The following is a 110,919-nucleotide window of genomic DNA, read 5'->3' as shown; positions in this document are numbered from 1 at the left end:
CGCGGCCGCGGCGCGCGATCCCGGCAAGCTCAGGCTCGCCGTCTACCGAAAGTCGCCGCTCGGCCTGCCGATTTCGGCCGAGACGCTGAGGGCGCTGGACACGGCGATCGCGCTGGCGCGCGAGGGCGGCCATACGGTCGAAGAGATCGACCTGCCCTATATCGGGCGCGATTTCATGGCCGATTTCTGCAAGACGGTGACCTCGGCGGTGGCCGGCACGATACGCGCCGAGGCGCTGCGCGTCGGCCGCGGCGTTCTCGGCGACGTCGAGCGGGCCACGCGCGTGCTTGCCCGCTTCGGCGATATCATCCCGGCCGGCGAACTCTATGAGATCCTGCAGCGGCTCAACGCCACGTCGCGCCGGCTGATCGCCGAGACGGCGCCGTACGACGCCGTGCTGATGCCGATCATCGCGCACCCGCCGCTGGCCTGCGGCGCCATGGATCCGAAGGGCGCCGACGAGTTGATCGAGAACCTGCTGGACAAACTGCATTTGACCAGGCTGCTCAGGATCAAATCGTTCCTCGGGCAGCTGATGGACAAAAGCCTTTGGTTCACCCACTGGCCGGCGATCCAGAATGTCACCGGCCAGCCGTCGATCGCGCTGCCGGTCCATGTCACCGAGGCCGGCCTGCCGCTCGGCATCCAGGCGGCGGGGCGCCCGGGCGACGAGGAGACGCTTTTGTCCTTCGCCGCGCAGATGGAGAAGATCTCGGGCTGGCAGAAGCGGCGGGCGCCGCTGAAGGTGCCTCAGCCAATTTCATAAATTGTGACAGCAAAGCCGTTTGCGACCCGAACCAATTCCCGCTAAGACGCGCGCCATCCTTGCCACTTTGGGAACAAGACCGATGACGGACATCGCCGCCACCGCCGAAATGCAGGCCGCGCTGCTTTCGCGGGCGCTGCCCTATATGCAGCGCTACGAGAACAAGACCGTCGTGGTGAAATATGGCGGCCACGCTATGGGCGACAGCGAGCTCGGCAAGGCCTTCGCTCGCGACATCGCGCTCTTGAAACAGTCCGGCGTCAATCCGATCGTGGTGCATGGCGGCGGACCGCAGATCGGCGCCATGCTCAACAAGATGGGCATCGAATCCAAATTCGAAGGCGGCCTTCGCGTCACCGACCAGAAGACGGTCGAGATCGTCGAGATGGTGCTTGCCGGCTCGATCAACAAGGAGATCGTGGCGCTGATCAACGCCGAGGGCGAATGGGCGATCGGGCTGTGCGGCAAGGACGGCAACATGGTGTTCGCCGAAAAGGCGCGCAAGACCATGATCGACCCGGACTCCAACATCGAGCGGGTGCTCGATCTCGGCTTCGTCGGCGAGCCGGTCGAGGTCGACCGCACGCTGCTCGACCTGCTCGCGCGCTCCGAAATGATCCCGGTGCTGGCGCCGGTGGCGCCCGGCCGCGACGGCCACACCTACAACATCAATGCCGATACTTTCGCCGGCGCGATCGCCGGCGCCTGCAAGGCCTCGCGCCTCTTGTTCCTAACCGACGTGCCCGGTGTGCTCGACAGGAACAAGACGCTGATCGACGAGCTGACGGTTTCCGAGGCCAAAGCGCTGATCAGGGACGGCACGGTGTCGGGCGGCATGATCCCCAAGGTCGAGACCTGCATCGAGGCGATCGAGCGCGGCGTCGAAGGCGTCGTCATCCTCAACGGCAAGACGCCGCATTCGGTGCTGCTTGAGCTGTTCACCGAGCACGGCGCCGGCACGCTGATTGTGCCGTGAAGCGGCCTGCCGATCAGCCTGGCTGTTCTGTCAGGCGGGTTGAGGCAGGCGGGCGATGACCTTTATTTCGAAATCAAAGCCGGCCAGCCAATTGACGCCGACCGCAGTCCAGTTGGTGTAAGGCGGTTCGCCAAACACTTTCAACCGAACGGCATCGAACGCTGCCCATTGCGCGGCCGGATCGGTGTGGAAGGTGGTGACGTCGACAATGTCGTCGAACGTGCCGCCGGCGGCTTTCAGCACAGCTGCGAGGTTATCGAAGGCCAGCTGGACCTGCTTCTCGAAGACCGGCTCGGGCGAGCCGTCCTCACGGCTGCCGACCTGGCCCGAGACGAACAGAAGGTCGCCCGAGCGGATCGCCGCTGAATAGCGGTTGATTTCATAAAGGGCCTGCCTGCCGGCAGGGAAGATTGCGTCACGTTTGCTCATTGTCATTCCATTCAGATGTGGCAGACCCAATCTGCTGGCGATCCGGGCCTGCGTTCCATTGTCCGGGACAATTCACATACGCCCCGTATGCCTGAGATGGGTGCATACGTGACGTATGTCAATACGCATACGTTACGTATGTCTGTAAATGGCAAGGACCCCTCAGGCGCCGGGGGAGATTGCAACGGTCGCTTCGGCCGGCTTGCGCGGCGGCCGCATGAGCACCATCGATTCTTCCTCGGCCTGCGGTGCGCCCCAGAATTCGGCCAGCGTCGGCCCGTCCGTCACGCGGCGGTCGCGGGCGAGAAAACCCCAGACCTCGCGAAACCAGACGCGGCGGCCCATCTTCGTGTACCAGCGCATCGAATGGCGCTGCTCGGGATCGCGGTGAAAGAGGATGCGCGCCAGCGCCTTAGGCCGCGACTGCACGGCAAGCTCGATCAGCTTGACGCTGAAGAACAGCATCCAGGGTTTTAGCCGCGTCATCCTCAGCACCTGGTGCTTGTAGTCCCACAGCCGGACATCTGTCTGGATCACCCTGCGATCCTTGGCGATGCGGAAGAACGGCGTCCAGCGGTGCGGCGTGACATAGAGCGCCTGGATCTGGTCGGGATCGTAGGCGATGAGCTGGCGGAAGCCGCGCCAGAGGTCGCGGAAGCCCTCGTCCTCGAAGCCGGCCACCCAGGTCGCCATCGACAATATGCCATGCTGACGGAGCAGGCGGATCGCTTCGCGGTCTGAAGCCGTGCTGCCGCCCTTGCGGATCAATGACAGCGTCTCCTCGTCGGTGTTCTCCATGCCGAGCAGCCAGCGGATGACGCCGGCCTTGCGGTAGAGATGCAGGATATCGGCATCGCGGACGATGTCGTCGGCGCGGGTCGAGCCGACGATCAGCACCGGCACGTCTTCAGCGATCATGGCGTCGAGAAAGGCGCGCCAGGCCTTCTTCGACGAGGTCGGGTTCTCGTCGGCGAGATTGATCAGCTCGACGCCATGCTGACGGTGCAGCCAGGCGATCTCACGCGCGAAGTTCTTGGGGTCGCGATGGCGCCAGCGGGTCCAGAAGCCGCGCTGGCCGCAATAGTTGCACAGATGCGGACAGCCCCGGGAGAACTGCATGACCACGGCGCGCTTGCCGCCCCAGTAACTGTAGCGGCGGTGGTCGATCAACTCCCAGCCGACGCGGTAATCATCGAGCGTGGCGATGGTGCCTGCCGAACGGGTGGCGAAGGGTCGGCCGAGATCGTCGCGATAGGCGATGCCGGCCACATCGGCGAGCGGCCGCCGCCGGTCCAGCGCCTCGATCAGCGACACGATGGTCGCCTCGCCCTCGCCGCGCACGATGACGTCGAAGGCTTCCGTTCCCGCCAGTATGTCGCGCCAGTGATAGGTCGGGAAGACGCCGCCATAGATCACCAGCGTCGCCGGCGCGCGGCCCTTGACCATGCGCGCGATTTGCAGCGCGGTCGGATGCGCCGAGGTGGAGCCGGAAGGCCGATCAGGATGCAGTCGGGACCGTCGCCCAGGGCATCCTCGACGAGCGCGGGAAGCGGCATCGGCCCGAACTCGGCATCGACGAGGCGGACCTCATGGCCGGCATCGAGCAGCGGGCCGCCGAGCGCCAGCAGACCGAGCGGCGGCAGATGGTCGTCCGGCACGCGGCTGCCGATGGCGGTGTGCGGCGGGTTGATCAGCACGATCTTCATGGCGGACCTTCTTGTTCGATGGTCCACCTGACCTAGCCGGCGATCTGGATGCCGACTTGGCCCTGTTCAGCAGTTTCGGTGCAGCTTTTCCGCAAAAAATGGCGCGTGGCTACTTCCTGAGATGCCCGAGCGGCACGTGGCCGGGCCCCTTGATGTTCTGCAGCACGAGTTGGGTGTGGACGTCGCGGACGCCGTCGAGCCGCATCAGCCGGTGCATGACGAAGGAGTTGAGCTCGTCGACCGAAGGCACCATGACATGCAGCAGGAAATCGTGGTCGCCGGTCATCGTCCAGCACGACGAAACCTCGTCCATGCGCTGCACGGCGGCGATGAAGCTCTCGGGCGAGCCGTCGCTGTGGCTGACCAGCCGCACCTGGATGAACACCTCGACCGTCAGGCCGACGGCGCGGCGGCTGATGACGGCGGCAAAACCCTTGATGATGCCGGCGTCCTGAAGCGCCTCGAAACGCCGCGCGCAGGGCGTGGTCGAGAGGCCGATCTGCTGCGCCAGTTCCGACACGGGCTTGCGTCCGTCGCGCTGCAGGATGTCGAGCATCTTGATCTCGAAATCGTCAAACTGAGGCATTTTCACTCTCCAGCAGCTTTTCGATAGCTTCTTTTACCTCAAATAGCGCGAGCGGACCATTAGGAAAGCGGAATTGCCTCGCCGCCTCCGGCTAAATTGGCGACACGATTGCCACTCATGAATCCGCCAGGAGAACAGCCATGACGATCAGCGTTGCCGATTACGCCCGCGAATGCGAGGCGCAGGGCCTGCGCGGCGACTATTCGGTCTGCCGTGCCGATTTCACCGTGGCGCAGGGCTACGATTACAGCGCCGACGAGCAGGCGGTGTGGCGCACGCTGTGCGACCGCCAGACAAAGCTGACGCAGAAGCTCGCGCACCGCTCCTATCTCGACGGCGTCGCCGCACTCGGCCTGCTCGACCGGATCCCGGATTTCGACACGATCAGCGAGAGGCTGCGCAAGCTGACCGGCTGGGAGATCGTCGCCGTGCCGGGCCTCATCCCCGCGGCCCCCTTCTTCGACCACCTCGCCAACCGCCGCTTCCCGGTCACCAACTGGCTGCGGACGAAGGAAGAGCTCGACTACATCGTCGAGCCGGACATGTTCCACGACTTCTTCGGCCATGTGCCGATCCTGACGCAGCCGGTGTTCGCCGACTTCATGCAGATGTACGGCGAGAAGGCGGAGGACGTGATCGCGCTCGGCGGCGACGAGATGATCACCCGTCTCTATTGGTATAGCGCCGAATATGGGCTGATCCGGGAAGCCGGCCAGCCGCTGAAGGCTTTCGGCGCCGGGCTGATGTCGTCGTTCACCGAATTGCAGTTCGCCGTCGAGGGCAATGACGCGCACCACGTGCCCTTCGACCTCGAGACGGTGATGCGCACCGGCTACGAGATCGACAAGTTCCAGCGCGCCTATTTCGTGCTGCCGTCCTTCGACGTCCTGCGCGATGCCTTCGGCAGCGCCGATCTCGCCGGCATCGTCGCCCGCCACAAGGGCAAGCCGGCGCTTGACCCGGCGACGGTCTAACGCTCTCAAAGAGCGCGCAGCGGTCTTGAGAGCCATGCATCAAACAAGGTCTTGAAGCGCGGCGGCTCTGCGCGTCGCGCCTCGAGGTCGGCGTCGCCCCGCCGGCGTTCAGAGCGGTTCAGTTGCTGATTGGGCGGCTGAACCGCTCCGAATATTTGCGGACAAGCGCCGCTCGGACAGCTCCGGCGCTTCGGGGATCAGCCGGCTTGCGGCGCCTCCGCCTTCAGCCGGGCAAGCTGCTCGCGCTGCAGGTCGAGCGCGGCTGTGATAAAGCGCTGGACGGCGGCGAGTTCGGCATCGCTGAAGCTGGCGATCAGCCTTTCGCCATCCCGCGCGATGGCGCCATAGTAGCGCGCCGAGAGCTCGCGGGTCAGGTCGGTCGCCTCGATCACCACCTTGCGCCTGTCCTCCAGGCTGCGCGTGCGCGTCAGCAGGCCGCGCGCCTCCAGCCGGTCGATCAGCGCGGTGACCGCGGCCGGGGTCAGCCCGGTCGCCACCGCGATCGCGCCCGCCGATTGGGCGCCGCCATGGAGCAGCCCGAGGCACTGGCGCTCCGCCGCGTTCAGCCCGAGCCTCGCCCCCACCGCCTCGTCATAGGCCTGTGTCGCATCCTGCCAGCGCATGATGGCGAGACTGATGGCTGCCGTCATATCGGCGCGATTCGTGCTTGACGATTTTATTTCGATCATCTAACTATCAATCTGTCTAACATTAAGACGACGGTAGCAATATGCGACCGCAGCCTGCGCAAGGCAAGGTCCCGGTCGCTGACGAGGAGCAGAAAAATGAGCTTGATTCAGCAGCGGACACCCCTCTCGCACGAGGAGGAGTTCAAATACGCCAAGCTGGCGATGGAATGGTATGGCTGGGGTTCGCCGATCGGCCTCGGCATCCTGCTGGTGGCGCTGGCGGCGGCAGCCGTGCTGGTGCGCATCGCCGTCTACGGCCTTTAGGCCGGCGGCAGACGATTCTCCCCAAAGGCGCGCCAAGGGCGGCGCCGGCAGTCTATCCGGCTGCCGGCGCCGCTTGCCTTTGGGGATGATCTTTTCGCAATTCCGGACGGAAAACCGCGACGCGCCGTTGCTGGAATTGCTCAGACGGTGATGACCTTGCTCAGATGATCGCCCAGCCGGCAGGCCAGCGCGGTGATCGTCGTCGTCGGATTGCATTCGCCCGAGGTGCAGAACACCGAGGAGCCGCCGACATAGAGATTATCCATGCCGTGCACCTTCGAATTGGCATCGACCACGCTCTTGGTCACATCCGTGCCCATGCGCGTGCCGCCCATATGATGGTGTCCGGCCAGCTCCTCATTCGTCGGATAGTCCTCGCCATTGGTCAGCCAGTCGGCGATGCGCACCCGGCCGAGGTTCTTCTCGGCCAGCGTCTTGCCGAACAGCCGGAGGCCTTCGAGAATCGTGCGGTGCTCCAGCGGCGATTTCTTCCAGTGCAGTTCGATGCGCGGCACGCCGGCGTGGTCGACATCGGTCTTCGACAGCTCGATCTGGTTGGAAGCCACCGGCGCCTGTTCCCAGGCGACATAGAGCTGGGCGGCGCAACGCAGGCGCTGGCTGAGCTTGGCTGACATCCATTCGGCCATGTCGGGCGCCGTGCAGGCGAGGTCGGCGATCAACCGCTTGACGCTCGGATAGGGCGTCTCGATCAGCCGGATGCCGAAATTCATGATCTGCAGCCGTTCCATGGCGGGCAGTGTCGGCGAGAAGAAAGCCTCGTTGACGGCGTCGACCTCGAACTCGCCATAGTCGGCGAGGATGGCATTGCCGCCCTCGAAGGTCGGGTGCTCCATCCAGTAGCGGCCGAGCGCCGCGGCGTTCGGCACGACGCCGCCGTTCGAGCGCTGGTTCGACCACAGAAGCAGCCGCGAATTCTCCAGCCCGCCGGTGCAGACGATGAAGTAGTCGGCGGTGAAGGTTCCGGCATCCTGCCCGTTCGACCACAGCCTGGCGCCGGTCACGCGCTTGCCGTCGCCGGAAAGTTCGGTCGCATAGGTGTTGAGCACGACGGCGATGTTCTTGCTCTTGTCCAGCTCGTCGGCGAATTTCTCGCCGAAGCGCACGGCCGGGCTCTTGATCAGCTGCACCCAGCGGATGTCGTCCGAGATTGGCACATCGGGCCGGAAGTCGGGAAGCTCGAGGATGTCGTGGACTTCTCCCAGATAGGGCTCGATGTCGGCGCGGCTGATCGGCCAGCCGGTGTCCGGCGCCCAGGCCTTGGGCTCGAAGTCCTGGCTGTCGAGCACCCGGCACCAGCCGGCCCAGTGGTTGGACGAACCGCCCATGAAGCGCAGCCGCGTGATGTCGAGATCGAAATAGGGATCGCCGACGGTGGCGCCGCGATAGAAGTCCTGCGATTCGTCGCTGAATTCGCGCGATCCGGCCTCCAGCACGACGACGGGAATGCCGGCGGCGCCCAGCTTTCTGGCGATCGTGGTGCCGGCCGGGCCGGAGCCGAGGATGCAGGCCCTGGCGGCGAAATTCGACGCGCGGAAGGCCTCGTAGCTGTCGAAGATCATGCGAGGTCGCTCCGCTTCAGGATCCAGCCATTGACCTCGACGATCTCATTTGGGTCGGCGTTGGGGGGATCGACGACGGGCTGGTTGCGGAACAAGGACAGGGCCGGCAGCGCGATCAGCGCCTGCACGATGGCGCGGCGCGACATTTTCTTGATGAAGAAGCTCATGACACGTCTTTCGATGGGGGCCTCGATCCACGCATGGCGTTCCTGAACGGCACACGCCCGCCAGGAAAAGCCAGTTTCGTGCCAATGCTAGCGCAGGCTTCCCTCACAACCGGATAAGCGTCCCGGTTGAATGCGAACATGGTTAGGATTTCGCGAGCCTGCCGCCGGGGGCGCGCTCTTGGCGGGTGGATCTCAGGCAGCTTCCGAGACATCGCGGTCGAGGATCGACAGGTTGCGGCCACGATGCTTGGCCTCGTAGAGCCGCCGGTCGGCGGCGCGCATCAGCTCAGACACGTTGATGCCCTCGCCGCATATGGTGCCGCCGATGGAGACGGTGAGTGGCACGGTGCGTTCGTCGACCGGGCGGAAGCGGATCAGCTCGACCTCGCGGCGGACGCGCTCGGCGACGCGCTTGGCCTCCTGCGTGGTGGCGCCGACCAGGAAGGCGGCGAATTCCTCGCCGCCGATGCGGCCAAGCACGTCGCCGCTGCGCACGCCGCGCTCGATGGCGCTGGCGATCAGCAGAAGAGCGTCGTCGCCGGTCAGATGGCCGTAGCTGTCATTGATCATCTTGAAGTGATCGGCGTCGATGATCAGCAGCGCGCCGCGATCGGATTTGCGCCGGGAGCCGTCGAGGGCGGCAAAGAAGCTTTCGCGGTTGAGCATGCCGGTCATGTCGTCGCGGCTCGCCTTTTCCGACAGGCGCCGGTGCGCGGTGGCAAGCTGGGCATGCGCCCGGGCGAGTTCGCGATGCGCGCTTTTCAGCCTGTCGGTTTGCCAGAAGGTGGTGGCGCTGGCGATCCAGGCCAGGATCAGCGGGAACACGGTGGAGGTCAGCCAGATCGCGCGGCTGAGCGGGACGCCCAGTGCCGGCATGATGATCAGCGTCAACAAAAGCGAGATGGCTACCGAGGCGCACGCGACCGCGGCGGACTTCAGAAATAGGCGATTCATCGCTGACTCCCACAGAACCGCTTCTGTGCCAGCAAGCGCTGAAGGCGACCTTTCGGCGATGGCTAAAATTTGAAACGACACGCGATTTTCGCCGCGCGCGGCGCGCATAAGTTGTGGATAAATCCCCTGTCGAAGATTCTATTTCGTGCCATAAGGAGCCCATGACCACGCTGCCAGACCCCGCCCGCTTCGCCCATGTCACGGACTGGGTGTTCGATCTCGACAACACGCTTTACCCGCACCATTCGAACCTGTTCGCGCAGATCGACGTGAAGATGACGGCCTATGTCGGCGAGCTGTTGACGCTGCCCCGCGATGAGGCGCGCAAGCTGCAGAAGGAACTCTACCTGGAGTATGGCACCACGCTGAACGGGCTGATGACGCGCCACGGCATCGACCCGGACGACTTCCTCGAAAAGGTGCATGACATCGACTATTCCTGGCTGGTGCCCGACCCGGTGCTCGGGGCAGCGATCCGCCAGCTTCCCGGGCGCAAGTTCATCTTCACCAATGGCGACCGCAGGCATGCCGAGCGCACCGCGCGACAGCTCGGCATCCTCGAGCATTTCGACGACATCTTCGATATCGTCGCGGCCGGGCTCAACCCCAAGCCGGCGCGCCAGACCTATGAGCGGTTCGCCGAGCTGCATTCCGTCACCGGCCACAATGCGGTGATGTTCGAGGACCTTGCCCGCAATCTCTCGGTGCCGAAAGCGCTGGGCATGACGACGGTGCTGGTGGTGCCGCGTAATTTCGAGCCGACCTTCGCGGAGATCTGGGAGCGCGACCCGGCCAATGAGGACGACGTCGATTTCGTCACCGACGACCTCGCCAGCTTCCTGACGGCGATCGTCGAAGTTACGGCGTGACCGGATCGCCGGCGCATGCCGCCCGTGCGCAGCGGCGCAGGCGGCATGCTGAACGTTGGGCATCGGCTATTTCAGCGTGAAGTCCGGGATCGTGCCGGGCGGCAGTCCCAGCCGGCCATTCAGGTCCTTCAGGAACCGGCACCAGTCTGGAGTGCCGCCGGTTCCTTGGCCGTTGCCATTGCCGTCCGACGCGCTGCCGTTGCCGAAGCCGTTGCCGCAATTGGCGTTACCGTTGAAGTTGCCGCCATTGAAGTTGCCGCTGAAGCTCCCGGCATTGCCGTTGCCGTTGAAATTGCCGCGATTGCCATTGCCGTTGAAGTTGCCGGCGTTTCCGTTGCCGTTGAAGTTGCCGGTGTTGCCAAGGCCGTTGGCAACACCGATCGGAAGGTCGGCAATCCTGACCAGGGCCGAGGCGTCGGCGGCAAGCATCGCGGCAAGCAGCGTGCCGAGCGCGAGGCTGTTTCCATCAAGCAGCCTCGCCGCCAATTGGCGCTTGCGAGGCGAAGCGGACCTCGGCGATCTCGGACCGGTCATCGGTTGTTTCCCCGGCCGTTGAAATTGCCGTTGAAGGCCCCGACATTGCCATTGCCGTTGTAGGAGCCGCCGTTGAAGTTGCCGTTCCCGGCGCCGATATTGCCGTTGCCGTCATATTCGCCGGTGTTGCCGTTGCCGTTGAAGGCACCGACATTCTGATTTCCGCTCGTCGACGATGTGTTGTCGTTGCCGTTGAAGGCGCCGACATTGCCGGTGCCGCTGTTCTTGTAACCGACATTGCCGCCCGAGAAACCGAGCGGATTCATGCCGCGAACATCCGAACCGATGGACTGGCCGTAGCGGCCGACGCTTTGCTGGACGCGTGACATGCTGAAGGCCTGGGTGCCTGTCGTGCCGTCGGCTTTCGCGGCGGTGACGCTGAGCAGGCCCAGGCACAGCGCCATTGGGACGCGCGATTTCATGTGCGAACTCCTTCCATAACTTCGCTTCGAAAAAACTGGGACCGCCGGCGACACGTCGCGAAAGCCTTGCGCGGGGGGGGACGGGCGCTGGCTCGGCGATCCCAGAAGCGTCAGCGTCTTTCGACGCTACTGGTTGGCATTGCCGTTGCCGTTGCCGTTACCCATGCCCCAGTTGCCATTGCCGTTGGCATTGCCATTTCCGAGGCCGAAGTTGGCATTGCCGTTCAGGTTGCCGTTGCCGAGGCCAAAATTGCCGTTGCCGTTGCCGTTGCCGTTCGCGGCGCCGGCGTTGAGGTTGCCGTTGTAGTTGCCGTTGAAGGCGCCGGCATTCGCGTTGCCGTTGCCATTGCCGTTGCCGAAGCCGAAATTGCCGTTGCCGTTGAAGTTGCCGTTGAAGGCGCCGGTATTGGCGTTGCCGTTGCCATTGCCGTTGCCGACGCCGACGTTGCCGTTGCCGTTGCCGTTGCCGCTGCCGATCGAAACAGCGGACGCCGTACCGGTCAGAGCCGACAGGACAGCCGCGGCCAGAATGATCTTCCTCATGACGTTCTCCTTGGTTTGCGTTGAACTTCCCGGCCGCAACAAAGATGGCCGAGACGACGCAAGAAGAATGCGCGCAGAAATGGCGACCGGACATTCGGGCTGATCGGCATGTCCTGTCAGTTTTTCAGCTGATGTCCTTGTCGGGAAAAGCCGACGGGACCGGGAAAAAACTGACAGGCATAAGGGCGTATGTGGGTGTATATTGCGCAGAGAGACAGAAATTCGGGGCCTTTTCTCACAAATCCGTGAACGGCAAGTCCTGTAGAGCAATCCCAGGAAAAGCGTGGAACGGTTTTCCGCCTGGATTTGCTTCAAACAAGGGGACGTAGCGGCAAGAGAACAGAAGGGGCGATGCGGGCTGGTATCGACACGCGCGAGAGCGACACTTCAAAGTCCCGGCGCCGGAGACTGGCGCGGCGCTTGATCGCCGTGCAGGAAGAACAGTGCCGGCGCCTGTCGCGCGAGCTTCACGACGATCTCGGCCAGATGCTGGCCAGTGTCGCGCTCGAACTGCACGGCATCCGCGCAGGGTCCCCGGAACAGGGTGAGCGCCTCACGCGGGCCGCCATGCTCGTCGATCAGTTGAGCGCCAGGGTACACGCCGCCGCCTGGAATTTGCGGCCCGCCGACCTGGATCACCTGGGGCTTCGCGCCTGCGTCGAGGACCTCGCCGCCATGCTGTGCGCTCAGCTCGATATCCCTTGCGACATGGACCTGGAGGCGCTTTCGCGGCCACTCGCCCCCGAGATTGCCCTGACCCTGTACCGTGTCGCGCAAGAGGCGCTTACCAACATCGGCAAGCATGCTCAGCCGCGCCGCGCGAGCGTGACGGCCCATATCTGCGATCGCCGGCTGCGCCTTACGATCGAGGACGATGGCCGCGGGTTCGATGCCGACGCCACGCTCGGCTCCCGCGCCCTGGGGCTTGCGGGAATGAGAGAGCGCCTCGCGCTGATCGGAGGCGAACTGTCGATTGAAACGGCCAGGGGCAGGGGGACCACCCTCTATGCCGATGTGCCCCTCTTTGCCGATATGCCCTTGACGGACTGAGGGTCCCGCCCGGGCCGCAAGCCAGCACGATCGTCGACGGCAATGTGATCCGCTCCAGGCATTTGTTCTCGCACGATCCTGAACGAAACCACGACAGCGCTCCAGCTTCGCGACGGGCTACGTGAAGCGCGCCACATCCGAGACCACTGGCTGCGGCTTACAATCAGCGCGAGGGTTCGACGAGATGTCCGACCCACTGCTCCCGCTCAGGGTTTGCAGGGATAGACGCGCTCCTCCCGTCGTCCGGGACGAGCTGTCATGAACCATCAAGGGCAAGGGGATCTCTCCACGTGATGGACCTCTGACAGGCCGATGGAGGTTACGGGGTGTCGCGCAGAAGGATATTCGTGGTTGATGACCACCCGATCGTCCTGTCCGGCATCGGCGCGATGATCGATGGCCAGGTGGACATGACGATCGTCGGACTTGCGGCGAATGCGGACGAGGCCCTCGAAACCATCGGCAAGGCCCTGCCGGACGTCGCGGTGATCGATATCTCGCTTCCTGGCGTCAATGGGGTCATGCTCATCGAGCGGCTTCTCGAAAGGTACCCCAGCCTCAAGTGCATCGCGCTGACGGCTCATGAGGATCCCGGCTGCCTGCGTCAGGTGCTGGCCGCGGGCGGCAGGGGGTTTGTGGTCAAGCGGTCGACGACCACGGATCTGCTGCAAGCCATCCGCTGCGTGCTGGCCGGCGACAACTACGTCGATCCGGCACTGGCCGCGCGCATCCTCAGCCCACGCAGCAGCGTGCAAGGCGATGCCGGCAATTTGAGCGAACGGGAGCGATCGGTCATCCAGCTGGTGGCCTTCGGCTACAGCAACAAGGAGATCTCCTCGCGGCTCAATCTCAGCATAAAGACCATCGAGACCTACAGGACGAGGGCAACCGACAAGCTCGAACTCCACTCCCGGGCGGCCATCGTGCGCTTCGCGCAATCGGTCGGATGGCTGGCCGAGCTGCAATAGCGGACAGCGTCGGCCCAGGGGCGAGTTGCCGGGCCGATCAGAGATTGTAGAAGCGGCTGATGATGGCCCAGGCCTCGTCGGCGGTGTCGACGAAATCGATGATGTCCTGGTCGCCGGGCGTGATGGTGCCTTGCTCGGCGAGGAAATCGAGATCGATCGCGCGCTGCCAGAAGGCCTTGCCGAACAGGATCACCGGCACGCGCTCCATGCGGCCGGTCTGGATCAACGTCAGGGTCTCGAAGAATTCGTCCATCGTGCCGAACCCGCCCGGGAACACCGCGACGGCCTTGGCGCGCATGACGAAATGCATCTTGCGAATGGCGAAATAGTGGAAGTTGAAGCAGAGCTCGGGCGTCACATAGGCGTTCGGCGCCTGCTCGTGCGGCAGCACGATGTTGAGGCCGATGGAGGGCGCGCCGACATCGTCGGCGCCGCGGTTTCCCGCCTCCATGACGCCAGGCCCGCCGCCGGTGACGACGACGAATTCGCGATAGTAGGACCCCGCCGAATGCTGCGAGCAGAGACGGGCGAATTTACGCGCCTCTTCGTAATAGCGGCTGTTCAGCTCGAGGTTCTTCTTCTGCGTCTCGTTCTTCGCCGCCCAGGCGTCGCCGCCGGGCTCCGGAATGCGGGCGCCGCCGAACAGGATGACGGTCGACTGGATGCCGCGCTCGGCGAGAATCATCTCCGGCTTCAGCAGCTCGAGCTGCAGCCTGACGGCGCGCAATTCGCGACGCGTCATGAAGTCGGGATCGTTCCAGGCCAGCCTGTAGGTGTCGGCGCGTGTCTGCGGCGTATCCGGCACGCTCTTTGCCCGCTCCAGATCCTCATCCGAATGCGGCAGCGGCGTCCATCCCGCCTTTTCCATGGGAGTCATCAAATCCACCCGTCCATTTTCTCCACTTGCGCCGTCCCGTGACGCAGTCGCGATTGACCCCTATCAGACCTTCACATAGGGTCCGCGCGACTTTGAAACAGGTTAAGGCGCTGCCCCTTAACAGCTTGGTAACGGAGCAAATTGATGTCGAAGCCCGATCTGGCGAGTCTCGAAAAGACCATCGAGAAGGCTTTTGACGAGCGCGACACGATTTCGACCGCGACGCGGGGCGAAACGCGCGACGCCATCGAGGCCGCGCTCGACCTGCTCGACCGCGGCGCCGCCCGTGTCGCCGAGCGCCAGGCCGACGGCAAGTGGCACGTCAACCAGTGGCTGAAGAAAGCAGTGCTGCTCTCGTTCCGGCTGAACCCGATGGAGATCATCAAGGGCGGTCCCGGCCAGGCGGCCTGGTGGGACAAGGTGCCGTCGAAGTTCGAGGGCTGGGGCGCGGTGGATTTCGAGAAGGCCGGTTTCCGCGCCGTGCCGTCGTCGATCGTGCGCCGCTCGGCTTACATCGCGCCGGGCGCCGTGCTGATGCCGTCCTTCGTCAATGTCGGCGCCTATGTCGATTCGGGCACCATGGTCGACACCTGGGTCGGGGTCGGCTCCTGCGCCCAAATCGGCAAGAACGTGCATCTTTCGGGCGGCGTCGGCATCGGCGGCGTGCTGGAACCGATGCAGGCCGGCCCGACCATCATCGAGGACAATTGCTTCATCGGCGCGCGCTCGGAAGTGGTCGAGGGCTGCATCGTGCGCGAGGGCTCGGTGCTGGGCATGGGCGTGTTCATCGGCCAGTCGACAAAGATCGTCGATCGCGCCACCGGCGAGGTCTTCTATGGCGAAGTGCCAGCCAATTCGGTGGTCGTCGCCGGCTCGATGCCGGGCAAGCCGCTGCCCAACGGCGAACCCGGCCCCAGCCTCTACTGCGCCGTCATCGTCAAGCGGGTCGACGCCAAGACCCGCTCCAAGACGTCGATCAACGAGCTGCTTCGCGATTGATCTTTTCCGCGAACAGACGCACCTTCCGCCGGCGCGACATTCCGTCGCGCGGGTTCAACACGGAGGGGCGTCATGGACTGGAAGTATCTTCTGACCAGCTTCGAGGGCCGCATCAACCGCGCCAAGTTCTGGGCCGGCATCGGCATATTCATTGCCATCGGCATCGTTGCCTTCATCCTCGATTCGATCCTCGGCACTCGTTTCACCACGGCCAGCGGCGGCCAGGTCGGCATCATCGGCATCGTCGTCACGCTGGCATCGATCTATTTCGCGTTTGCTCTTTACGCCAAACGCTGGCACGACCGTAACAAGTCGGGCTGGTGGACGCTGATCGGCCTCATACCCATCATCGGCGGCATCTGGTTGCTTGTGGAACTCGGCATCCTTGAGGGCACCAGGGGCGCCAATCAGTATGGACCGGATCCGCTTGCCTGAAAAATCCGACCTTACCTGGCTTTTCTTCAAAACCTCGGGCCGCGTCAGCCGCGCGGCCTATTTTCTCGGCGGATTGCTGGTCGCCATCGTCCAGGCGTTTCCGCTCTATCGCTTCACGCTGGTGCCGGAGGGTTCGCCCGAGAGCAACATGTGGTCGTTCATCTTCCTGATCGCCTTCGTCGGCTCGCTCTGGTCGAACATCGTTCTGGCGGTGAAGCGGCTGCACGATCTCGACAAGCCGGGCATCGCGGCGCTGGTGCTGTTCGTGCCGGTCGTCTCGATCGTCGCCTTCCTCGTGCTGTGCCTGTTTCCGGGGCAGCCCGGGCCCAACCGCTATGGCAGGCGCACCAACGCGCCGGCCGATTCCTGAGCGACCATCTTTCGCCATGCGCTACCGCACGCTCGATCCGAAACTGATCATCGAGACCGCCGAACGGCTGGAGGAGCGCGTCGCCGAGCGTTTTCCCGACGCCGGCCTTCGCGGCGTCGCCGCCGAACTGGTGTCGCTGTCGCGCGACCTGGCAAAGGGCGCCAAGGCGCTGGAGGCGCCGCTTTGGTGGCTGCGCGGCCTGATCGCCGCCGCCGTCGTCGCCGGCGCGCTGGTGTTCGTCTTCGTCGGCACCATCCTGCCGCTCGACCGGCTTTCGCGGACCAGCGACGCCGTCCAGTCGGTGCAAGGCATCGAAGCCTCGCTCAACATGTTCATCCTCGCCATCGTCGGCTTCCTGGCCCTCATCCGCACCGAGGAGCGCATCAAGCGCAAGCAGGTGTTCCGCCAGCTGCACGGCCTGCGCTCGCTGATCCACGTCATCGACATGCACCAGCTGACCAAGGACCCGGCGACGCTGTCGGCCAATTTCAAGCCGACCTCGCATTCGCCGGCCCGCATCACCAATGCCGCCGACCTCGCCCGCTACCTCGACTATTGCTCGGAGATGCTGTCGATCACCGGCAAGATCGCGGCGCTGTTCGCGCAGTCGGTCAATGACGACGTGGTCATCGACGGCGTCAACGACGTCGAGAACCTGGCCTCCAACCTGTCGCGCAAGATCTGGCAGAAGATCACCCTGATCGACGATCAGGTCTGACCGCTTCCGGCGCCAGCCCCGGCGGGCCGCGCCGTGCCGCCTCGGCCTCGCGCACCAGGGCAGCGACGCGTTTCGTCATCGGCGCCGGCACGCCGGAGCGTTCGGCGAGCGCGAGCACCGCGCCCTGCAATTCGCCGATCTCCGTCGGCCGGCCGCGCCGCAGGTCGTCCCACATGGACGAACGCGCCTCGGGGTCGATGGCCAGCATGCGGCGCGCCAGCCGCCGGAACAGCCAGTCGGGCAGGCCGAGCACCTTGGGCAGCAGCGCCGGACGCACGCCGGCAATGCGCGCCGGCCGGATGCCCGACGCCCGCATCGCCGCCAGCGCCTCGTCGATCTGGGCTGCCAGGATCAGCCGCCAGCGGCGGTCGGCCAGTTCGGTTGCCAGCGGCAGGCCGGACAGCGCCACCAAGGCGTTGTTGAGGTTCATCAAAAGCTTGCCCCACAGCACCGCCTTCATATCGACATGGGTTTCGACGCCAAGCCCTTCGACATCGAGCAGGCCGGCAAGGCCGGCCACGCCGTCCTCGATCATCACCTTGCCCTCGCTGGCGCGATGCACATGAAACGGCGCCTCGCCCTCCGGTGTCTGCACGACATTGAACGGCACCATGCCGGCAAGCACGTGTCGCCCGGCAAGCCTTGCCCGCAGTTTCTCGGCATTGCCGACGCCGTTCTGCAGGCTGACCACCACCGCTTCCGGGCTGGCATGCGCCGCAATGAGCGCGGCCATCTCCTCGGTGGCGCCGCTCTTGACCGTCACCAGGACGATATTGGCGCCGGCCAGGGCCTCAGCCGGATCGGCGGTGACGGAAAGCGCCGCGGGCGCGATGCAGCGGTCGCGGCCATCGAGGTCGCTGACCCGCAAGCCATCCTTGCGCAACGCCGCCTCGACGCGCGGGCGCGCCAGCAAAGCCACCTTGCGTCCGGCGAGCGCAAGGCAGCCGCCGACATAGCAGCCGATACTGCCGGCACCGGCAATGGCGATGGTCTTTTCTTCCCTGGCCATGCGATAGTCTCACCTTGGTCTGCGACTATACGACATGAAAACCATAATGTCGGCGCCATGGCCGGCCATGACGTCTGGTCGTGACAGGCCTTTCGCTTTCGATTATCGCTTTGCCCATGAAATTGCCCACCGACCCCGCCGCAAACCTTGCCGCCCTGATCCGCTGCCCCTCGGTGACGCCCGCCGAAGGCGGCGCGCTCGCCGCGCTGGAGACGATGCTGAAGCCGCTCGGCTTCGCCGTCGAGCGTCCGGTGTTCTCGGAAGACGGCACGCCGGACATCGAGAACCTTTATGCAAGGCGCTCCGGCAACGGACCGCATCTGATGTTCGCCGGCCATACCGATGTGGTGCCGGTCGGCGACGAGACGGCCTGGACGCACCCGCCCTTCGCCGCCGAGATCGCCAATGGCGAAATGTATGGCCGCGGCGCCGTCGACATGAAGGGCGGCATCGCCTGCTTCATCGCGGCGGTGGCGCGCCATGTCGAGAAGGCGGGCGGGCCGAAGGGCTCGGTCTCGCTGCTGATCACCGGCGACGAAGAGGGGCCAGCGATCAACGGCACGGTGAAGCTGCTCGAATGGGCGGCGGGCAAGGGCGAGAAATGGGACGCCGCGATCGTCGGTGAGCCGACCAATCCGGACACGCTCGGCGACATGATCAAGATCGGCCGGCGCGGCTCGATCTCCGGCAGCGTGACCGTCAACGGGCGTCAGGGCCACGCCGCCTATCCGCAGCTTGCCGACAATCCGGTACGCGGGCTGGTCAGCCTGGTCGACGCCCTGCTCCATCCGGTGTTCGACAAGGGGACGAAGGATTTCCAGCCGACCAATCTGGAGGTCACCTCGATCGACGTCGGCAATCCGGCCACCAACGTCATCCCGGCCAAGGCGACGGCCACCTTCAACATCCGCTTCAACGACACGTGGACGGCCGAGACCATCCAGGCCGAGATCCACAACCGCCTCGACCAGGCGGCCGGGCGCAAGAAGTACCGGCCAGGCACGAAGGCCCCGGTCGACTACGAGCTCGTCTGGCGCGACCGGCCGAGCCACGTCTTCCTGACCCGCGACGAGCGGCTGATCGAGACGCTGAGCGGTTCGGTCAAGGCGACGGTCGGCAGGAAGCCGGCGCTTTCCACCTCCGGCGGCACGTCGGACGCCCGCTTCATCAAGGACTATTGCCCGGTGGTCGAGTTCGGACTGGTCGGCCAGACCATGCATATGGTCGACGAACGCGTCGCGCTTGCCGATCTGGAAACGCTGACCGGGATCTATCAGCGCTTCATCGAAGACTGGTTCGGGCAGGACCATGCTGTCGGCTGATGAAACCTACGCCTCGCTGGCCGGCGCCTGGCGGCTGATGCTCGGCAAGGTCGACGGATTGCGCCTGCTCGACCTGTCGGCGGACGGCTTCTGGAACTCCTTCTTCGCCATCGTCGTGGCCGCGCCGGCGCTGATCGTCGGCTGGGTCGGTATCGCCAATGAGATCGGCGATCCGAACGCCTTTGCCGGCCGCTTCAGCATGCTTCTGCGGCTGGCGACCGTCGATATCGGCTCCTGGGTGCTGCCGCTGGTCGGCCTGGCGCTGATCGCGCCGCGCGTCGGCATTGGCGGCCGCTTCGTCCATTATGTCGTGGCCAGCAACTGGGCGTCGGCGATCATCGCCTGGCTGATGCTGCCGTCGGCGCTGATCCGGCTTTTCCTGCCGTCGACCGACGAGGTCCCCGGGCTGGTGTCGCTGCTTCTGTTCGCGGTCTCGATGATACTGACCTGGCGCATGACCAATGCCGTGATCGGCAGGGGCGCCGCCGTCGGCACCGCGGTCTTCGCCGGCATGTTCGTGGCCTCGCTGGCCGTGCTGTTCGGGCTGCAGGCGCTGCTCGGCATCACCATCCCGACGGGGGTCGAGGGCTAGGATCCTTCCGGATAATCGACGCCGATGAGGAACAGCCCGTCGGGCGGCGCCACCTGGCCGCAGGCGGCGCGGTCCTGGGCGTCGAGCGCAGCCTTGAGATCGGCGGCGGTCCAGGAGCCGTCGCCTACGCGCCTCAGCGAACCGACCATCGAGCGCACCTGATTGTGCAGGAAGGAGCGCGCCGAGCTCCGCACCTCGATCATGTCGCCCGAACGGCTGACGTCGAGCCGATCGAGCGTGCGAACCGGGCTTTCGGCCTGGCACTGGGTCGAGCGGAAAGTCGTGAAATCATGGCGGCCGAGCAGCACTTTGGCCGCCTCGTGCATGGCCTCGGCGTCGAGCCGCTTCGGCACCCACCAGACCTTGCCCTTCTCCAGCGCCGCCGGCGCGCGCCGGTTGAGGATGCGGTAGAGGTAGTGGCGGCCGGTGGCGGAGAAGCGGGCATCGAAGCCGTCGGCGACGACCGCGGCCTTGAGAATGGCGATGCGGGCACCAGCGGCCTGCAGATGCGCGTTGACGGCGTCGCGCACCTTGTCGCCCGGCCAGGCTTTGACCAGGTCGACATGCGCCACCTGGGCGGTGGCGTGCACGCCTGCATCGGTGCGGCCTGCGGCGCGGAGCCTTACCGCCTCGCCGCAGAACTTTTCGATCGCCTGCTCGATCGCCTGCTGCACCGAAGGCTGATCCGCCTGGTGCTGCCAGCCGGCAAAAAGGCTGCCGTCATATTCGATGTCGAGGCGAAAACGCGGCATAGAGGGCCGTAGCTTGCCGCCTAGGCGGCAAGCGCGGTGAAGGCCGAAGCGTAGACCAGCTTGCCGGCCTCGGGAGCATCGCCCCAGGCCAGCGCCTGCAGCGCCTCGCCCTGGTACTCGCTCTCGAATTTCTCGGCGCGGGCATGGGTGTAGCCGAAGCGACCGTAATAAGACGGATCGCCGAGCACCACGGCAAGCGTCTCTCCGGCTTCCTTGAGGCGGACATGCGCCTCGCGGATCAGGGCGCCGCCGATGCCGGTGCCGTGGAAGGACGGCTCGACCGCCAGCGGCGCCAGCGCCACGGCCGCGAACTGCTTGGCGCCCTTCTGGACGAAAAGCCGGGAGAACAGGATATGGCCGACCACCTGGCCGTCCTCTTCCGCCACCAGTTCGACGACGGCATCGCCGCCGGTGACCAGCGCGTCGACCAGTCCGGCCTCCGCCTGCTGGCCGAAGGCATGCTCTTCGACGAGGCGGATCGCCTCGCGATCCCGCGGCGTCGCCGCGCGTATCGACATCATGCTCATGAGAGTTTCGTTCCTTTTTCGATCTTGGCCCCGCGCAAGAACTCCTGCGCGGCGGCGGGCTTTCCGCCCGCCCGTTGAACTTCGACCAGCCGGACCGCGCCTGACCCGCAGGCGACCGTCAGCCGGTCATCGAGAATTCCTCCCGACTCGCCGACGCCATCCGAGAGCGTCGAGCGAAGCAGTTTCAGCCGCTCCATGCGGCCGCCAATGTCGACCTCGCACCACGCGCCCGGAAAGGGCGAGAGGCCGCGAATGTGATTGTGGACTTCGCCGGCAGGCCGCGTCCAGTCTACGCGTGTCTCCGATTTATCGATCTTTCGGGCGTAGGTCACCCCCACAGTCGCCTGTTGGGCAAATGTCAGACAATTTATCCCCAACTGCGCGAGCGCTTCCACCATCAGCGAAGCGCCTTGAGCCATCAGACGGTCATGCAGTTCGCCGGCGGTCATATCGGGTTCGATGGCGCATTTTTCAACCAATGCCACCGGACCGGTGTCCAAACCTTCCTCCATGCGCATCACCATCATGCCGGTTTCGGCATCGCCGGCCATGATGGCGCGCTGGATGGGAGCGGCACCGCGCCAGCGCGGCAGAAGCGAGGCATGGCCGTTCAGGCAACCGAGCCTGGCCGCCTCGAGAACGGCCTTTGGCAGCAAAAGCCCATAGGCGACGACCACGGCGACATCGGCACGCAGCGCGGCGAATGCCTGCTGCTCGGCCTCGCCCTTGAGCGATGTCGGGGTGCGGACCTCGACGCCCAGCCGCTCCGCCTCGCGCTGCACGGGCGACGGCGTCAGCTCCAGCCCGCGCCGGCCGGCGGCACGCGGCGGCTGCGTGTAGACGGCGACGATTTCATGGCCGGCTTCGGCAATCGCGCGCAGCGTCGGCACGGAAAACTCCGGCGTGCCCATGAAGATGACGCGAAGGGGCATGACCCCTAGCCCACCAGCTTGCCCGGCGCCTTGTCCTTGGCGAGCTTCTTGAACTTCTTCACCACCATGTCGCGCTTCAGCTTGGAGATGTGGTCGATGAACAGCACGCCGTTGAGATGGTCGATCTCGTGCTGCAGGCAGGTCGCCATCAGCCCTTCGGCCTGCATCTCCTGCAGCTTGCCATCGCGGTCGAGATACTTGACCCGCACCGCGGCGGGACGCTCGACCTCTGCGTAATAGTCCGGGATCGACAGGCAGCCTTCCTCATAGACCGAGCGCTGGTCGGAGCTTTCGAGGATTTCCGGATTGATGAAGACATGCGGCGCCGGCGTCTCGTCCTCCTTGGCAAGGTCGATGACCAGCATGCGCAGCGGCTCGCCGATCTGGATCGCCGCCAGGCCGATGCCGGGGGCGTCATACATGGTGTCCAGCATGTCGCCGGCCAGTTTGCGCAAGGGCGCATCGACGCGCTCGACCGGTTTGGACAGCTGGCGCAGGACGGGATCGGGAAGGATGATGAGCGGCTTGATCGACATGGCGTCTCACCTAAGACGTCGTGCGAAAAGCGTCAACCGGGGCGCTTTCGACCTGTTCACGTTTTGATCTGTGCCGGAGAGCCGAATCATCTATGCTGCCCGCATGAACGACCTGAGCTCCATCCTTTCCGACCCCGTGGCCCGGCTGGGCGCCAGCACGATCACGCTCGGCCATATGCTGGCCTTCGGCGCCGTCCTTTTTCTCGGCCTCTTCCTTGCGCTGGTCATCGCGCTGTGGCGCTCGGCCAGGGCGCGGACGATCGCCGCCGCGGAAGCCGCCGACCATGCCCGCGACGCCGAGGCGCGGATGGCCGGCATCTTGCAGGCGCAGGCCGAGATGCAGGGCCGCATGGGCGCAATTGCCGAAGTGTTCGGGGCGCGGCAGGCCGAGCTCACCCAGTCGATCGGCCAGCGTCTCGACGCCATGACCGGCCGCATCGGCCAGACCATGACCGAGCAAACCAAATCGACGCATGAGAGCCTGGCCAAACTGCAGGAACGACTGGCGGTGATCGACACGGCGCAAGGCAACATCCAGTCTCTGGCCGGCCAGGTCGTGCAGTTGCAGGCGATCCTCTCCAACAAGCAGACGCGCGGCGCCTTCGGCCAGTCGCGCATGGAGGCGATCGTCGCCGACGGCCTGCCGCATGGCGCCTACGAATTCCAGGCGACCCTGTCGAACGGCAGCCGGCCCGACTGCCTGGTACGGATGCCGAACGGCGCGCCCTCGCTCGCCGTCGATGCCAAATTTCCGCTCGAAGCCTGGAACGCGATCCGCGCCGCCGAAGGCGCGGAGATGCAGAAGGCCGCGGCGCAGGCCTTCCGGCGCGATATCGAGGTGCATATCCGCGATATCGCCGACAAATACCTGCTCCAGGGCGAGACGCAGGACACCGCCTTCATGTTCGTTCCGTCGGAATCGGTGTTCGCAGAGATCCACGAGAATTTCGAGGCGGTGGTGCAGAAGGCGCACCGGGCCCGCGTCGTCATCGTCTCGCCGTCGCTGTTGATGCTGTCGATCCAGGTCATCCAGGCGATCCTGAAGGACGCCCGCATGCGCGAGCAGGCGCATCTGATCCAGGGCGAGGTGATCCGGCTGATGGAGGATGTCGGGCGTGTCGACGAGCGGGTACGCCGGCTGCAGACGCATTTTACCCAGTCGGCGAAAGACATCGACGACATCCTGGTCTCGACGTCGAAAGTGACCAAGCGTGGCCAGAAGATCGAGGCGCTGGAGTTCGGCGAAGGCGAAGCCGAGGCGCCGCGCAAGGCTGAAGCTGGGACGCGGGTGGCCGATTCCAAGACCGGCCAGCTCAGGCTGCGGGTTGTCGAGGACGGCGACTGAACCGGCTCTACTGTTCCTCGATGGTCGTCATATCGTGGAATTCCGGCAACCATTGCAATGCGGAGCGGTGCCAAACCTGCTTTCTCGGAACCAGTTCCTCGCGCTGACGCGACGTACCGGCCCTGATGCCATAAATCTTCGGCCCATCGCCGACCGAGGTCGCGTAGAGATGGGAGCCGCAGTCGCCGCAAAAGCCCTGCGCGCGCTTGGCGCCAGAGGATCCGGTCTTGATGTAGACCTTCGGCGACCCGCTGGTGATCCGGTAGTTGCTTTCCGGGGCTGGAACCGTCACGCGGAAGGCTGTGCCGGTCAATTGCTGGCAGTCCGTGCAGTGGCAGATCGAGGTCTTTTCCGGGTCGACCTCGGCCTCATAGGTGATGGCGCCGCAATGGCACCCGCCGTCAATCCTCATCGGTATCTCCTCCAGAATTCGCGACGATCTTAGCGGGACAAGGCCGCGAGGCAACAGCGCAGCGCTAGTCCAAAGCCGGATCGGAGGCAGCGTCGATCAGCTTGCGGCGGCGCTCCCAGGTGCCGGTGGTTTGTGGCTTGACGAACAGCCGGGTGATCTCCGGCATCTCGGTTTTCAGCCGCGCTTCCAGCCGCTCTACGCAGGCCTCGATCTCGGGCGCCGTCAGATGGTCTTCGAACTCGACGCTCAGACCGGCGACGATCTCTTGCGGTCCCATGTGGACGGTGAGAACGCCGTTCGCCCGCTGCACCGCCGGATCCCGCTGCACGATGGCAAGCACCTTCTTCTGCACCTCCGGCGATGCCGGCTCGCCGATGAGCAGGCCCTTGCTTTCGCGCGCCAGGAAGATCGCGGTCGAACCGAGGATCAGCGCGATGCCGATCGAGGCGGCGCCGTCGAGCTCGGGCATGGCAAAGACTTCCGCCGCCAATATGCCGGCAAAGGCGACGATCAGGCCGAGCAGCGCCGCGCTGTCCTCGAACAGCACCGTATAGACGCTCGGATCCTTGCTGAGCCGCACCGCCTCGAACCAGCCCAGTCCGCCCTTCTCGCGGCGGAATGCCGTCAGCGCCACATACCAGGAACTGCCCTCGAACAGGAAGGAGAGGCCGAGCACGACATAGTTGACCCTGACATTGGCGACCGGCTCCGGCGCCATGATGTGCACCACGCCTTCGTAGAACGACACGCCGGCGCCAAGCGCGAAGACGAGGAGGGCGACGATGAAGCTCCAGAAATAGAGCTCACGGCCATGGCCGAGCGGATGGCTGCGGTCGGGCGGGCGGGCGGCGCGATGCATGCCGTAGAGCAGCAGGCCGCCATTGCCGGTGTCGACCAGCGAATGCACGCCCTCCGAAAGCATCGCCGAACTGCCGGTGAAGGCCGCGGCGGCGAATTTGGTCAACGCGATCGCCAGATTGCCGGCAAGCGCCGCGTAGATGACCTTTTTCGATCCGCCATGCCCTGCCATGCCGCGCTGTCCCGGTTGACGCCTTGAGCTTAATGCATGTCGTCCAAAATCGCGCCGCGGTTTTGGGGGAACGCATCAAGACAAAGACTTAAAGCGCGACGCCCGAATCCGTTTCGTCATGACGCGCAATAACGATCCGGCCGTCGGAGCTCCTCAGGCGATTCGCCGGCGAAAACCGGTTGACAGCGGCCAGGCCGCCGCGCGCGTCCGACAATGTCCTCTTGCAGTCCGGCTTTTCTCTTGTTTCACTTCGTTGCCCACAATCGGAGGAACGAATCATGGCTAAAGGTGCGATGAAGGCGGGCAAGGAAGCCCGTAAGCCGAAGAAGGACGCGAAGAAGCCCGCCGCGGCCCCGGCCCTCAAGGCGCCGCCGGTCAAGGCGACGCGGCTCAAGGACAAATAGGCCTCGGCTGATCCGTCCTGGTGCGGATTTTCAACCGGCGGCATGGACCCATGCTGCCGGTGTTTTGTTGATTGGGGCCGAGGACCGCCGATATCAGCGTGGCGAGGACGACCTCGCTTCTCCCAAAACCCGGCCGGGACGACCCGTGCTTGAAAGTGCTGCTCCGCGCGCCGGTTTCGCAAGATCGTGCGCCGTGAGGGCACGCAGCGAATGGAGCGTTGCCGATGTCGTGGATTTATCTGTTTTTCGCCGGCCTGTTCGAGATCGGCTGGGCGATCGGCCTGAAATACACTGACGGCTTCTCGAAGCTGGTGCCGACGGTGCTGACCGTCGCCTCGATGATCGTCAGCCTCGGCCTGCTCGGCCTGGCGCTGAAGGACCTACCCGTCGGCACCGCCTATGCGGTGTGGACCGGCATCGGCACCGTCGGCACCGCGCTCCTCGGCATCTGGCTGCTCGGCGAGCCGGCGACCGTGGTTCGGCTTGCCTGCATCGGCCTCATCGTCTGCGGCATCGTCGGCCTGAAGCTGGTGGCCTGATGTTTGCTGCGAGACAAACGCGTTCGGGGCCGCCCCTGGCGACCCTGAACCTGTTCTTCGAACGAAACCGCTGTTAGCGGGCCGAGAAACCCGGAGGCGTCCGGCCGACACGCGCCTTGCGCGCGGCATAGCGCGCATCGCGCTTGGCCTTGCGTTCGGCCTCGTCGGCGAGCACGCGCGAAATGCGATCGTTCTCTTCGGCTTCGCGGATCTTGGCCTCCGCCGCAGCCGCCTCTTCGGCGGCAATGCGCGCCGCTTCGGCAGCTGCCTCGCGCTCGGCCTTCTCAGCCGCTTCGCGGGCCAGCTTTTCCTGCTTCAGCCTGGCCTTTTCGGCTTCGCGTATCGCGCGCGCCTCGAGGATCGCCTTGCGTTCGGCCTGTCGCGCCAGCACCGCGGGATCATCCGCGGCCGGCTTTGACTTGAAGCGCTCCAGAAGCGCCTTCTTTGCCTCGTTCGCGGCATTGCGCCGCTCGAAAATGTCTTTTTCCCTGTAGATAGCCAAGTCCACTTCCCTGAAGTCAATTCGCGACGCTTACATACGCGCGAAAACCGATAGTTCAAGCGCCAAAACGGTATGCCAGCTATGAAATTCTGGGCTGTTGCAACTGGGAGACGTCACAGTCCTGCGCGAAAACCGACATGCAGTGTTCACAGTCCGCGCCTCTGGCGGCGCGGCGGGCGGATCGCTATCTCCAGCGCGACGCACAAACATCGAAACAAGGCATCAGGATGGCACGGCATGGAACTCGGTCTCTACACTTTCGCTGACGTCAGCCCCGAGCCCGGGCCGGGCGCCATCGGCCCGCATGAGCGGCTGCGCAATCTGATCGAGGAGATCGAGCTGGCCGACCAGGTCGGCCTCGACGTGTTCGGGCTGGGCGAGCATCACCGCCCCGACTATGCCGCCTCCGCGCCGGTCGTGGCGCTGGCCGCGGCGGCCGAGCGCACCAGGCGCATCAAGCTGACCAGCGCGGTCACCGTGCTCTCCTCCGACGATCCGGTGCGCGTCTTCCAGCAGTTCGCGACGCTCGACCTGCTTTCCGGCGGCCGCGCGGAGATCATGGCCGGGCGCGGCTCCTTCATCGAATCCTTCCCGCTGTTCGGCTTCAATCTGGAAGACTATGACGAGCTGTTCGCCGAGAAGCTCGACCTGCTGCTTGCCATCCGCGATCAGGTCAAGGTGACGTGGCAAGGACGCCTGCGCGCGCCGATCAACGGCCGTGGCGTCTATCCGCGCCCGCTCCAGGAGAAACTGCCGGTCTGGATCGCCATTGGCGGGACGCCGCAGTCCGCGGCCCGTGCCGGCGCGCTCGGCCTGCCGCTGGCGCTCGCCATCATCGGCGGCGAGCCGGCGCGCTTCGCGCCGCTGTTCGAGGTCTATCGCCAGGCCGCCAGACGGGCCGGAACCGATCCGGCAAGCCTCGCCACCAGCCTCAACGTGCACGGCTTCATCGCCGAGACCACCGAGAAGGCTGCGGACGATTTCTACACGCCGCAGGCCGAGGTGATGAACCGCATCGGCCGCGAGCGCGGCTGGGGGCCGACCTCGCGGGCGCATTTCGACCAGTCGCGCGGCCCGAACGGCGCCTTGTTCGTCGGCAATCCCGAACAGGTGGCGGAGAAGATCGTCGCCCAGCACAGGATCTTCGACAATGACCGCTTCCTGCTGCAGATGGCGATCGGCACCACGCCGCACGCCAAGGTCATGAAGGCGATCGAGCTCTACGGCACCAGGGTGGCGCCCATCGTGCGCAAGGAAACGGCGAAGGCAGCACCAGCCGAACCCGTCGCCTGACGGCCGGCCGGACGCGTTCCAGCGCCGAAGCCGCGGCTTCATCTTCGCCGTCGGCGCATTTCCTGTCCGGCCGAAGTCATTGCCGGCTAACGGAACTTTGCCGTCGGAAGCACGTTTTCGCGAGAAGCCGCATCATCATTTGCGGCGTGCCCGAGGGAAACGATGAAGGCCGAACCGACCGCTTCGGGCACCGGCGCCACCGGGACGCCTGATCCGCGCGAAGACATACGCGCGGATACGCATTTGATACGGTCGCTGCTCATCGGCATCTTCATCCTGATGGCGGTCTATGCGCTCTACTTCGGCCGCGCCTTCTTCATGCCGGTGATCCTAGCCTTCCTGCTGGCGCTGACGCTGACGCCGATCGTGCGCTTCCTGCGCCAGCACGGCGTGCCCGACGCGCTGTCGGCGACGCTCCTGGTGCTGCTGTCGCTGATCTTCGTCGCCGGCGCCGGCTATCTGCTCAGCGGCCCGGTCATCGAGCTCATCAACAACGCGTCCACGATCGGCATGCAGCTCACCGAGCGCCTGGCCCAACTCAGGCAGCCGTTCGAGAAGATCATGCAGATCTCGCACCAGCTGGAAGGCCTGACCCAGACGTCACAGGAGCCCGACGTGCAGAAGGTCGCGGTGGCGCAGTCCGGCATGTTGTCTTCCGCCGCCGGCAACATCCTGTCGGCGGGCACCGGCATCACCATCGTCTTCGTGCTGTCGCTGTTCCTGCTCGCCTCCGGCACGATGTTCTACGAGAAGATCATCCAGTCCTTCGCCAGCCTCAGCGAGAAGAAGCGGGCGCTGCGCGTCGTCTACGACGTCGAGCGCGAGATTTCGCATTACCTGCTCACCGTCACCATCATCAATGCAGGCCTCGGCACGGTGATTGGCCTTGGCCTGTGGGGGCTCGGAATGCCCAACCCAATGGTCTGGGGCGCGGCCGCCGCCTTGCTCAATTTCCTGCCCTATGTCGGCGCGTTGATGACGATCATACTTGTCACCGTCATCGCGCTGATCAGCTTCGACTCGATCTCCTTTGCGCTGCTGGCGCCGGCCTTCGTGCTGCTGTGCGACATCGTCGAGGGCCAGTTCGTGACGCCGCTGGTGGTCGGCAGGCGGCTGGAGATCAACGCGGTGGCGATCTTCATCGCCATTGCCTTCTGGTCGTGGCTGTGGGGTTTTGTCGGCGCGCTGATGGCGGTGCCGCTGCTGGTCGTCGTCAAGGTCTTCTGCGACCATTTCGAAGGGCTGAGCCATGTCGGCAATTTCCTGGCGGCACAGCACAGCCTCGTCGTCGAAGAGGATACGGCCGAGCAGAACGGCAAGGTCCGCAGCTGATTCGGCCCGACAATTGTCGCCGCGCCTGTTTGTCGGACCCGGAGCGAGTGCCTATATCGAGCCGGTCAAAGCCGGACCTCCTTCATGACCGACGCCTCCTTCGACCTCGATGCCTATTTCGCCCGCATCTTCTATCGCGGCCCGACCGAGGCCTCGCTGGCGACGCTGAAGGCGCTGCACCGGCAGCATCCGCAAGCGATCGCGTTCGAGAATCTCGATCCGTTCCTCGGCCATCCGCCCAAGCTCGACCTCGCCTCGCTGCAGGACAAGATCTTCACGCGTGGCCGCGGCGGCTATTGCTACGAGCACAATCTGCTCTTCATGCATGCGCTGACGGCGCTCGGCTTCGAGGTAAGCGGCCTCGCCGCGCGGGTGCTGTGGGGCCAGCCGGACGACGCCATCACCGCGCGCAGCCACATGCTGCTCAGGGTGGAATTCGACGGCCATACCTATCTCGCCGATGTCGGTTTCGGCGGATTGACGCTGACGGCGCCGCTGCTGCTCGAAGCCGGACCTGAGCAGCAGACACCGCATGAACCCTTCCGCCTCGTCGAGACGGAGGATCATTTCCGCCTGCAGGCGCAGATCGGCGGCGACTGGCGCAGCATCTATCGCTTCGACACGCAGCCGGCCTACGCGGTCGACTATGCGGTCAGCAACCACTTCCTGTCGACGCATCCGAGCTCGCATTTCCTGTCCTCGGTGATCGCGGCGCGCGCCCTGCCCGACCGGCGCTACGCGCTGCGCAACAACCGGCTGTCGACGCATCATCTCGGCGGCCGTACCGAGCAGCGGGAGATCGCGACAGCGGCGGAGCTCGCCGGTGTGCTGGAAGACCAGCTCGGCATCGTCATCTCCGACCGGCCCGCCTTCGCGGCCAAGGTGCGGGAAAAGAACATCGTGGAGCGCTGAGAAATGACCGCCCTGTCCGTACTCGACCTGTCGCCGATCGCCGAAGGCAGCGATGCCTCGCGCTCGCTGGCGAACTCGCTCGACCTCGCCCGCCATGCCGAGCGCCTCGGCTACCGGCGTTACTGGCTGGCCGAGCATCATAACATGCCGGGCATCGCCAGTGCCGCGACTTCGGTGGTCATCGCCCATGTCGCCGGCGGCACCAGGACGATCCGCGTCGGCGCCGGCGGCATCATGCTGCCCAACCATGCGCCGCTGGTCATCGCCGAACAGTTCGGCACGCTGGCGGCGCTATTTCCCGGCCGCATCGACCTCGGGCTCGGCCGCGCGCCCGGCACCGACATGGCGACTGCGCGGGCGCTGCGCCGCAATCTGGAAGCCAGCGATAATTTCCCGCAGGATGTCGTCGAGCTGATGGGCTATTTCCAGCCGGCCGAGGAAGGCCAGCGCATCCGCGCCGTGCCCGGCGAAGGCCAGAAGGTCCCGGTCTGGATCCTCGGCTCCAGCCTTTACGGCGCGCAACTCGCCGCGCTGCTCGGCCTTCCTTACGCCTTCGCCTCGCATTTCGCGCCGGCCGAGCTCGACCATGCGCTGGAAGTCTACCGCTCGCGCTTCCAGCCGTCGGCTGAGCTCGACAGGCCCTATGTCATGCTCGGCCTCAACGTCTTTGCCGCGCCGACCGATGCCGAGGCGCGGCTTTTGTTCACCTCGCTGCAGCAGGCCTTCGTCAATCTGCGCACCGGCCGGCCCGGCCGGCTGCCGCCGCCGGTCGAGGGCTACGAGCAGACGCTGGACCCGATGGCGAAGACCATGCTCGGCCAGGCGCTGTCCTGCGCCGTGGTCGGGTCGCCGGAAACGGTGCGGCAAGGCATCGACGCCTTCGTGCGGCGCACCGGCGCCGACGAGCTGATGGTGACGGCGCAAGTCTTCGACCATGCGGCCAGGGTGCGCTCGTTCGAGATCCTTGCCGACGTCCACAAATCGCTGTCGCAAGCGGCCTGAGACCGACAAGGCGCTTTTGCTGCTTTTGCCGGGCAACGGCTTTTGCTATGGCGGACCACCCATCCCGACCGCGAGCACGCCTGTGACAAATGACCTCGACGCGCGAACGCGCTTTGCCATCGACCTCGCGCGGCGCGCCGGCGAGCTCGGGCTCAAATATTTCCGCAACCTGGAAAACCTGACCATCGAGAGCAAGGGTCATCAGGACCTGGTCTCGGACGGCGACCGCGAGGTCGAGCTGTTCATCCGCGCGGCGATCGCCGACGCCTATCCGCAGGACGGCATCGTCGGCGAGGAACATGCCGCGGTGGCGGGCACGACCGGCCATGTCTGGGTGATCGACCCGATCGACGGCACCGCCAATTTCGTGCGCGGCATGCCGGCCTGGTGCGTGGTGATCGCCTGCGCCAGTAACGGCGAGACGGTCGTCGGCGTCATCCACGAGCCCTCGACGGGCGAGACCTTCCACGGCCATCGCGGCGGCGGCGCCTTCGTCAACGGCAGGCCGATCACGGCGAGCAAGGCCGCGAGCCTCACGGAAGGTTCGGTCGGAACCGGGCTGTCGAACCGGGCCAACACCGAGCATGTCGCCGTGCTCATCCGCGCCATCATGGCCGAAGGCGGCGTCTTCTACCGCAACGCGTCGGGCGCGCTGATGCTCGCCTATGCCGCCTCCGGCCGGCTGCTCGGCTATGTCGAGGAACACATGAACGCCTGGGACTGCCTGGCCGGCATGTTGCTGGTCGAGGAAGCCGGCGGCACGGTCCTCACGGCTGATCCGACAACCGTCATCGGCCAGGGGACGAAGGTGATCGCCGGTGGAAAGGCGATCTTCCCGAAGCTGCAGGCACTCTGCGTCGAGGCATTCGGGCGCTGATTGCGGCGGCTGCGACGTTTTTGCCCGCCTCGGATTCGGCAAGTTTGGCCATGTCCGGCGGCAAATCGGCTGCGGTACGCGTGATTTAGGCCTTTTCCCTGCCGTGGACCGCGATAGTGGACGCCTTGCGCAGAATGCTTGCGCGCCGTCCGGCCTGTTCTTATATACGCGCCAAGCCGTTCGGCGCCGGAAAGCCGGTTGCCGGAACGGGATTTCTTGTGAACAGGGGCTTTCGTCGGAACGCCTTCACGGGTCCAGAGAGCCTGCTTAGCGGAGAGACTAGAACAATGGCAAAAGTAATCGGTATCGATCTGGGAACGACCAACTCCTGTATCGCCATCATGGATGGCAAGGAGCCGAAGGTCATCGAGAATGCGGAAGGCGCGCGCACGACCCCTTCCATCGTCGCCATCAGCGGCGACGGCGAGCGCCTCGTCGGCCAGCCGGCCAAGCGCCAGGCGGTCACCAATCCTGAAAACACCATCTTCGCGGTCAAGCGCCTGATCGGCCGCCGCTATGACGATCCGGTGACGGAGAAGGACAAGAAGCTTGTCCCCTACAAGATCGTCAAGGGCGACAATGGCGATGCCTGGGTCGAGGCCGGCGGCAAGAAGCAGTCGCCCTCGCAGATCTCGGCCATGATCCTGCAGAAGATGAAGGAGACGGCGGAAGCCTATCTCGGCGAGAAGGTCGAGAAGGCGGTCATCACCGTTCCGGCCTATTTCAACGACGCCCAGCGCCAGGCGACCAAGGACGCCGGCAAGATCGCCGGCCTCGAGGTGCTGCGCATCATCAACGAGCCGACCGCGGCAGCCCTTGCCTACGGCCTCGACAAGAAGGACGGCAAGACCATCGCCGTCTATGACCTTGGCGGCGGCACCTTCGACATTTCCGTGCTCGAGATCGGCGACGGCGTCTTCGAGGTGAAGTCGACCAATGGCGACACCTTCCTCGGCGGCGAGGATTTCGACATGCGCCTGGTCGAGTATCTGGCGGCCGAGTTCAAGAAGGAACAGGGCATCGACCTGAAGGCCGACAAGCTTGCCTTGCAGCGCCTGAAGGAGGCGGCCGAGAAGGCCAAGATCGAGCTGTCGTCGACGACGCAGACCGAGATCAACCTGCCCTTCATCACCGCCGACGCCACCGGGCCGAAGCACCTGACGCTGAAGCTGACCCGGGCGAAGTTCGAGAGCCTGGTCGAGGATCTCGTCCAGCGCACGATCGATCCCTGCAAGGCGGCGCTCAAGGACGCCGGCCTGAAGGCCGGCGAGATCGACGAGGTCGTCCTGGTCGGCGGCATGACCCGCATGCCCAAGATCCAGGAGATCGTGAAGCAGTTCTTCGGCAAGGAGCCGCACAAGGGCGTCAACCCCGATGAGGTCGTGGCGCTCGGCGCCGCCATCCAGGCCGGCGTGCTGCAGGGCGACGTCAAGGACGTGCTGCTGCTCGACGTGACGCCGCTGTCGCTCGGCATCGAGACGCTGGGCGGCGTGTTCACCCGCTTGATCGAGCGCAACACGACGATCCCGACCAAGAAGAGCCAGGTGTTCTCGACCGCCGAGGATAGTCAGTCGGCGGTGACCATCCGCGTCTTCCAGGGCGAGCGCGAGATGGCGGCCGACAACAAGATGCTCGGCCAGTTCGACCTGGTCGGCATCCCGCCGGCGCCGCGCGGCGTGCCGCAGATCGAGGTCACCTTCGACATCGACGCCAACGGCATCGTCAACGTCTCTGCCAAGGACAAGGGCACCGGCAAGGAGCACCAGATCCGCATCCAGGCGTCCGGCGGTCTTTCGGACACCGACATCGAGAAGATGGTCAAGGATGCCGAGGCCAATGCCGAGGCCGACAAGAAGCGCCGCGCCGTGGTCGAGGCCCGCAACCAGGCCGAGGCGCTTGTGCATTCGTCGGAGAAGTCGCTGAAGGAATATGGCGACAAGGTCTCCGAGACCGAGCGCACGGCGATTTCCGATGCGATCGCGGCGCTGAAGACCGCCACCGAGGGTGACGACGCGGCCGAGATCGAGGCCAAGACGCAGGCGCTCGCCGAAGCTTCGATGAAGCTTGGCCAGGCCATGTACGAAGCCTCGCAGAAGGAAGCGGCCGAGGCCGACGCCAAGGCGGACGCCGCCAAGGACTCGGACGTGGTCGATGCCGACTTCGAGGAAATCGACGAGGATGACGACAAGAAGAAGTCGGCCTGAACCGTCTGACGCCAGATAAAGCGAAAAGCCCGGCGCAAAGCCGGGCTTTTTTGCAACCCTGGCTGAAAAAGTGCTAGGCGCGGCCGAAAAAACGCGGGCAAACCCGCGTCAAGGCTGGCATCCGGCCACCATCGCACCTAAATCGAAACGACGTGCCGGCAAACGACGCAACAGTGCATCAAGACGTTGAGCATCCGGACTGCGGGAAAAAATGAAAGCTGATTTCTACGAGACGCTGGGCGTGCAAAAGGGCGCCGACGAGAAGGAGCTCAAAAGCGCTTTCCGCAAGCTCGCCATGCAGTTCCATCCCGACCGCAATCCCGGCGACCACGCCTGCGAGCACAAGTTCAAGGAAATCAACGAGGCCTACGAGACGCTGAAGGACCCGCAGAAGCGCGCGGCCTATGACCGTTTCGGCCACGCCGCCTTCGAACATGGCGGGATGAATGGCGGTGCGCAGGGCTTCGGCGCCGGCGGCTTCGCCGACATCTTCGAGGATATTTTCGGCGACATGATGGGCGGACGCCAGCGGCGCTCGTCGGGCGGTCGCGAGCGCGGCGCGGACCTGCGCTACAACATGGAAATCTCGCTGGAGGAGGCGTTCTCCGGCAAGACCGCGCAAATCCGCGTGCCGGCCTCGATCTCCTGCTCGGAATGCTCGGGCAGCGGCGCCAAGCCGGGCACCCAGCCGGTGACCTGCTCGATGTGCAACGGCCACGGCAAGGTGCGCGCAACGCAGGGCTTCTTCTCGATCGAGCGCACCTGTCCGCAGTGCCAGGGCCGCGGCCAGACGATCAAGGACCCGTGCCCGAAATGCGCCGGACAGGGCCGCGTCACCGAGGAGCGCTCGCTGTCGGTCAACATCCCGGCCGGCATCGAGGACGGCACCCGCATCCGGCTTGCCAATGAGGGCGAGGCCGGCTTGCGCGGCGGTCCGTCTGGCGACCTCTACATCTTCCTCGCGGTCAAGCCGCATGAATTTTTCCAGCGCGACGGCGCCGATCTCTATTGCAAGGTGCCGATCTCGATGACGACGGCTGCCCTTGGCGGTTCGTTCGAGGTGACGACGCTGGACGGCACGCAGACCAAGGTGAAGGTGCCGGAAGGCACGCAGAACGGCCGCCAGTTCCGGCTGAAGGGCAAGGGCATGCCGGTGCTGCGCCAGCCCAATGTCGGCGACCTCTACATCCAGACCGCGGTCGAGACGCCGCAGAACCTGTCGCGCCGCCAGCGCGAGCTGCTGGAAGAATTCGAGCAGTTGTCCTCGCAGGACAATTCGCCCCAGTCGAGCGGCTTCTTCGCCCGCATGAAGGACTTTTTTGAGTCGTTCGGCGATCGGTGACAGTTGGAAACGGCATGCATCCGGGATGCTTCCCGAGCGTCATCAACACCTTATGCCAGGTTGACGCCTTGCCTTGTCCCACCTAGCTGCTAATTAGCGGGTCGGGGAGCGTTGAGGAGAGCTCGCATGGCACGTGGTCCCGGATTGCGCAAGTCGCTGGCGGAGAAGTTCGACGACGAGCTGAAGTTCTTCAGGGGCTGGATCGACAAGCCGAAGACGGTCGGCTCGATCGTTCCCACGAGTTCCATCACCGCCCGCAAGATGGCCTCGATCGTCAACCCGAGATCCGGCCTGCCGGTGCTCGAGGTCGGACCCGGCACGGGCGTCATCACGCGTGCCATCCTGGCCCAGGGCGTGAAGCCGGAAAATCTCTACGCCGTCGAATACTCGACCGATTTCGTGCGCCATCTGCGTCAGCTCTATCCCTGCGTCAACGTCATCGAGGGCGACGCCTTCAATCTCAACGCGACGCTCGGCGACAAGCGAGACATGGTGTTCGATTCGGTCGTCTCCGGCGTGCCCCTGCTCAACTTCCCTGTCGCCCAGCGCATCGCCTATATCGAAAGCCTGCTCGACCGCATCCCCGCCGGCCGGCCGATCGTGCAGCTGACCTACGGTCCGCTGTCGCCGATCCCGCCCGGCCGTGGCGACTACACGGTCAAGCATTTCGATTTCATCATCCGCAACATTCCGCCGACGCAGCTTTGGATCTACCGGCGCAAGGCGCATTAGTATTATCAGCCATTTTGCTCCGACGACCGAGCGTCCCGTCTCGGCAACCGAGCCGTCTGCCACATCGGCCATTTGAGGGAGACAGAGATGTGGGTGATCTGGAATGGCGTAACGGTGGCGTGGGAGCTGGAGTGGTTTGACAAGAAAGATGAGAAACTGGCGGGCCGCACCTTCCTGGAAGGTTTCGGCGAAGAGGATATGCGTCCAGTTCTGCATCTTGACGACCCATCTCTTTGCGGCGGTTACTACCCGATAGATGAGGCCCGTGCCGCACGTTTGTGCGAACTGACCGAGGTTGTGGTTGACCTCGTCAGGTATGATTATTTTCTCGGTGCAGCGGACACGGGCTTAACCAAACCGGACGGATCCATCGATCCGAGTAATTTCCCGGAGGGCGAAGTGTGGTATCCGGCTCCGAGGTCTCTTCCGGAGGTGTTTAAGGGAGCCGTGGAAGTCACCCCCAAGCGCAAGGGCAAATGAATGGCCAACTGGTCGATCGATTTCGTTTGTTGGGCCGGCCGTTGATTTGAGCGGACCTTGGCTGTACCTGTCCCAGAACAAGGGTGGCCAATGGCAGTAATCCCGAAAATCCTCGTCTTCGCCGGATCGGTCCGGTCGGGCGCCTTCAGCGGCAGGACCGCCGACGTGGCGCAGCGAGAGCTTGCCATGCAGGGCGCCGAGGTGACGCGCATCTCGCTCGGCGACTATCCGCTGCCGATCATGGACGAGGACCTGGAAAAGGAAGAAGGCATTCCGCAGAATGCCATGCGGCTCGGCCGGCTGATCGCCGGCCATGACGGGCTGTTGATCGCAACGCCGGAATATAACGGCTCGATCCCGCCGCTGCTCAAGAACAGCGTCGACTGGGTGAGCCGGATACGCCGCGACGGCAGCCGCTCGTTCAGGCCGTTTGCGGGCAAGCCGGCCGGCCTTTGCTCCTCCTCCGACGGCAAGTTCGCCGGCATACGCTGCATCAATCATCTGCGTGCCGTACTGGTGCGCTGCCAGGTCGAGGTGGTCACGCCGGAATGCTCGGTCTCGGGCGCCAGCGACGCCTTCGACCAGGATGGACATTTCCGCGACGACAGACTACGCCAATCGATGGAGCGCCTATGCCGCACACTGATCGAAACCTCGCGCATGCTGTCCAGCCGGATCGAGGCATGATTCCCGAACATGCCGACACCATGCGCGACAGGCTGATCGTCGGCCTCGACGTGCCGACGCTGAAAGAGGCCGAGAAGGCGGTGCGCGAGCTTGACGGCACTGTGTCCTTCTACAAGATCGGCTATCAGCTCGCCTTCGCCGGCGGGCTCGACTTCGCCCGCGAGCTTGCCAGCGGCGGCACCAAGATCTTCCTCGACATGAAGCTGCTCGACATCGACAACACGGTGGCCAAGGGGGTCGAGAACATCGTCAGGATGGGCATGTCGATGCTGACCATCCACTCCTATCCGAAGGCGATGCGGGCAGCGGTGGAAGCGGCCAGGGGCAGCGATCTTTGCCTGCTCGCGGTCAGCGTGCTGACCTCGATGGACGAGCAGGACATGATCGACGCCGGCTACGAATACGATCCGCACACGCTGGTGCTGCGGCGCGCCGAACAGGCGCTGCATGCCGGCATGGGCGGCGTCGTCTGTTCCGCGGAGGAAGCGGAAGCCGTGCGCCGGATCGTCGGGCCGAACATCGCCGTGGTCACGCCGGGAATACGGCCCAAGGGCAGCGACCACGGCGACCAGAAACGGGTGGTGACGCCGGCCCAGGCGATCCGCAACGGCTCCAGCCATCTCGTGGTCGGCCGGCCGATCGTCGCCGCCGACGACAGGCGCGCGGCGGCCGCAGCGATACTTGACGAGATGCGCTCGGCGTAACGCCGCAACCGGGAGAAGAAGCATGCCAAAGGGATACTGGGTCGCCCGCGTCGATGTGCGCGACGCCGAGGGCTACAAGGACTATGTCGCCGCCGCGAAGCCGGCGTTCGAGCGGTTCGGCGCGCAGTTCCTGGCGCGCGGCGGCGAGCATGAGAAGGCCGAGGGGGCGGGCCGCGCGCGCAACGTCATCATCGAGTTTCCGTCGCTCGCCGCCGCGCATGATTGCTACCACTCGCCAGAATACCAGCGCGCCGTCGCCATCCGCCAGAAAGTGGCCGATGGCGAGATCGTTCTGGTCGAGGGCGTCTAGCCTAGCCGGGTCCTCGCGGTTTCAGCCATCGCATCGGCGAGGCCCAGCCCCCATTGCGAGGCGCAATAGGCGCGAAAATCGAAGCAGGGCAGGCCGGGGCAGACCTCGAACTCGATGAGATGGACGGTGTCGTCGGCCTTGAGCCTGAGATCGATCGAGAAGACGTCCTTCAGGCCAAGCCCGCCAATCAGCTTTTGCGCCATGGCGCGGATCGCCCGATCGGCCGCCGGCTGGCTGGCGGCGACGGGCTGGAGCTCAGGCTCGGCATAGGTCCCGGCCGCCTTCGCGGCCACGCCGGTGTCGCCATAGAGCGCCAGGCTGTCGGCCATGGTCTGGAAATCGCCACCGGACTCGACAAAGGCGATGCCGAGCGCCTCGACGCCGGTGTCCGGCTGCAGGCCGAGGAAGCTGGCGCGCACGTTGCGGCCGGGGACATAGGGCTGGACGACGACATCGTCGCGATAGTGGGCAAAGACACGCCGGCTAAGCTCCAGCGCATGGCCAAGATCATCGACGCGCGAATCCGGCCAGATTCCGATCTTGGCACCGAGCCGGTTCGGCTTGACGAACCAGCCGGCTTGCGAGGCCGGGGGCGCGACCAGCCAGTTGCCGTCCCGCGCCAGGCCGGCCCGCGGCACCGGCAGGCCGAGCGCGTCGAGCACGGCGCCCGAGCGGAACTTGTCCTGGCAGAGCGCGAACACGGAATCATCGGCGCCAATCGTCCGCAGCCCGTTCAACCTGGCCAGCGCGGGCGCGGCGCCGCCACGGAAATAGGCGACGCCGTCGGTCAACGTCCAGACCAGGGTGGCCTCCCGATCAGCGCCGGCGAGCACGCCGGCGGCTTCATCCAACTCGACCGGCGCGAAGGCGAGGCCGCGTTTGTCGCAAGCCGCGGCCAGCGCGTCGAACTCCGTCGCAAGATCGGTCGACTGCGCCAGATAGGACGAGATTTCGGCGGCACGCTCCGGCGCATGGCCGTCAGCGGCAAGCCGTTCGAAACAGGCTTTTTCCGGCTCGTGGACGAGGATCAGTCTCGGCTGGTTGCGCGGCATCGAATGGCAAGGCTCCCGGCGGTCATGCCGCTACCATCGCACGACTGCTGCGATCGGCTTTCGCGAAACCGACCGGGGCGGGCGGTTGCGTGACAGAACCAGGTCCCAGTCCACAAAGCGGGCCGGTGGTCCGCATCAGGCGATGAGCACGCGCGGCTCGAAGCGGCCCCTGACCGGGATATCCAGCAGGAAGGTCATGCCAGCTTGGGGATCCAGCTTGCGCTGCTTGTCGTCCTTGCCCTTCCACGCCGAGGTCACCGCCAGCCTGTCGGCCTTGGCGCCGACAAAGGCCGGGCAGGAAGGCTGCGTCACCGGCATCGGGATTTCGCGCAGCAACGCGCCGTCGGGCGCATAGGCCTTGACCACCTTGCCGCCCCAGACGGCGTTCCAAAGCACGCCGTCGCGGTCGACGACGGAGCCGTCGACATAGCCCATCGATTTGCGATGGTCGACGAACACTTTTGGTTCACCTATGGGCAGGCCGGTTGACGCATCGCAGGCGACGCGCATCAACAGGCCGGTCGAGGTGTCGGTGTAGTAGGCGATCTTTCCGTCCTCGGAGAAGCAGATCGAGTTCGACACGGTGATGTCGGAAAACAGCCGGCGCAACTCGCCCTTGAAGAACCAGTAGATCGCGCCGGCGCCCTTGCCCTCGTCCTTGCCCATGGTGCCGACCCAGAAGGCGCCGCAAGGATGGACGCGCGAATCGTTGGAGCGGGTCAGCGGATTGTCGGCCTCGATCGCGGTGTGCAGCGTCAGCCTGCCGGTCGCGACATCGCGGACATGCAGGCCGGTCTCGGTGGCGATCAGCTGGCGGGCGTCGTCGATGATGGCGAGCGCGCTGGCCATCAGGCCGAGTTCATGCACCTTCAGCGCGCCGGAGCCAACGCCCTTTTCCAGCAGCCGGCCGTTGACGATGTCGAACCAGAACAGCGCATCGCTGCCGGGGTCGTAGCTCGGCCCCTCGCCAAGCTGGCAGATATGGTCCGAGAAAACCGAAACGCCGTTGTCCATCATGCCTCTCCCCCGAATGCCGCGTCCCAGGCGGTTACGGCGGCGCGGGCGCGGGCCGCCACCTCCTCGACGCTCATGCCAGGCTTGAACAGGCTGGAGCCGAGGCCGAAGGCGCTGACGCCGGCCGATTTATAGCCGGCGAAATCCTTTTCCGACACGCCACCGACGGCGCCGACCACAATTTCGGCCGGCAGCACCGCGCGCATGGCCGAAATGCCGCCGGCGCCAAGCACGCTTGCCGGGAAGAACTTCAGCGCCGAGGCGCCGAGCCTTATCGCCAGGAAGGCCTCAGTCGGCGTGAACACGCCGGGCATCGTCACCATGTTGTAGGTCTTGGCGCGGCCCATCACCTCGGCATCGATGTTGGGGCTGACCAGCAGGCGCCCGCCGGCCTTGTGCAGGGCGTCGACATCGGCCATCGTCAGCACGGTGCCGGCGCCGACCAGCGCCGTCTTCGGCAAAGCCTGCACAAGGCTGGCGATCGAGACGAAGGGTTCCGGCGAATTGAGCGGCACCTCGATCGCCTCGATGCCGGCATCGAAGATGGCCTGGCCGATCGCCACCGCTTCGCCGGGTTTCAGCCCGCGCAGGATGGCGACGAGGCCACGCTTGAGGTTCGGAAACGGTGCGGTCTGGGTCACGCGGCGGCTCCAATCATGCCGTTCTCGCGCGCCGCCTCGACGAGGCCGGCACGCACTGCTTCATCGGCGTCAACGGTTCTGAAGGCAAGGCCCGCGACGCCCAGCGCGGCGCCATAGAGCACAGCCAGGGCGCCGGAGGCGACCAGCACGACCGGCTCATCGCCGGCGCCATAGCGGCGTTTTGCCGAAGCGATCTCGCCGCCGAGCAGCAACCCCGACAGGCACGCCGCCGCATCGTCGGACTGCAGGTCGTGCAGCAGGCCGGCAGCGCGGATGGCAAACAGCTTCGAGGTGACGTCGCCGCCCTCGCCGAGTGCTCGTTCGCACCATTGACGGAAGAAGGGATTGTCAGCCGCCACCGCTGCCGGATGCTCGCCCAGCGAATGGCGCAGGATCGAATGCGCGGCCAGAACCGAGAACAGCTCGCCCGTCGGCCAGGTGCCGAAGCCGGCGACGGCGCCGTCCTCGACCGCCACCCATTTCGAATGCGTGCCGGGCATGCAGACGAGATGGCGACCCTTTGCCGGCAAACCGGCGCCGGCAAGCTGGGTTTCCTCGCCGCGCATCACGTCGGGCGCATCGGCCAGCCGCTGGGCAAGGCCCGGCACGATGCGGATGTCGCGGCCCTGGCCGGGAACCCTGATAGCGCCGGCCAGGATGGCGCCGATCGGCGCCGGCACGGTGACATAGGGCGCTTCCAGCCAGCCCTGGCGGGATCCGGCCATGCCGCAGATGATGACCGGCAGCGTTTCCGGCGCGCCCATGGCGGCCAGGTGGCCCTCGAGAACCGTCGAAAACCCTTTCTCGCGCGCGGTGATCAGCCCGTCGTCGCCGCGACGCTCGGCAAGCACCTTGCCGGCGTCGTCGAGCAGCCAGGCCCTGAGCCTGGTCGTGCCCCAGTCGAGCGCCGCGACCGCGGGCGCCGCGCTCACAGGAAGCCTCCATCGACGATCAGCATCTGCGCGGTCAGCATGCGCGAGGCATCCGAGGCGAGGAAGAGCACCGTGCCGACGATGTCATCGGGCAGCATGACGTCCTTGATGCACTGTTTGGCGACATGGGCGGCAAGCGACCCTTCGGTGACCCAGAGCTCCTTCTGCCGTTCGGTGATCACCCAGCCCGGCGCGATCGCGTTGACCCGGATGCGGTCGGCGCCGAGCTTGCCGGCCAGGCCCTTGGTGAGGCCGAGTATGCCGGCCTTGGCGGCGGTGTAGGCCGGCATATCCGGATGGTTGATCAGATAGGAGGTCGAGGTGAAATTGATGATCGAGCCGCCGCCGGCCCGCTTCATGCCCGGCGCCACCGCCTGCGCGGTGAAGAAATGCGGGCGCAGGTTGACGGCGAGGTTGTTGTCCCAGAACTCGACGGTGACGTCCTCGACCGCGTGGCGGTCGTCAAGCGCGGCGTTGTTGACCAGAACGGTGACGTCGCCATGCGCTTCAGCCGCCCTGGCAGCCGAGGCGCGCAGCGCCTCGATGTCGCGCAGATCGGTCTTGAGGTAGAGCGGCCGCCAGCCTTGCTCCTTCTCGACGCGGTCGGCAAGCGCGATGCTCGGACCGTCGGCGATGTCGATGAAGGCGACCTTCGCGCCTTGCCGGACAAAGCCCTCGGTCAGCGCCGCGCCAATGCCGGAACCGCCGCCGGTGATCAGCACCGAAGCGCCTTCGAGATCGGCAAAACGCGCCGATGGCATCATGTTTTTTCTCCCTGGCCAAGTCGGCGCGCATCCTATCCAGACAAGGCGCGCGGGCAAGGGATAAACGTCAGATTTTCGAGCTTATGTCTGACAAAAAGGCAAATCACGCCCGCACCGGAGGATGGGGCGGGCTGAATCCGTGCGGAACGGCGTTCAGATCGCCTTGGCGTGCAAGGCGCCGCGATAGGAATCGCGCAGATAGCCGAGCGTGGCGTCGGCATCGACCGGCTTGCCGAACAGGTAGCCCTGGCCGCCGGCGCAGCCGAACTGGACCAGGCGGTCGGCCTGCGCCTCCTCCTCGATGCCCTCGGCCACGACATCCATGCCGAGCCCCTCGCACATGGCGAGGATGGCGCGGATGATGTGCTCGGACGGGCGGTCGTCGAGGATCGAGGAGACGAAGGCACGGTCGATCTTGAGCTTGTCGAAATGGAATTCGCGCAGGCGCCCGAGCGAGGACTGGCCGGTGCCGAAATCGTCGAGCGAGACGCGGATGCCGACGCGGCGCAGATCCTCGACGATCTTCTCGGCCGAGGCCGGATCGTTCATCAGGCCGGTCTCGGTGATTTCGATCTCCAGCCGGCGCGGATCGAAGCCGGTGCGGTCGAGGATCGCCAGTATGTGCAGGCCGGTGTTCTGGTCGACGAGCTGCGACGGCGACAGGTTGAAGGACAGGAACAGGTCCTTCGGCCAGCTGCGGGCGGCCTCGGTGGCCTTGCGCAGCACCAGCTGCGACAGCGGACCGATGATGCCGCGCTCCTCGGCGATCGGGATGAACACGGTCGGCGGCACGGTGCCGAGGTCGCGGTCGGTCCAGCGCGCCAGCGTCTCGAAGCCGATGGTGCGGCGGGTGTTCAGGTCGACGATGGGCTGGAAATGCGGCTCGACCTCGCCGGCCGAGACGGCGCGGCGCAGCGCCTGCTCGATGCGGGTGACGCGCTTGGCCGCCTCCTCCATCTCGCGGGTGTAGACGACGACGCGGCCGCGGCCGGAACGTTTGGCATGGTAGAGCGCGGTTTCGGCCTTGTTGAGCAGGATGTCGGTGGTCTCGTCGCCGGAATAGAACAGCGAGCAGCCGACCGAGGCCGAAAGCCTGGCGGTGCGCTCGCCGACGTCATAGGGCGCCGACAGGATCTCGATCAGCATGCGCGCCTTTTCGGCCGCCGCCTCCTCTGAGAACACCATCGGATAGAGGAAGGCGAACTCGTCGGCGCCGATGCGGCAGACGGTGGAATAGCTGTCCATCGAGGCGCGCAGCCGCATCGCCACCTGGATCAGGATATCGTCGCCGGCCTTGTGGCCGAACAGGTCGTTGATCGGCTTGAAGCCGTCGAGGTCGAGGATGCCGACGGTGAAGGGCGCCGGGTCCTCGGAACGGTCGCTGATAAGGCGGTCGACCTTGTCGAAGAAGCGGCGATGATTGCCAAGCCCGGTCAGCGGATCTGTGAAGGCCAGATCCGTGTTTTCCCTGCCTGCCTGCCCGGTGGCAAACGTCGTTTGCATCGGTGTTCCTGTTGCACGTCGGAATTTGCGGTGAGACTGGCAGGAAACCCTTTAGGAAACGTATCGAGAAATCGATTTTCTCATGCGCCGAAACGGCGGTTCAACCGCCTTCGCGCACGCGGTAGAGCTCGATCGGAGCGCCCCGGCTTTCGGCCACCGGCTCCAGCCATTCCGGCACCTGGCCTTCGATCAGACCGGCCAGAAAGCCCTTCGGCGCCTTTTCGGCGAGAAGCTGGCTTTCGACGCTGCCGCGGCAGACAGCGACCAGGCCGACATGATGGCTTTCGACGATCGCCCGCGCATCGGCGTCCGACCCCAGGAAAGCATCGAGCGCCAGAAGGTTTCCGGCGATGTTGCGATGGTAGGGTCCGGAAAACACGCGATGTCCGGTATAGGCCAGGATCGGCGAGCCGAGATTGGAGATCGCCAGCACCGTGGTGCCGGACTGCCCGGCGAGGGGCGCGAAGGAAGCCTTGCTCTCGCAGTTCCTGTCGACGCCGGCGTCATCGGCCTTGACCGGCTCGAAGGCCGACGACATGGCGGTGGCGGTGCCGGCCCAGAGCGCGTTCACCGACAGCAGCCAGGCCGCGACCATGCGCAGCGAGACGCTTCGCGAAGGGCTGACCTCGACCCGCCGACGCCATCTGGCGATCCATGCCGAGAGCGGGATCACGGCAAAGCCGATCGAGAAGGTCGAGCCGCGTATCTCCCACGCGCTGACCAGGAAGGCGACGATGAGCAGGGCGCCGACGAGGCTGTCCTGCCGGCGCCGGCCGCCATGCGCGAGGCGCAACGCCATCACCACGATGGCCAGCAACGGCGTGGCATAGCGGGCAGCCACGCTGGCCGGCTTGTGAACGAGCAGCGTGAACAGCGACTGGGCTTCGTCGATGTGATCGAGCCACAGTTCCTTGAGGCGTGGATCGAGGCCGGCATAGGGTTCGGCGAGACATTGCGGGAAGGCCACCACGACGACCGCGGCAAGTGTTGCGGTGAGCAGGCCGATCGCCAGCAGCCGGCGGTGCCAGCGACTGGCGACGGCATCGATCGAGGCGGATGCCGCCAGACCGATGCCTGCAATGGCGGCGACAACGAATTGCGCGATCGAAAAGGCGTCGCATTGGGCCTGACCCCAGGCGGACATCGGGACGGTCGTCACGAAGACCAACGCCGACACTCCGGCGAAGCCGAAACCGAAATTCCTGGCGATCTGCCTTTCCCGCACGCCGTCGACCAGAAACAGGACAGCGACCAGGGCGCCGATGGTGCCGGCATAGGGCGCGCTTTCCATGCCGATGGCCAGCGTCAGCGCCGCGCAGACGCCGGCAGGCAAGGCCATCCAGTTGCGCGCGGGCGCATCGAGCAGCAGGCTGAGGCTTGCCATGGTCAGCATCACCTGGACATTGTGATGATCGAGCGAACCCGGCGAATAGATGCCGATGAAGTGGTAGGCGGCGGCGCCGACAACCACGGCCGGGAGCACCGCGCTGGCGCCTCCGACACTGCGTGCGGCGCGCACCGTGAAGAACAGCGTCAGCCAGAAGAGCAGGGCCGGCCAAGCCACCTGCACGACCTGCTCGGCAAGCGGCCTGCTGCCGGTCAGGGCCGACATGACAAGGATGCCGAGGGCCAGCGGCGCGTCGAGCAGCCGCGACCAGTGCATGACGAAACCGCCTTCCGGCCCCATCCTGTACTGGTGCATGTCGAACCAGCCCTGGCCACCCAGCAGGTCGCGGACCTGGACCAGCTGCAGCAGGCTGTCATTGTCGCCGCCGGCGTTGGCCAATTCCGGGAAACCAGCATGGGCGTTGACCAAAAGCACCACCAGCGTGGCGAGCAACGCCGCCACAAGATCCATGCGCCAGGAACGGGCGGTTTCCCCGGCAGGAATCGCGGCATGGGCAGCGGGCATGGATCGACTTTCGGGCGAGTGGTCGGCGCGCCGCAGGCTAGCGCCGCACGCTTCACAAAGCGTAAAGCCCGCGCGCAAATGCGCTAGAGCCGGATGATTTCAGGTCGTCGTCCTGAAATCTGAATCCGACTCTAAATCAAAGAGATAGAGCATGATGTCGCCCGAAAACCGCTTCACACTTTTCGGCATCATGCTCTAGCCGCGTGCCGGAAACACCCAGAGCGACGACGCGACATAGCTCAGCGCGCTTGTCGCGACCGTGGTCAGCGCCGACATGGCAAGCGGCGACAGGCCGAAGCGCGCAACCGCCACATGCGAGACAAGGCCCGAAAAGACGGCGCATCCCAGCTGCAGCGCGAGATAGCGCGGCAACGCCGTGGCGTGATCGTGCTCGCCGCCGAAGGTCCAGCCGCGCTGCGCTGAATAGGCGACGACGAAGGCGATCGCGTAGGCGGCGGCACTGCCGACGAACGGCGAAAGCCCGAGCGAAACCAGCAGCCACGACAGCACGAACAGCAGCAGGGCCGCGCCGACGCCGACCACCAGGAAGCGGAACAGGCGCGACTGGACGAAGCCCGGCAGCGCGTCGATCATTGGTTCTCGCCTGCCGGCAGTTCGCTGGACGGGCCGTTTCGCAGCCGCTTGACCGGAATTTCCAGGACGCCGAGCAGGAATGCCGAGAAGAAGGCCTGGAACGAAATGACGACCAGGCTGAGGCCGAGGACGACGATGCGCGGGATTTCGGAATCGTCCAGCGGGCCGAAGCCGAGATGCGCCCAGCGCAGCACGGCGTAGGCGCAAAACGCGAAACCGCCGGCAAAGCAAATGCCGGCATTGGCGGCGAGACGGTCGGTGCTGATGGTCCTGGTCAGCCAGTCGGACCTGCGGCTGCGCGGCAGGATACCGGTGACCTCGGCATAGTAGCGCGAGATGACGCCGAAGGTGATGAGCTGCACGCCGGTGACGATCATGAAGCAGGCGGCGACGAAGGTGTTGAGGTCGAGCGACAGATTGTTGATCACCCTGAGCGGCCCGAACACCAAAAGGGCAGCGAACAGCGTGCCCAGCCCGCCCAGCACCATGCCCGGAATGAAGAACATCCAGCGCGGATTGTAGACCAGCAGGAATTTCAGGTGCCGCCAGCCGTCGCGCCAGGTCCTGAGATGCGGCGGCCGGCTGCGGCCGTCGGGCTTGAGCGTGGTCGGCACCTCCTCGATGCGCAGGCCGGCAAGCGCGCCGCGCACCACCATCTCGCTGGCGAATTCCATGCCGGTGGTCTGCAGATCGAGCTTCCTGATGCTCTCGGCATTGAAGCCGCGCAGGCCGCAGTGGAAATCGCCGGTCTTGATCCGGAAGAACAGGCGGCCGATGAAGCTCAGCACCGGATTGCCGAGATAGCGGTGCAGCGGCGGCATGGCGCCGGTTTCGATGCCACCCCGGAAGCGATTGCCCATGACCAGGTCGGCGCCGTCGCGCAGGCGTGCCACGAACGCGTCCAGGGCGCTGAAATCATAGCTGTCGTCGGCATCGCCCATGATGACGAAGCGGCCCCTGGCGGCGGCGATGCCGCCGAGCAGCGCGGCGCCATAGCCCTTCTGCGGCACCGGCACGACGCGGGCGCCGATCGCCGTCGCGATCTCCTGGGAGCCGTCGGTGCTGCCGTTGTCGGCAATCAGCACCTCGCCCGCTATGCCGGCCTTGTCGAGGAAGGCCTTTGCCTTGCCGATGCAGACGGCAAGCGTCTCGGCCTCGTTGAGGCACGGCATCAGGATGGTCAGCTCGAGCTGCTTGGTCTGGGCGGCACGGATGGTTGTGACGGCGTTCATGGTTCTTGTTCCATCAAGGACCGGTCCGGCGTCGGCAGGGCCGGGCTCATTCGAACCACCCTTGCATGGCAAGGCTTAAGAAAACGATGACGCGGGTTCTCGCCTTGTCTGCAATCGCCCGGCCGGTTCGCGTCTGGCTGATGCGATCTTCAAAATGTCGCGATTGGCAGAGCCCGCCGATTTCCTTATATCGGCGACATAGTTTCAAAGTGCTGGAGCGCACTTTGCCCGTCCAAACGGACACACGTCGCTCCAATGTGCCGGAGACCCCTATGCCGCTGAACATCGCCGTCCAGATGGACCATGTCTCCACCGTGTCGATCGCCGGCGACACCTCGTTCGCGCTGTCGCTGGAGGCTCAGCGGCGCGGCCACAAGCTTTTCCACTACACGCCCGACCGGCTGTCGATGCGCGATGGCAAGGTGTTCGCGCGCATCGAGGAGATGCAGGTGCGCGACGAGAAGGGCAGTCACTACTCGCTCGGCGAGAAGGTGCGCACCGACCTGTCGGAGATGGACGTCGTGCTTTTGCGGCAGGACCCGCCTTTCGACATGAACTACATCACCACCACGCACATCCTCGAGCGCATCCACCCTGGGACGTTGGTGGTCAACGACCCGGCCTGGGTGCGCAACAGCCCGGAAAAGATCTTCGTCACCGAATTTCCCGACCTGATGCCTGAGACGCTGATCACCAAGGATCCGCAGGAGGTCGCGGCCTTCCGCAAGGAGTTCGGCGACATCATCGTCAAGCCGCTCTACGGCAATGGCGGCGCCGGCATCTTCCATCTGCACGAGGCCGACCGCAACCTTGCCTCGCTGCTCGAAATGTTCGGCCAGATGTTCCGCGAGCCCTATATCGTGCAGCGCTACCTGAAGGACGTGCGCAAGGGCGACAAGCGCATCATCCTCATCGACGGCGAGCCGGTCGGCGCCATCAACCGCGTGCCGGCAGAGCACGATTCCCGCTCCAACATGCATGTCGGCGGCCGCGCCGAGAAGACCGAGCTGACGGAGCGCGAGCGCGAGATCTGCGCCCGCATCGGTCCGTCACTGAAGGAGCGCGGCTTCATCCTAGTCGGCATCGACGTCATCGGCGACTACATGACCGAGATCAACGTGACCTCGCCGACCGGCGTGCGCGAGGTGCAGCGTTTCGGCGGCGCCGACATCGCCAGCCTGTTCTGGGACTGCGTCGAGGACAAAAGGCGATCCCGCGGCTAGACCACGAAGAAGTCGTCCGCAGTGAGCCAGGTGCCCGGGTCCACGGTGGCGAACCGGACGCCCGCCGCCCCACCCGCCCCGTCCTGGTCGAACAGCAGAGCGCCGGTCGCATCGTCATAGATAATGTGGTCGCTGTCATCGATGGCCTCGCTGCCGACCGTGAAGACGGCAGCAAAAAGCGGGCCGGCCGACAGCCCGACGAATGCGGAGCTGTCCAGCCGGAACACATCGTCAAGCGCGTTGAAGTCGACGATACGGTCGTAGTTCGCTGGTCCGAGTGCGTCGAACACGAAGACATCCCGGCCCGCGTCGCCGGCTAGCCAGTCGCGCCCGGCGCCGCCATTGAGGATGTCGTCGCCAGCGCCGCCGCGCAGTTCGTCTGAGCCGGCGCCGCCGTCGAGAACGTCGTCGCCCGTATCGCCGCGGATGCCGTCGGTGCCTGCACCGCCGCTTATCGCGTCGCTGCCGGCGTCGCCCTTCAGCCAATCCGTGCCTGCGCCGCCGATGATCGTGTCGGCGCCGGCGCCGCCGAACAGCTGGTCGTGGCCGGCGCCGCCGTCTAGCGTATCGTTGAACGGGGTGCCGCTGATGCGGTCGCCACCGCCCAGCGCGGCGACGAGCACGGCATGATCGTAGCCTCCATAGCTCACGACATTCGTGACGTCGCTCAACGCGATGGATTCGGCCGGCGGCGTCACCGCGATCGTAATCGTCGCCACATTGCTGTTGCCCTGGCCGTCGGTAGCGTAAACCGTGAAGCTGTCGGTGCCGACGAAGCCGGCCTCGGGCGTGTAGTCAAACAGATTGCCGCTCAGAAAGTCGGCATGATAGTGCAGGCTCGAGCCGTAGTGCCCCTGGTGAAACGGGTAGTAGTTGCCGTCGAAACTCGTGCTCTGCTCGAGGGTGCCGTGGTCCGGCCCGTCCACGACGACAAAGCTCAAGAGATCGTAGTCGGCGTCCGCGGCGCTGAATTTGATGTCGTCGAGAAACTGCCCCTGTGAAACCGACACGTTCAGATCGGCGGCGGTGGGCGCATGATTGACGAAGCTGTCGGGCTGCAGCGCGCCGCCTTCCAGGATGATCTGATGCTGCCCATACTGGGTGTTTTCGCCGCCGAAATATTCGTTCGCGCCGATCCATGTCACCGTGATGGTGTCGGGGCTGTCGGCGTTGACCGAGACAATCTGGGCAGACAGGAAAGCGGCCTGGTCGGACAAGGTGCGGATAAGATTGCCTTCATTGTCGAAGACCTGCGTCTCCACCGTCGTCCAGGTCTCGGTTCGGCCCTCGTTGGTGAAGCTGGTGATGGTGAAGAAGCCGTCGAAGACATCGACCGAAGCCAGGTCGATCCCACCGAACGGGAAATCCGGCTTTGCTCCTATTGGCCCGATCACATCGCCGTCGGTTTCGGTAATGCTGAAAAGGACCGCGTCAGGGCTCGGATTGGGATTGTCGGTTTCTTCCCATACGGTGAGCTCGCTGCCATTGCTTAAGGTCAGCATCCTGTCTTCCTCGCCTTCGCGCCTGGACGTGCTGTGGATGCCCCCCCGATCCCAACGATAGCATCGTACGCGCGTCGGATCGGTGACAAACCCGGCCGCGTCCCGCCTTTTTCCAATGTGGTTAATTATGTGTGTCGAGCGGGATCCCGTTGCTCGGTCGGGGTCGACATTTGTTCTTGTAATGTTCTTGATCAATCCGAAAATCTGTGGTTGTCTTGGCTGACCCCGCTCGCCGCCTGATCGCAGGACCGGCGGGCGGACAGGTATCCGGGGGCAGAGCAAGATGGTGGCGCGGGTTCGCACGGTCGCTTTCCAGGGCATCGAGGCCGTGCCGGTCGATGTCCAGGTGATGATCGCGCCGGGCAAGGTCGGCATGCAGATGGTAAGGCGGATTAATTTCCTCACGATTCGAGTGAGTTGAGATAAGAATCAATCCCGCTTACATCGGGCGTATGGATTCCAACGCTTCCAAACCATCGGCTTATTCGTACGTGCGGATGTCGACTGACATCCAATTGAAGGGTGACAGCCTTCGACGCCAGGAACAGGCATCCAAGCTCTACGCCGAACAGAATGATCTGCAGCTGGTCGAGGACTTCAAGCTGGAGGATATCGGCGTTTCGGCATTCAAAGGTGCGAACGTAGTCTCCGGCGCGCTAGGTAAATTCCTCACGTTGATCAAAAGCGGCGGGGTGCCAAAAGGGTCGTACCTGCTGGTTGAGTCGTTGGATCGCATTAGCCGCCAGCAAATAATGGACTCTTTGACGGTCTTCTTCGACATCATCCGCAACGGTGTCAGCGTTGTGACGCTGGCCGATAGCCACGTTTACCGAGCTGGTGAGGCCGAGATAACCGACATCTTGTACTCACTGATTATTTTGAGCAGGGCATACGAAGAGTCCGCCACAAAGAGCCTGCGCGTAGGCGAGGCTTGGAGGAACAAAAGGGATAACGCCAGCCACAAAAAGCTGACAAAAATGGCTCCAGCGTGGGTTCAACTGCGAGAAGATCGATCGACCTTCGATTTGATCCCGGAAAAGGCCGAGATCGTCCGGCAGATTTTCCAGATGGCGGACGCAGGCCATGGATCTTTTGCGATCGCACGTCGTCTCAATCAGACAGGAGTGCCGACATTCACGAAATCGAACGGATGGCACGAATCGTATGTGACAAAAATCCTCCGCAGCCGAGCTGCCCTAGGAGAGTTCCAACCGCACCGATACGACGACAAGGGAAAGCGTATTCCATCCGGCGATCCTGTCGCGGACTATTTCCCTGGACTCGTTGATGAAGATCAATTCCTCCGAATTCAAGCGTCGCGGCGCCGGCGGTTGGTGGAGGGTGCAGGTCGAAAAGGCCCGGAATACCGAAACCTCTTTACCAAAATTGCGAAGTGCCACTATTGCGGAGAGCCGATGAGGTTCGTCCACAAAGGGCGGCCACCGAAGGGTTCACAGGCTCTGAAATGCACGAACGCCGTTCGGAATTTGGGCTGTGAGAGCACCAGCTGGAGGTACTCGGATTTCGAGACTTCGTTCCTATTTTTCGTCAAGGAAATCGACCTGACCGCGACGCTCCGCGCAGCCACAGACAACTCGGAGCGCCAGACGATCGAGCAGAAGATCGCGGCCAACGAAGAGAAGCTTCACCAGCTGCGAGACAAGCAGGAAGCGACGTTCGAACTAGTGTCCTCGCCAGGACCGTCGGCGGCCTTCCTAAAGACCAAGCTCGATCAGATTGCTGATGAGATCGTCGGCATCGAACAGCAGCTTGTGAAGTTGAAGAACCAGCTCGCGGATACTCAGCTTTTGCCGTCGATCTCAGCGTTCGAGTTGCGATCTCAGATCGACTCTCTGCAGGATATGTCCGCACCGGACATTTTCGATCGGCGGGCTGCGGTCGCAAACCGGCTGAAATCGATTGTGACTTCGCTTCGGGTAGCAGCGAACGGTAGCCGGCCACGTCTAAAAACGATTGCGGACGCGCTGGGGGATCAAGGCATCGACGAGGAGTATCGCGAAAAGCTTCTCGCTCACATTGACCACGTGAACGCTGTAACCCAGTCGTATAGCCGCACCTTCACGGTCACGCTGGCAGACGGGGTCCAACGACTTGTTGTGGTCAAAGGCGACGATCCAACCGACTTTGTTTCTGAGGTGGTTATCGAAGCCAACGGCAAGACCACCGGGAGCATTCTCGGAAAGCCTCTAGGCTATCCGCCCGTTACCACCAGCTAGCGACCGCGATATCGTACAAATTTCCTCGATATTAGACCGCACCCTTGGTTGCAGCCGGCTAAATAGCTAGCCGACTCTCGGCAATTGTACCTATCAGAACCGTTTCCACTTTTCCCAATTCCAGAACCACATCCTGGCGACAGAGCCCTGCTGACGGTCATCCTCGCATAGTTCATCGCCTCTCGATTTGCTGCCCCACCGGATTTCCGGTGGGTCTATATCCCCTTGAAAAAAGCCACCCACATGCTCCAGACCCTCTCAAATCCCTCTCCAACTTCCATCACATCGCAGTACGCATCCTGGTTGGACGACAGGATCGATCAGTTCATCGACGAGCACAAAGGCAGGTTCGATTCCGTCCCAACATTCAAGAAACGGAACGGGTACTTCATCACGATCTCATTCGATCAAAGCCGTCGCAATCAGCGGCCTGAAGGTTCCGCCTCAATCGACAGTCCGAAGGCGAAATCGGTGCTGGATACGTTCACCGACATTTACAACCACATCTGCCGACAACTGATTGGACGGAACTACCATCGACCGTCATTCGATCGTCTCAAGCCATTAGCGATCGGTTGCCTGGATATGAATGGATCGAGATACTGGAAATCGATGGGAGAGCTGGAAAACCCTCATATCCATTCGATCTGGATTTTCACCGATCAGGTTCGAGATGGCTTTCAAAAACTAATCGCTGACAGAGAACGGTTTTCAACCTTCAAGGAACGGTTCTCGATCAGGGAGATGGATATCCAGGCTCTGGATCATGACCATCGAAATTCGACGGGTGAGGGTCGTGCAACTTCGTACATGGCGAAATTCATAGGGCACAACAATTCAGAGCTTTTGGTTGGTGACGATTTTAGGGTGCTGCCGATCCAAAAAGGACGGGTGCATTAGCCGGCGCAGGACCCTCAACGTTCATCGGCATCTTCGTAATCCGTATCTTCTTCATCGTCGTCTTCGTCGGGTTCAGCCTCTTGGCCATCAACGTCGACGGCTTCGATCCAACTCCAATTTTTGGCCCGGACCTCGGCCTTGAAGCGTTCCATCATGGGGAAGGCAATTTTGTAGCTTGTTCCCAAAAGGTCAACGAGATCACCGATCCTGGTATTCTCAACTGCAATGGCAAATTCGAACGCCTCGGTCCGAATTCCGCGCATATTCGACGCTGTGACCTCAACTTCGATCACGAACGGTCCTTCGTGGTGGGGATCAATCGTCGCAATCCCCTCGAACTCCCAAGTGCGACCATGTCGGAAATCAGCACAATGGATCTCAATGACGGGAGATCGGTTCGGGCCGACAGCAAATTGCATCTCATGCTTGCCAATCACTGGCGGACTACGGGCATTTTCGGCAAACCGAATGGGATAGAGGCTTGATCTCGGCTTAGGGGCAGCCGGGCCAAAGATCGGATGATAGGTGAAGCGATTGTGCAGGCAGCCGCCTTTGGTTTTCAGTCTGAGGACCAGGCTTTCAGCCTGCAAACTCCCGACGTTCTTCAGGCTGAACGTGAAGGGAATTTGCGCGTAGAGGACCTCAAGAAACCGATGGACTGAGGCAGTGTATCTAGGAACGACCTTTATCCGATAGTCGCGGTAGCGATCCCCATAACTGTAGTCACGGCGAAGACTGTATGGCGAATCGTCATCCTGACTGGGGTTCCGCCGGATCACCTGTGTGGTGATCGCTCTCCTAGCATCACTGGGCACCGGCTCGACACGAAAGACCGTTTGAGGCTGGTCCGGGCCAAATTGGAGGGAAACCTCAATCGACGGCTGCGCTTCCTCCAACTCGCGGACACGCGCTGTCAGCTTTGCGATCTCCTTATCTTTCGGGCTCAGCTCTGGCTCTAACAACCAATGATCAGGCATTCGCCAGGACTTCAGCCCGTGACGTGATCCGATTGCGATTGGATTTGTATCATGCGTCAGCAGCCGCCTATGTTCAGCGGGTACATCCGTTGCATGGAGAATTTGGGCGATGACACGATCGTCGCCCTCGCCCGGATCAAGATCATCATACTGATCCCAATTAATGCGAGCGGGTCGGGCTATTGCGATCTCAATAGCAGGAGGACCGCCGGCGATCTGGTGCGGCGCCGCAGTCTCGGCGGCAGGTGCAATTAGTCGATTAAATGCTCTGGCGCGTTTGCCTAGTCGCCCATCGCGCTTCCGCTTGTCGATCTCAGAATTTACCTGCGGAACGACCAAAATCAGAATGGGGCCGGTCGGATCAAGCTCGTGCCACGGCAACGTTTCTAGTGGCTTGCCTTCAAGGGCAACCATGCTGTCGATGAAGACGATCGACGAATACTTCGCGTGTTCAAACGCCGGTTCCATGCATGAAGGGTATCGGCAATCGACCGATTCGACCATTCGTGGGCCAAAACGAGCGCCACGAATTCACAATTTCGGAGGTTCTGCGCGTGAACCGAGGGCATTTCGGGAAGCGCAAAGAAACGATCTGCAATTTTTTGCAAATTCTTATTCAGCGGGGTCTTGCACCGACAACCGGCCGTACCTATCTCCCCGATCCGCCCGCGGGGACACCTCTGCAAGGCGCCAACGGAGGGACTAGAAATCGCATGGCAGGATCAACATCCTCGAAAACTCAGCTCGACGAACTCGGCCTCAAGGCCTCTAAGGAATACTCCAGCGACATATATATCTACGCTGGGCAAATAGATGAAAAAGGGTATGAAGCGCTTCGCCGAGAAGTGCTGTTAGCCCGCAGATCAGACAACGTCCTACTAATTCTGATCACAACCGGTGGATCTGGCTCCGCTGCTTTCAAAATAGCCAGACTTTTCCAAACTTTTTACGACAAATTCGATATCTACATTCCTGCAGAATGCAAAGCGGCGGGGACAGTCCTTGCGCTTGGGGCTAACCGGATCTGGATGTCTCCGTTTTCGGAGCTAGGACCAATTGACGGTCAAGTTCCGCGAAGCTCCGCTCGCGCCTCCGTAGAGGAGATAATGAGGGCATCGTTCCAATTCTTCGAATTTTCAGTCACCAAGCTGATCGAAGGTGGCCAGGGCACTGTCGGCTTCAAGCAAGCTGCTGAAACCGGCGGAACGATGGCTGCGAACATGATGACGTCGTTGTTCGCAAAGGTCGACCCCGAATTGCTGGGTCGCAACAACCGTCTTACGCAAGAGGCTATCGGGTACGGGAGCCGTCTTGCAGCAACATCCGGCAACGCTGACCAGGACACCGTGGTCAGCTTAGCGGAAGACTACCCGTGCCATGACTTCGTCATCGACTTCAGACAGGCGAAGACACTGTTTCGGAACGTCCAGCAGGCGGGCGGCACTCTGTTTGCGGTGGGGAACGACATTCACGGGGCGATCCATGAGGGCTCTGAACTGACCGCAGTCATCCGAACTCTTCACAGCACATCGCTGCCAGAGACGCCTGACCCGTTCGAGCCTTTCTTTGGCGAAGTGCCAAACTGCAGCGAGATGGCAAACGTCGCCAATTATTCCGATTGGTTTGCCGGCCGTCACCAGGCACGTGAAGTTCAGCCAGACTGGACCGACGAACTGAGCCAAAAGGCGGCATAACTACCCATTTTTGCAAAAAATAGGGTTTCGCCCGTCTTGGGCGAAGCCCTTCTCAGCGCATGCTTGAAGCAAAAAGGGGGGCTTTCCATGGAAGTTTTCAACGAACTTAACACTGGCCGCGAAACCAATGAGCAGCACTTCGGCGCTGTGACGCCGGTTGCGACGGTCCGCGACACGAGGACGCTTAACGAGCAAAAATATTCTACCACAATCAACGCCGACGATCCCGTTGTTGAAGTCACCATTACGCCTGGAAATGTCCAACCGGCACCCGAGCGGAAGCGCGGGCAAAAGGCACAGGCAGCCTCGGCGCACCTGATTATCGGGTTCGACACCGAATACCAGTCTCGTGATGCGATCGGTTCGACCAAGGACGAGGCGCACGGAGCCAAGAATGAGATCCTGTCCTATCAATTCTGCGTAAGGCTGATTTCGCAGGAATGCCGCGACGAAGTACCGATCCAATCCAGCGGGATAATCATTCCTGATAACGGGCAGCGTTGGCTTCTACGAGATTTCATTGCGGCAGCCATTGGCACTTTTGTGATGGAGCACCCGAGCCACAAAGTTCCTACCGATGTCTATCTGGTTGGACACTTTACGCGCGCCGACCTACCGATGTTCGATGAGTTTGCCGACGAAGCAAGGCTCACGATGAACAATGTGCGCAGCACGTTCGTCTCAATCGATCGCGCCATTCCAGTGGAGATTGTCGACCGAAGTGGGAACGAAATAGCTGAATTCAAGGTCAGGCTGAGGGATACGATCCTGCTGGCACCGGCCAGCGCCAAGCAGCTGGCCGACGTCGGCAAAATGCTGGGATTCAATAAGATCGAGCTGGCAGACACGCTCACTGAAGAGCGGCAAATCAAAAAGCATATGAAACAATTCCGGTCAGAAAACTGGTCGAAATTCCGCGAATATGCGATCCGAGACGCGGAAATCTGTACGTATTATGCCGAGCAGCTGATCCGTCAATACGACGAACTCTTCGGAAAGTTCGCCATGCCGCTAACGCTGACCTCGTTCGGTTCTAAGCTGGCGATCGGGCAATGGGAGCAAAAAGGCTGGAATCCGGACGACATATTGGGCCGTGAAGAGAAGAAGGTACGCTCCTTCAGCAAGCGGCTCGGGCGACTGGTGACCAAAACGATCCATCCACACCAGGAACTCGTCCACTACGAGTTGGATTTTGTGTCGGAAGCTTACCACGGCGGACGCAACGAGCAATTCATGTACGGGATCTGCGACGAGGGGATTTGGCGGGATCACGACTTAAGCTCGGCCTACCCCACGGCAATGACGCTTCTGTGCAAGCCGGACTGGGAGAAGATTGAGCGCGACGTAGCACTCGAAGAGATCAAGTTGCTTGATCTTGCATTCGCATCGGTCGATTTCGAATTTCCAGTCTCTGTTCGGTTTCCCACGCTGCCGGTTCGCACGGCTAACGGCATTATCTTTCCCCGAAAGGGACGCGCATGTTGCGCAGCCCCGGAATTGGTACTGGCAAGACAACTCGGAGCGAACCTTGAGAAGCGATACTCCGTTAGGGTACCGGTCGAACAAGGGGCTGGGGTGTTCATCGACTTCATCAACGACTGCATCACCCGCAGGAAGGAATTCAAAAAAGGAACGTTTGGCAACCTGTTCTGGAAGGAGGTCGGAAACAGCACATACGGGAAAACCGCACAGGGGCTTCGGAAGAAGCGGGTATACGACCTTCGCGCCGATGACATGGTTGAATTGCCAGAAAGTGAGCTGACGCAACCGTTCTTCGCAGCGTTCATTACATCATACACGCGAGCCGTGCTCGGCGAAGTGCTCAACAGCTTCCCCGATAGAGTCCAAGTTTTCAGCGTGACGACTGATGGGTTTCTGTCAAACGCCAACGACGCAGACCTGGCACATGCTGTAGGCGGCCCGATCTTCGCTTCGTTTAAGCAAGCCAAGCTGAAGCTCGGCCGCGATGACCCGCCAATGGAAGTTAAACACACGATCCGCCAACCTCTCGGCTGGAGGACAAGAGGATCAGCAACGTTGCAGCTGGGACTCGGCGACAGACTCGATGAAAATATCGTCCTGCAGAAGGGCGGCATCAAGCTCGACCTGCGAGACCTGAAGCCGGATGAGGAAAACGCCCAGATCGTAGAGCTGTTTTTCAATCGAATTGCCGGGCAGCAACTGACATACGAGTCCGGGGTCGGCCTGAAAGACATGATCCGATTCGGCGCTGATTTTGTGATGCGATCAGTGACCAAGCGCCTATCGATGGAATTTGACTGGAAACGTCGGCCAATCGAAATCCTGGACAGATCGGTCGAATTCGGGGGAAAGGCCTACACTCACCTTTCCTTCGCGTCGGAACCAATAGAGGACCTGGACGAATTCCAGCGTGTCCGAGAAGCTTGGGACAAGTGGGCTACGAATCCTTACAGGATTCTCAAGTCCGTTTCGGACTTGAGCTCTTTCCAGAGATATATCGAGACCAACCGGAAGACCAGGGAATCGGTCATGCGATACGCCGGCAAGGAAGACGGCGATCTGAAACGGGCGCGGCGCGATCTGACCCGCGCTTTCAAACACTATCAGGCCGGGTTCGACCTTGTGCTAAAGCGCATGGGTAAGGTCTCCCATGAGCGGTTTTGTGGGTTTCTCATTGGCGCGGGCATCCCATGTCAGGTGACCGACGTCGAGAATGCCAAGCGTTCAGAGTTTCAGCCTCACACATGGATCGTCAGCGACCGATCGGTAGTGGCGCTCGAGAGACTCAAGGAGAAATGTTTCCCGGAATTGGACATCGATATGTTTCTTCCCCAGGCCAACCCATGTCAAAATTCATCCACACGCATGGAAAACCTTTTTGAATGTAGCAGACCGGAGATATGAGGTTCGTTGGGGTTAACACACGCCAGATAAACTGGCCGGTCCCGTAATTGTTTCTCTCCTCACACCCATATGCATCTTTTACGGTTTACGTGAATGGCCCTGGTGAGAAAATCGTGAATTCCGTAGAACTTTTGGCCGACGGCGGTTGTGTCTTTAAATTTACTGGCATGTAACTGCAATTCAACCAGACATTATACGGGATATTCATAGAGTTTCTTGACAATTTCTTCCTGTTGTGGCATACGGATTGCGCGCTTCCTTCGAGGAATGTGCGTACAACGGAGAGAACTTGATGACAGAACGCCAGGATAAAGAAGTTACGAAGGCTCTTGCGAAGCAAGTGTCTGACGAAGAAAGAGCGGACATCTACAGTTATTTTGCACCCATCAATGGGGAGGGCCTGGAGCGACTACAGGCCGCCACGGGAGACCCAACGCACGCGCGTGCGATCCTGATTTTGAACACCGAGGGCGGCGAGGGAGCGGCTGGGTATCAGATCGCTCGTCACTTCCATCGCAATTATGAGCGACTGACCGTCTACATACCGTTCTCTTGCATGAGTGCCGGAACCTTCGTGGCCCTAGGGGCGCATGACCTTATTATGGATAGCAGCGCTATTATGGGGCCGATTGATCCACAAATTCGAAAGCATGACGAAATTAGCATGCGTGAGTCCGCGTTGTCCTCTCAGGCAGCTCTGCGCGCGCTAGGAGATGCAGCCTTTAGAATCATGGAGGATACCGCTGTCAGCCTAGTGACTAGGAGCGAGACCGCAGTCAGCTTCAAACTCGCGAGCAAGGTGGGTGCGAATCTCGCCACCAACCTGGTATCAGGATTGGCGTCGAAACTGGATCCGACGGTCTTCGGCACGCGCCAACTCGCCATCGATACTGCGATCGAATACGGCAAGCGTCTTATCCAAGTCTCTAATAATGCCTCCGAAGACACTGTCCATCATCTCGTGACGGCATATCCAAGCCATGACTTTGTCATCGATTTCCAGGAGGCGTCCGAGCTGTTCCGGAACGTATCGAAGCCGTCGGAGCTGTTGAGGTTCTATGCGATGAACCTCTACTTGCCAGACGGCATCGCTATCGTTCCGGATCAACCCGCGGAGCAACCTGACCAGAGCAGTTCATCGGAGCCGGATCGGCCGGTTAATCAAAACGAGGCTCTTAAAGCCGCATAGCGAGGGCAGTGGCGGCACACAGTCGATCAAAAGCGAGATGTCCCTCTTAGCAAGGTACGGCGCGGCGACCTGTTGACCTTCTCAGCCATCTGACGGGACGCCGTTGTCGATCATCAACGGAAGGAGATCGCAAATGGCATTCGAAGGATTGAAATTGGTCGCAGCGCCGAAGCAGGCACCGACCGACCCGGCGTCCAAGCGTCGGCAGCGGCTGATCATGCAAATCGACCATCAGCTTTATATGGCGGAGCCGGAGAACGTCGGCCGGAAATTCCGTGGCCGCTGGTGGACGATCGATATCGACGGCAAGCCGACGCTATCGATCAAGTACGGCAAGGTTCCGCTGGAGCTTGCCAAAGGAAAGCATGCGATCGCGTGCGGGGATATGGCCGGCGTTGTCGATGCGCTGAAGAAGGCACGCGAGGCCGCGATCGACGGCACGTTCGATAGCCAGTTGGCGACGGTGTCCGAGCAGGTCCGGGCACGATTCAAGAAGGGCCGCTGACCCTCGGGATAACGAGTGCAATACATGGCCAGCCCTTTGCAATTCGGGGGGCTGGCCCAGACGCCTTAGCGGCGTTTTGCAAGTGCGCGCAGCTGCTCGACAGCCACAACCAGATCGCCGTCGGTCAAATCACCCAGCAGTAATCGCGCCTCAACCTCTTTCTTGAGCCGATCACCTGATCGATTGGCCGTGTTCTGCTCGAAGAAACTCTCGACCGGAACATCGAGAGCTTCACTGAGTCGAATTAGGGTTTCGAAACTCGGCCAATTGACACCCCTCTCCCACTGCGAAACGGCGTCAAGCGATCTGCCCGTGCGAGACGCAAGATCATCCTGCGTCAGCCCCCGAAGCTTCCGTAGCTCCTTCAGAATCATGCCGAAATTGTCGATCGCAGACATATCGCAGATGTGCGCTGCCTGCGAATATCGTTGAACCTAGATGGCTACGAACGTCTGGAAATAATTCGTAGAGAACTACCAGTTTTTGTTGATTGCCCAGGTTTGCGAGGGTATCGCTATCCCAGCGTAAGGGACCACCCCAGCATCGGGGTGAAAAGGGGTAATGCATGGAAGAAGCCGTTTTGCCAGCCGCAACGATCGACTGCCCGTATTGCGCGGAGCCGATCAATCCGAAATCCAAGAAATGCAAGCACTGCGGGGAAATTCTCGATCCGCAGATGCGGGAAATCGAGCTTCTGAAAAGCCAGCGTAACAGCCCTCAGGTGTTTATGAATGCCGGCGGCGGGGCTGCTGCCGCCGCGGCAGCTTCTGGAACCGGAACGACGTTGAGGCGATTCCCCCACTGGTTCCACATCCTTCTGTCGATCATAACGAGCGGCCTTTGGATCCCGGTGTACATCCTGATGTATCTGTTCCGGAACAAACGCTATTACTATTGAGAGGGTATCCGATGGATGTCCTCTCCAGATGTTTCCTGGCCCGCCATCACATTAAAACGGTACTTCCGCTGCTATTCTTGATCGCTTGCGGACCGACAGCCCACGCGTCAGACGCCCTGCCGATCGCCGATGGCTCGTATATGCGGTCAGCAAATGCATGCGAGCAGTTTCGCAAAGGCGAACTGGACTCGATCGAGTTTTCCGTCTCGAAGGCTGGTCACGCCTATGAGGTTCCCGAAGTGGGATGCGTCGTCGCATCCGTTCGAAAGCTGCGGACAAATCGTTATGCTGTGGAAGCCGATTGCCTGGAGACCGGAAATCCATTCCAGCGCTCCTTCATACTGGATGTCGAGGGGGAGCAGACGATAAGAATTGACGGTGGCGAACTGACTGCCTGCGACGCCAAGGCTCCGACTGTCAAGCTCAATCAAGGTACCGACCTTCCCGGTATCGCGATCGTCCCTGCCAACAGGGAAAGCGGCACGAAGGCTGAAACCCCAACAGCCACTTCACCAGCCAGGCTGATCCGGCAATGGCAAGCTGCCAATGAAAATTGTCGTGGCGGCTCGGGAGATGATCCTGAGACCGAAAAGGCCTGCAATGCGCGAGACGCACTGTCCCGCCAGCTTGAAGCTGCCAAATGGTGCTACGGCAAGAACGGCCAAGCCAGCTATCAGTACAAATGGCACCGCTGCGAAAAGGGCTCGATCCACTTCTAGAGCTGCTATCGGATTTTCAGCGGTCAGACAGCCCGCAGTGTGAAGAAAGCCGCCAGAGCCGGACTAGCGTGCTGACATCCAACTTCCGAGTGCGTTGAAACCGCGGCGTGAAGTTCACCAACTTCGAAACAATGATTCGACAGGGTTGCCTGACTACCACTAGACTTCTGCCTGGGGTTTCTGGGCATGTTTCGCTTCTTTTCCATTCGCGTCCTGCTGTTTATCGCGTCGATTTTGCCGGGCGCTCCAGCTCACGCCGGCTTGCAATTCCAAGCCGGACAGACTGGCTGGGGACTGCACTATATCTTGGTGTCAGGCGATTTCGCTTATCAAGACGACTTGTCTACCTTTGAGAACCAGGTGCGATCCAATTCGGCGACCGCCGTCACATTTTCGTCTCCAGGCGGCAACATCCAGAAGGCCATGGAACTCGGACGCCTCATTCGCAGGCTAGGCATCAATACGATCCAGTTCAGGGCCGTCGAGTGCGCCTCGGCATGCTCGCTTGCTTTCCTGGGCGGCGTCATCCGCTACGCTGACCCAGGCTCGATCGGCGTTCACAAATCGTCTTTCCAGGGCGATGTTTCCCTAACCACCCAGGAAGCCGTCTCCGCCGTTCAGCAAATTACCGCTGATGTCATGACCTATATGATCGAGATGGGTGTGGACCCGGCTCTGCTCCAGCTTTCGCTGCAATATGACAGCAACGACATCCGTTATCTGTCGATGAGCGAGATGGTAAAATACAGGGTTGTTACCTTCACGCCAGAAGCCGGCCATGGCCAGGTTGCTAGCGAGGTGCCGCCCTCGACGCCAATGCCTCAGCAGCAACCCACCGCGCCCTCGCCACCAGCCACTCCGCCTCCCTCAGTTGCTCCACCCTCGCCAACCGCTCCGTCGCTTGCAATTCCGCAAGCCCGCTCGGGTCGTATCGGGCACCCTAAAGGTTCGGCACCTCTGAAGGCGTTGCCGGAAGGAAAGTCGGCGAATGTCGCGGTGCTGAGGAACGGGAGTTGGGTGGCGATTCTTGGTAGCAGCGGTCGCTGGTATCAAGTCCAAACCGGAAATCAGGTGGGCTACATGCATGACACCTGGGTTCACGTCGACCAATACGACAGCGGCCCATTCGGGAAGAGGCATATCCAGGTCAAGAGCTTCGACAACTATGCCGAAGCGGCGGCATATGTGCGCTCCGCATCGATCCCTCTGTCTGCCTATCTTGCCACCAATGGCTGGTTCGCGATCACCTTGGAAAGCACGTTCGATGAGCCGATGGCCAAAGGTCTGGTCAGGGAGATGAAGGCGAGGGGCGCGATCCCCGACGACGCCTATGCGACGTTCGGCAACACCTACGTTCGCAAGGTGTGCTGCCAGTAGCTGTGTCGAGGCATGATTAGCTACTGTTTTCCGAAGTCGGTCTTTGCAGAAGTTCGCACAGGCTGGTGATTGCCTCGTCAATCCCTGGCTCGTTGCGCTTGTAGAAGACTCGTGTCCCCACCTTCGTGGCCGAAACCAATCTGGCATCTGTCAGCCACCGCATGTGCAGGCTGACCGACTCTTGTGTGAGGCCAAGCCGGCCGCAAATTAGCTTGTTCGTCAGGCCGGTCTGTCGCGCGTCGGGCTCATCGGGGAAATACAGCTCGGGCCAGTTGAGAAAATCCAAAATCTTGAGCCTGCTTTCGCAGGCCAGCGCCTTGATGACGCGAGCGTCCATCGCCGTTCTCCATCAACTTGTTTCCGATGGGCGGCGCTATCCACAAACGGATGAGTATCGACAACGGGTTGTCGAGCGAATTTGCATGGTTAGTCACGCTAGGGTCTACTATGGTCTGGCTCCGTCAGGGTCAGCCGAGTTAGTAAACCATGGTCATTGCTCATCGCGTCAACCAATTGATTACGTCGTGCAAGCCACAAGCTGTTTGCGATGATTGCATAGTCGAAGCGGCCGGATTGCGCTCGCATGCGCACTCTTCCCAAATCACGGCTGCCCTTGGTACAACTTCAGACTTCGATCGGGAACGCGGCATTTGCTCACTCTGCCATTCTGAACGGATGGTCATTCGGGCCGTCCGCTAGACCTGGCGCCAAAACCGTTGCCCTTGGTCACTTTTAAGATGAGGGCGGAGCTACCAGGAGATAGCCCGCCATGCATCAAAATAGAATCAGCTCGTCGCTCAACGGTAACGGGTCGGAGAAATCAATTGTCGCCCTGCTGGCACGGCAGGAGAGCGGTCAAGTTCTGTCGATATGGCAGCACGATCGCATCAGCGAATACCTGCTCGCGGCCGACACCCGACGACACACGTGGCATGCATGGCTCGCTACCCGAGGTACGGCGATTCGCGATGTAGACGAAACGTACCGGCTTTTCACTTTCGGCAAGCCCAGGGAAATTCTGACAGAAGCATTCGGGGAATGCCCTGCGGGAATGATCTCGGCACTGGGTAAATTCGGACCATTTGCAAGGCCGAGGCCCGTCTATTTGGCGCTCCATCAAGTGCTTTCGGCGGGCGGACCGCTGGCAAATCACATCCATCAGTCAGCCAAGGTCTTAGATGACGACCTTGTCTCACTCGCAACGGCTGTCACCATCCCGGCGTCGAACCGAGTCATTCGCGCGCTGCTGAAGTGCAAGATGCCAGCTCAGGTAATGGTTGAGCTGCTGTGGGTGATTTCAAGGATGGCGCCAATATACGACGAGCAGCTATTGGTTCGAGCCATTACTCAGGGCCGCCAGCCGGCAGCTATCCTAGCAAACTTGTTCAGCCTGACGCCGTTTCCAACCCCCCCATTGGATCAGACCGACGCCCTGATCCCGATCACCACGGCACAGCAGCTGCGTAAGACGGGAGAGGAATTTGCGAACTGCCTGAAGGGTGGCGAGGAGTTGGCCTACGCCCTCGCTTCAATCCAATCTGGTCAGCGCTATTTCTACCGCTGGAACGGCGATAATCCGACGCTTCTGACATTCTGTCGATGTGGGCCAACAGGATGGATTTTGGCTGAGCGGTCCGGTCCGAAGAATTCACGTGTTACTCAAGCCACGATCGACAAGATAGGTGAAGTGCTGGCCGGCGTCCCCCACGTCTTTGTCGATAAGGTAGGATCAGGCATGCTGCAGTGGATTTGCACGAGATGAAATTCCGACGGCTACTTCCATTGTTGATAAGACGGTTTTCAAAAGCTACGACGGCGAGGGGATTCATAAAGGAGATTCAACTTGGCCGACGAAACGACCAGCCTGATCGAATTAACCGCAGACATCGTGTCTGCCTACGTCAGCAACAATCCGCTGCCGGTTGCGTCTCTCCCGGATCTTATCCAGAGCGTGAATTCATCGCTTTCGAAAATCGGAGGACCGCCGGATCCCGAGACGCCGGCCCTGGTTCCAGCGGTCAACCCGAAGCGCTCCGTTTTTCCTGACTACATCGTCTGCCTTGAAGACGGGAAGAAGTTCAAATCCCTAAAGCGCCATCTCAACGTCCACTATGGCCTTACACCCGAAGAATACCGCGAAAAGTGGGGCTTGAAGTCGGACTATCCGATGGTGGCGCCGAGCTACGCCGCTCAGCGATCCACGCTGGCGAAGGCCAGCGGACTCGGTCGCAAGCCCGGAGCGAAACCCGCGAAGAAGGCGCCAGCCAAGCGAAAGGCGCGGGCATAGTTGCCGTATAGCGCTCCGCTGCACGAACTGTGGATAGTAACCGCTTGTTCACCATAAGCCGGCAATCTGATTGAGGGTGATCTAATCACACTCAAAACTGACTCTGCGTCATTCGTGACGCACCCCCGCCGAGGCCGGCGGCCGACGTTTTCAAGTACCCCAATGCGCCCCAACAACAGTATACGTCGGTCGCCGGTTCTTCTCTCCATTGGGTGTGATGCCCTTCGTCCCGCTCTACATTGCCGCAATCGGCCTAGCGATGCTCGCCAGCGCAGTCTGGCGCTTCTCTGCGGCCCCGCTGCATGCTGGCGCGATCAGAGTGGAAGGTTCGATCTATGGCCAGAGAAGCCGATTATCAGGATGACGATATAGTGGTCATCTCGCACAACCCACTGGTAGGCAAGTTGCTGCTGATCACGGAAGACAACGAAGAGATCGAGCTTCACCTCGAGAGGGACAGCGCCGAAGCGCTGATGAGCGCCCTGGGTGCCTTCTTGATGGAAGGCGCGATCGGGCTCTGACAAACCCGCTCGCGAGTGCTAAGTTTGGCGCGCGGCATACCCCCTCCTAAACAATGCCGCAGTGGCCGATGCGGGCAATGTCGTCTCACCGGCATCCGCGTCGGTCATTCCTCGACTGCCGTGGGATGGCGGGAGCGCGGGTCCGGAGCGGGGCGAGCCTGTGGCGCCTTGACCCTACTCATCTAGGAGACCCTGCAAATGAGCGATGTGCTCTGCCTGTGCCTTCAGGAAGCTTCGCAAGAACTCTTGCGGGGATGCCCGTCTCGCGCCAGACTCTCAATCAGGCGGCGCTGGCGGGCAATCAGCGCTTCGCCTTCAAGGACATGGCGCTCTGCCATTTGCAATAGGGTTTCGCGGCGGGGCATCGGACCGTCATTCCCACGGATTAGACGCGTGTCACCTTGTCGAGCCCAAGCCGTCTTCGTTGCCCTTCGGCGTATGAAAGAGCGTGCGCTACCGTGTCGAATGATCGGGTGAATTCCTGGTCGTGCTCGACGACGCGGACGAACCATTCGCCGCAGACCTCGGCCAGTTCAACGCAAGAAGCATTCTTGCGGAAAGGGATCACGTTATCCATCGCAGTTCTCCTCAGGAAGCAATGGGAAACGTCAATTTTTATAAGCCTGGCCGGGAGTTTTTTTCAAGCCCAAAATGGATGAAAGAGCCCGCCTGCCATGGGTGCCAGACGGGCTCTCTATCGGGCCGGCGGAATCGCATTTCCAGTGTGCGCCTGGTTGCGAATTACACCCACCCGACGCGACGCGCGATGGAGCCCAGCCGCGCGCCGTCTGCTTGATCAACTTCGCCCGGAGCCTGATGTTCCATTGCTTCACGAAGCCGGCGGCCGCACCAGACTCATTTCATGGCGAAGGGCATCAAGATCGGCGATGAGGTAGCTGTCCCCGCGACAGTACGGCGCCGGGTGACGGAAGACCGGGTGAGCGTCTCGATCCCCTCCTACGGCTTCCCGCACTCGATCGTCGATAAGACGTCGACGGTGAAAGGCCAGCACATCGAGTGGCCGACGAAACGAAGTTATGGCCGCTTTCGAAGTGACGTAGCGCTTGAACCAATAGGCCTTCCGCCAGAGGGAGATGGCGGAAGGCCTATTGGTTTGGGAGCGGCTACATTCCTGAGAAATCGACCGCTACAGCAAACAATGCACGAGGGGCGCGAGGAGTTCCAGACAGTTAAAGCATTCGCAACTGCAGGCGCTGCTTTGCTCAGGGCAGCCAGCAAACCGAGCGGAACATTGGGCATCGTCAGAAGTTGGAATCCCAGTCAACCTGGGGAACGCCCCGATGCCAGAGTATTTTGTTGAACAAATGTCGGGTGAGACGGTCACTACATGGCGAGTTGTGAAGGCTGAGACACCAGAAGAGGCAGCTCGCGAAGGTACTGGATGTGATGTCAAAGCTCGAACAGCCGAATTCATTTGGGTCAGGGTGACTGACGAGGATTTGCGCGAGGTCTATGAGTTCAGCATTGGGCAACCGCATCCCATCGTTCAATCCGCCAAGCCGGCCTCGCGATGAACGGTCGCGTCAAAGATCACCTCATAGACGCTCCCAATTTCTTCCTCGATCTCCGTGCTGTCGATCCCGAGTGCCTTGGCGCCAGCAAAAAAGCTGTTGGGCCAATTCAGCCACGGAGATGATGTCGGCGCCGACCGTCTCCGGGATGTTGTTGGAAATCCATTTGTGGAGAAAGTTGATGCCGCGCGTACTATCTCGCGACAAGCGCCGGCCGGGCATTAGGTTCCGCCGCCAAACGGAACATTGCTCGCTCCTAGGAAACTTAGGTCAGCTCTATCAAATGCCTGATGAGGCCATCGGGCACAACGGGTTTCACAAGACGCCGAACGCCCGAAAATTCGCTTGGGACAATGGTCCGGTCATACCCGGTGACGAATATGAACGGGATACCGTGCGCCTTCAATTCGGCCGCGACGGCGAAAGTCGCGGCAGCACCCAGCTTTATGTCAACCGTGGCGCATTCGACGTCCTCGCTGGCGATTTTCCTCGATGCATCTTCAGGATTGGCCACCGGGCCAATTACCCTGCCGCCAGCTTCGGTGATCGCCTCTTCGAGTTCGATCGCGATCAGATACTCGTCCTCGACGACAAGGACTCGGCGACCCTGCAGTGGCGCTGCCCGCTTGAACTGACCTGAATTAATGGGAACGACAGAACACAACATCGACGCCCCCCTTTGGGTTGTCGGGTCAACAAGAGAGCTTACACCTGTTGGGGGGATTTGCGAGTCATTTGGCGAGAACCGAATAGCCCGGCTGCTCAGCAGGATGGCAGAGCGACACGATCGGGCGCCGGGCTATTCAGTAGGCCCGCTGCATGGGTTAGGAAGTTGGCAACGGGGATTCATGACAGATCCAACGTCGAGCGAGCCTCACGGTTCCTTCCGCACAATCCAGTCCAGTAAGTCCGGGTCAATGGTCTCGTAGCCTGACATGATGCGCACGATGTTCTTTACGGCCGGGCGCCGTTGCGCTTCGGGCGGATTGTCCTCGGCAACCCACCGCAGGAAGGCTTGGCGGATCACGTCACATTCAAAAGCGGAAATTGACTCGCGTGTGCGGGCTTTGACCATGAGGCCAAATGCGGCTTAGGTCGATAGGTTCCATCAATCCTCTTCCCGGAAATCCTGCAGCGAAGCATGGCGTAGGTCGGCCTCGCCCCGCAGGTGCTTCACACGTCCGATCAGCCCCGACTTTACCCACTGCGTCGCCGGCCGCTTCATACCCTTCGGTTGACTTCCTGGAGCCTCCTGGACGCGCTGCCAGAGTCGTTCGCGCATTTCCCGGTTCAAGGTGATATAGCGCCCGGTGCCGCGCTCGGCCATCAGAGCGAAAGCCGGTTTGCCGGCCTCGCGCTCGACGCCAAGCAGCTCGTATTCGTCGATGGTGAAGCACTTCGCCTTTAACCAGTTGGTCGATGGCCCAGAGCGATACTTGCTATCCTTCCGCTTCGAAACCATGCCTTCGAGCCCAGCCCGATCCACAAGATGAAACACCGCGTCGCCAGTGCCTGGCAGCGCCTCACTGAACTGGATGTGTTGACCCTCGGGAATCATCGCCTGGAGGATTTCCCGGCGATCGATCAAGGGCATGTCGCGCAGGTCGTATCCGTTTAGATGCAAGAGATCGAAGGCGACGAAATAGAGATCATGCTGGCGCCGGGTGATGGCTTTGGGCAGTTCGCCAAAATCGGAGACTCCCGCGTCGTTCAGCACGATAATTTCTCCATCTATGATCGCACTCCGGACGTTCAGCCCTCTCGTGGTTTCGGCCAGATCGCGATATTTGGCTGTCCAATCGAGGCCGCGTCGCGTGAGGATGCGCACTTCGGCGTCATCGATGATGATTTGCGACCGGTAGCCGTCGAACTTCACCTCATGGATCCAGGCATCGCCTTCGGGCGGCCTCTCCACAAGGGTCGGCATCAACGGCTCGATAAACTTCAAACGCATTAATGCAACTCGAGAGGACCGCGATTCAAGGCACCAAACCCCGATCGGTTCCGGAACATTTTAGCTAACTTGAATGTTTAAATAACTACCCGGCTCAAAGCGATGGAGACGATGGCGCGAGGTCCGCGAGTTGGTGACGAGATCACTTTGACAGCCACCATCCTGAAGGTGATGGAGGATGGCGTTTCGAGCGTGAGCATCCCGACCTACAACTTTCCCCTTGCGATCGACACACCGAAGAAGGCCAGGGCCGGTGAAAAAGTCCCAATCAGCGGCTTTGCGACACGCGTCGATAGCACCGACGGCAAGATAACCGTTCGGATTGACGGCGGTGGCTTGGTCACAGTCGACGCCGATTCCATCGCAGACTGCTCGCCGACTTCGCGCGTTGCCGTGAGGGAATAGGAGGATCGAGTGGGCAAATATCAGGTCAGCAGTGACCCAGTCTCCGACAACTGCCCTTACGACCTCGATTTGTTTATGGAAAAGCACGGCCTCTCCAGGCGCGCAGCGCAAGTAATCCTGCACTCAAATGGGCCATCGCGTATCCAATGCGATGCCGCAGCAGAAGCCTTTGTTCGCTTCAAGCAGTGGAGGGAGGATGCGAGAATGAAGCCGCCTTCTCCGAGCATTAAGTCGAGCATCGGAGCGCCGAGCCCTTTGCCGCAAAAGGCCAGCTGAGCAAACCCCCCGGCCGGAGCCAGCGGGCCGGTCCACCTGATGTCTCAGGTCTCGGGAATCTCTTGCGGTGGAAGCGGCCCGGACAGGCTGAATGCGACCACGGTCGACAGCTTCGCTTTCTTCGCTAGTGAAGGCTTCACATATGGTTTCTTTGTCATGCAGCTCCCCGTGTTTGAATCGATGCTGTCATCGCCATGCGGCCTTCCGTTGTCAATGCGAAAAAGGGCCCGCCATCCAATCGCCCCGGAAAGATCATATCTGTCGGTATGTTTGACTTTTCGACCTTCATTAATGGCCGGCATGGGCGCGTACTTGCTGTTGCGCTAAAGCGAAACCCGCTGCCGGGGGACAGCAGCGGGCCTTGCCTCACCAACTTACCGCCCCAGGGATGTTCCCCGCTTAGTGGGGCTCCTGCGAAACCGGAAACGACTGAGAGACGCTGATGATAGCAGAATAGATCAGTCTCCCGGCTTCGTCACAGACGGAGACGGTCATGGATTCATCCAAATCGCTTGAGGCCATTTCGTCGACTGCAATGTCTTGCAGAGCCTTGAGCGCCTCTCGTCGCATTTCGCTCAGGCTATCGAGATCGACCCAGGCATCGCCAAGGGCATGTCCATTTCTCACAACCTCGAAGAGGTATTTCGACATTCGGCCACTGTGAGACAAAGCAACTGTGGCGGCATTCAAATTTGAGGGCCGGCTATGACCACAGCGTCCAGCCCTCCGCCTAGCCGGCGGTCAATGCTTTGTGGGGCCTGACGCCGTGGGCGAGAATGCTGATTTCGGCTTCAGTCAACGTGATCTGATAGCGCTGTGTGGAATTCTTCGAGTAGATGTCGTCAGCAATAATCGAGACGGTCACATCGCCATTCTCGTCGACCTGCACATCCTCGATCTGCAGCGGCGCTGAGTATATGCACTTCGGCGATCCTGGCCTTCGCGCAGGCTGAGCAGACAGTCGCAATGTGAAAAAATCCCTTGCTGTACCAGCAGTTCGTCTGACGCAAAATTGATGCCAGCAATTCGGTCCCGAGGTGAAACACTGAAACGTTGGGCTACTCCCCCGTTCGTCCTTATGGATACGTGCCTGCTATTTCGGCAGGAGCGTATTGTTTCGGCAGCCGGCGCCGCGTTCGCCCCCCCAACCCAGCGCCGGTTAGGCCCGGCGTTTGCTGGCCTACCCACGCCAGCCTGCCGGGCCGCTCCCGTTTCATAAACTCCAGCCTTTGCGCTTGTCCGGCGTAGCCGCGTGGTTGGTAAATTGAAGGTTCCGGTCATCTCGGCCGGCGCGGCGGCACTCGTGGGAAAAGATCACCTTTACCAGATCCCAATGAAGGCACGGCTGGTCGGGGCCGAGACGCTGCACAAGCGCAGCGACATCAAGCACGACATGGCGTTTGCAGGTGAGGCAGTCGACGGAAAGTCCGCTGCCAGCCTCCAGCTTCTTGCCGAGCGTGTCTTCTAGAAACGGGAATTTCATTGTCATGGCGATCTCCGAAAATGAGGTCGCCGCACCGGGGAGGATTATATTCCTCATCGCCGATCGCTTGCCAATAGCGATTTTGGAACACCCACAGCCCGGCTCGCTTATCTAGGTGACACAGGATTTCGCGAGCCGGGCCGTGTCCCCAAGAGACCGGTTGGCGTTCCGGGGGCATGTGCACTCTGCGACGGTCACATGGCCTAAGCAAGGAAGCCCGTCGCCGGAGGAGAGAAAAGGGCGACGGGCTCTCGACCCAGAAGCGGACATGACCGCTGCCAGCTACAATCAGCAATCGCGACCTTCCGTTCCATGTCCGAACGCAAATATTAGCATCTGCTTGAGGGCTCCGCTTCGGGTGGGTGGTGGCACCAGCGGGTCACGGTGACGCTTCACCCTTCGTTCACGATATTAACGCAAGCTCATACGTGGACATGCAGGGTATTGCGTACATGCCCAAACAAAGCCCCGGCGCCGAACACCCCTTCAGCGCTGGGGCTTTTCCTTTAATGCTGCGTCTTGCCGCTTGATTGATCCGCCTGAACTTGTTGAAGGCGCGCGCCTCATCAACAGTCTCAAACTGCCGAGACGTTATCGTGCCGTCCGGCTTTAGAACCACGGCGAGGAATGGAAGCCCGAACACGGGCGGGTGATAGACGGCATAGATCGTGCTGCTGCGCTTCATCGCGGCATTTTAAAGGGATTTCTGGCCCGGAACCAGATGAGCGTGGGTGTTCGGGTCGGCGGTCTTTGCGCGGGACCGTTAAAGAGCTTCGCAGGGCGCCCAACATTTAATCCCAACTCGGCTATGATCACTTGTATATTAGCATTCACGAATGGAGTATAAGACTGACGTCATCGGGCTTGCCGTTGGGGATTATCCGATGAACGGGGGGCTCCGACTTGCTTGCCTTCGGAGATGCCAATGCGCGGGTTCTTGGTTTTAGTCCCATTGCTTTTTGCACAGATTTCGACTGCATCCCATGCCGCCGCCATCCACGACGCCGCCACGAAGGGCGACGTGGCGGGGATCACGGCTGCGCTCGACGCAGGTTCTGACGTCGATGAGAGCGATGGGAAAGCAACGCCGCTCTATCTTGCGGTCAAGGGTGGGCATCTTGCGGCGGCAAAACTGCTCCTCGAACGCGGCGCTGACGTCAACGCCGCCCCGACGCTTTTGGGTCCTGCCCTGATGCCGGCTTTGGCTAAACGCAGGATCGACTTGATCAAACTGTTGCTGGACGGAGGCGCAAATCCAAATTCGAAGCGCAGCCGCGAAAGCGCTATCCACATCGCAGTCAATCTCGATTGCCTCGATTGCGTTGAGGCACTGGTCGAGGCCGGCGCGGACGTCAACGTGAAGACAAAGGACGGCAAGACGCCGATCCATCTGGCGAAATTCAAGGGGCTACGCGAAATCGCTGACTACCTCATGTCGCACGGCGTCGTCTTGCCAACGCCGGCTCGGATCGCGATGAAGTTGGCTACTGCCGATGTCGAGAAAGGCCATACCTCCTTCACCCACCTATGTGCCGGTTGCCACAGCGCGGAGCCGCAGGGCGCAAACAAGACGGGACCGAACTTGTGGGGCGTCGTTAGCCGCGACAAGGCATCAGTGCCAAATGCGCGTTACTCCGCCACCTTGATGGGCTGGGAAGGTGCTTGGACTTACGAGGACCTGAATAAATATCTGCTTGAGCCCATGGTCACCACCCCAGGCGTTTACATGGAGATGCCTGGGGTTCCGGACGAGGCTGAAAGGGTCAACGTGATCGCCTACTTGCGTACTCTCAGCGACAAGCCGAGCCCGCTGCCCTGAAACTGACCACCCTCATCCGACCAAACCGGGACAAGGCAGCAGCTAAGCTGATTGAGTCTGGGCCCTAGCTAGGGCAGTGGCATTGGTGTGTCGGCGAGGGTTCTAAGATAGGCGATTACGCTCAGACGGTCGGCCTCTTCGGACACTCCGCGAAGTTCCATGTTGACACCGGGGGTCGTCAGCGTTGGGCCGGCAAGGAAGACGTTGAGGTCCTCATATGTCCATGTCCCGTCCCAGGCCAGCAAGGTCTTAGAGTAGCCTTCAAACTTCGCCGATGCCTTGTCGCGCCCGACGACGTTCCAAAGGGTCGGCCCGTTGTTGGTCGAGATTTCGTTAGCCCGTACGGCATGGCAGACCGCACAGGTTGAGGCAAAGAAAGCCGCCCCCTTGGCGGGGTCGCCCTTCGACGATCGGGTGGAAATCGGCTCCGGCTTCAGGATGACAACTCCATGCGCTAAAAGGTAGACGGCGATATCCGCGTGGTCGTCATGCTTTGCGAGATGGTAGGCTGTGATGATGCCCGGCAGGTGATTGGGATCGCCTTGAACCCATACGGCGTTGACATCGGCGCCCGCCTCGACCAGCGCCTTAACACAGTCGAGGCAACACTGGTGGTCGCCACACCGGCAACAGATCGTGGCGCCGTCGGCAGACACATCGCGCGTCGGAATAGAGGAAACTCCTCGAAGGAGATTCTGGCGGAAGGAGGCCCCAATTGGCAAAGGACAAAAGCAGAGCCTACCTCCGCGCCGCAGGCCAAATCTCGCTTGACGATGAGTATGAGGTGAATTTATTCGCCCTGCAGAACAACATCACACCGGCTCAAGTTCGAGAACTCATCCGCAAGCACGGCAATGATCGCGCAACCCTGACCAAGGCTGCCAAGGCATTGCCAGGACGATGACGAGAAATTCCCAGAAATGAGGCGAGCCGCCTTGGCCTGAGCACCGGGCCGACCACCATGTCTACAGCGGCCCCAGATCATGACGCGACAAGCGCCTCAATCCCTGCCGTAGGCGAGCATCGACGTGGCGCGATACCTGCAGGAAACGCGAAGCCCGCCGTCTCGGGGAGAGAACGACGGGCTTTTGCTTGGGGAGCGGCGGAGGGGACTGGCCGCTCGAGATAGAAATCCGCCAGACCTGAAACTGTTCCCTGAAATTTTCGACTGAGACGCTATCCACCGCCGACAAACCCGCTGATTCTTCTTCGCGCCAGCCCTGCAGTGTGAGATAATTCCGACCAGGGTTTTAGGGCGGCAACGATGTCATTGTCGCGCAACAGAGGTGTGTACGAACCCGCTGATTTGGACTTGCTCCAGCGGGTCTTTGACCGACTGTGCAAAGAACGCCGGCTGGCGCTCAAGGACAAGGACCAGAGGGAATATCTTGCCTCTCAAATCTTCGAAGTTTTTGACAACGGATCTACCAACGAACCCGATTTGTGGCGCGCGCTTTCCAAACGCACCAGAACCTAAGCCGCTACCTCCCAAGAGCCGTTCCGGTGACAGCGCCCGCCGGCGCCGCTACCATTCCGATCGCATGGCCCAGCGGAGCGCAAAGGAGACTTTTCATGACAATCGCGGTTAGCAAACCTGAAGATGCCGCCATCGCCTTTGCCGACGCTTGGAATAGGCACGATATGGACGACTTTGGAGCTTTGTTCTGCGAGGACGCCAATTTCGTCAATGTCGTGGGCATGTGGTGGAAGAACCGCAGCGAGATCGAAGCAGCGCACCGCGCAACCCACGGGAGCATGTTTCGTGAGAGCCGATTGGAAGGCGTTGTCTCGTCAGTGGTCGGACTGTCTCCCGGCCTTGCAGCGCTGCACTATATATGGACCCTGACCGGTGCATCCGCTCCGGACGGCTCACCGGCCGGACCACGGAAGGGCATCCTCCTTCTGATTGTGAAAGAAGAACAGTCGGGCTGGCGGATAAAGGTGGCCCAGAACACCGACATTGTTCCAGGGGCCATTGCCCCCCCCAGGTGAGGAACTTGCGGCAGGGTTTGAGTGGATAGCTATTCTGGCCTGCCGCCAAGCCGGTGAATGATGGCGTCAAGCACGGCCCTGGTAGATGATGCCCTGTCTTCTTCCAGCTCGTTGCTGCGGAGAGTATTGACTGCAAGTAAGACTTCTCTAGACCCGCGCCGCATTTGGGAGCATTCTCAGGCAGGGGAGAAGGGCTTGGATAGATCACGTCACGACAATCGATCTGACCAATGGCGCAAGCGCACTGGCGCGAGACGCTCACGCGCCCTCCGGTGGGCTAGCGTACCGCGACGGCTGGTCTTCGTGACCGTCGGCGCGGCCGCTGCTTTAGCCGCGCTGACCGCCATGAAGCACGCCGACAGCTTGGATGAGTTCAGTCTGCAGAGCTTGATCAGGCCTAAGCAACCGGAGCCGATCACAGGCGTCGCCTCCGTCATCGACGGCGATACGATCGAAGTCCACGGGCAGCGAATCCGCTTCAACGGCATCGACGCACCGGAGAGCAAGCAGTATTGCGATGATGCAAAGGGCTTCGAATATCCCTGTGGCCGGCGATCGGCGGAAGCGCTCGACGGCTTCTTGGCGGCTTCGCGACCGGTGCAATGCACGTTCGTCGAGTGGGACCGCTATCACCGCTTCGTCGGCGACTGCCGGCGCGCCGACGGCGCCAGCGTGGCGGCGTGGATGGTCGAGCACGGCCAGGCGCTCGATTGGCCCCGGTACAGCCACGGCGCCCATGCGCCACTGCAGGCCAAGGCGGAAGCGGCTAAGGTCGGTCTGTGGGTCGGCAACTTCGAACCGCCTTGGGACTGGCGTGCTTCACACGCCGACGGCGCGGCACCATCGAGCCAGCCGCTCGGCATCGTCAGCAGTGAGCTGGTCGCGCAGAGCGGCTATTCGTGTGAGCCGCGACGGTACTGCTCGCAAATCAGCTCGTGTGACCAAGCCCAATGGTATCTGCACAACTGCTCATGGGGCAGCAAGCTCGATCGCGACGGCGACGGGGTAGCGTGCGAGACGTTGTGTTGAAGCTTTGCGCCACGCGATCACGTGGCATTTTTGTACCCGAGTCGGCTTGAAAAGAGGGACCTTATTTACCATTTTTGTGTTTCTGTTAGCGCTGTCGCGCGGGAACAATCCTCTCCCTTGACGAGTTAAAACGGTTGCGGTAGCTCTACCGCCGAAACGCCCCTGGCAGTACGTTTCCCCCTCAGCGAGAGCTGATCATAGATGGGAAGCCGAGCCCAGGGGCTTCGCATATATGAGCCCCTCGATGCACCGGAACCGGTTAGCAGTCTTAATTGATGGCGGCTTTTTTCTAAGGCGGCTCAAGCATCAATTTCCAGGCATCGATCACACCAATCCTAAGGTAGTCGCCCGCCTCATTCATGCGCATGCCATACGGCATCGCTATCAAAAAACTGGTCGCGACGAGAGCGGCCGGCACATTTTCGAGAGCTTTGAATTATATCGAATTTTTTATTACGACTGCCCACCATTCTCAAAGAAGATGCACTATCCGGTCACGAAAAAAGCGATTGATTTCGCGAAAAGCGAACAAGCTGTTTTCAGAAACACGCTACATGACGAGCTGCGCAAGAAGCGAAAAGTTGCCTTGAGGATGGGGCATCTACTTGACACTTCATCATGGCGTTTGAAGGCATCCACGCTAGCTGCGGTACTAAAGGACGAAAATACCGAGCTTGGAGACGAGGATTTCGAGCTGGACACCATCCAGAAAGGAGTCGACATGAGGCTCGGCCTCGATGTCGCGGCGCTCTCCTACAAGCGTCTTGTTGACCAAATCGTCCTTGTCGTTGGAGACAGCGATTTCGTTCCCGCAGCCAAGTTGGCCCGTCGAGAAGGGATAGACATCATTCTGGATCCCTTGGGACAAGCCGTTCACGCACATTTGCATGAACACACTGATGGAGTCCGAACTCCGCCGATGCCAGTTACACCTCCGGCCAAGAACGCAGCGCCAGGAGCCACTCAGAGCAAAAAGTCCAAGAAAGTGCCAACTTCCGTCGAAGCCGTCGAGCATGCTGAGGAGACATGGAGCTTGCCCGAAGACGAAGACGAAGACGGTCTTTAATGGTTGGAGCGCCTATAGCGGAGACAAGAGGACGGTAATCAAGTTCTTGGCTGTCTGAGGATAAAAGCGGTTGCCGTTTACCGTGACGAGACCCGCCTCGTTCAAGTGGCGAGCCAGCTCTGAATATGACATCGATGGCCACGTGGCGGGAAGGGAACCGCGAATTTGGTTCGCAAACCTCACTGCCCTCGCGCTATTTGCTGCTGCCAAGACGCTTCCATTTTTTCCAAGCACGGCTCCTCTACGCTTAGCTTGGACCAATGCAGCTTTCGTCCGTTCTGAAATCAGCCTTCGCTCCTCCTGAGCCAGAGCTGCGAAAATATGTAGCTGAAAGTCCGTGGCATTAGGCATCTCGACGATAACGAGACGAACTCCCTTCTCCATCATCGCCGAAATGAAGCTGACACGCCTGGAAAAGCGATCCAAACGGGCGATCAACAGGGAAGCTCCGGCTTTTTTCGCCGCGTTTATCGCTTTTGCCAGTTCAACTCGTCGATCGTTCCTGCCAGATTCCACCTCGACGAACTCTCCGACCAGCTCCCCATGGGCATCAGCAAATTGCCGAACCATCTGCTGTTGAGCCTCTAACCCGAGGCCGGATCGAGCCTGTTTTTTGGTCGAAACCCGATAATAGCCGACGTATTTCATGAGCCTCGTCAAACATAAACGCTGGTTTATGTTTTAAGGGCTCCTCCATAAATGCGGTCCGAGACAACGGCGCCTGAGTCCCAGGAGGAGAAGCTGACGTGATATCGAGAGAAGAGCTGTACCGGCTGGTCTGGTCCGAACCCATGACGAAGGTCGCTGAGCGGTTCGAGGTTTCAAGCAGCTATTTAGCTCGCGTCTGCACCGTTCTGAACGTTCCTCGACCTGAACGTGGTTATTGGTCCAAGCTCGCTGTCGGGAGAGCTTCCAAGGCAGACCCATTGCCGGAAGCTCGACCCGGAGACCAGACATCTTGGTTGAAGGATGGCGAGCTACCGATGCCACCAAAGCCGCGGCTACCGCCTCGGCGCCGATCGGACACCGCGGTACGCATTCCTAGGACCAATGTTCATGGCTTGGTCCGTGGGGCCAAGGAGCATTTCGAGAACAGCAGGCCTGTGGACGAGGGAGCGTATCTAAGGCCGTTCAAGAAGCTTCTGGTTGACGTCACGACATCCAAACCTTGTCTCGATAAGGTGCTCGATTTCGCCAGTGACCTTTTCAATGCCTTCGAATCCGTCGGACACAGGGTCGTCATTGCCCCACCTGACGAGCATTTGCACGGAACGACTCCTGACGAACGCGAGGTTCGCAGCAAGGACCGCAATCTTTACTACCATAGCGGTTTCTGGTCCCCGAACAGACCGACGGTCGTCTACATTGGCAGCGTGGCCATCGGTCTTTCGGTCGTTGAGATGTCCGAGGATGTCCTGATGCGCCACGTCAATGGCAAATACATTCGGGATGCCGATTATGTCCCGCCGGTGCGTTCACGCGACTATACGTGGACCACTACCAGAACACTGCCCACAGGCAGGTTGAGGCTGATAGCGTACTCTCCCTATTGGCGGGTTACATGGTCCTCAGACTGGCAGGAGACAAAGCAGAAATCACTTCGCCCGTCGGTGAAGTCGATTGTGCAGTCAGTTGAGGGGGCGGCTGTCGATATGGTTGCAAAGCTGGAGGAAGCCGATCGACAGGCGGAAATCGAGCGCATCGAAAGAGAGGCAGCTGAAGAACGGCGGCGCAGGGAGGAGGATCGTCGTCGCGTTGACCAGTCAATTCAGGACAGCAAAGACTACTTGGGCAAGGTCATCCAGCAATGGTCGCACTTAATGAGCGTCGAGCGCTTCCTTGTGGGAGTGGAGCAGCGCGCCCACGAGTTACCCGATGATGATAGAGGTGCCGTACTGGAACGGCTGAAGCTTGCGCGAGACTTCTTGGGTACTCAAGATCCACTTGAATTCTTTCGATCTTGGAAGACCCCAGAGGAACGGCATCGCCCGCTGTATCCAAATACAGATCCAAACGAGGCCTAACGTAAACAAACAAGAACTGCATCAGCGAGTGCGGCAAGATATTGAAGATGAAATTGTCTCGGCAATTGACAGTCAGACACCGGTCGGATGCATCGTTGCATACAATCTGAGTGCTGGCTCAAGGAAGAGCTTTGAACGCAGCGTCGCCCAAACACCAACTGCCGGGACGGCATAGGGTGTTGCGGTTCCTCGCCAAAACATCGCGCTTCGATCAGAGTTTTGAGCTATCAGAAGGTTTTTCGGGATGCCGAGCTAAAAAATCAAAGCTTCTTTTCCGAATTTGGCCTCGTTCCGGAAGAGGTCCGACAAGCGCTTTCGAATGCCGCTTAAGCGGCGGAACAACCTAACGATGAGTCGGCCTCCTTGCTAAAGCCCCCAGCTCTGATCTCTTGCGACGAAGCCGGCTTTACCGGACCAAAATTGCTGGATGAAGACCAAACCATTTTCGCATATGCGGCGATCGACCTCACGGCTGACGAGGGCAAGGTGATTGTTGAAGAGATGCGAGCAAAATACAAAGTCCAGTCACCCGAGCTAAAAGCCGGGCTTTTGCGCAAACGAAAGAACTGGATCGAAATTGCTCAGGGCTTGGCAACGCGGCTTAGAGGGCGTGCCATGGTGATGATCTGCGACAAGCGGCTCAATCTCGGCGGAAAGGCTTACGAATATATTTTCGAGCCTGTTCTCGCGGAAAACAGCGCCCTTTTTTACCGCTACAATCTTCACCGCTTCGTCATGAACGCGCTCCACCGGATAATGTACACAAACGGGCAGCCGGTGCATCAAATTGCGACCGAGCTCCAAACCTTTATGCGCAGCTTCAAACCGGAAGACGCACCTGCACTTTTCGACGGCAGTCACCAAGGAAATCATGCGCACATCGTTGTGAACTGTGTGCTGCGGTTTGCGAAGGGTTTTGCTGCGAAAATTGCGGAGGAGTCTACCCACCTTCAGGAGGATGAGAACCCTGTTGGTAAGTGGACCCTCGACCTCACGGCCACAGCTTTGTGGAGCTTGCTATTGACCGGCTGGGGGCATCGCCACGCTAGGCTGGACGTCTTATGCGACGAGTCAAAGCCCCTTGGAGCTATGGTTGACTCATTTAATGGCTTTGTCGGCAGAACAGAAGCAATTCCGATCAATGATGGCCAAAACCCGAGGACACTAAAGGCCAACCTTGCGCAGCCGATCCGATTCGGCACTTCGATCGACAATCCCACGCTTCAGATTGCTGATGTAATTGCCGGTCTCAGCGTTGACGCCATTCGCTATGCAAACAATCCAAATTTCGCCGGCTTAAGGCGTTGGTTGGACGGTCACATGCACATCGATTACACGCTGCCAGATGACGATTGGATCGACACCCGAAAGATCCAGCCGCGTGTCAACCTCGCCATTCTCCAGGAGTTGGCGTTACGCGCCGACCGCGGAGCCGACCCGCTTAACGGCATGGACGCATTTTATGCCGCGGCATTCAAGAAATTCAAAAGCCCTGCCTCGCGTGTCCGGAATCCGTTGCAAACGCTTCTCGGAAAAATTTGACACGATGACTGCAACCGGGCTCATGGTGCCCGTGCTCCTGTGATTAAGACTGTGAATTGCGGGGAGACCTTTCATATTCGGTAGCGAGGTATGCAGCGTGAGCGCAGGCTGACGCAGCGATTCGACACGTGGAGGCTAAGATGACTGAGGACGATTTCACCGTCGGCGACGAAGTCGCGCACCGCACGGGTGGAAAGAAAATGATCTACACGGGCAAAGGCATGACTGGAGAGGCCATTTGCGAATGGTTTGACGGAGCACGACGGCATCAAGAAACATTCGCATTCGTGGCGTTGAAAAAATTCGAGGAGCCAGGACAATCGAGTTTGTCCGGCAGTTCGACTCGCGCATAGCGCTGATTTGGCGTTGCTCCGATGGTGGAAATAAACAAAATCGACAAAGAGGAGCTGGATCCAGACAGCAAGAAGAAGGCTGCGCGTGCGGCCATCAATGCAATCGCCGGAGCCATTCCATTTGTAGGGGGCCTGATCTCGGCGGGCGTCGGCTACTGGTCCGAAAACGAACAAGAGGAGGTCACCAACATTCTGCGGCAATGGCTGCAGATGCTCGAGGACGAACTTCGCGAGAAGGGAAAAACGATAGCGGAGATCGTCGCGCGTCTCGATATGAATGACGAGAAGGTAAAGGAGCGCATAGAGTCCCCGGAATACCAGGCTCTCATGAAAAAGGCGTTCCGCAATTGGTCGTCGATCGACACTGAATACAAGCGGCAGAGGATCCGGAATATCCTTGCCAACGCCGCAGCGGCTAAGACAACATCCGACGATGTCGTCCGTCTGTTTATCGATTGGATCAATTTGTATTCAGATTTCCATTTCGAAGTGATCGGGGAAATCTACCGTAATCCGGGCATCACACGCGGTGGAATTTGGGACAACCTATCGAAGCCTGAAGTCAGGGAAGATTCCGCGGAAGCAGATTTGTTCAAGATGCTGGTTCGCGACCTAAGTACAGGCGGGGTTATCCGGCAGGTTCGACAGACGGATTATGCAGGGAATTTTCTACGGAAACCTCCAGCCAACAAATCAAGGCCGGGACAGGCGCCGCGCACTGCAAAGTCGGCATTTGACGAGGTTGAACCCTATCAGCTGACAGATCTTGGGCAGCAGTTTGTCCACTACGCGATGACGGAAATCGTTGCGAAGATTGAGTTTTACGAATTTGCCCCTGGCACACCCGCGTGAACACGGTGACGCCATGCGGCCGCTGGGTTAGCCTCCGGCCAGTGACAACTCAGTCGTCAATCTCTTCGCCTTGATCGTCCTCGTCCGAACCCCGAGAAGGATCTTCCACGTACGTCTGACAGCCCTCATTGAACGATTGGCTATTTGAACTGCAATCACTGTCGTCGGTAATCTGGTTTTGCTGGGCCCAGTCGTAGCCCGCCTTGTGGCCAGAACAATCCTCGGTGCAGGCATTTCCCCCAAAGGTCTGCTGCGCAAGGCACGGAGTGCCGAACGCCACCGTAAGCGTCACGGCCGCCAAGCGAGCCATCGCTCGGATTCTCATCTGCACCCGCTGCGAGGTAAGGCCTCAGGCACGCTTGCTTGATTTTCCCCATCCGCCTCGACACCACGGCATCTGCTTGCCTAGTGGCAATGGTACTCGCCGGTCTTGTGATTCGTATGGCACCCGTTGGCGTCGGTGCCGCCGCTGTGCGCATAAGCATTGATCGAAAGAACCATAGCCAAAAACGTCAATGCGGCCAAAATTGCTGTTCTCATATCGCCCTCCCAGGTAATGCTGGCCAACAAAAACACTGTTGGTGTGCAGATGCAAGGCGCGCGTGAGGTTTTTGGTGAAGGAGTAGAATGACCAGCACAACAGGGGCGGCATTGGTTATCCGTTAGCTGCCAAGCGCAGAGGGCGGCCCATATTTGTCCAGCTTCGGTCCTCCGCTGGTTGGACTCAACCTTCTACGTTGGGAACAGTGAAACACGGTCCGATGTTCAAGGCGAAAATTTCCAGTATATTGGCCGTCGGGTCGGGAGAGGGTTCCAAGGGGTGGATGATCGCGTTCTCGAGCAAGCTACAATCGACATTCCACAGAGCTTTCGAAGTTTCGTGGAAGGCGCACTGCTTCGCGTTCAAACTCAGTATCCGGCTCTCCGCTTCAGGGCTACTGCCGCTGGCATCGAGATCGCCTCTGTTACCCTCGACGATTTAGACGACCTACGGAAGAACGTGCTCCATACGGTTTATCGAGAGAAAATCTACGCTGAGACACTGCCGCTTCGGCGAGCCCTGATCGATGCGGTGACTGCGAAATGACGGTTTGGCCGCTTAAGTTTCGCGAGTCTGGCGACGGAGAATTTTTGTTCGCTGACGATGCCGGCGGGTTCTTCTTCAGCGATCGGTCATTTCTCGAACGGTATGCCAACGGAGAATTGTCGCCTGCTGATCAGTCCTTTCTTCGTGGAAACGGTCATGCTTTCGAACGGGAAGGCGATCCCGACTGGACAGCGTTTACCTATCGATGGACACAACGGCAGGCAACGCAAAAGGAGCTTTCGTACGTCATTCTTGTTCCAACACTGCGCTGCAATTTGACGTGTGGCTATTGTCAGGTTTCACGAGCGCCTGAAACAGCAACAGGTTTCGACTGGACCGACGAATCGCTGACTGCGACGCTCAGCTTCATCGGAGCGATGAAGGGTTCGCAGATCAAGGTCGAGTTTCAGGGCGGCGAGCCTTTGCTGCGGATTGATCTGCTTGAACAGGTTCGCTCGTTCGTCCGCACGAGGTTTCCAGGCAGCCAATTTGTCGTCTGCACGAATTTACAACGCTTGGGTGATCGAGAATGGGCCTTCCTGGACCAAGAGGACACCTTTGTCAGTACATCGTTAGATGGAGATCGAGGCACCCATCAACGCCAGCGCACCCATGATGATCTGGCAACCGACGCGTTCTTTAGAAACCTAACCGAGGCTGTGCAGCGCCTTGGACCGGGCAAGGTAACGGCACTGCCGACACTCGACGTTGATGAGCCGCCAGACTTCGAGGAGCTGGTCAGCAATTTCGAGAGCTTCGGGATGCAAACCATCTATTTGAGGCCTATCAACCACCAAGGGTTTGCCCGTCGCCGAAGAAGCGATCCGCGTTCGATATCCAAGTGGAACACGCTTCATTCCAGCTTCATCGACTACCTGATTGGTCGGAACCACCGCACGGGACGCTATGTCGAGGAATACTATTTTAGCCAATGCCTAAGACGGTTCCTGAGATCAGGAGCGGACGACCATGTCGACCTACGCAATCCCAATTTCTTCGCGTCAGACTATATCGTTATCGATCACGACGGGCAGCTTTACCCGACGGACGAAGCCCGGATGCTGTCGCGCATAGGGCGCGTCGATTTGTCGGTCGGCACGGTGACGACCGGCATAGACCAGGCCAAGGTGCAGTTGCTTAACCACGCCTCGCTCAACAACTTCGACCCCAGACTGCATCCATTGCGTCTATCAACCGTTCTGCGGGACAGACGTTGTCGATGACCTATCGAGGGATGGGCGAATTGACCTAGCTCGTACCGATACTTGGTTCTGCCAGCGACACATGTCCCTCTTCGACAAGATCGTTGAAGTCATCCGTCGACGCGATGAGCCTGCGCTAAAGTCGGTAGCCAAATGGGCTCGAGTACCCTCTTGGGGGGATCACATGATCCCGGTGCATGCATGATCCCGCTCCGGCTAAAAGTCGATGCTGACGCTGTTGATCCATATGTGGTTCGGTTGCGGTCGTTCGAAGGAATGCCTGGACCACCAGGGAATTTCGATTATCTCGATGCAGCATTGGAAACTGCCGACGGAGAAAACGCGCTCTTTACCGGGGCGACTGGCAATCTTCGCGTGTTTGGGGTCGATCCATCCGAAGTTGACGGCGATATCGTGTTCGTCGTGCCATCGCGAAAAACAGCACATCGGCTAATTCGGGCGAATTCCCAGCACAACACGCTTTTGATCACTGAACGTTGCGACCAACTATGCGTAATGTGCTCGCAGCCGCCGAAAAAGCATCACGTCGACATGTTTCCGTTTTTCGAGACGGCCGTGTTTCTGGCCCCGGAGAATTCAACAATAGGCCTGTCAGGTGGAGAGCCTACGCTTTTCAAGTCGGAGCTGTTCGAATTCTTGCGGGAGACCATGGAGCGGCGGCGCGACATTGACTTTCACGTCCTGACCAACGCCCAGCATTTTGATCGTGCCGATATCCCGCGGCTTCGCGATCTGGATTTGAGCCGAATCCTTTGGGGCATCCCGATTTACTCGAGCGATAGCACCATCCACGATCAGATTGTGGGCAAGCCGGGAGCCTTCGATCAGGTCAGAAAGAACCTTTCCGTCCTCTGCGAAGCTGGGGCAAAAATTGAGCTGCGGACAGTGCTGGTGAAACCCAACGCACCCGTGCTGCTGGACTTGGCAAAGTTCGTGGCGGTTGCCCTACCATTCATCGATACATGGGCAATCATGCAGCTCGAAAATATCGGCTATGGCCGACAAAACTGGGGTTTGTTGTTTTTCGATAGTTCTGTGGGCTTCGATTTGGTGGGCAGGGCTCTGGATTTTTCCATCAGCCGTGGCATCAACACTAGACTGTACAATTTTCCGCTGTGCACCGTTCCAGCTGAATATCGAACTTTCGCACCGTCCACGATCTCAGACTGGAAACGAGCCTACGCAGAAGATTGCGCCGATTGCAGTCTTCGCAACGAGTGCGGCGGTTTCTTCGAATGGCATCCAAAAGCGCACGGGTATGGAAGGTTCGGTGTCGCATGAAGAGACGAATTTTCACGATCCCCTCCTTGATCGCAGCCGGGTTCATGCCGGTTGAAAGCATCGCGATGCCGCTTGTACCGCCCGGTGAAGGAGGTAAGTCAAAGTCGCTATTCGACATTTTCAAGCTCGATCACAAATTCACATTGGCCGGCCATAGATCGCATAGCAGCCATCGTTCGCACAGCAGCCACCGATCATCATCAGGAGGCACAATTTATCTGCCTAGGGCGCCCGTATATTCCGCGCCAACCTATCAGCCACAGGCACCTGCGTATCAACCACCCGCAACTAGACCGCCTGTGTCGGCACCTCTGACGACGCTTCCCGGCAACGCCAACAAGTTCAAGGAAATCGTTCTTCAGGTTCAGTTCGCGATGCTAGCTTACGGCTACTACACGGGGGAGCTGGACGGTGCGATGAACCCCGAAATGAGGTCGGGCCTGATGAAGCTACAGTCAGACTACAACCTCAAGGTCACAGGAACGATTACGCCCGAAACGTTAAACGCGCTGCGCATTGTCGCTCAGTGACTGCTTGCCTTGAATTTTCAGAGACCCCTAAAACCTGATCGTCTGCCTCGTTGACAGTTGAAAAGCGGGGATCGTCCCGGATGCCGTCACTACAACTAGCGCCGCTTAAGTCGTGCGAGACTAAGATTGCCTGCTGAGGTCTGCGACATGTGCTCGTAGAGTAGAGTGAACCTCCAAGATGGGAGGTGGGGGATTTTGCCCTTCTTGGGCGATCAACGCTGCAATTTCGGCTGGGGGCGCTCGATCATGGATGCTGAGACCGAGATTACGCATTTTGAAGGTCTGCAGAATCGACAGGAAGGGCCGATTCAGGTCATGCAGCCTGCAGCATTCGCCATAGCGCCGATTTGATCCACAGCTGCAAAGCTCGGCCCCCTTAAACTGCGTTAGCCGATAATAGGGATCAGATTGGCCCAGTTCGTCAGGCATCGCATACTGGCGTCCCGGCCACCGATCAAACACCAGCAAATGAAGGTGGCGAAGCGCCCATACGCTATAAAGATCGAGCAACGTGCACAAATCACCGCCAGGCGACCAAGCTTTGTCGAGCATGGGGTGATAAGCGCACACCGAGCCATCAGGGAAATTGGTGTGTCGCGGGCCGATCCATTCAACCTGCCCATCTTGCTGCCAGAACGCCCATCCACGCGGCTCCACCGCTGGCGTTTCTGGTAACGCAATGAGGAATTTGGCTTCTCGCGCTGAGCCCTCTATCACTTGGCTGCGAGCGAGAAGCCATACTCCGTGATCATCGGGGAGGAGAGTTGCGCCGGGGTATGCCCGTTGCACATTCTCTAGCTGCCCGGTGTAGTTGCCGGCGAGGCCGACGATCCGTGATCCGGCACGGGGCGGCCGTGATCGATCGGACGACCTTTGCCGTCGGGCGGGCCCTTGCCGTGGTCGGGCTGCGGGTCCTGGCGTTCCTTGCTGTTGTTCATTGCTTTTCTCCTGGACCGGCATTGAGGTGGGCTGTGGGCCGAGAACTACGATACCCTCGTCCCTCACCGCCACGGGCTGGCGCGCGTCCAAACCGTCGCCAATCCGCTGCAACTCAGCCCGAGCATCGTCGGTCAACAACACTTCCATTTTGCTTGCCGATGTGCGAGTCTGTGTCACCAGCACAGGATGCATAACGGGGCGAAGTGTGTCAAGGTGTGCTGATTGCACAATTGGTGAACATGGACGAATTCGAAAAAAAACTCGTTGGAGCGGTCCGCGAGAAGCGAGAGCGCGAAGGTCTCAGCATAAGAGCATTGTCGGGAATTGTGGGGATCAGCTTCTCCACCTTGGCCCGAATCGAGCGGGGCGACGGATCGCCCGACAACAATTCAAAAATTAGGCTGCTCGAGTGGCTCGGCCCGGACGCAGATGGGCATGAGCTTGGCTTTGACCGGGTGGCATTTGTCCACTTCCGTGCTGGAAAGAACGCATCCTCCGGGACCGTGCAAACCCTCCTGCAGGCAGCCGTGTGCCTTCGTCAGCACTACGCGAAGGGTGACATAACCGAACCTAGCAGCGGGCCGACAGATGCGGACGTTATCGCAATGTCTAAGGAGGAACTGGAGCAGACGGCCGAAGATTTCCGAAGGGATCTCGGATTGAAGAAGAACGATCCACTGGATCCATTCTATTTGGACGTTGATTCCGTCACGGTAGAGCGACTGCAGGACTCATCTTGTATTCCGGAAAGGACAAAACGTGTCCTTGCGGGACCTTCGCACAACGAGTGGTCTGCGATGAGCGTTCCCTTAAGTGCTGATGAGGATAGCTGGGTTGTCTTCCTAAACGACTACCACACTGTTGAGAGGCAAAGAGTAACGCTTCTTGAGGAATATTGGCACATTCTTTCTGGGCACAAGCTAACTAAAATAGCCAAGATCGCTGGGTCCTTCGGCCGGACATATGACAGCGCTGAAGAGCACGACGCCTATTTTCTCGCATCGGCCACTTTGCTTCCAAGAGATGCGATCCGGCGTATGGTCTCAGATGGAAAGAGTGCTCCCGAAATCGCGTCCTTCTTCGGGACCTCACCGGAACTTGTTGAATATCGAATAAAACGGCTCGGGCTATGGCGCGATCATGTTGGAAAGAAGGTAAGCCTCGCCAGACCCTAGCGACGGCTCACGAGCGCCGGTACGCGGATTCCGATCAATGAGAAGTAAGCTGTCCACCTTCTGATGACTGCCCCGTTTTCGAAGGATCGAGGGCGCAATGCCATTCGGTTTCGGTGCAGGCGATCGCGGGACTTGAGCATGACGCGACGCCCTGGCTGATTTCGCAGATGCTGCATCCGTCGTTGAATTGCGGGCAGGTCGGATTCTCTCGTATCTTCTCGGCAAGTGGGCCACCAGCGTAAGCCTGTGGAACGAAAAGCACCGAAACAGTACACAGTATCAGTGATGCGCGCATATGGTCGTCCAGCTTCTGCGTATCCATCCAGTGAATAAATGCCACTCAACTGTATGGCCAATGCGTCCGCCTTGTCGACGCTGTCGCAGCGGCGACTATGATGCGTGCGTTAGCACTGGCTAACTTACCGCGATTTACTCTTAAAGGCATTCCCCAGTTCGATCATTGCCAGACAGTCTAATTGGCACGATGTCAGCAGTGGGTAGTTCACCGGCCCAGGCTATTGCAGCAGCCTCAATCTCTGATAGACGTCACAGAGATCGAATTTGGGGGAAATCGTGGAAGCTTCACCTGCGCAGGTTATTCAGTATTTTAACGGCGAGAAGCAAAACCTTATTCCGCTATTCCAACGGCCGTACTCGTGGCGTTTGCCGAACTGGAAAACCCTATGGGATGACGTGTTGGTCCAATACGACTCCGACGACAAGTCCGCCCATTTCATGGGCACCATCGTATCCGTTCCTGCACGCAGCGTCCCCGTCGGCGTCAGCAAATATCTGATCATCGACGGGCAACAGCGCCTCACCACAATTTCCATTCTCCTCGCCGCTCTCCGCGACACGCTCGACAAGAACTCCTCCGATCGGATTCAGGAGGTCTATCTTACGAACCGGTTCCGCGATCCCGAAGATACATTGAAGTTCGTGCCGACCCAAATCGACCGTGATCGATATCGCGCGATGATCCTGGATCGCACCGTCTCTGACGATCAAAGCCTCATGTCGGAGGCATACGCTTACTTCAAGAACCAGCTGCTCCGAGGCATTGATCCGAACGGCGACCCGATCGACTGCGCTAAGATACTCACGACTGTCGAGCGGGCGTTGCAAGTGGTTATGATCAACCTGGGCGACGACGACGATCCGTACCTCATCTTCGAGAGCCTCAACTTCAAGGGTGAGCCACTCACCCAAGCCGACCTGGTCCGCAATTACATCCTGATGAGGTTCCGTCATTCGATGTCGGCGGGCGGCGAGCAAGAACGAATCTACACCAGATATTGGGCTCCAATGGAGCAGCGCCTCGGGGAAAACATTACTGAATTCCTCCGTCACTACGCGATGAAGGGCGGGGATAACGTCTATCAACGCGGTATTTACGTCGCGACGAAGGGCCTGCTCAAAGGGATGTCCGCACCGGCCGAAGTTGAGGCTGAATTGATCCGGATGACTAATTTCTCCGTCATCTACGCGAGTATACTAAATCCGTCCTTGGAACAGACGCCATCTATTCGAAAGCGTCTCACAAGTCTGAAAACCCTGGACGTGGGAACCTCTTATCCTCTACTTCTTCGGCTTTTCGAGGCGCGACATTCCGACAAGATCAGCATTGATGATCTCGAAAGATGCCTTGCTCTCATAGAATCGTTCGTAGTGCGCAGGGCTGTCTCTGTCGTCCCCACCAATGCGCTGAACAAGCTCTTTTTACAGTGGGCGCGTCAATTTCCGCAAGAGAATCACGTCGATTGGCTGCATACATCGATGTCCGCAGGTGCAGGTGGACGACGCTTCCCGAACGATGCTGATTTCGGTGAGAACTTCAAAAAGCTCGCGCAGTATGGGCGCGGATATACCCGCTACATATTGCTCCGGCTTGAGGAAGCCTTCGGGCATAAGGAGCGTGTCGATTTAAGCAATGCGACGATTGAGCATCTCATGCCGCAGACCATGACCGCAGAGTGGGAGAACGAAGTTGGTCCACACGCAGACTCGGTGCACGCGCGGCTGAAGGACACTTTCGGCAATTTATCACTGACTGGCTACAACACCGAACTGGGCAATCTGCCGTTCCGAGAAAAGAAGGCAAAGCTCGCAAACACTCACATCGAGCTCAACCGTTTCGTTCTCGAACAAGGGCGGTGGGATGAGGACGCGATCTTGAGGCGAGCGGAGGCCATGTTCGCGACAGCAATTTCACTTTGGCCTGGGCCAGTCATTCCGGCTGTGATTGGGCCGGCGGCAGCCGAAAGAAAGGATAACGAGCTCGTCAGCGCAGAGTGATGCACTGGCTCGCCTACGACTCCATCATCTTGGCAGTCGCTTTGGACTTATCGAATGGCGCCGCTAACTCCGCTGCCATTCTGCCCTGACAGCCCCTCCCATGCTTCCTCGCGCGGAAGACTCGAGGCATCAAGCAGAGTCTTAAGCCGCGGACGTATCGCGTTTGAAAGTAGGCGCGCGGGACATAACAAGATTCCATGAATGGATTGAACGGGGCCAGCCTTGCCGCAATCACACGGCAGGGCCGGGGCATCAGGGACGGTCAATGCTGCGAAGGAGGCGGCTGGGGAGCGACAGTGGACGGCACGCCAGGGTAGCCGCCCGGCACGGGGTTCAGCCCCGGCGTACCGCCAAGCGTACCAACATTCATCGTGTTGCAGGTGTTGCCGTCGTGGCAGGGCGAAATGTATTGCCCACGAACCGGGGGATTGTCGGTGTGGTTCTGCGCCATCGCTGGGATGACGGGGAATCCAATGATGACGCCGACGGCTAGGATGAAATAGCGCATTGTGTTTTCCTGATCGGTTTCTTGGTGGGAAAGGACAGTCTTGCCCTTGGCTCGCGATCTGTGCGAGCCAGAGGGGTCCACAACTGGTCAGAGGATGCGCCCGCGCATCGTCCACAATTTCGTTCCGTTGGGGAAAACCGTCTCCGTCCAGCCCGTCGGAGCAATGGTGAGCTTGTTGGCAGGCAAGACGGGACCAGAGATCGTGCGCTCTTCGCACTGCTGCAGATTGGTCACCGTGAGGACACCGTTCTGCTGATACTGCTCGGGACGGAACGGGTAGAACCAGGCGATGGCGCCGCCCTGCCCATCGGGCTGCACGCAGATCGAGGTCGCGCTGTCCGAAGTCTTGGCTGGCGTGGTCTTGGCGTCTCCTGGCATGTTTTCGGGTCGGCAATCCTGTGGGTGCCCCCAGCAGACGGGAAGAACCTCCACCGGGTTCTTCACAATCGAGTTGAACGTTTTGTTGATCCCCTTGCCGATGGGAGCGACATTCCTGCTCCACCAGTCTCCGGCGTGGGCATCGGACAGGAAGCTTGTCATGCTCAGCACGATCAACCCAGCGGCAGCACACTTCTTCAGATAACGGGTCATTTCGATTTCTCCTCTCTCTGTGGTGTCGGCGTCGTTGCCAAAGACCGGAGGACCGCCCCCTTGAACGACCCTCCGGCGTGCGCGTCAGTCGAACTTGGTCCTCAAACCGACCGTCCCGCCAGTAGTGCTCGGGTTGCTCGGCTGCTCCAAGGTCCCCTGCACGGTGCCGGTGAGGCTGTGTCCTTCGTAATCGGCACCTCGAACTTAACCGTGCGCCGGACGGCGCCCTGCACGGGTTCAGCTTTGGGGGGGCGGCAGCTTATTTCCGCCGCGCTGGCGGGACTGGCGATGGCAACCAAGCCCAGCAGAACTGCGGGTGCGATCTTGAACGTCTTCATATCCTGGTTCTCCGTTAGGGTTGATGCGAAGGACGGAGGATCCCGCGAGGCAGATACGTCCGCTGAACCCACGTGGATCGTGCGTTGGGGCAGTTCCGTCAGCCAGTGAGAATCTCTGACCAGGATTTGGTTTAAAGTGGACAGCGACGGAACGGCCCGTCATTGTCCGAGTCGACTGCACGTAAAGGCGTCGATCCCGCCGGCGGCTCTGCCGCCTCCCATTTGAGACAAGGTACACAACATGGGCGGGCCGTCGCTTATCGAGAAAGAGAACCTGAAGAGTCGTCTCTGGCAGCACATGTGCGATCGGCGGATGCCGAACCGAAGCGAAATTGCCAGTGCCACGAACCTGCCACGGGGGACTATTTCCGACGCGTTCGACGGCATTATGAGCCAGGCCACCTATGATAAGCTCAAGAAGTACATCGATGGTTTCGCATCAGGTTTGCCGGAGCACGTGCAAATCGATGTTGGCGGCTATCAGCAGGGTGATATTGAAAGACATATTGGCGACTATCGTTTATATAGGCCTAATAGCGCAGTTGCGGGTGAAATTGAGATGTTCGGCGCCAGGTTCACCTGGTACGAAGATCTATTAAGAGCGGAAATTGAAATAATGGAAATAAATGGACAAATATCAAGGTTTGTAGTATTTAGACCGAAGGAAGAACATAGGATATTTCTAAAACGTGAATCGGAAGGATGGGGATCGATATTTATCCTAAGAGGAAAGAGGGACGGCGCCATGCTTGGAGTTTCACTTGCGGTGGACAACATAGAAGCTGGAGACCCGTTCACCGTTCATCCGATCCTGTTTCCCGTTGCTTTTGAAAAACTCCCTACTGTGAAGAAGCCGCTGGAAAAGTACGCCAGCCTCAAGTATACTGATGGCCGGTACGACATAGCGAAAAACCTTGTGCATGAGGCCCTACTGGCAAATCAGAACGCACTTGCGGTATGGCGACATTGGGAGAAGAGCATGGAACCTGGATATTCGAACGGGCGCGGCTGACCGAAGCTTGCGGCCGATCTTAGTCGTGTCAGCTCAAAGTGACCCCTCGGGATGAGCCGATCCTGAAAGAGGTGAACCCGCCGTTCTATTAGCTATGGTGTAGGGGCTAGGGGTGTCGGTATGATCCCGAGGGGTAATTAATCCACCTCATGATCCATATTGTCGGCCTGCCGGACAAGGCGGTGGCGGAGAGCCGCGAGCGGGTGCAGGCGGCTTTGCATGCCTCGGGCCTGTCGATGCCGTCGAAGAAGGTCACCGTCAACCTCGCGCCGGCCGACCTGCCCAAGGAAGGCAGCCATTACGATTTGCCGATCGCGCTCGGCCTGATGGCGGCGCTCGGCGCCATTCCGGGCGACATGCTGGCCGGCTATGTCGTGCTCGGTGAATTGTCGCTCGACGGCACCATCGCGGCGGTGGCCGGAGCGCTGCCGGCGGCGATCGGCGCCAATGCCGAGAACAAGGGCCTGATCTGCCCGTTCGGCTGCGGGCCGGAGGCCGCCTGGGCCGGCAAGGATTTCGACATCCTGGCGCCGCGCAGCCTGATCGCGATCGCCAACCACTTCCGCGGCACGCAGGTGCTGTCGCGGCCCGAGGCCGGCATCCAGCTCGCGGCGCGCGACCTGCCGGACCTTGCCGACATCAAGGGCCAGGAGAGCGCCAGGCGGGCGCTGGAGGTGGCGGCCGCGGGCGGTCACAACCTCCTGATGGTCGGGCCTCCAGGTTCTGGAAAGTCGATGCTGGCGCAGCGGCTGCCGTCGATCCTGCCGCCGCTGGCGCCGAAGGAACTTTTGGAAGTCTCGATGATCGCCTCGGTGGCGGGCGAACTCGGCGAAGGCAAGCTCACCGACCGGCGGCCGTTCCGCGCCCCGCATCATTCGGCCTCGATGGCGGCGATGGTGGGCGGCGGCTTGCGGGCGCGGCCCGGCGAGGTCTCGCTCGCCCATCACGGCGTCTTGTTCCTCGACGAATTGCCGGAATTCACGCCGCAGACGCTCGATGCGCTGCGCCAGCCGCTGGAGACCGGCGACTGCGTGATCGCGCGTGCCAACCACCGCGTCACCTATCCGGCGCGCATCCAGCTCATCGCGGCGATGAACCCGTGCCGCTGCGGCATGTCGGGCGAGCCCGGCTATCGCTGCCTGCGCGGCGAGCGCTGCCGCACCGACTACCAGGCGCGCATCTCGGGCCCGCTGCTCGACCGCATCGACCTCAGGATCGAGGTGCCGGCGGTCTCGGCCAGCGACCTGATCCGGCCCGACAAGGCCGAGACCAGCGCTTCGGTGGCGCAGCGCGTGGCGCGCGCCCGCAACATTCAGCGCGAGCGGCTCGAACGGCTTGGCGCGACTATGACCACCAACGCGCATTGCGCGCCTTCGATCATCGAGGAGATCGCGAGACCCGACAGCGCCGGCCTGACTCTGCTCAAGGACGCCAGCGAAAAGCTCGGCTTTTCGGCGCGCGCCTATCACCGCGTGCTGAAAGTGGCGCGCACGCTCGCCGATCTCGACGCCAGCGAGACGGTCGGGCGGATCCATCTCGCGGAAGCGATTTCCTACCGGATGAGCGCGGAGCGCATGGCGCAGGCGGCGTAGTCTAGTCCTTCTCCTCGTTTACGGGGAGAAGGTCCCGGCAGGGGGATGAGGGGCAGCGCCGGCGCTCATCCAGCCCCGGTGCAGCCGCCCGTCTTCATTTGGGGTCGCAAAGGGCATGTAGAGTGGCGCGGAATCCGATGGCCGTCGCGCCGCCCCTCATCTGGCTGCCGCCATCTTCTCCCCGTTAACGGGGAGAAGGACGCTCTCGCCAGTGGTTTCGCCAATCATCAAGGCCGCAGGCGCGTGCCACCCGAGCCGGCGGCGTGAACCGAAACGGCCGCCACCCTACTCGGCCTTGTTCCGCGCCTTCAGCTCCAGCCGCCGCGCGTGCAGCACCGGCTCCGTATATCCGTTCGGCTGGACCGTTCCCTTGAACACCAGGTCGCAGGCGGCCTGGAAGGCAATTGAATTGTCGAAATCCGGCGCCATCGGCCGGTAGAGCGGATCGCCGACATTCTGGCGGTCGACGATGGCGGCCATGCGCTGCAGCGAATCCCTGACCTGGATTTCCGAGCACACCTTGTGGCGCAGCCAGTTGGCGATGTGCTGCGAGGAGATGCGCAGCGTGGCGCGGTCCTCCATCAGGCCGACATCGTTGATATCAGGGACTTTCGAGCAGCCGACGCCCTGGTCGATCCAGCGCACGACGTAGCCCAGAATGCCTTGCGAATTGTTGTCGAGCTCGCGCTGGATTTCGTCCGGCGTCCAGTTCGGCCGCACCGCCACCGGCACCGACAATATGTCGTCGAGCCTCGCCTTCGGCCGGCTCTTCAGCGCCGCTTGGACGGCATGCACGTCGACCTTGTGGTAATGCGTGGCATGCAGCGTCGCCGCCGTCGGCGACGGCACCCAGGCGGTGTTGGCGCCGGCCTTCGGATGGGCGATTTTTTGCTCCAGCATCGCCGCCATCAGGTCGGGCATCGCCCACATGCCCTTGCCGATCTGGGCATGGCCGGCCAGCCCGCATTCCAGCCCGGTGTCGACGTTCCAGGCCTCGTAGGCGGAAATCCACGCGGCCTGCTTCATGTCGCCCTTGCGGATCATCGGGCCGGCTTCCATCGAGGTGTGGATCTCGTCACCGGTGCGGTCGAGGAAGCCGGTGTTGATGAACACCACGCGCTCGCGCGCGGCGCGGATCGCCTCCTTGAGGTTGACGGTGGTGCGCCGCTCCTCGTCCATGATGCCCATCTTGATGGTGTTTTTGGCCATGCCGAGCAGGGCCTCGACGCGGTCGAAGATTTCCACCGCGAAGGCGACCTCCTCCGGCCCGTGCATCTTCGGCTTCACCACATACATCGAGCCGGCGCGGGAATTGGCGCGGCGCCCGTTCGATCCGACATCGTGCAGCGAAATCAGCGCCGTCAGCGCAGCGTCCATGATGCCTTCCGGCACCTCGTTGCCGTCGCGATCCAAAATCGCCGGGTTGGTCATCAGGTGGCCGACATTCCTGACCAGCATCAGCGAGCGGCCGGGCAGGGTCAGCGCGCCGCCGGAGGGCGCGGCGTAGGCGCGGTCGGGGTTGAGCTTGCGGACAAAGCTCTTGCCGCCCTTGCTGATCTCTTCGGCGAGATCGCCCTTCATCAGGCCGAGCCAATTGCGGTAGACGACGACCTTGTCCTGCGCATCGACGGCGGCGACCGAATCCTCGCAGTCCTGGATGGTGGTCAGCGCCGATTCCAGGATGACATCGGCGATCCCCGCCGGATCGGTGCGGCCGATCTGGTTGGCGCGGTCGATGCGGATCTCGATATGCAGGCCGTTCCTGACCAGCAGCACCGCCTCCGGGTTGGCGGCATCGCCGCGATAGCCGACGAACTGTCTTGGATCGGCAAGCGTGGTGGAGCCGGCGCCCTCGCCCAGCCGCAGCATGCCGTTGGTGAACGAAAGTCCGTTGACGCCGGCCCATTTGCCTGACGTCAGCGGCGCCGACTGGTCGAGGAAATCCTTGGCCCAGGCGATGACTTTCGCGCCGCGCGCCGGATTGAACCCCTTGCCCTTCTCGGCGCCGCCGGTCTCGGGGATGGCGTCGGTGCCGTAGAGGGCGTCGTAGAGCGAGCCCCAGCGGGCGTTGGCGGCGTTGAGCGCATAGCGCGCGTTCATCACCGGCACGACCAGCTGCGGCCCGGCAACGACGGCGATCTCCGGATCGACATTCTGCGTCGAGACGCTGAAGGCCGGGCCTTCCGGCACCAGATAGCCGATCTCCTTCAGAAAGCTCTTGTAGCCCTCCATGTCAATCGGCGCGCCGTTTTCGCGATACCAGCCGTCGAGCTTTTCCTGCAGGGCGTCGCGTTTTGCCAGCAGCGCCCGGTTCTTCGGCGCCAGCTCGTGGACGATGGCGGAAAAGCCGTTCCAGAATTGTTCCGGCTCGATGCCGGTGCCGGGTGCTGCCTCGGCCGCCACGAAGTCATGCAGCTCGCGGGCGATCTGCAACCCGGCGGTCTCGATGCGGTCGGTCATCAGCACGTCTCCAGCTGTAGGCTTTGCCGGGCCTTTGGCATGTTTGGGGTTACGGGGTCAATTCGGCTTAGGGTGAAGGCGTCCTTCTCCCCGTTCACGGGGAGAAGGTGGCGGCAGCCGGATGAGAGGCGGCGCGACGTTACGCAAAGTAGGCGGTGCTGCGAAATCACGTTGGTCGGCGCCGCCCCTCATCCGCCCTTCGGGCACCTTCTCCCCGTGAAACGGGGAGAAGGAAAGGGCGCCTCACACCGCAATCCGCGGCCGTCCTGACGCCACCGCCACCACGTGCGCCTCGATGAACATGCGCTGGCTCTCGACGGTTGAGACCTTGAGCTCGGTGGCGACGTCGATCTCGGCGTTGTCGGTGCCGGCTTCCTTGGCCCGCTCGGCGACGATCGCCCTGACATCGGCCTCGGCGGCGGCGATCGCCTTGGCCTCGTCGGTGAAGTCGCGCACGGTTTGGCCCGAGGCGAGGCGGAACAGGCCTTCCTTCGGCTGGCTGATGCGGGCTTCGGCCGAGACTCGGACCTGGCCGACGACGGCGCCGAGCGCGTTGGCGACGTCGGTATCGTCCGGCACGACGCAGCCATTGCCGACCAGCCGCGGCAGGCCGGCATAATGCAGCGGCGCCGAGGCGCCGAGGCCGATGACCGGGCGGTCGAGCGCGACGCTGAGGCGGGCAATGCCGGGATGGGCGTCGACGGCGCGCTGCACCAGCGCATGCGCGACCGCGGCGGCGCCATCCAGCCCGTCCTCGGTGAAGGCGGTTTCGAGGATGTATTCGGCCGACCAGCGCGTCAGCGTCACCAGCACGCGTTCGGCGAGCGCTTCCGGCGTCGCGGCGATCGACTGGCCGCGGCCGTCGCGCTTGCGGGCGAACAGCTCGGCGCCGAGGCGGGCGGTGGCGGCATGCCAGTTGGCCTGCTTGCCGAGCACATGGGCAGCGTCCGACGGCGTGAAGCCGCAGATATGCACGAGGCCGCGCGCCACCAGCCGGTTCAGCGTGGCGTTCTGGGCGTTGGAAGAGAGCAGCCGGTCGAGCGCCAGCGGCGTGGCGCCGATCGCCTCGTAGAGTTTTGCCTCCGGCGCCGTCAGGCCGGCGGCAAGCCTGTCCGGCACGCCGGTGCGCACGGCGAAGCGGCCATCCATGCGGCCGGGGTTCGGCGCCCGCAGCTGCCGCTCCAGCTCCGACGTCACGGCCTCGCCGTGCGCCATGCCGGCCAGCGCCAACGGCACCAGGCGGCGCGGCCCGAGCAGGATCTTCGGGTTGAGCGCGCCGTCCTCCAGCGCCACTTCGGAATCGCCGCCGAGGCCGAAGGTGCGCATGGCGACCGCCTCGACCATGGTGCGGAAGCCGCCGACGGTGGCGCCTTCCGGATCGAGCCGCGGGCGGCCGCTGTCGAGCACGGCGACGTCGGTGGTGGTGCCGCCGATGTCGGAGACGACGGCATCGTCGAGGCCGGTCATGTGGCGGGCGCCGACGAGGCTGGCGGCCGGACCCGACAAAATGGTCTCGATCGGCCGCTGGCGGGCGAAGGCCGCGGACACCAGCGCGCCGTCGCCGCGCACCACCATCAAGGGTGCGGCGATGCCGCGCGCGTCCAGAAACCCTTCGGTCGCCGCCACCAGCCGGTCGATCATCGAGATCAGCCTGGCGTTGAGCAGCGTGGTCAGCGCCCGGCGCGGACCGCCGAGCTTGGCCGACAGTTCGTGGCTGGCGGTGACCGGCAGGCCGGTCTTCTCGCGGATCAGGTCGCGGGCGGTGACCTCGTGCGCCGGGTTGCGGGTGGCAAAGTAGGCGCAGACGGCAAAGCCCGACACCGAACGCCCAAGCTCCGGCAGTGCGGCCTCGAGGCCGGAGAGGTCGAGCTTGGCCGCATTGCCGTGCACGTCATGGCCGCCAGGGCAGAACACCACCGGATCGGTGCCGAGCGCGGTCTTCAGCCCGTCGCGGGCAAGGTCGGCCTCGGAAAAGCCGATCATGACCAGCGCCACGCGGCCGCCCTGGCCTTCGACCAGCGCGTTGGTCGCCAATGTGGTCGACATCGACACCAGCTTGATCGCCGTCGGATCGGTGCCGGATTTCTCCAGCACCGCGTCGACCGCGCCGGAGATGCCGACAGCGAGGTCGTGCCTGGTGGTCAGCGCCTTGGCCTTGGCCAGCACCTTGCCCTTCGGCCCGCCCTCCTCCGCCCACAGCACGGCGTCGGTGTAGGTGCCGCCGGTGTCGATGCCGAGGAAGAGCGGTATTGGCTTGGCGGTCATTTTTGCAGGCAGTCCGGGCAAAAGGATTGGTGCCTGCCCTTAGCCGATATGGCGTTGCGGATAAAGCCGGGAGAGATGGGCCAAGGGAGGTGGAGAGCGTGATCTCCCCCCTCGTGGGGGAGATGGCCGGCAGGCCAGAGGGGGGCGCTGTCCCGCCGACCTTGCCGTAATTGCGCCCGTCGCCGGCCAATTCGTTCAGGACGCGCCGCCAAGACCCGCCGCAATCACAATATGCTGACAGACATTGTCGATGTCGCGACTGACGTCATCGTTCCAAAAGCGCAGGACGGTCCAGCCGTCCTGCTCCAGACGCGCTGTCCTTGCTTCGTCACTGACAACAGCATCGGCTTCCGTATGCTGGGAGCCGTCGACCTCGACGACGAGCTTCTTTTGTGGGCAAGCGAAATCGACGATGTAACCGGCGATCGGAAATTGTCGGCGAAAGCCTAGCCCCATCAGCCGGTGCGCGCGAAGCTCGTTCCAGAGCTTCAGTTCGGCTGATGTCATGATCTTGCGCATCGACTTGGCGTTTGCGCGATGTTTTGAAGGCAATGGCGTGTGAGGCATTGTCAATGCTCGTTGGCTATTGAGGTTGGCACTCTACGGCGCCCCCCTCTGTCCTGCCGGACATCTCCCCCACGAGGGGGGAGATTGGCAGCTTCCACCGCCTACCCCACGAACCCCACCCTTTTGTGCGAATTGTCGCAGAACGGCTTGTTGGCCGAATGGCCGCAGCGGCAGAGGAAGACCCGCGTGGTGCGGTCGATCGTGTGGCCGGTGCCGGTGACGATCTCGGCATTGCCTTCGAGCTTGAGCGGGCCGTTGACGGTCGGCGTTATCTTCAGCGGGCCGTCGCGGGCCTCGAGCGCCGGCGCGTCCTTCAGCGGCGGCTCGCCGGTGGCGGTGAAGCCGGCCTTGATATGGGCGTTGTCGCAGAACGGCTTATTCTGCGACAAGCCACAGCGGCAGAGCGTGGCGCGATAAAAGGTCTCGTCGCCGAGAACGATCTCGGCATGCACCGCCAGCGGGCCGTTTTCGCGCAGCCGCACGGTATTGACCACCGGCGGCTTCTCCTGCGGGCCGCCATCCTTGCGGTGATAGGTGATGGCGCCGGACGGGCAGTTCTCCGCCAGCGCCACGACCTTCTCGACGCTGGCCGCCTCGGGGTGGATCCACTCGCCCTTGGCGTTGGGCACGAAGACGTGCGGATCGCCGAGCACGCAGTTGCGCGAATGGATGCAGCGCTTGCCGGAAAAGGAGACGTCGACCTTCTCGCCTTCGACCGTGCCTGCCATGGGTGGGGCCTCCTCTTGGGTGGAGACAGGCTAGGGCGAGGGTGGGAGGGGCGTCAAGTTGGCTGGAACGCCAAGTCTCCCCCCTTGAGGGGGAGATGGCCGCGAAGCGGCCAGAGGGGGTCGTTGCGCGTGAAGCGCCGACCTTGGCTCTCGCAGGAAGGGGCGCTGGCGTTTTACGCGAAGCGACCCCCTCTGTCGCCTTCGGCGACATCTCCCCCACGAGGGGGGAGATTATCGCTCACTCCACCAGGTTGATTTCCTCGGTCTCGCCGCCGCTGCAGGTGTAGCAGCAGTCTTCGCATTTTTCCTTGTTGCCGGGGCCGACGCCCCAATAGGTGCCTTCGTCGCCGTCGACCCAGGCGCCGTAGCAGATCGATTCGCCCTCCTCGCAGGAGATCGGCAGTTGCTTGGTCTCGCCGTCGTCGAGGTAGAAATCCTTGTCATTGCCCGGCCAGACATAGTCGCGGTCCTGGCTGTAGAGTTCGAGCCGCATGGCGTTGGGATGGCCGTTCCTGATCTCGAACGTGACGTCGCCGGCATGCGCCGCCGGCGCGGCCAGCGTGGCGATGAAGAACGCCGCGGCGATGCGGCGGGCGGTGAAGAAAGTCATGGCAGTCCCCCGAAAGAATCGGCCCCTCGGCCGAGAGTTCGACCATGCCATGCGAGGCTGGAGCGGGGAAGGATTGGTTGGCGCTTTCCCCTACTCCGCCAGGTCGATCGTCTCGGTCGAATGCTCCACGCAGATGAAGCAGCAGGTATCGCAGGGCTGGTCGTTGTCGGGGCCGACGCCGGCGGAGACCTGGTCGTCGCCGTTGACCCAGGCGCCCCAGCAGATGTTCTCGCCGGGATTGCAGGAGATCGGCACCGATTTGCGCGCGCCGGGGCGGATCAGGAAGACCTTGTTGTCGCCCGGCCAGACCGTATCGCGGTCGCGGCTGAACAGTTCGACCGCGACGCCGTCCGAGCGCTTGTTGCGGACGAACACCGACATGTCGTCGGCGAGGGCTGGGCCGGCGATGAGCAGGGCGGCAAGGGCGAGGCGAATCATAGCGGCGGGTCCTGGAGAGTGGAGAGTAGAGCATGGCCGGGCGAAGCGCGTAATCTCCCCGCTCGAGGGGGAGATGGCCGGCAGGCCAGAGGGGGTCGCCCCGCGTGAAGCTCCGAGCCTTGTCGTGACGAAAGGGGGCGCAGGCTTTCCACGCGCGACGTCTGTCGCCTTTGGCGACATCTCTCCCTCGAGGGGGGAGATCAGCGACCCACCACCACATGCGGCGCCAGCCGCTCGATCTCCGCGACAATGTCCGGACCGCTCATGTCGAGCGAGTTGATCTCCATGCGCACGGTATTGCCGCCAAACAGCGCATTGGCCAGCCCGTCTGGCGGCGCCCCGTTGAGCTCGAAACTGACCATGCCCGAGCCCTTGCCGGGGGAGGAGAGGCGCACGCTTTGCACCTTGTCCCAGGGCACCAGCACGTCGCCGCGGCGAGCATCGCGGAAGCCGCGCTGATCCAGGGTGACCTTGACCGAGGTGTCGAAGGCGCCGCGCGCGAAGTAGCCGCCGAACCCGAGGAAGCCCAGCGCCAGCAGCGCCACGAAGAACACCCGCCCGCCATCGGCGCCGTTGACCAGCCCCTTCAGCGTATAGAAGCCAAAGATCGCCGCCATCAGCAACGAGCCGGCGACGGAAGAGAACTTGTTGGTGGGACTGTTGCGGAGTTCGATGGACATGGCGGTGGCTTTCGAGGTGGGAGTGTAGAGCATCGGCGGGCGGGGCTGCGGCGGTTCTTCCTTCTCCCCCTGTGGGGTGAGAAGAGGTCCGCGTTAGCGGACGAAAAGCCAATTGCTTGGCTTTTCGAGCTTCGAACGCCCTGAGCCTGCGAAGGGCCGGGCGGTGGCCTCGCGTAGCGCCGAGACGGATGGTTCCAGCTTGGCAAAGACGCGTCATCCACAAAAGGGCGGTTGGCGACAGATCGCCAGCGTTTCGTTCCTTCCGACACCCCGACCGAGCTTCGCTCGGCCACCTTCCCCCGCGAGGGGGGGGAAGGGGGAGCTTTACCTGTTCACCACCACATGCGGCGCGAATTTGCGGATCGCGTCGAGCATGTCGTCGCCGCGCGCGTCGAGCGAGGAGACCTCCATGTGCACGATGGTCTTGCCGAAGGGCAGGATCAGGTTCACCACATTGGCCGGCGCGTATTTGATTTCGTCGGGCGGCTCCTCGGTGAGCTCGAAATTGAGCATCGCCGAGCCCTTGCCGGAGGTGAGGCGCACGCTCCTCACCTTCCTCCACGGCACCAGCACGTCGCCGGCGCGGCGGTCCCGAAAACCCTGGCTGTCGAGCACGACCTTGACCGAAGTGTCGAAGGCGCCGCGCGCGAGGAAGAAGCCGAGCGCCAGGCAGCCCGCGCTGAGCAGCGCGATGACCAGCACATGGCCGCCGTTCGCCCCGGCCGCGATGCCTTGCACCACGCCGAAAGCGAAGATCGCGCCGATCAGCAGCGGCCCGATCGCCGGCAGGATTTTTCCCGTTGCGCTGTTGTGGAGTTCGAGCGGCGCGGTCATTTTTCCGCCCCTCACCGCTCGGGTTTCAGCAGCGTCCAGATCCAGCCGATGAAGGTGAGGACCAGGAACGGATAGCCGATCGCCGGCAGCGGCGCCGAGGTGGGCAGCAGCGCCGCGCCCCACAGGATCATGAAGGCCGAGACGGTGAACAGCAAAGCGGCAACGAGCCCGGCGAGCCGTATCCACAGCGCGAAGGTGCTTTGCGCGCTGACCATGACCAGCCCCGCCGCCCACAGCGCAATGCCGCCGACATAGGACGGCACGCTGGCCTGCAGGCCCGCCGCATTGCCGGCCAGAAGCAGGCTCTCGCCGGCGAGGAAGGTCAGGAAGCCGGCCGCGACGAGGTCATTGCCGAGCCGCTGGTATTTCAGGGTGAGCAGTGCAACTGCCACGACGACTGCCACGCCGTCGATGGTCCACAGCGTCTCGCGCAGCGCGTCGCTGGCAACGAAAGTGCCCGCCATGCCCAGCGCGCCGCCGATGGCGAGGCCGGTTGAGGCGATGGTGTCCGAGGTGGAGCGCATGTGATGTCTCCCCAAGCGGAGGAGAGGATACAACGGGGTGGAGCAATCTAAAAGGTCGACTAGGCACCTCTGCTGGGCAGCACCGACTCATTCGCCACGCATCGCAACTCTTCCCGCGAATACTCCGCCTTGCATTTCTGGTTGTTAGATGAATATCATCGCTCGGGGATTGGGTAAAAAGATATTATGTACATCCGCGCTAACACTCTGGACGATTTACTTTTTGAGGTTTTTACTGAACTGATTCGGAGTAAAATTCAGATTCGAACTTCCCGAGGAATCACGCGGGAACTCGCTGGAGTTTTGCTCGAATTAGGATCGCCACGAGCGCGCTTAAGTCGCTCAGAGGTTAAAGGGAAGATATTTAGCGGCCTTGGCGAGCTTTTTTGGTACCTTTCTCGATCTAACTCGCTTCATTTCATAAAATATTATTTGAGACGTTACGAGGAAGACAGTGAAGATGGTGCCACCATATATGGTGGCTATGGCACACGGCTTTTTGACGCACGGGGGCATAACCAAATTGATAATATTATTAATCTTTTGAGGCAGAAACCGACATCGCGACGAGCTGTCATACAGCTCTTCGATGCTTCAGACATAGCCAAATCTCGAAAGGAAATTCCGTGCACTTGTACAATTCAATTCTTATTGCGTGACAATCTTTTGAACATGTACACAACGATGAGGTCGAACGATTCTTATATAGGTTTGCCGCACGATATATTCGCATTTACAATGCTGCAAGAGATAGTGGCAAAAACGCTGGACTGCGGCCTTGGTACGTACAAGCATTTCGTTGGTAGCTTGCACCTATACGAGCCGGATTTGGATTCAGCCCAAGGATACATAAATGAAGGCCTCCAACCGACAACGGCACCAATGCCGGCAATGCCAAGGGGGGACCCATGGAAGCCGATAGCGGGCCTTCTTGAAATCGAAAAGGCCCTTAGGGAGGGACACCAAGTCAATCTAGCGGAATTGCATCTTAAGCCCTATTGGGCTGATATCGCTAGGCTATTGCAGTTTTTTGCGGCCTCTCATGGGGAGCGAAAGGATGCGATAGAGATGAAGCGTATCAAGGCTGAAATGCATTCTGACGTATACCAGATGTATATAGACGGCCGCATGCAAGCCGGCTCTGCAATCGCCAGTGACCAAGGTGACTTGGGCTTGGATTGGCCGCAGAACCCCGTGAACCCCCCCAGGAAACGAGATCGAAATGCGAGGAAATGAAGTCGCGCGAGCGGCAGAACTTGACGCTGGCTTAGTTGACTTTGCGGCCAATACTCCACTCCCCGGCATAGCCAACGCCGAAGCCCGCTCTGTCCTAGTTGAGCAACTCGTCGAAAGCTGCCGGCGGATTGATTTTGTGACCCGCGTCGCTGAGCGCGGTATCAGCCCGGAGCGAGAGAACCCGCATAGCCCGATATTTGATCCCATCCGCGCAGCAATTCTGAAGATGCTCAACGGTGAGATGGACGAAGCCTATTGGCTGATATTCTTGGCCATCCACTTTGGAAAGCATTCAGACGACGGCTGGGAATTGGTCAGGAACGTTTATGGGCGTTTGGGAGCGCTACCCATATGGACATGGGCGTCAGTCGTTGCAAATCCCGCTGCGTTCAGACAATGGATGGGCGCCAACGGTAATCAATTGGCACAATGGCGATTTGGCAACCACAGGAAATACGAGAGCCTAAGTGCGGTGTCTGAATCAGGAACGCCCTCGGTCGTCGAGTCATACATAGCATGGGTGGGGCCACCTCGAACCCACGCCGCCGTCGTTCAAAATGCCCAGCAACAGGTAGGACATGACCCCGGTGCCATTTTTGACTTTCTTTACAAGTCGATGGCTGGCGTAGCGCGCTTCGGCCGTTTGGCGACTTTCGACTATCTTACAATGATTGCAAAAGTTGGATTGGCAACGATCCGACCACCTACTGCATACTTGGCCGCCGCCACTGGGCCTAAAAAAGGTGCTCGACTGCTGTTTGGCGGAGCGCGAAATGCCAAAATATCGCCAAGGGAACTAGAGGGTCGATTGGTGGAGCTTGATAAGCTCCTCAACGTCGGACAACAGGTACTGGAGGACGCTTTATGCAATTGGCAAAAGAGTCCGACGTCTTTTGTGCCCTTCAGATAGTCAACTATCCGCCCAGGTATATCGCCGCTTCAGCCAGTTCATTCTGCTAGGCGGCAGGCGACCCATGTGCTGCAACTGACCGACAACGATTCCTGGCGATACCCCAACAATCCTCGCAAAACGGACGATATCAAATTTGCCAAGCTTCAGCCTGTCGAGCTCACCTCGATGTGAGCTTGGAACGAGCACATCCTCTGCAAATTGATTAGCCTCGAGTTCTTCGTCTGTCGTCGCGTCAGACTCAACTTCGAGGAAAAGCGCGTCCATGCCGTGGAGGATGATATGGCCGAGTTCATGAAAAAAAGAGAACCAAAATTGATCGTCCGACAAAAATCGAAAGCTCAACAACATCATCGCTTTATTTGCGTCAAGGAAACGCGTCGCCCCACTCGCCCTACAACCCTGCGGGGTTCGCGCCACGACCACTGCAACGCCGCCTTCTGCGCAAATAGCTTGAAGCGCCGGAAGAAACCGTCTTGGGTCCCTCTCCTTAGTCAGCTCTCTCATACGTGGGATGGATTCGCGAAGCTTGTCTCTGCTCCATTTTTCGCAGGGAATTTCACGGCTTAAGATTCTACCGCGCTGTAGCCAAGCAAGGGTTGCAACTGGATTCGAGCTAAGTCTCTGGGAGGTGCGGAACTTAACGGCAGATAGCTCCGAGTTGTATTTCGATTTCCATGCCTGAATGTTTGATACATCGAAGAATTTCAAGCACGATATGAAGGTGTTGCCTTCGGCGCGAATCCAACCAAATTTCTGCAGATCTTTGACCGGGACACTCGCCAACCATTCTTTTGTTTGCGAACTAGGCGTATTCTCTACGCTGGCTATGGCCTCCTGAAATTGCTGCTGTCGACTCATCCAAAAAGCCGACGAAGCTCCTAGCACTGCCGAGAGACGCTCCGCGAAGCGTTCATCAAACCGTTGATCTTGAAACAATACTGCTTCAACCTGGGGGGTGGGGAGGCCCGTTCTTGAGACAAAATCCGGAACTGATATCCCTCTCTCCCGAAGAACGTCAAACACTGTCGCGGCAGGCGCCGAGAACCAATCGAAATTCAATTCTTCTGTTCTTACCATCTCATGGCCCGATTGAGATTATTTTGATCCGTCGAACTGCTGACCAATCGACCATGCCGGTATTCAACCTTGGTGTTCTCTGATGGTTCGCAGTGAACAGCATGCGAACGCTGTTCGCGAGCTGAATGGCGAACAGACCGCTATCAGTTCCGTCAATTTCCTGAGGATCTCCGGCGATTAAATCGACAGTAGAAGACGCCGCTGACAAGTCAGCCAGCCGGTGCTTTAGTAGAGCCGCAACAGCCGCACCAAGGGATTGAATAGCGGCTGATTCGCTTTCACAAATTGACCGCAAGTTCTTGTCCGCAAAGGCCAATTCCAACGTTTCCCCGCCGTCGGATAAGATTATTGTTTGTATCTTACACTAATACTTGCGGCGCTGATATGGTACCCTTCTCAATCCCCCATCTTCAGCGCCTGGATAAACGCCTCCTGCGGGATATCCACCTTGCCGAACTGGCGCATCCGCTTCTTGCCCTCTTTCTGCTTGTCGAGCAGCTTGCGCTTGCGCGAGACGTCGCCGCCGTAGCATTTGGCGGTGACGTCCTTGCGCAGCGCCGAGACGGTCTCGCGGGCGATGATGCGGCCGCCTATTGCGGCCTGGATCGGGATCTTGAACAGGTGCTGCGGGATCAGCTCCTTCAGCTTCTCGCACATCTGCCGGCCGCGCTTTTCCGCCGCCGTGCGGTGCACCAGCATGGAGAGCGCGTCGACCGGCTCGTCATTGACCAGGATCGACATTTTCACCAGGTCGCCCTCGCGATAGTCGGTCAGATGATAGTCGAAGGAGGCGTAGCCCTTGGAGATCGACTTCAGCCGGTCGTAGAAATCGAAGACGACCTCGTTGAGCGGCAGGTCGTAGGTCAGCATGGCGCGCTTGCCGACATAGGAGAGATCGGCCTGGATGCCGCGCCTGTCCTGGCAGAGCTTCAGGATGCCGCCGAGATAGTCGTCGGGCGTAAGAATCGTGGCGCGGATCCACGGCTCCTCGATCGAGGCGATCTTGACCACGTCGGGCATGTCGGCCGGGTTGTGCAGTTCCTTCAGCGTGCCGTCATTGAGGTTCATGCGGTAGACGACGGACGGCGCTGTGGCGATGAGGTCGAGGTTGAACTCGCGCTCCAGCCGCTCCTGGATGATCTCCAGATGCAGCAGGCCGAGGAAGCCGCAACGGAAGCCGAAGCCGAGCGCGGCGGAGGTCTCCATTTCATAGGAGAAGGAGGCGTCGTTGAGGCGCAGCTTGCCGACGGCGGCGCGCAGATCCTCGAAATCGGCGGCGTCGACCGGGAACAGGCCGCAGAACACCACCGGCTGCGCCGGCTTGAAGCCGGGCAGCGCCTTTTGCGTCGGGCGGCGGTCCTCGGTGATGGTGTCGCCGACGCGGGTGTCGGCCACTTCCTTGATCGAGCCGGTGAAGAAGCCGAACTCGCCGGGGCCAAGCTCGTCGACATTGATGCGGGCGGGCGTGAAGACGCCGGTGCGCTCGACCAAATATTTGGCGCCGGTGCCCATCATGCGGATGGTCTGGCCCTTCTTCAAGACGCCGTCGATGACGCGGACCAGCACGATGACGCCGAGATAGGCGTCGTACCAGCTATCGACCAGCATCGCCTTCAGCGGGGCCGATAGATCGCCCTCACGCGGCGGCGGCAGCTGATGGACGATGGCTTCCAGCACGTCGGGAATGCCGAGGCCGGTCTTGGCCGAGATCAGCACGGCGTTGGAGGCGTCGATGCCGATCACCTCCTCGACCTGCTCGCGGATGCGCTCGGGCTCGGCCGCCGGCAGGTCGACCTTGTTCAGCACCACGACGATCTCGTGGTTGTTGTCGATGGCCTGATAGACATTGGCCAGCGTCTGCGCCTCGACGCCTTGGCTGGCGTCGACGACCAGCAGCGAGCCCTCGCAGGCGGCCAGCGAACGCGACACCTCATAGGCGAAGTCGACATGGCCGGGCGTGTCGATGAGGTTGAGGATGTAGTCCTCGCCATTGTCGGCGCGGTATTTCAGCCTGACCGTCTGCGCCTTGATGGTGATGCCGCGCTCGCGCTCGATGTCCATCGAGTCCAGCACCTGCTCCTTCATGTCACGCGCCTCCAGCCCGCCGGTGAGCTGGATCAGCCGGTCGGCAAGCGTGGATTTGCCATGGTCGATATGGGCGACGATGGAGAAATTGCGGATGTGGTCGAGGGGCGTCGTCATGCGGCGCGCTTTAGCAGGGGCGGGGTTGAGGGGCAAGCGGGGCGCTGGCTTTGCGGGCCGTGGGGACGGGGAGGGGAAGTGACGGTTGCCGTCGCAGTCGGCGGAGGGCAATTGCTGACGTCGGTGCTGCCCCTCACCTGCCTGCCGGTGTCCAGCCGATAGATGGGTAACAGAATGGACCGGATACATAGGTAACAGTTCTCCCCCTATGAGTCCGCTGCAGCGCCAAGCGGATTGGTTGGCGCGGCGCTGCAGCGGACAAGCGTCATACGCCT

The 110,919-nt window shown here is 61.4% G+C and carries 121 protein-coding genes and 3 pseudogenes (1 of these 124 only partly in view); 65 read left to right on the top strand and 59 right to left on the bottom strand.

Annotation, left to right across the window (positions count from 1 at the left end; genetic code table 11):
* Both EN786_RS25725 and argB read left to right on the top strand, forming a co-directional pair.
* A protein-coding gene (locus EN786_RS25725; RefSeq protein WP_127310943.1) for an amidase crosses the window boundary here: on the top strand, positions 1-766 show its 3' portion. The gene continues 740 nt to the left of window position 1, outside the view; only the last 766 of its 1,506 coding nucleotides appear in the window; the start codon falls outside the window, past its left edge; it ends in the stop codon at positions 764-766.
* 82 nt (positions 767-848) lie between these two features.
* On the top strand, positions 849-1,742 hold the full coding sequence (gene argB, locus EN786_RS25720; RefSeq protein ID WP_127284064.1) for an acetylglutamate kinase: 894 nt from the start codon (positions 849-851) through the stop codon (positions 1,740-1,742).
* 30 nt (positions 1,743-1,772) lie between these two features.
* Here the strand turns inward: argB and EN786_RS25715 are convergent, their stop codons facing one another.
* The 3 genes and pseudogenes from EN786_RS25715 to EN786_RS25705 all read right to left on the bottom strand — a co-directional run bounded on the left by EN786_RS25715 (position 1,773) and on the right by EN786_RS25705 (position 4,463).
* Positions 1,773-2,171 (bottom strand): RidA family protein, encoded by a 399-nt coding sequence (locus tag EN786_RS25715; RefSeq protein WP_127310942.1) that lies wholly within the window; start codon positions 2,169-2,171, stop codon positions 1,773-1,775.
* A 162-nt stretch (positions 2,172-2,333) separates the two neighbouring features.
* Positions 2,334-3,877 (bottom strand): annotated as a pseudogene (gene bchE, locus EN786_RS25710) (magnesium-protoporphyrin IX monomethyl ester anaerobic oxidative cyclase).
* A gap of 109 nt (positions 3,878-3,986) precedes the next feature.
* On the bottom strand, positions 3,987-4,463 hold the full coding sequence (locus EN786_RS25705) for an Lrp/AsnC family transcriptional regulator (RefSeq protein WP_127310941.1): 477 nt from the start codon (positions 4,461-4,463) through the stop codon (positions 3,987-3,989).
* A gap of 140 nt (positions 4,464-4,603) precedes the next feature.
* Here EN786_RS25705 and phhA point away from each other — a divergent pair, with 140 nt between their 5' ends.
* Positions 4,604-5,437: a phenylalanine 4-monooxygenase gene (gene phhA / locus EN786_RS25700; RefSeq protein WP_127310940.1), complete on the top strand. Its 834-nt coding sequence runs from the start codon at positions 4,604-4,606 to the stop codon at positions 5,435-5,437.
* Positions 5,438-5,634: 197 nt separating this feature from the next.
* Here phhA and EN786_RS25695 read toward each other — a convergent pair whose 3' ends face one another.
* Positions 5,635-6,126 carry a MarR family transcriptional regulator gene (locus EN786_RS25695; RefSeq protein WP_127284069.1) on the bottom strand — a complete coding sequence of 164 codons (492 nt, stop codon included), beginning with the start codon at positions 6,124-6,126 and terminating at the stop codon, positions 5,635-5,637.
* A 96-nt stretch (positions 6,127-6,222) separates the two neighbouring features.
* Here EN786_RS25695 and EN786_RS37825 point away from each other — a divergent pair, with 96 nt between their 5' ends.
* The gene (locus EN786_RS37825) at positions 6,223-6,390 is read left to right on the top strand and encodes a hypothetical protein (RefSeq protein WP_187331341.1); all 168 of its coding nucleotides are present in this window, start codon (positions 6,223-6,225) and stop codon (positions 6,388-6,390) included.
* 140 nt (positions 6,391-6,530) lie between these two features.
* Here the strand turns inward: EN786_RS37825 and EN786_RS25690 are convergent, their stop codons facing one another.
* The 3 genes from EN786_RS25690 to EN786_RS25680 all read right to left on the bottom strand — a co-directional run bounded on the left by EN786_RS25690 (position 6,531) and on the right by EN786_RS25680 (position 9,091).
* Positions 6,531-7,970 (bottom strand): GMC family oxidoreductase, encoded by a 1,440-nt coding sequence (locus tag EN786_RS25690; protein ID WP_135908979.1) that lies wholly within the window; start codon positions 7,968-7,970, stop codon positions 6,531-6,533.
* Positions 7,967-8,137, bottom strand: a complete 171-nt coding sequence (locus tag EN786_RS25685) for a hypothetical protein (protein WP_127284071.1) — start codon at positions 8,135-8,137, stop codon at positions 7,967-7,969. Before EN786_RS25685 ends, EN786_RS25690 begins: the two co-directional genes overlap by 4 nt.
* A gap of 192 nt (positions 8,138-8,329) precedes the next feature.
* Entirely contained in the window at positions 8,330-9,091 is a 762-nt protein-coding gene (locus tag EN786_RS25680) for a GGDEF domain-containing protein (protein ID WP_127284072.1), read from the bottom strand.
* Positions 9,092-9,252: 161 nt separating this feature from the next.
* Between EN786_RS25680 and EN786_RS25675 the strand changes: the two genes are divergently transcribed.
* Positions 9,253-9,960 carry a pyrimidine 5'-nucleotidase gene (locus EN786_RS25675; RefSeq protein WP_127284073.1) on the top strand — a complete coding sequence of 236 codons (708 nt, stop codon included), beginning with the start codon at positions 9,253-9,255 and terminating at the stop codon, positions 9,958-9,960.
* Between the two features lie 66 nt (positions 9,961-10,026).
* On the opposite strand, the gene EN786_RS25670 is transcribed toward EN786_RS25675, so the two are convergent.
* The 3 genes from EN786_RS25670 to EN786_RS37820 all read right to left on the bottom strand — a co-directional run bounded on the left by EN786_RS25670 (position 10,027) and on the right by EN786_RS37820 (position 11,459).
* Positions 10,027-10,494, bottom strand: coding sequence for a hypothetical protein (locus tag EN786_RS25670; protein ID WP_127311781.1), 468 nt, complete (start codon positions 10,492-10,494; stop codon positions 10,027-10,029).
* A complete protein-coding gene (locus EN786_RS25665) occupies positions 10,491-10,916 on the bottom strand; it encodes a hypothetical protein (protein WP_127311782.1) in 426 nt (141 codons plus the stop codon). The genes EN786_RS25670 and EN786_RS25665 overlap by 4 nt, the downstream gene beginning before the upstream one ends.
* Positions 10,917-11,042: 126 nt before the next feature.
* Positions 11,043-11,459: a hypothetical protein gene (locus EN786_RS37820; RefSeq protein ID WP_189340673.1), complete on the bottom strand. Its 417-nt coding sequence runs from the start codon at positions 11,457-11,459 to the stop codon at positions 11,043-11,045.
* Between the two features lie 429 nt (positions 11,460-11,888).
* Here EN786_RS37820 and EN786_RS25655 point away from each other — a divergent pair, with 429 nt between their 5' ends.
* Positions 11,889-12,509, top strand: a complete 621-nt coding sequence (locus EN786_RS25655; protein ID WP_246688756.1) for a sensor histidine kinase — start codon at positions 11,889-11,891, stop codon at positions 12,507-12,509.
* Positions 12,510-12,835: 326 nt separating this feature from the next.
* Complete coding sequence (locus EN786_RS25650; RefSeq protein WP_245478397.1) at positions 12,836-13,477, top strand: response regulator transcription factor; 642 nt, start codon at positions 12,836-12,838, stop codon at positions 13,475-13,477.
* Between the two features lie 37 nt (positions 13,478-13,514).
* On the opposite strand, the gene EN786_RS25645 is transcribed toward EN786_RS25650, so the two are convergent.
* Complete coding sequence (locus tag EN786_RS25645; RefSeq protein ID WP_127284657.1) at positions 13,515-14,354, bottom strand: LOG family protein; 840 nt, start codon at positions 14,352-14,354, stop codon at positions 13,515-13,517.
* Positions 14,355-14,498: 144 nt separating this feature from the next.
* On the opposite strand from EN786_RS25645, the gene dapD reads away from it, so the two are divergent.
* The 4 genes from dapD to EN786_RS25625 all read left to right on the top strand — a co-directional run bounded on the left by dapD (position 14,499) and on the right by EN786_RS25625 (position 16,876).
* The gene (gene dapD / locus EN786_RS25640; protein ID WP_127284658.1) at positions 14,499-15,353 is read left to right on the top strand and encodes a 2,3,4,5-tetrahydropyridine-2,6-dicarboxylate N-succinyltransferase; all 855 of its coding nucleotides are present in this window, start codon (positions 14,499-14,501) and stop codon (positions 15,351-15,353) included.
* A gap of 72 nt (positions 15,354-15,425) precedes the next feature.
* The gene (locus EN786_RS25635; RefSeq protein WP_127311288.1) at positions 15,426-15,788 is read left to right on the top strand and encodes a DUF805 domain-containing protein; all 363 of its coding nucleotides are present in this window, start codon (positions 15,426-15,428) and stop codon (positions 15,786-15,788) included.
* The gene (locus tag EN786_RS25630) at positions 15,781-16,158 is read left to right on the top strand and encodes a DUF805 domain-containing protein (RefSeq protein WP_245478396.1); all 378 of its coding nucleotides are present in this window, start codon (positions 15,781-15,783) and stop codon (positions 16,156-16,158) included. The genes EN786_RS25635 and EN786_RS25630 overlap by 8 nt, the downstream gene beginning before the upstream one ends.
* A 16-nt stretch (positions 16,159-16,174) precedes the next feature.
* Positions 16,175-16,876, top strand: coding sequence for a hypothetical protein (locus EN786_RS25625; protein ID WP_127284661.1), 702 nt, complete (start codon positions 16,175-16,177; stop codon positions 16,874-16,876).
* On the opposite strand, the gene EN786_RS25620 is transcribed toward EN786_RS25625, so the two are convergent.
* The gene (locus EN786_RS25620) at positions 16,851-17,885 is read right to left on the bottom strand and encodes a 2-dehydropantoate 2-reductase (protein WP_127311287.1); all 1,035 of its coding nucleotides are present in this window, start codon (positions 17,883-17,885) and stop codon (positions 16,851-16,853) included. The genes EN786_RS25625 and EN786_RS25620 overlap by 26 nt on opposite strands.
* 116 nt (positions 17,886-18,001) lie before the next feature.
* On the opposite strand from EN786_RS25620, the gene dapE reads away from it, so the two are divergent.
* Positions 18,002-19,207 (top strand): succinyl-diaminopimelate desuccinylase, encoded by a 1,206-nt coding sequence (gene dapE / locus EN786_RS25615; protein WP_127311286.1) that lies wholly within the window; start codon positions 18,002-18,004, stop codon positions 19,205-19,207.
* Positions 19,194-19,799 (top strand): transporter, encoded by a 606-nt coding sequence (locus tag EN786_RS25610; RefSeq protein ID WP_127284664.1) that lies wholly within the window; start codon positions 19,194-19,196, stop codon positions 19,797-19,799. Before dapE ends, EN786_RS25610 begins: the two co-directional genes overlap by 14 nt.
* On the opposite strand, the gene truA is transcribed toward EN786_RS25610, so the two are convergent.
* The 4 genes from truA to def are packed head-to-tail and all read right to left on the bottom strand — an operon-like array spanning position 19,796 to position 22,546.
* Positions 19,796-20,551, bottom strand: a complete 756-nt coding sequence (gene truA / locus EN786_RS25605; RefSeq protein WP_127309306.1) for a tRNA pseudouridine(38-40) synthase TruA — start codon at positions 20,549-20,551, stop codon at positions 19,796-19,798. The two genes, EN786_RS25610 and truA, sit on opposite strands and share 4 nt — an antisense overlap.
* Before the next feature lie 20 nt (positions 20,552-20,571).
* Complete coding sequence (locus tag EN786_RS25600) at positions 20,572-21,078, bottom strand: N-acetyltransferase (protein ID WP_127309305.1); 507 nt, start codon at positions 21,076-21,078, stop codon at positions 20,572-20,574.
* Complete coding sequence (fmt, locus tag EN786_RS25595) at positions 21,075-22,010, bottom strand: methionyl-tRNA formyltransferase (protein ID WP_127309304.1); 936 nt, start codon at positions 22,008-22,010, stop codon at positions 21,075-21,077. The genes EN786_RS25600 and fmt overlap by 4 nt, the downstream gene beginning before the upstream one ends.
* Before the next feature lie 5 nt (positions 22,011-22,015).
* Positions 22,016-22,546, bottom strand: coding sequence for a peptide deformylase (def, locus tag EN786_RS25590; protein ID WP_127284668.1), 531 nt, complete (start codon positions 22,544-22,546; stop codon positions 22,016-22,018).
* A gap of 103 nt (positions 22,547-22,649) precedes the next feature.
* On the opposite strand from def, the gene EN786_RS25585 reads away from it, so the two are divergent.
* Positions 22,650-23,891 carry a DNA recombination protein RmuC gene (locus EN786_RS25585; RefSeq protein ID WP_127309303.1) on the top strand — a complete coding sequence of 414 codons (1,242 nt, stop codon included), beginning with the start codon at positions 22,650-22,652 and terminating at the stop codon, positions 23,889-23,891.
* A 7-nt stretch (positions 23,892-23,898) separates the two neighbouring features.
* Here the strand turns inward: EN786_RS25585 and EN786_RS25580 are convergent, their stop codons facing one another.
* A complete protein-coding gene (locus tag EN786_RS25580) occupies positions 23,899-24,303 on the bottom strand; it encodes a GFA family protein (RefSeq protein WP_127309302.1) in 405 nt (134 codons plus the stop codon).
* A 64-nt stretch (positions 24,304-24,367) separates the two neighbouring features.
* On the bottom strand, positions 24,368-25,333 hold the full coding sequence (locus EN786_RS25575; protein ID WP_127309301.1) for a cation diffusion facilitator family transporter: 966 nt from the start codon (positions 25,331-25,333) through the stop codon (positions 24,368-24,370).
* 278 nt (positions 25,334-25,611) lie between these two features.
* Between EN786_RS25575 and EN786_RS39325 the strand changes: the two genes are divergently transcribed.
* Positions 25,612-25,737, top strand: a complete 126-nt coding sequence (locus EN786_RS39325; RefSeq protein ID WP_126059281.1) for a hypothetical protein — start codon at positions 25,612-25,614, stop codon at positions 25,735-25,737.
* Positions 25,738-25,961: 224 nt separating this feature from the next.
* Entirely contained in the window at positions 25,962-26,276 is a 315-nt protein-coding gene (gene sugE, locus EN786_RS25565; protein WP_127284672.1) for a quaternary ammonium compound efflux SMR transporter SugE, read from the top strand.
* A 73-nt stretch (positions 26,277-26,349) separates the two neighbouring features.
* Here sugE and EN786_RS25560 read toward each other — a convergent pair whose 3' ends face one another.
* Positions 26,350-26,778, bottom strand: a complete 429-nt coding sequence (locus tag EN786_RS25560; protein ID WP_127284673.1) for a DUF6481 family protein — start codon at positions 26,776-26,778, stop codon at positions 26,350-26,352.
* A 237-nt stretch (positions 26,779-27,015) separates the two neighbouring features.
* On the opposite strand from EN786_RS25560, the gene EN786_RS25555 reads away from it, so the two are divergent.
* The 12 genes from EN786_RS25555 to EN786_RS25500 all read left to right on the top strand — a co-directional run bounded on the left by EN786_RS25555 (position 27,016) and on the right by EN786_RS25500 (position 38,653).
* Positions 27,016-28,071, top strand: a complete 1,056-nt coding sequence (locus EN786_RS25555) for an LLM class flavin-dependent oxidoreductase (RefSeq protein WP_127309300.1) — start codon at positions 27,016-27,018, stop codon at positions 28,069-28,071.
* Between the two features lie 162 nt (positions 28,072-28,233).
* Complete coding sequence (locus tag EN786_RS25550) at positions 28,234-29,403, top strand: AI-2E family transporter (RefSeq protein WP_127309299.1); 1,170 nt, start codon at positions 28,234-28,236, stop codon at positions 29,401-29,403.
* Positions 29,404-29,487: 84 nt separating this feature from the next.
* Positions 29,488-30,315 carry an arylamine N-acetyltransferase gene (locus EN786_RS25545; protein ID WP_127309298.1) on the top strand — a complete coding sequence of 276 codons (828 nt, stop codon included), beginning with the start codon at positions 29,488-29,490 and terminating at the stop codon, positions 30,313-30,315.
* A gap of 3 nt (positions 30,316-30,318) precedes the next feature.
* Complete coding sequence (locus tag EN786_RS25540; protein ID WP_127309297.1) at positions 30,319-31,317, top strand: LLM class flavin-dependent oxidoreductase; 999 nt, start codon at positions 30,319-30,321, stop codon at positions 31,315-31,317.
* An 82-nt stretch (positions 31,318-31,399) separates the two neighbouring features.
* Positions 31,400-32,194, top strand: a complete 795-nt coding sequence (locus EN786_RS25535; RefSeq protein WP_127309296.1) for an inositol monophosphatase family protein — start codon at positions 31,400-31,402, stop codon at positions 32,192-32,194.
* 287 nt (positions 32,195-32,481) lie between these two features.
* On the top strand, positions 32,482-34,398 hold the full coding sequence (dnaK, locus tag EN786_RS25530) for a molecular chaperone DnaK (protein ID WP_127285100.1): 1,917 nt from the start codon (positions 32,482-32,484) through the stop codon (positions 34,396-34,398).
* A gap of 211 nt (positions 34,399-34,609) precedes the next feature.
* The gene (gene dnaJ, locus EN786_RS25525) at positions 34,610-35,740 is read left to right on the top strand and encodes a molecular chaperone DnaJ (protein WP_127309295.1); all 1,131 of its coding nucleotides are present in this window, start codon (positions 34,610-34,612) and stop codon (positions 35,738-35,740) included.
* A gap of 126 nt (positions 35,741-35,866) precedes the next feature.
* Positions 35,867-36,472: a phospholipid N-methyltransferase PmtA gene (pmtA, locus tag EN786_RS25520; RefSeq protein ID WP_127309294.1), complete on the top strand. Its 606-nt coding sequence runs from the start codon at positions 35,867-35,869 to the stop codon at positions 36,470-36,472.
* Between the two features lie 87 nt (positions 36,473-36,559).
* Positions 36,560-36,952, top strand: a complete 393-nt coding sequence (locus EN786_RS25515; protein WP_127309293.1) for a hypothetical protein — start codon at positions 36,560-36,562, stop codon at positions 36,950-36,952.
* Between the two features lie 90 nt (positions 36,953-37,042).
* The gene (locus tag EN786_RS25510) at positions 37,043-37,639 is read left to right on the top strand and encodes an NADPH-dependent FMN reductase (RefSeq protein WP_127309292.1); all 597 of its coding nucleotides are present in this window, start codon (positions 37,043-37,045) and stop codon (positions 37,637-37,639) included.
* Positions 37,636-38,343 carry an orotidine-5'-phosphate decarboxylase gene (gene pyrF / locus EN786_RS25505; RefSeq protein ID WP_127309291.1) on the top strand — a complete coding sequence of 236 codons (708 nt, stop codon included), beginning with the start codon at positions 37,636-37,638 and terminating at the stop codon, positions 38,341-38,343. The genes EN786_RS25510 and pyrF overlap by 4 nt, the downstream gene beginning before the upstream one ends.
* Before the next feature lie 22 nt (positions 38,344-38,365).
* A complete protein-coding gene (locus EN786_RS25500; protein WP_127285095.1) occupies positions 38,366-38,653 on the top strand; it encodes a DUF1330 domain-containing protein in 288 nt (95 codons plus the stop codon).
* Here the strand turns inward: EN786_RS25500 and EN786_RS25495 are convergent.
* The 9 genes from EN786_RS25495 to EN786_RS25455 all read right to left on the bottom strand — a co-directional run bounded on the left by EN786_RS25495 (position 38,650) and on the right by EN786_RS25455 (position 48,297).
* Complete coding sequence (locus tag EN786_RS25495; protein ID WP_127309290.1) at positions 38,650-39,705, bottom strand: D-alanine:D-lactate ligase-like protein; 1,056 nt, start codon at positions 39,703-39,705, stop codon at positions 38,650-38,652. The genes EN786_RS25500 and EN786_RS25495 overlap by 4 nt on opposite strands.
* 135 nt (positions 39,706-39,840) lie before the next feature.
* Positions 39,841-40,722: an SMP-30/gluconolactonase/LRE family protein gene (locus EN786_RS25490; RefSeq protein ID WP_127309289.1), complete on the bottom strand. Its 882-nt coding sequence runs from the start codon at positions 40,720-40,722 to the stop codon at positions 39,841-39,843.
* A complete protein-coding gene (locus EN786_RS25485) occupies positions 40,719-41,360 on the bottom strand; it encodes a 2-dehydro-3-deoxy-6-phosphogalactonate aldolase (RefSeq protein ID WP_127309288.1) in 642 nt (213 codons plus the stop codon). The genes EN786_RS25490 and EN786_RS25485 overlap by 4 nt, the downstream gene beginning before the upstream one ends.
* The gene (locus EN786_RS25480; RefSeq protein WP_127309287.1) at positions 41,357-42,292 is read right to left on the bottom strand and encodes a 2-dehydro-3-deoxygalactonokinase; all 936 of its coding nucleotides are present in this window, start codon (positions 42,290-42,292) and stop codon (positions 41,357-41,359) included. The genes EN786_RS25485 and EN786_RS25480 overlap by 4 nt, the downstream gene beginning before the upstream one ends.
* Positions 42,289-43,056 (bottom strand): SDR family oxidoreductase, encoded by a 768-nt coding sequence (locus EN786_RS25475; RefSeq protein ID WP_127309286.1) that lies wholly within the window; start codon positions 43,054-43,056, stop codon positions 42,289-42,291. Before EN786_RS25475 ends, EN786_RS25480 begins: the two co-directional genes overlap by 4 nt.
* Before the next feature lie 153 nt (positions 43,057-43,209).
* Positions 43,210-44,559, bottom strand: coding sequence for an EAL domain-containing protein (locus tag EN786_RS25470; protein ID WP_127309285.1), 1,350 nt, complete (start codon positions 44,557-44,559; stop codon positions 43,210-43,212).
* A 100-nt stretch (positions 44,560-44,659) separates the two neighbouring features.
* Positions 44,660-46,471 carry a GtrA family protein gene (locus tag EN786_RS25465; protein WP_245494816.1) on the bottom strand — a complete coding sequence of 604 codons (1,812 nt, stop codon included), beginning with the start codon at positions 46,469-46,471 and terminating at the stop codon, positions 44,660-44,662.
* 195 nt (positions 46,472-46,666) lie between these two features.
* Positions 46,667-47,065: a GtrA family protein gene (locus EN786_RS25460; RefSeq protein ID WP_127312145.1), complete on the bottom strand. Its 399-nt coding sequence runs from the start codon at positions 47,063-47,065 to the stop codon at positions 46,667-46,669.
* A complete protein-coding gene (locus EN786_RS25455) occupies positions 47,062-48,297 on the bottom strand; it encodes a glycosyltransferase family 2 protein (RefSeq protein WP_127286850.1) in 1,236 nt (411 codons plus the stop codon). Before EN786_RS25455 ends, EN786_RS25460 begins: the two co-directional genes overlap by 4 nt.
* 272 nt (positions 48,298-48,569) lie before the next feature.
* Between EN786_RS25455 and gshB the strand changes: the two genes are divergently transcribed.
* Positions 48,570-49,520: a glutathione synthase gene (gene gshB / locus EN786_RS25450; RefSeq protein ID WP_127286849.1), complete on the top strand. Its 951-nt coding sequence runs from the start codon at positions 48,570-48,572 to the stop codon at positions 49,518-49,520.
* Here gshB and EN786_RS25445 read toward each other — a convergent pair.
* Positions 49,517-51,022, bottom strand: coding sequence for an Ig-like domain-containing protein (locus tag EN786_RS25445; protein WP_135909003.1), 1,506 nt, complete (start codon positions 51,020-51,022; stop codon positions 49,517-49,519). The genes gshB and EN786_RS25445 overlap by 4 nt on opposite strands.
* Positions 51,023-51,474: 452 nt before the next feature.
* On the opposite strand from EN786_RS25445, the gene EN786_RS25440 reads away from it, so the two are divergent.
* Positions 51,475-53,259: a recombinase family protein gene (locus EN786_RS25440; RefSeq protein WP_127309790.1), complete on the top strand. Its 1,785-nt coding sequence runs from the start codon at positions 51,475-51,477 to the stop codon at positions 53,257-53,259.
* Positions 53,260-53,502: 243 nt separating this feature from the next.
* On the top strand, positions 53,503-54,159 hold the full coding sequence (locus EN786_RS25435; RefSeq protein WP_135908974.1) for a hypothetical protein: 657 nt from the start codon (positions 53,503-53,505) through the stop codon (positions 54,157-54,159).
* Between the two features lie 14 nt (positions 54,160-54,173).
* Here the strand turns inward: EN786_RS25435 and EN786_RS25430 are convergent, their stop codons facing one another.
* Positions 54,174-55,604 (bottom strand): hypothetical protein, encoded by a 1,431-nt coding sequence (locus tag EN786_RS25430; protein WP_127309788.1) that lies wholly within the window; start codon positions 55,602-55,604, stop codon positions 54,174-54,176.
* Between the two features lie 2 nt (positions 55,605-55,606).
* On the opposite strand from EN786_RS25430, the gene EN786_RS25425 reads away from it, so the two are divergent.
* The 4 genes from EN786_RS25425 to EN786_RS25410 all read left to right on the top strand — a co-directional run bounded on the left by EN786_RS25425 (position 55,607) and on the right by EN786_RS25410 (position 61,410).
* Positions 55,607-56,830 carry a hypothetical protein gene (locus EN786_RS25425; protein ID WP_127309787.1) on the top strand — a complete coding sequence of 408 codons (1,224 nt, stop codon included), beginning with the start codon at positions 55,607-55,609 and terminating at the stop codon, positions 56,828-56,830.
* Between the two features lie 87 nt (positions 56,831-56,917).
* On the top strand, positions 56,918-59,716 hold the full coding sequence (locus tag EN786_RS25420; protein ID WP_127309786.1) for a DNA polymerase: 2,799 nt from the start codon (positions 56,918-56,920) through the stop codon (positions 59,714-59,716).
* A 292-nt stretch (positions 59,717-60,008) separates the two neighbouring features.
* Positions 60,009-60,905, top strand: coding sequence for a hypothetical protein (locus EN786_RS25415; RefSeq protein WP_127309785.1), 897 nt, complete (start codon positions 60,009-60,011; stop codon positions 60,903-60,905).
* Positions 60,906-61,008: 103 nt separating this feature from the next.
* Entirely contained in the window at positions 61,009-61,410 is a 402-nt protein-coding gene (locus EN786_RS25410; RefSeq protein ID WP_145972929.1) for a hypothetical protein, read from the top strand.
* 65 nt (positions 61,411-61,475) lie between these two features.
* On the opposite strand, the gene EN786_RS25405 is transcribed toward EN786_RS25410, so the two are convergent.
* A complete protein-coding gene (locus tag EN786_RS25405) occupies positions 61,476-61,808 on the bottom strand; it encodes a helix-turn-helix transcriptional regulator (RefSeq protein ID WP_127309783.1) in 333 nt (110 codons plus the stop codon).
* A 167-nt stretch (positions 61,809-61,975) separates the two neighbouring features.
* Here EN786_RS25405 and EN786_RS25400 point away from each other — a divergent pair, with 167 nt between their 5' ends.
* The 3 genes from EN786_RS25400 (at position 61,976) to EN786_RS25390 (ending at position 64,404) form a co-directional block, all read left to right on the top strand.
* Positions 61,976-62,308, top strand: coding sequence for a hypothetical protein (locus tag EN786_RS25400; RefSeq protein WP_127309782.1), 333 nt, complete (start codon positions 61,976-61,978; stop codon positions 62,306-62,308).
* Between the two features lie 11 nt (positions 62,309-62,319).
* On the top strand, positions 62,320-63,027 hold the full coding sequence (locus EN786_RS25395) for a hypothetical protein (protein WP_127309781.1): 708 nt from the start codon (positions 62,320-62,322) through the stop codon (positions 63,025-63,027).
* A 186-nt stretch (positions 63,028-63,213) separates the two neighbouring features.
* On the top strand, positions 63,214-64,404 hold the full coding sequence (locus EN786_RS25390) for a hypothetical protein (protein WP_127309780.1): 1,191 nt from the start codon (positions 63,214-63,216) through the stop codon (positions 64,402-64,404).
* A gap of 16 nt (positions 64,405-64,420) precedes the next feature.
* Here EN786_RS25390 and EN786_RS25385 read toward each other — a convergent pair whose 3' ends face one another.
* Positions 64,421-64,741: a helix-turn-helix transcriptional regulator gene (locus EN786_RS25385; protein WP_127309779.1), complete on the bottom strand. Its 321-nt coding sequence runs from the start codon at positions 64,739-64,741 to the stop codon at positions 64,421-64,423.
* Positions 64,742-65,173: 432 nt separating this feature from the next.
* Between EN786_RS25385 and EN786_RS25380 the strand changes: the two genes are divergently transcribed.
* The 3 genes from EN786_RS25380 (at position 65,174) to EN786_RS25370 (ending at position 67,212) form a co-directional block, all read left to right on the top strand.
* On the top strand, positions 65,174-66,166 hold the full coding sequence (locus tag EN786_RS25380) for a hypothetical protein (protein ID WP_127309778.1): 993 nt from the start codon (positions 65,174-65,176) through the stop codon (positions 66,164-66,166).
* An 81-nt stretch (positions 66,167-66,247) separates the two neighbouring features.
* Positions 66,248-66,691, top strand: a complete 444-nt coding sequence (locus EN786_RS25375) for a MucR family transcriptional regulator (RefSeq protein WP_127309777.1) — start codon at positions 66,248-66,250, stop codon at positions 66,689-66,691.
* A gap of 335 nt (positions 66,692-67,026) precedes the next feature.
* On the top strand, positions 67,027-67,212 hold the full coding sequence (locus EN786_RS25370; protein ID WP_127309776.1) for a hypothetical protein: 186 nt from the start codon (positions 67,027-67,029) through the stop codon (positions 67,210-67,212).
* 385 nt (positions 67,213-67,597) lie between these two features.
* Here the strand turns inward: EN786_RS25370 and EN786_RS25365 are convergent, their stop codons facing one another.
* The gene (locus tag EN786_RS25365; protein ID WP_127309775.1) at positions 67,598-67,789 is read right to left on the bottom strand and encodes a hypothetical protein; all 192 of its coding nucleotides are present in this window, start codon (positions 67,787-67,789) and stop codon (positions 67,598-67,600) included.
* A gap of 930 nt (positions 67,790-68,719) precedes the next feature.
* Positions 68,720-68,966 (bottom strand): annotated as a pseudogene (locus EN786_RS25355) (hypothetical protein).
* Here EN786_RS25355 and EN786_RS38720 point away from each other — a divergent pair.
* Positions 68,869-69,384, top strand: coding sequence for a hypothetical protein (locus tag EN786_RS38720; RefSeq protein ID WP_246688758.1), 516 nt, complete (start codon positions 68,869-68,871; stop codon positions 69,382-69,384). The pseudogene EN786_RS25355 and the gene EN786_RS38720 overlap by 98 nt on opposite strands.
* A 234-nt stretch (positions 69,385-69,618) precedes the next feature.
* Here the strand turns inward: EN786_RS38720 and EN786_RS25345 are convergent, their stop codons facing one another.
* The gene (locus tag EN786_RS25345) at positions 69,619-69,819 is read right to left on the bottom strand and encodes a hypothetical protein (RefSeq protein WP_127309237.1); all 201 of its coding nucleotides are present in this window, start codon (positions 69,817-69,819) and stop codon (positions 69,619-69,621) included.
* A 33-nt stretch (positions 69,820-69,852) separates the two neighbouring features.
* The gene (locus EN786_RS25340; protein ID WP_127309236.1) at positions 69,853-70,698 is read right to left on the bottom strand and encodes an RNA ligase family protein; all 846 of its coding nucleotides are present in this window, start codon (positions 70,696-70,698) and stop codon (positions 69,853-69,855) included.
* Between the two features lie 147 nt (positions 70,699-70,845).
* On the opposite strand from EN786_RS25340, the gene EN786_RS25335 reads away from it, so the two are divergent.
* A complete protein-coding gene (locus tag EN786_RS25335) occupies positions 70,846-71,103 on the top strand; it encodes a hypothetical protein (protein WP_245478155.1) in 258 nt (85 codons plus the stop codon).
* A gap of 9 nt (positions 71,104-71,112) precedes the next feature.
* Positions 71,113-71,379: a hypothetical protein gene (locus tag EN786_RS25330; protein ID WP_127309234.1), complete on the top strand. Its 267-nt coding sequence runs from the start codon at positions 71,113-71,115 to the stop codon at positions 71,377-71,379.
* A 399-nt stretch (positions 71,380-71,778) separates the two neighbouring features.
* Here the strand turns inward: EN786_RS25330 and EN786_RS25325 are convergent, their stop codons facing one another.
* The 4 genes from EN786_RS25325 to EN786_RS25315 all read right to left on the bottom strand — a co-directional run bounded on the left by EN786_RS25325 (position 71,779) and on the right by EN786_RS25315 (position 73,547).
* The gene (locus tag EN786_RS25325; RefSeq protein WP_127309233.1) at positions 71,779-72,030 is read right to left on the bottom strand and encodes a hypothetical protein; all 252 of its coding nucleotides are present in this window, start codon (positions 72,028-72,030) and stop codon (positions 71,779-71,781) included.
* Positions 72,031-72,109: 79 nt separating this feature from the next.
* A complete protein-coding gene (locus EN786_RS37815; RefSeq protein WP_189340271.1) occupies positions 72,110-72,268 on the bottom strand; it encodes a hypothetical protein in 159 nt (52 codons plus the stop codon).
* A 324-nt stretch (positions 72,269-72,592) separates the two neighbouring features.
* Positions 72,593-72,868, bottom strand: a complete 276-nt coding sequence (locus EN786_RS25320; RefSeq protein WP_127309232.1) for a hypothetical protein — start codon at positions 72,866-72,868, stop codon at positions 72,593-72,595.
* Between the two features lie 397 nt (positions 72,869-73,265).
* The gene (locus EN786_RS25315) at positions 73,266-73,547 is read right to left on the bottom strand and encodes a hypothetical protein (RefSeq protein ID WP_135861010.1); all 282 of its coding nucleotides are present in this window, start codon (positions 73,545-73,547) and stop codon (positions 73,266-73,268) included.
* A 240-nt stretch (positions 73,548-73,787) separates the two neighbouring features.
* Between EN786_RS25315 and EN786_RS25310 the strand changes: the two genes are divergently transcribed.
* Positions 73,788-74,681 (top strand): ankyrin repeat domain-containing protein, encoded by an 894-nt coding sequence (locus EN786_RS25310; RefSeq protein ID WP_127309231.1) that lies wholly within the window; start codon positions 73,788-73,790, stop codon positions 74,679-74,681.
* Positions 74,682-74,749: 68 nt separating this feature from the next.
* Here the strand turns inward: EN786_RS25310 and EN786_RS25305 are convergent, their stop codons facing one another.
* A complete protein-coding gene (locus tag EN786_RS25305) occupies positions 74,750-75,337 on the bottom strand; it encodes a c-type cytochrome (RefSeq protein WP_245478154.1) in 588 nt (195 codons plus the stop codon).
* A 59-nt stretch (positions 75,338-75,396) separates the two neighbouring features.
* Here EN786_RS25305 and EN786_RS25300 point away from each other — a divergent pair, with 59 nt between their 5' ends.
* The 4 genes from EN786_RS25300 to EN786_RS25280 all read left to right on the top strand — a co-directional run bounded on the left by EN786_RS25300 (position 75,397) and on the right by EN786_RS25280 (position 78,768).
* Positions 75,397-75,585 (top strand): DUF3606 domain-containing protein, encoded by a 189-nt coding sequence (locus EN786_RS25300; protein WP_127309229.1) that lies wholly within the window; start codon positions 75,397-75,399, stop codon positions 75,583-75,585.
* A 668-nt stretch (positions 75,586-76,253) separates the two neighbouring features.
* Positions 76,254-76,673: an SgcJ/EcaC family oxidoreductase gene (locus EN786_RS25290; RefSeq protein WP_127309228.1), complete on the top strand. Its 420-nt coding sequence runs from the start codon at positions 76,254-76,256 to the stop codon at positions 76,671-76,673.
* Between the two features lie 303 nt (positions 76,674-76,976).
* Positions 76,977-77,702, top strand: coding sequence for an excalibur calcium-binding domain-containing protein (locus EN786_RS25285; RefSeq protein ID WP_245478153.1), 726 nt, complete (start codon positions 76,977-76,979; stop codon positions 77,700-77,702).
* Positions 77,703-77,934: 232 nt separating this feature from the next.
* Positions 77,935-78,768: an NYN domain-containing protein gene (locus EN786_RS25280; protein WP_210212281.1), complete on the top strand. Its 834-nt coding sequence runs from the start codon at positions 77,935-77,937 to the stop codon at positions 78,766-78,768.
* A gap of 12 nt (positions 78,769-78,780) precedes the next feature.
* On the opposite strand, the gene EN786_RS25275 is transcribed toward EN786_RS25280, so the two are convergent.
* Positions 78,781-79,416 carry a recombinase family protein gene (locus EN786_RS25275; RefSeq protein ID WP_127309227.1) on the bottom strand — a complete coding sequence of 212 codons (636 nt, stop codon included), beginning with the start codon at positions 79,414-79,416 and terminating at the stop codon, positions 78,781-78,783.
* A 455-nt stretch (positions 79,417-79,871) separates the two neighbouring features.
* Between EN786_RS25275 and EN786_RS25270 the strand changes: the two genes are divergently transcribed.
* The 4 genes from EN786_RS25270 (at position 79,872) to EN786_RS25255 (ending at position 83,539) form a co-directional block, all read left to right on the top strand.
* Positions 79,872-80,792 carry a hypothetical protein gene (locus EN786_RS25270; protein ID WP_210212280.1) on the top strand — a complete coding sequence of 307 codons (921 nt, stop codon included), beginning with the start codon at positions 79,872-79,874 and terminating at the stop codon, positions 80,790-80,792.
* A 363-nt stretch (positions 80,793-81,155) separates the two neighbouring features.
* A complete protein-coding gene (locus EN786_RS25265) occupies positions 81,156-82,334 on the top strand; it encodes a DUF3800 domain-containing protein (RefSeq protein ID WP_281033864.1) in 1,179 nt (392 codons plus the stop codon).
* 140 nt (positions 82,335-82,474) lie between these two features.
* Positions 82,475-82,687, top strand: a complete 213-nt coding sequence (locus EN786_RS25260; protein ID WP_127309224.1) for a DUF2158 domain-containing protein — start codon at positions 82,475-82,477, stop codon at positions 82,685-82,687.
* A 21-nt stretch (positions 82,688-82,708) separates the two neighbouring features.
* On the top strand, positions 82,709-83,539 hold the full coding sequence (locus tag EN786_RS25255) for a hypothetical protein (RefSeq protein ID WP_127309223.1): 831 nt from the start codon (positions 82,709-82,711) through the stop codon (positions 83,537-83,539).
* Positions 83,540-83,588: 49 nt separating this feature from the next.
* On the opposite strand, the gene EN786_RS25250 is transcribed toward EN786_RS25255, so the two are convergent.
* Both EN786_RS25250 and EN786_RS39485 read right to left on the bottom strand, forming a co-directional pair.
* Complete coding sequence (locus EN786_RS25250) at positions 83,589-83,849, bottom strand: hypothetical protein (protein ID WP_245478152.1); 261 nt, start codon at positions 83,847-83,849, stop codon at positions 83,589-83,591.
* 95 nt (positions 83,850-83,944) lie between these two features.
* On the bottom strand, positions 83,945-84,040 hold the full coding sequence (locus EN786_RS39485; protein WP_348627055.1) for a YHYH domain-containing protein: 96 nt from the start codon (positions 84,038-84,040) through the stop codon (positions 83,945-83,947).
* Here EN786_RS39485 and EN786_RS37810 point away from each other — a divergent pair.
* The 6 genes from EN786_RS37810 to EN786_RS37805 all read left to right on the top strand — a co-directional run bounded on the left by EN786_RS37810 (position 84,024) and on the right by EN786_RS37805 (position 88,011).
* Positions 84,024-84,170 carry a hypothetical protein gene (locus tag EN786_RS37810; RefSeq protein WP_189340273.1) on the top strand — a complete coding sequence of 49 codons (147 nt, stop codon included), beginning with the start codon at positions 84,024-84,026 and terminating at the stop codon, positions 84,168-84,170. The two genes, EN786_RS39485 and EN786_RS37810, sit on opposite strands and share 17 nt — an antisense overlap.
* Positions 84,171-84,359: 189 nt before the next feature.
* Positions 84,360-84,626 carry a hypothetical protein gene (locus tag EN786_RS25240; RefSeq protein ID WP_127309220.1) on the top strand — a complete coding sequence of 89 codons (267 nt, stop codon included), beginning with the start codon at positions 84,360-84,362 and terminating at the stop codon, positions 84,624-84,626.
* Entirely contained in the window at positions 84,623-85,849 is a 1,227-nt protein-coding gene (locus EN786_RS25235; protein WP_245478151.1) for a radical SAM protein, read from the top strand. The genes EN786_RS25240 and EN786_RS25235 overlap by 4 nt, the downstream gene beginning before the upstream one ends.
* A gap of 180 nt (positions 85,850-86,029) precedes the next feature.
* A complete protein-coding gene (gene hxsC, locus EN786_RS25230) occupies positions 86,030-87,130 on the top strand; it encodes a His-Xaa-Ser system radical SAM maturase HxsC (protein ID WP_127309219.1) in 1,101 nt (366 codons plus the stop codon).
* Positions 87,127-87,660: a His-Xaa-Ser repeat protein HxsA gene (gene hxsA / locus EN786_RS25225; RefSeq protein WP_135908973.1), complete on the top strand. Its 534-nt coding sequence runs from the start codon at positions 87,127-87,129 to the stop codon at positions 87,658-87,660. Before hxsC ends, hxsA begins: the two co-directional genes overlap by 4 nt.
* A 204-nt stretch (positions 87,661-87,864) precedes the next feature.
* Positions 87,865-88,011, top strand: a complete 147-nt coding sequence (locus EN786_RS37805; protein WP_189340266.1) for a hypothetical protein — start codon at positions 87,865-87,867, stop codon at positions 88,009-88,011.
* Positions 88,012-88,454: 443 nt separating this feature from the next.
* Here EN786_RS37805 and EN786_RS37800 read toward each other — a convergent pair whose 3' ends face one another.
* Entirely contained in the window at positions 88,455-88,598 is a 144-nt protein-coding gene (locus EN786_RS37800) for a hypothetical protein (RefSeq protein WP_189340264.1), read from the bottom strand.
* Between the two features lie 240 nt (positions 88,599-88,838).
* On the opposite strand from EN786_RS37800, the gene EN786_RS25220 reads away from it, so the two are divergent.
* On the top strand, positions 88,839-89,774 hold the full coding sequence (locus tag EN786_RS25220; RefSeq protein WP_127309217.1) for an XRE family transcriptional regulator: 936 nt from the start codon (positions 88,839-88,841) through the stop codon (positions 89,772-89,774).
* Between the two features lie 573 nt (positions 89,775-90,347).
* Positions 90,348-92,069, top strand: coding sequence for a DUF262 domain-containing protein (locus EN786_RS25215; protein WP_189524303.1), 1,722 nt, complete (start codon positions 90,348-90,350; stop codon positions 92,067-92,069).
* A 262-nt stretch (positions 92,070-92,331) separates the two neighbouring features.
* Here EN786_RS25215 and EN786_RS25210 read toward each other — a convergent pair whose 3' ends face one another.
* Both EN786_RS25210 and EN786_RS25205 read right to left on the bottom strand, forming a co-directional pair.
* A complete protein-coding gene (locus EN786_RS25210) occupies positions 92,332-92,577 on the bottom strand; it encodes a hypothetical protein (RefSeq protein WP_127309214.1) in 246 nt (81 codons plus the stop codon).
* An 87-nt stretch (positions 92,578-92,664) separates the two neighbouring features.
* Entirely contained in the window at positions 92,665-93,168 is a 504-nt protein-coding gene (locus EN786_RS25205) for a hypothetical protein (protein WP_127309213.1), read from the bottom strand.
* Positions 93,169-93,894: 726 nt separating this feature from the next.
* Here EN786_RS25205 and EN786_RS25200 point away from each other — a divergent pair.
* Together EN786_RS25200 and EN786_RS25195 are read left to right on the top strand one after the other, a co-directional pair.
* Entirely contained in the window at positions 93,895-94,518 is a 624-nt protein-coding gene (locus EN786_RS25200) for a hypothetical protein (protein WP_127309212.1), read from the top strand.
* A gap of 158 nt (positions 94,519-94,676) precedes the next feature.
* Positions 94,677-96,110, top strand: a pseudogene (locus EN786_RS25195) (YifB family Mg chelatase-like AAA ATPase); the annotation flags it as partial.
* A 285-nt stretch (positions 96,111-96,395) separates the two neighbouring features.
* On the opposite strand, the gene EN786_RS25190 reads toward EN786_RS25195, so the two are convergent.
* From EN786_RS25190 to EN786_RS37795, 9 genes are all read right to left on the bottom strand, one after another.
* Positions 96,396-98,570: a malate synthase G gene (locus EN786_RS25190; protein WP_127284817.1), complete on the bottom strand. Its 2,175-nt coding sequence runs from the start codon at positions 98,568-98,570 to the stop codon at positions 96,396-96,398.
* A 243-nt stretch (positions 98,571-98,813) separates the two neighbouring features.
* Positions 98,814-100,835 carry a hydantoinase/oxoprolinase family protein gene (locus EN786_RS25185; protein ID WP_135908972.1) on the bottom strand — a complete coding sequence of 674 codons (2,022 nt, stop codon included), beginning with the start codon at positions 100,833-100,835 and terminating at the stop codon, positions 98,814-98,816.
* Positions 100,836-101,030: 195 nt separating this feature from the next.
* Positions 101,031-101,402, bottom strand: coding sequence for an endonuclease domain-containing protein (locus EN786_RS25180; protein WP_127284815.1), 372 nt, complete (start codon positions 101,400-101,402; stop codon positions 101,031-101,033).
* Positions 101,403-101,503: 101 nt separating this feature from the next.
* The gene (locus EN786_RS25175; protein WP_127284814.1) at positions 101,504-102,130 is read right to left on the bottom strand and encodes a CDGSH iron-sulfur domain-containing protein; all 627 of its coding nucleotides are present in this window, start codon (positions 102,128-102,130) and stop codon (positions 101,504-101,506) included.
* A gap of 238 nt (positions 102,131-102,368) precedes the next feature.
* Complete coding sequence (locus EN786_RS25170) at positions 102,369-102,740, bottom strand: hypothetical protein (protein ID WP_127284813.1); 372 nt, start codon at positions 102,738-102,740, stop codon at positions 102,369-102,371.
* A gap of 90 nt (positions 102,741-102,830) precedes the next feature.
* Positions 102,831-103,178, bottom strand: a complete 348-nt coding sequence (locus EN786_RS25165; RefSeq protein WP_127284819.1) for a hypothetical protein — start codon at positions 103,176-103,178, stop codon at positions 102,831-102,833.
* Positions 103,179-103,378: 200 nt separating this feature from the next.
* Positions 103,379-103,858: a hypothetical protein gene (locus EN786_RS25160; protein ID WP_127284812.1), complete on the bottom strand. Its 480-nt coding sequence runs from the start codon at positions 103,856-103,858 to the stop codon at positions 103,379-103,381.
* Between the two features lie 324 nt (positions 103,859-104,182).
* Positions 104,183-104,692, bottom strand: a complete 510-nt coding sequence (locus tag EN786_RS25155; RefSeq protein WP_127310626.1) for a hypothetical protein — start codon at positions 104,690-104,692, stop codon at positions 104,183-104,185.
* Between the two features lie 11 nt (positions 104,693-104,703).
* Positions 104,704-105,216 (bottom strand): hypothetical protein, encoded by a 513-nt coding sequence (locus EN786_RS37795; RefSeq protein ID WP_189340559.1) that lies wholly within the window; start codon positions 105,214-105,216, stop codon positions 104,704-104,706.
* Positions 105,217-105,402: 186 nt separating this feature from the next.
* On the opposite strand from EN786_RS37795, the gene EN786_RS25145 reads away from it, so the two are divergent.
* The gene (locus EN786_RS25145) at positions 105,403-106,452 is read left to right on the top strand and encodes a thymidylate synthase (RefSeq protein WP_127310627.1); all 1,050 of its coding nucleotides are present in this window, start codon (positions 105,403-105,405) and stop codon (positions 106,450-106,452) included.
* A complete protein-coding gene (locus tag EN786_RS25140) occupies positions 106,439-107,362 on the top strand; it encodes a hypothetical protein (protein WP_127310628.1) in 924 nt (307 codons plus the stop codon). The genes EN786_RS25145 and EN786_RS25140 overlap by 14 nt, the downstream gene beginning before the upstream one ends.
* Here the strand turns inward: EN786_RS25140 and EN786_RS25135 are convergent, their stop codons facing one another.
* From EN786_RS25135 to lepA, 3 genes are all read right to left on the bottom strand, one after another.
* Positions 107,363-108,442: an ImmA/IrrE family metallo-endopeptidase gene (locus EN786_RS25135; protein ID WP_127310629.1), complete on the bottom strand. Its 1,080-nt coding sequence runs from the start codon at positions 108,440-108,442 to the stop codon at positions 107,363-107,365.
* 1 nt (position 108,443) lies between these two features.
* Positions 108,444-108,758, bottom strand: a complete 315-nt coding sequence (locus EN786_RS25130; protein ID WP_127310630.1) for a killer suppression protein HigA — start codon at positions 108,756-108,758, stop codon at positions 108,444-108,446.
* An 80-nt stretch (positions 108,759-108,838) separates the two neighbouring features.
* Positions 108,839-110,644 (bottom strand): translation elongation factor 4, encoded by a 1,806-nt coding sequence (gene lepA / locus EN786_RS25125; RefSeq protein WP_127310631.1) that lies wholly within the window; start codon positions 110,642-110,644, stop codon positions 108,839-108,841.
* Positions 110,645-110,919 lie beyond the last annotated feature (275 nt).

Origin of the sequence: Mesorhizobium sp. M4B.F.Ca.ET.143.01.1.1 (assembly GCF_004792275.1) — a bacterium.
In the GTDB taxonomy this organism is placed as follows: domain Bacteria; phylum Pseudomonadota; class Alphaproteobacteria; order Rhizobiales; family Rhizobiaceae; genus Mesorhizobium; species Mesorhizobium abyssinicae.
Note: the sequence above shows the minus strand (reverse complement) of the source record. Positions and strands in the feature narration are given on the sequence as shown.

Coding starts and splice junctions, on each gene's coding strand:
- EN786_RS25290 (WP_127309228.1), top strand. CDS start 76,254: ATGACAATCGCGGTTAGCAAACCTGAAGATGCCGCCATCGCCTTTGCC.
- EN786_RS25190 (WP_127284817.1), bottom strand. CDS start 98,570: ATGACCGACCGCATCGAGACCGCCGGGTTGCAGATCGCCCGCGAGCTG.
- EN786_RS25475 (WP_127309286.1), bottom strand. CDS start 43,056: ATGATGCCATCGGCGCGTTTTGCCGATCTCGAAGGCGCTTCGGTGCTG.
- EN786_RS25490 (WP_127309289.1), bottom strand. CDS start 40,722: ATGATGGACAACGGCGTTTCGGTTTTCTCGGACCATATCTGCCAGCTT.
- argB (WP_127284064.1), top strand. CDS start 849: ATGACGGACATCGCCGCCACCGCCGAAATGCAGGCCGCGCTGCTTTCG.
- EN786_RS25135 (WP_127310629.1), bottom strand. CDS start 108,442: ATGGTAAGAACAGAAGAATTGAATTTCGATTGGTTCTCGGCGCCTGCC.
- EN786_RS25675 (WP_127284073.1), top strand. CDS start 9,253: ATGACCACGCTGCCAGACCCCGCCCGCTTCGCCCATGTCACGGACTGG.
- EN786_RS25325 (WP_127309233.1), bottom strand. CDS start 72,030: ATGTCGAAATACCTCTTCGAGGTTGTGAGAAATGGACATGCCCTTGGC.
- EN786_RS25365 (WP_127309775.1), bottom strand. CDS start 67,789: ATGGATAACGTGATCCCTTTCCGCAAGAATGCTTCTTGCGTTGAACTG.
- EN786_RS25370 (WP_127309776.1), top strand. CDS start 67,027: ATGGCCAGAGAAGCCGATTATCAGGATGACGATATAGTGGTCATCTCG.
- gshB (WP_127286849.1), top strand. CDS start 48,570: ATGCCGCTGAACATCGCCGTCCAGATGGACCATGTCTCCACCGTGTCG.
- EN786_RS25695 (WP_127284069.1), bottom strand. CDS start 6,126: ATGATCGAAATAAAATCGTCAAGCACGAATCGCGCCGATATGACGGCA.
- EN786_RS25280 (WP_210212281.1), top strand. CDS start 77,935: ATGAGCCCCTCGATGCACCGGAACCGGTTAGCAGTCTTAATTGATGGC.
- EN786_RS25200 (WP_127309212.1), top strand. CDS start 93,895: ATGAGCCAGGCCACCTATGATAAGCTCAAGAAGTACATCGATGGTTTC.
- sugE (WP_127284672.1), top strand. CDS start 25,962: ATGTCGTGGATTTATCTGTTTTTCGCCGGCCTGTTCGAGATCGGCTGG.
- EN786_RS25680 (WP_127284072.1), bottom strand. CDS start 9,091: ATGAATCGCCTATTTCTGAAGTCCGCCGCGGTCGCGTGCGCCTCGGTA.
- EN786_RS25600 (WP_127309305.1), bottom strand. CDS start 21,078: ATGAGCATGATGTCGATACGCGCGGCGACGCCGCGGGATCGCGAGGCG.
- EN786_RS25395 (WP_127309781.1), top strand. CDS start 62,320: ATGGATGTCCTCTCCAGATGTTTCCTGGCCCGCCATCACATTAAAACG.
- EN786_RS25445 (WP_135909003.1), bottom strand. CDS start 51,022: ATGCTGACCTTAAGCAATGGCAGCGAGCTCACCGTATGGGAAGAAACC.
- EN786_RS25440 (WP_127309790.1), top strand. CDS start 51,475: ATGGATTCCAACGCTTCCAAACCATCGGCTTATTCGTACGTGCGGATG.
- EN786_RS25170 (WP_127284813.1), bottom strand. CDS start 102,740: ATGACTTTCTTCACCGCCCGCCGCATCGCCGCGGCGTTCTTCATCGCC.
- EN786_RS39485 (WP_348627055.1), bottom strand. CDS start 84,040: ATGGTTCTTTCGATCAATGCTTATGCGCACAGCGGCGGCACCGACGCC.
- EN786_RS25185 (WP_135908972.1), bottom strand. CDS start 100,835: ATGACCGCCAAGCCAATACCGCTCTTCCTCGGCATCGACACCGGCGGC.
- EN786_RS25645 (WP_127284657.1), bottom strand. CDS start 14,354: ATGACTCCCATGGAAAAGGCGGGATGGACGCCGCTGCCGCATTCGGAT.
- EN786_RS25540 (WP_127309297.1), top strand. CDS start 30,319: ATGACCGCCCTGTCCGTACTCGACCTGTCGCCGATCGCCGAAGGCAGC.
- EN786_RS25555 (WP_127309300.1), top strand. CDS start 27,016: ATGGAACTCGGTCTCTACACTTTCGCTGACGTCAGCCCCGAGCCCGGG.
- EN786_RS25235 (WP_245478151.1), top strand. CDS start 84,623: ATGACGGTTTGGCCGCTTAAGTTTCGCGAGTCTGGCGACGGAGAATTT.
- EN786_RS25455 (WP_127286850.1), bottom strand. CDS start 48,297: ATGAACGCCGTCACAACCATCCGTGCCGCCCAGACCAAGCAGCTCGAG.
- EN786_RS25705 (WP_127310941.1), bottom strand. CDS start 4,463: ATGCCTCAGTTTGACGATTTCGAGATCAAGATGCTCGACATCCTGCAG.
- truA (WP_127309306.1), bottom strand. CDS start 20,551: ATGCCGCGTTTTCGCCTCGACATCGAATATGACGGCAGCCTTTTTGCC.
- EN786_RS25470 (WP_127309285.1), bottom strand. CDS start 44,559: ATGCAAACGACGTTTGCCACCGGGCAGGCAGGCAGGGAAAACACGGAT.
- EN786_RS25250 (WP_245478152.1), bottom strand. CDS start 83,849: ATGGCTCGCTTGGCGGCCGTGACGCTTACGGTGGCGTTCGGCACTCCG.
- EN786_RS25635 (WP_127311288.1), top strand. CDS start 15,426: ATGGACTGGAAGTATCTTCTGACCAGCTTCGAGGGCCGCATCAACCGC.
- EN786_RS25255 (WP_127309223.1), top strand. CDS start 82,709: ATGGTGGAAATAAACAAAATCGACAAAGAGGAGCTGGATCCAGACAGC.
- EN786_RS25205 (WP_127309213.1), bottom strand. CDS start 93,168: ATGACCCGTTATCTGAAGAAGTGTGCTGCCGCTGGGTTGATCGTGCTG.
- hxsC (WP_127309219.1), top strand. CDS start 86,030: ATGATCCCGCTCCGGCTAAAAGTCGATGCTGACGCTGTTGATCCATAT.
- EN786_RS25545 (WP_127309298.1), top strand. CDS start 29,488: ATGACCGACGCCTCCTTCGACCTCGATGCCTATTTCGCCCGCATCTTC.
- EN786_RS25575 (WP_127309301.1), bottom strand. CDS start 25,333: ATGGCAGGGCATGGCGGATCGAAAAAGGTCATCTACGCGGCGCTTGCC.
- EN786_RS25715 (WP_127310942.1), bottom strand. CDS start 2,171: ATGAGCAAACGTGACGCAATCTTCCCTGCCGGCAGGCAGGCCCTTTAT.
- EN786_RS25585 (WP_127309303.1), top strand. CDS start 22,650: ATGAACGACCTGAGCTCCATCCTTTCCGACCCCGTGGCCCGGCTGGGC.
- EN786_RS25315 (WP_135861010.1), bottom strand. CDS start 73,547: ATGAAGCGCAGCAGCACGATCTATGCCGTCTATCACCCGCCCGTGTTC.
- EN786_RS25405 (WP_127309783.1), bottom strand. CDS start 61,808: ATGTCTGCGATCGACAATTTCGGCATGATTCTGAAGGAGCTACGGAAG.
- EN786_RS37825 (WP_187331341.1), top strand. CDS start 6,223: ATGAGCTTGATTCAGCAGCGGACACCCCTCTCGCACGAGGAGGAGTTC.
- EN786_RS25420 (WP_127309786.1), top strand. CDS start 56,918: ATGGAAGTTTTCAACGAACTTAACACTGGCCGCGAAACCAATGAGCAG.
- fmt (WP_127309304.1), bottom strand. CDS start 22,010: ATGCCCCTTCGCGTCATCTTCATGGGCACGCCGGAGTTTTCCGTGCCG.
- EN786_RS25460 (WP_127312145.1), bottom strand. CDS start 47,065: ATGATCGACGCGCTGCCGGGCTTCGTCCAGTCGCGCCTGTTCCGCTTC.
- EN786_RS25510 (WP_127309292.1), top strand. CDS start 37,043: ATGGCAGTAATCCCGAAAATCCTCGTCTTCGCCGGATCGGTCCGGTCG.
- EN786_RS37820 (WP_189340673.1), bottom strand. CDS start 11,459: ATGAGGAAGATCATTCTGGCCGCGGCTGTCCTGTCGGCTCTGACCGGT.
- hxsA (WP_135908973.1), top strand. CDS start 87,127: ATGAAGAGACGAATTTTCACGATCCCCTCCTTGATCGCAGCCGGGTTC.
- EN786_RS25425 (WP_127309787.1), top strand. CDS start 55,607: ATGAAGGGTATCGGCAATCGACCGATTCGACCATTCGTGGGCCAAAAC.
- dapE (WP_127311286.1), top strand. CDS start 18,002: ATGAAATTGCCCACCGACCCCGCCGCAAACCTTGCCGCCCTGATCCGC.
- EN786_RS25620 (WP_127311287.1), bottom strand. CDS start 17,885: ATGGCCAGGGAAGAAAAGACCATCGCCATTGCCGGTGCCGGCAGTATC.
- EN786_RS25175 (WP_127284814.1), bottom strand. CDS start 102,130: ATGGCAGGCACGGTCGAAGGCGAGAAGGTCGACGTCTCCTTTTCCGGC.
- EN786_RS25435 (WP_135908974.1), top strand. CDS start 53,503: ATGCTCCAGACCCTCTCAAATCCCTCTCCAACTTCCATCACATCGCAG.
- lepA (WP_127310631.1), bottom strand. CDS start 110,644: ATGACGACGCCCCTCGACCACATCCGCAATTTCTCCATCGTCGCCCAT.
- phhA (WP_127310940.1), top strand. CDS start 4,604: ATGACGATCAGCGTTGCCGATTACGCCCGCGAATGCGAGGCGCAGGGC.
- EN786_RS39325 (WP_126059281.1), top strand. CDS start 25,612: ATGGCTAAAGGTGCGATGAAGGCGGGCAAGGAAGCCCGTAAGCCGAAG.
- EN786_RS25665 (WP_127311782.1), bottom strand. CDS start 10,916: ATGAAATCGCGCGTCCCAATGGCGCTGTGCCTGGGCCTGCTCAGCGTC.
- EN786_RS25210 (WP_127309214.1), bottom strand. CDS start 92,577: ATGCGCTATTTCATCCTAGCCGTCGGCGTCATCATTGGATTCCCCGTC.
- EN786_RS25155 (WP_127310626.1), bottom strand. CDS start 104,692: ATGACCGCGCCGCTCGAACTCCACAACAGCGCAACGGGAAAAATCCTG.
- EN786_RS25345 (WP_127309237.1), bottom strand. CDS start 69,819: ATGGTCAAAGCCCGCACACGCGAGTCAATTTCCGCTTTTGAATGTGAC.
- EN786_RS25340 (WP_127309236.1), bottom strand. CDS start 70,698: ATGCGTTTGAAGTTTATCGAGCCGTTGATGCCGACCCTTGTGGAGAGG.
- def (WP_127284668.1), bottom strand. CDS start 22,546: ATGTCGATCAAGCCGCTCATCATCCTTCCCGATCCCGTCCTGCGCCAG.
- EN786_RS25400 (WP_127309782.1), top strand. CDS start 61,976: ATGGAAGAAGCCGTTTTGCCAGCCGCAACGATCGACTGCCCGTATTGC.
- EN786_RS25625 (WP_127284661.1), top strand. CDS start 16,175: ATGCGCTACCGCACGCTCGATCCGAAACTGATCATCGAGACCGCCGAA.
- EN786_RS25500 (WP_127285095.1), top strand. CDS start 38,366: ATGCCAAAGGGATACTGGGTCGCCCGCGTCGATGTGCGCGACGCCGAG.
- EN786_RS37795 (WP_189340559.1), bottom strand. CDS start 105,216: ATGCGCTCCACCTCGGACACCATCGCCTCAACCGGCCTCGCCATCGGC.
- dapD (WP_127284658.1), top strand. CDS start 14,499: ATGTCGAAGCCCGATCTGGCGAGTCTCGAAAAGACCATCGAGAAGGCT.
- EN786_RS25415 (WP_127309785.1), top strand. CDS start 60,009: ATGACAGAACGCCAGGATAAAGAAGTTACGAAGGCTCTTGCGAAGCAA.
- EN786_RS25385 (WP_127309779.1), bottom strand. CDS start 64,741: ATGGACGCTCGCGTCATCAAGGCGCTGGCCTGCGAAAGCAGGCTCAAG.
- EN786_RS25275 (WP_127309227.1), bottom strand. CDS start 79,416: ATGAAATACGTCGGCTATTATCGGGTTTCGACCAAAAAACAGGCTCGA.
- dnaJ (WP_127309295.1), top strand. CDS start 34,610: ATGAAAGCTGATTTCTACGAGACGCTGGGCGTGCAAAAGGGCGCCGAC.
- EN786_RS25165 (WP_127284819.1), bottom strand. CDS start 103,178: ATGATTCGCCTCGCCCTTGCCGCCCTGCTCATCGCCGGCCCAGCCCTC.
- EN786_RS25515 (WP_127309293.1), top strand. CDS start 36,560: ATGTGGGTGATCTGGAATGGCGTAACGGTGGCGTGGGAGCTGGAGTGG.
- EN786_RS25690 (WP_135908979.1), bottom strand. CDS start 7,970: ATGATCTTCGACAGCTACGAGGCCTTCCGCGCGTCGAATTTCGCCGCC.
- EN786_RS25380 (WP_127309778.1), top strand. CDS start 65,174: ATGCATCAAAATAGAATCAGCTCGTCGCTCAACGGTAACGGGTCGGAG.
- EN786_RS25495 (WP_127309290.1), bottom strand. CDS start 39,705: ATGCCGCGCAACCAGCCGAGACTGATCCTCGTCCACGAGCCGGAAAAA.
- EN786_RS38720 (WP_246688758.1), top strand. CDS start 68,869: ATGTCGGCGCCGACCGTCTCCGGGATGTTGTTGGAAATCCATTTGTGG.
- EN786_RS25390 (WP_127309780.1), top strand. CDS start 63,214: ATGTTTCGCTTCTTTTCCATTCGCGTCCTGCTGTTTATCGCGTCGATT.
- pyrF (WP_127309291.1), top strand. CDS start 37,636: ATGATTCCCGAACATGCCGACACCATGCGCGACAGGCTGATCGTCGGC.
- EN786_RS25610 (WP_127284664.1), top strand. CDS start 19,194: ATGCTGTCGGCTGATGAAACCTACGCCTCGCTGGCCGGCGCCTGGCGG.
- EN786_RS25220 (WP_127309217.1), top strand. CDS start 88,839: ATGGACGAATTCGAAAAAAAACTCGTTGGAGCGGTCCGCGAGAAGCGA.
- EN786_RS37800 (WP_189340264.1), bottom strand. CDS start 88,598: ATGAACAACAGCAAGGAACGCCAGGACCCGCAGCCCGACCACGGCAAG.
- dnaK (WP_127285100.1), top strand. CDS start 32,482: ATGGCAAAAGTAATCGGTATCGATCTGGGAACGACCAACTCCTGTATC.
- EN786_RS25580 (WP_127309302.1), bottom strand. CDS start 24,303: ATGAGGATTGACGGCGGGTGCCATTGCGGCGCCATCACCTATGAGGCC.
- EN786_RS25430 (WP_127309788.1), bottom strand. CDS start 55,604: ATGGAACCGGCGTTTGAACACGCGAAGTATTCGTCGATCGTCTTCATC.
- EN786_RS25670 (WP_127311781.1), bottom strand. CDS start 10,494: ATGACCGGTCCGAGATCGCCGAGGTCCGCTTCGCCTCGCAAGCGCCAA.
- EN786_RS25160 (WP_127284812.1), bottom strand. CDS start 103,858: ATGTCCATCGAACTCCGCAACAGTCCCACCAACAAGTTCTCTTCCGTC.
- EN786_RS25180 (WP_127284815.1), bottom strand. CDS start 101,402: ATGCCTCACACGCCATTGCCTTCAAAACATCGCGCAAACGCCAAGTCG.
- EN786_RS25140 (WP_127310628.1), top strand. CDS start 106,439: ATGCGAGGAAATGAAGTCGCGCGAGCGGCAGAACTTGACGCTGGCTTA.
- EN786_RS25145 (WP_127310627.1), top strand. CDS start 105,403: ATGTACATCCGCGCTAACACTCTGGACGATTTACTTTTTGAGGTTTTT.
- pmtA (WP_127309294.1), top strand. CDS start 35,867: ATGGCACGTGGTCCCGGATTGCGCAAGTCGCTGGCGGAGAAGTTCGAC.
- EN786_RS25685 (WP_127284071.1), bottom strand. CDS start 8,137: ATGAGCTTCTTCATCAAGAAAATGTCGCGCCGCGCCATCGTGCAGGCG.
- EN786_RS25465 (WP_245494816.1), bottom strand. CDS start 46,471: ATGCCCGCTGCCCATGCCGCGATTCCTGCCGGGGAAACCGCCCGTTCC.
- EN786_RS25310 (WP_127309231.1), top strand. CDS start 73,788: ATGCGCGGGTTCTTGGTTTTAGTCCCATTGCTTTTTGCACAGATTTCG.
- EN786_RS25320 (WP_127309232.1), bottom strand. CDS start 72,868: ATGACAATGAAATTCCCGTTTCTAGAAGACACGCTCGGCAAGAAGCTG.
- EN786_RS25550 (WP_127309299.1), top strand. CDS start 28,234: ATGAAGGCCGAACCGACCGCTTCGGGCACCGGCGCCACCGGGACGCCT.
- EN786_RS25260 (WP_127309224.1), top strand. CDS start 82,475: ATGACTGAGGACGATTTCACCGTCGGCGACGAAGTCGCGCACCGCACG.